This is a genomic window from Rhizobium sp. BK591 (assembly GCF_014195045.1).
Lineage (GTDB): Bacteria > Pseudomonadota > Alphaproteobacteria > Rhizobiales > Rhizobiaceae > Rhizobium > Rhizobium anhuiense.
In genome coordinates this window covers 330123-440057 of the sequence record NZ_JACIAZ010000006.1, presented here as the reverse complement: position 1 = coordinate 440057, position 109935 = coordinate 330123, and the positions used below count along the sequence as shown (strand labels likewise).

Annotated in this window: 113 protein-coding genes and 1 pseudogene (2 of these 114 running past the window's edge); 48 read left to right on the top strand and 66 right to left on the bottom strand. The window is 62.6% G+C overall.

Translation table 11 applies throughout. The annotated features are described in order from the left end of the window. The 5 genes from FHX10_RS26790 to FHX10_RS26770 form a co-directional block, all read right to left on the bottom strand. Nucleotides 1–1348, bottom strand: the 5' portion of a protein-coding gene (locus tag FHX10_RS26790; RefSeq protein ID WP_097542707.1) for a Na+/H+ antiporter subunit D. Its footprint begins 209 nt before the window's first position; the window shows 1348 of its 1557 coding nt (coding positions 1–1348); its start codon is at nt 1346–1348; its stop codon lies beyond the left edge, outside the window. Nucleotides 1349–1415: 67 nt separating this feature from the next. Beyond that, the gene (locus tag FHX10_RS26785) at nt 1416–1796 is read right to left on the bottom strand and encodes a Na+/H+ antiporter subunit C (RefSeq protein ID WP_184390616.1); all 381 of its coding nucleotides are present in this window, start codon (nt 1794–1796) and stop codon (nt 1416–1418) included. Beyond that, nucleotides 1793–2212 (bottom strand): Na(+)/H(+) antiporter subunit B, encoded by a 420-nt coding sequence (locus FHX10_RS26780; RefSeq protein WP_028757652.1) that lies wholly within the window; start codon nt 2210–2212, stop codon nt 1793–1795. The genes FHX10_RS26785 and FHX10_RS26780 overlap by 4 nt, the downstream gene beginning before the upstream one ends. A 4-nt stretch (nt 2213–2216) precedes the next feature. Then, nucleotides 2217–4574 (bottom strand): putative monovalent cation/H+ antiporter subunit A, encoded by a 2358-nt coding sequence (locus FHX10_RS26775; protein ID WP_184390614.1) that lies wholly within the window; start codon nt 4572–4574, stop codon nt 2217–2219. Between the two features lie 154 nt (nt 4575–4728). Next, a complete protein-coding gene (locus FHX10_RS26770) occupies nt 4729–4944 on the bottom strand; it encodes a hypothetical protein (protein ID WP_029868214.1) in 216 nt (71 codons plus the stop codon). Between the two features lie 188 nt (nt 4945–5132). On the opposite strand from FHX10_RS26770, the gene msrB reads away from it, so the two are divergent. Both msrB and FHX10_RS26760 read left to right on the top strand, forming a co-directional pair. Then, entirely contained in the window at nt 5133–5546 is a 414-nt protein-coding gene (gene msrB / locus FHX10_RS26765) for a peptide-methionine (R)-S-oxide reductase MsrB (RefSeq protein WP_025570650.1), read from the top strand. Nucleotides 5547–5650: 104 nt separating this feature from the next. Beyond that, nucleotides 5651–6178 carry a GNAT family N-acetyltransferase gene (locus tag FHX10_RS26760; protein WP_028756901.1) on the top strand — a complete coding sequence of 176 codons (528 nt, stop codon included), beginning with the start codon at nt 5651–5653 and terminating at the stop codon, nt 6176–6178. A gap of 15 nt (nt 6179–6193) precedes the next feature. On the opposite strand, the gene FHX10_RS26755 is transcribed toward FHX10_RS26760, so the two are convergent. From FHX10_RS26755 to FHX10_RS26740, 4 genes are all read right to left on the bottom strand, one after another. Beyond that, nucleotides 6194–6895, bottom strand: a complete 702-nt coding sequence (locus FHX10_RS26755; RefSeq protein ID WP_025570647.1) for a pentapeptide repeat-containing protein — start codon at nt 6893–6895, stop codon at nt 6194–6196. 104 nt (nt 6896–6999) lie between these two features. Then, the gene (locus tag FHX10_RS26750; RefSeq protein ID WP_025570645.1) at nt 7000–7527 is read right to left on the bottom strand and encodes a GNAT family N-acetyltransferase; all 528 of its coding nucleotides are present in this window, start codon (nt 7525–7527) and stop codon (nt 7000–7002) included. Nucleotides 7528–7596: 69 nt separating this feature from the next. Next, complete coding sequence (gene trhA / locus FHX10_RS26745) at nt 7597–8265, bottom strand: PAQR family membrane homeostasis protein TrhA (RefSeq protein WP_028756898.1); 669 nt, start codon at nt 8263–8265, stop codon at nt 7597–7599. Between the two features lie 184 nt (nt 8266–8449). Next, nucleotides 8450–8869 (bottom strand): universal stress protein, encoded by a 420-nt coding sequence (locus FHX10_RS26740; protein WP_028756897.1) that lies wholly within the window; start codon nt 8867–8869, stop codon nt 8450–8452. A gap of 290 nt (nt 8870–9159) precedes the next feature. Between FHX10_RS26740 and FHX10_RS26735 the strand changes: the two genes are divergently transcribed. From FHX10_RS26735 to FHX10_RS26725, 3 genes are all read left to right on the top strand, one after another. Then, nucleotides 9160–10020 carry a VOC family protein gene (locus FHX10_RS26735; RefSeq protein ID WP_047614286.1) on the top strand — a complete coding sequence of 287 codons (861 nt, stop codon included), beginning with the start codon at nt 9160–9162 and terminating at the stop codon, nt 10018–10020. A 176-nt stretch (nt 10021–10196) separates the two neighbouring features. Next, entirely contained in the window at nt 10197–11366 is a 1170-nt protein-coding gene (locus FHX10_RS26730; RefSeq protein WP_025570172.1) for an AI-2E family transporter, read from the top strand. An 18-nt stretch (nt 11367–11384) separates the two neighbouring features. Further along, nucleotides 11385–12677 (top strand): NAD(P)/FAD-dependent oxidoreductase, encoded by a 1293-nt coding sequence (locus tag FHX10_RS26725; protein ID WP_028756895.1) that lies wholly within the window; start codon nt 11385–11387, stop codon nt 12675–12677. Nucleotides 12678–12735: 58 nt separating this feature from the next. Here FHX10_RS26725 and FHX10_RS26720 read toward each other — a convergent pair whose 3' ends face one another. Then, nucleotides 12736–13548 carry a polysaccharide deacetylase family protein gene (locus tag FHX10_RS26720; protein ID WP_028756894.1) on the bottom strand — a complete coding sequence of 271 codons (813 nt, stop codon included), beginning with the start codon at nt 13546–13548 and terminating at the stop codon, nt 12736–12738. 102 nt (nt 13549–13650) lie between these two features. Next, entirely contained in the window at nt 13651–14040 is a 390-nt protein-coding gene (locus FHX10_RS26715; RefSeq protein ID WP_025570167.1) for a DUF930 domain-containing protein, read from the bottom strand. Between the two features lie 253 nt (nt 14041–14293). On the opposite strand from FHX10_RS26715, the gene FHX10_RS26710 reads away from it, so the two are divergent. Next, complete coding sequence (locus FHX10_RS26710; RefSeq protein WP_028756893.1) at nt 14294–16402, top strand: S9 family peptidase; 2109 nt, start codon at nt 14294–14296, stop codon at nt 16400–16402. Nucleotides 16403–16440: 38 nt separating this feature from the next. Further along, on the top strand, nt 16441–16965 hold the full coding sequence (locus FHX10_RS26705) for a DUF1697 domain-containing protein (RefSeq protein ID WP_028756892.1): 525 nt from the start codon (nt 16441–16443) through the stop codon (nt 16963–16965). Between the two features lie 13 nt (nt 16966–16978). Here FHX10_RS26705 and FHX10_RS26700 read toward each other — a convergent pair whose 3' ends face one another. After that, entirely contained in the window at nt 16979–17647 is a 669-nt protein-coding gene (locus FHX10_RS26700; RefSeq protein WP_025570163.1) for a TetR/AcrR family transcriptional regulator, read from the bottom strand. Nucleotides 17648–17876: 229 nt separating this feature from the next. Between FHX10_RS26700 and FHX10_RS26695 the strand changes: the two genes are divergently transcribed. Continuing rightward, a complete protein-coding gene (locus FHX10_RS26695) occupies nt 17877–18824 on the top strand; it encodes a homocysteine S-methyltransferase family protein (RefSeq protein WP_028756891.1) in 948 nt (315 codons plus the stop codon). Between the two features lie 21 nt (nt 18825–18845). Then, nucleotides 18846–19088, top strand: coding sequence for a hypothetical protein (locus FHX10_RS26690; RefSeq protein ID WP_028756890.1), 243 nt, complete (start codon nt 18846–18848; stop codon nt 19086–19088). Nucleotides 19089–19105: 17 nt separating this feature from the next. Here the strand turns inward: FHX10_RS26690 and FHX10_RS26685 are convergent, their stop codons facing one another. Then, on the bottom strand, nt 19106–20557 hold the full coding sequence (locus FHX10_RS26685) for an MFS transporter (RefSeq protein ID WP_025570158.1): 1452 nt from the start codon (nt 20555–20557) through the stop codon (nt 19106–19108). A gap of 248 nt (nt 20558–20805) precedes the next feature. Between FHX10_RS26685 and FHX10_RS26680 the strand changes: the two genes are divergently transcribed. Further along, on the top strand, nt 20806–22308 hold the full coding sequence (locus tag FHX10_RS26680; protein WP_184390611.1) for a YdiU family protein: 1503 nt from the start codon (nt 20806–20808) through the stop codon (nt 22306–22308). Between the two features lie 178 nt (nt 22309–22486). Then, nucleotides 22487–24826, top strand: coding sequence for a glucose/quinate/shikimate family membrane-bound PQQ-dependent dehydrogenase (locus FHX10_RS26675; RefSeq protein WP_184390609.1), 2340 nt, complete (start codon nt 22487–22489; stop codon nt 24824–24826). 282 nt (nt 24827–25108) lie between these two features. Here the strand turns inward: FHX10_RS26675 and bla are convergent, their stop codons facing one another. From bla to dmeR, 3 genes are all read right to left on the bottom strand, one after another. Further along, complete coding sequence (bla, locus tag FHX10_RS26670; protein ID WP_097623232.1) at nt 25109–26029, bottom strand: class A beta-lactamase; 921 nt, start codon at nt 26027–26029, stop codon at nt 25109–25111. 107 nt (nt 26030–26136) lie between these two features. Next, entirely contained in the window at nt 26137–27168 is a 1032-nt protein-coding gene (dmeF, locus tag FHX10_RS26665) for a CDF family Co(II)/Ni(II) efflux transporter DmeF (protein ID WP_047614266.1), read from the bottom strand. A 23-nt stretch (nt 27169–27191) separates the two neighbouring features. Further along, on the bottom strand, nt 27192–27464 hold the full coding sequence (dmeR, locus tag FHX10_RS26660) for a Ni(II)/Co(II)-sensing transcriptional repressor DmeR (protein ID WP_184390606.1): 273 nt from the start codon (nt 27462–27464) through the stop codon (nt 27192–27194). Between the two features lie 356 nt (nt 27465–27820). Here dmeR and FHX10_RS26655 point away from each other — a divergent pair, with 356 nt between their 5' ends. Both FHX10_RS26655 and FHX10_RS26650 read left to right on the top strand, forming a co-directional pair. Then, a complete protein-coding gene (locus tag FHX10_RS26655) occupies nt 27821–28315 on the top strand; it encodes a GNAT family N-acetyltransferase (protein WP_025570147.1) in 495 nt (164 codons plus the stop codon). A gap of 188 nt (nt 28316–28503) precedes the next feature. After that, the gene (locus tag FHX10_RS26650) at nt 28504–29133 is read left to right on the top strand and encodes a glutathione S-transferase family protein (protein WP_025570145.1); all 630 of its coding nucleotides are present in this window, start codon (nt 28504–28506) and stop codon (nt 29131–29133) included. Between the two features lie 73 nt (nt 29134–29206). Here FHX10_RS26650 and FHX10_RS26645 read toward each other — a convergent pair whose 3' ends face one another. The 4 genes from FHX10_RS26645 to FHX10_RS26630 all read right to left on the bottom strand — a co-directional run bounded on the left by FHX10_RS26645 (nt 29207) and on the right by FHX10_RS26630 (nt 31839). Then, nucleotides 29207–29446 carry a hypothetical protein gene (locus FHX10_RS26645; RefSeq protein WP_047614263.1) on the bottom strand — a complete coding sequence of 80 codons (240 nt, stop codon included), beginning with the start codon at nt 29444–29446 and terminating at the stop codon, nt 29207–29209. A 135-nt stretch (nt 29447–29581) separates the two neighbouring features. Beyond that, nucleotides 29582–30496 carry a cytochrome c gene (locus FHX10_RS26640; protein WP_063476638.1) on the bottom strand — a complete coding sequence of 305 codons (915 nt, stop codon included), beginning with the start codon at nt 30494–30496 and terminating at the stop codon, nt 29582–29584. Nucleotides 30497–30631: 135 nt separating this feature from the next. Continuing rightward, complete coding sequence (locus FHX10_RS26635; RefSeq protein WP_025570139.1) at nt 30632–31072, bottom strand: c-type cytochrome; 441 nt, start codon at nt 31070–31072, stop codon at nt 30632–30634. Nucleotides 31073–31203: 131 nt separating this feature from the next. Then, on the bottom strand, nt 31204–31839 hold the full coding sequence (locus FHX10_RS26630) for a LysE family translocator (protein ID WP_047614260.1): 636 nt from the start codon (nt 31837–31839) through the stop codon (nt 31204–31206). A 130-nt stretch (nt 31840–31969) separates the two neighbouring features. Here FHX10_RS26630 and FHX10_RS26625 point away from each other — a divergent pair, with 130 nt between their 5' ends. Then, on the top strand, nt 31970–32662 hold the full coding sequence (locus tag FHX10_RS26625; RefSeq protein ID WP_025570135.1) for a helix-turn-helix transcriptional regulator: 693 nt from the start codon (nt 31970–31972) through the stop codon (nt 32660–32662). Between the two features lie 183 nt (nt 32663–32845). On the opposite strand, the gene FHX10_RS26620 is transcribed toward FHX10_RS26625, so the two are convergent. Together FHX10_RS26620 and FHX10_RS26615 are read right to left on the bottom strand one after the other, a co-directional pair. Next, on the bottom strand, nt 32846–33691 hold the full coding sequence (locus FHX10_RS26620) for a metallophosphoesterase (protein ID WP_184390604.1): 846 nt from the start codon (nt 33689–33691) through the stop codon (nt 32846–32848). 138 nt (nt 33692–33829) lie between these two features. Further along, entirely contained in the window at nt 33830–34432 is a 603-nt protein-coding gene (locus FHX10_RS26615) for a superoxide dismutase (protein ID WP_008528928.1), read from the bottom strand. A gap of 212 nt (nt 34433–34644) precedes the next feature. Between FHX10_RS26615 and FHX10_RS26610 the strand changes: the two genes are divergently transcribed. The 3 genes from FHX10_RS26610 to FHX10_RS26600 all read left to right on the top strand — a co-directional run bounded on the left by FHX10_RS26610 (nt 34645) and on the right by FHX10_RS26600 (nt 36643). Further along, a complete protein-coding gene (locus tag FHX10_RS26610; protein WP_063476635.1) occupies nt 34645–34971 on the top strand; it encodes a hypothetical protein in 327 nt (108 codons plus the stop codon). A gap of 208 nt (nt 34972–35179) precedes the next feature. Further along, on the top strand, nt 35180–35833 hold the full coding sequence (locus FHX10_RS26605) for a class I SAM-dependent methyltransferase (RefSeq protein ID WP_063476634.1): 654 nt from the start codon (nt 35180–35182) through the stop codon (nt 35831–35833). Nucleotides 35834–35911: 78 nt separating this feature from the next. Further along, nucleotides 35912–36643, top strand: a complete 732-nt coding sequence (locus FHX10_RS26600) for a sulfite exporter TauE/SafE family protein (RefSeq protein WP_025570126.1) — start codon at nt 35912–35914, stop codon at nt 36641–36643. Nucleotides 36644–36649: 6 nt separating this feature from the next. On the opposite strand, the gene FHX10_RS26595 is transcribed toward FHX10_RS26600, so the two are convergent. Next, nucleotides 36650–36994 carry a nuclear transport factor 2 family protein gene (locus tag FHX10_RS26595; protein WP_025570125.1) on the bottom strand — a complete coding sequence of 115 codons (345 nt, stop codon included), beginning with the start codon at nt 36992–36994 and terminating at the stop codon, nt 36650–36652. Between the two features lie 331 nt (nt 36995–37325). Here FHX10_RS26595 and FHX10_RS26590 point away from each other — a divergent pair, with 331 nt between their 5' ends. After that, a complete protein-coding gene (locus FHX10_RS26590; protein WP_047614506.1) occupies nt 37326–38561 on the top strand; it encodes a multidrug efflux MFS transporter in 1236 nt (411 codons plus the stop codon). On the opposite strand, the gene FHX10_RS26585 is transcribed toward FHX10_RS26590, so the two are convergent. Then, nucleotides 38558–39172, bottom strand: a complete 615-nt coding sequence (locus FHX10_RS26585; RefSeq protein ID WP_047614252.1) for a TetR/AcrR family transcriptional regulator — start codon at nt 39170–39172, stop codon at nt 38558–38560. The genes FHX10_RS26590 and FHX10_RS26585 overlap by 4 nt on opposite strands. A 115-nt stretch (nt 39173–39287) precedes the next feature. On the opposite strand from FHX10_RS26585, the gene gstA reads away from it, so the two are divergent. Then, nucleotides 39288–39971 carry a glutathione transferase GstA gene (gstA, locus tag FHX10_RS26580; RefSeq protein WP_097542722.1) on the top strand — a complete coding sequence of 228 codons (684 nt, stop codon included), beginning with the start codon at nt 39288–39290 and terminating at the stop codon, nt 39969–39971. A 35-nt stretch (nt 39972–40006) separates the two neighbouring features. Here gstA and nadE read toward each other — a convergent pair whose 3' ends face one another. The 4 genes from nadE to FHX10_RS26560 all read right to left on the bottom strand — a co-directional run bounded on the left by nadE (nt 40007) and on the right by FHX10_RS26560 (nt 45243). After that, a complete protein-coding gene (gene nadE, locus FHX10_RS26575) occupies nt 40007–40840 on the bottom strand; it encodes an ammonia-dependent NAD(+) synthetase (protein ID WP_047614250.1) in 834 nt (277 codons plus the stop codon). A gap of 140 nt (nt 40841–40980) precedes the next feature. Further along, nucleotides 40981–42186, bottom strand: coding sequence for an adenylate/guanylate cyclase domain-containing protein (locus FHX10_RS26570; protein ID WP_184390601.1), 1206 nt, complete (start codon nt 42184–42186; stop codon nt 40981–40983). A gap of 31 nt (nt 42187–42217) precedes the next feature. Next, a complete protein-coding gene (locus FHX10_RS26565) occupies nt 42218–43837 on the bottom strand; it encodes an MDR family MFS transporter (RefSeq protein WP_184390598.1) in 1620 nt (539 codons plus the stop codon). Between the two features lie 119 nt (nt 43838–43956). Continuing rightward, a complete protein-coding gene (locus FHX10_RS26560; RefSeq protein WP_184390596.1) occupies nt 43957–45243 on the bottom strand; it encodes an HlyD family secretion protein in 1287 nt (428 codons plus the stop codon). Between the two features lie 138 nt (nt 45244–45381). On the opposite strand from FHX10_RS26560, the gene FHX10_RS26555 reads away from it, so the two are divergent. After that, nucleotides 45382–46284, top strand: a complete 903-nt coding sequence (locus FHX10_RS26555; protein ID WP_025570677.1) for a LysR family transcriptional regulator — start codon at nt 45382–45384, stop codon at nt 46282–46284. Nucleotides 46285–46430: 146 nt separating this feature from the next. Here FHX10_RS26555 and FHX10_RS26550 read toward each other — a convergent pair whose 3' ends face one another. Next, a complete protein-coding gene (locus tag FHX10_RS26550) occupies nt 46431–47318 on the bottom strand; it encodes a branched-chain amino acid aminotransferase (RefSeq protein ID WP_047614241.1) in 888 nt (295 codons plus the stop codon). Nucleotides 47319–47567: 249 nt separating this feature from the next. On the opposite strand from FHX10_RS26550, the gene FHX10_RS26545 reads away from it, so the two are divergent. Beyond that, nucleotides 47568–48611, top strand: a complete 1044-nt coding sequence (locus FHX10_RS26545) for a zinc-dependent alcohol dehydrogenase family protein (protein WP_025554528.1) — start codon at nt 47568–47570, stop codon at nt 48609–48611. A gap of 67 nt (nt 48612–48678) precedes the next feature. Here FHX10_RS26545 and FHX10_RS26540 read toward each other — a convergent pair whose 3' ends face one another. Next, a complete protein-coding gene (locus FHX10_RS26540) occupies nt 48679–49497 on the bottom strand; it encodes a sugar phosphate isomerase/epimerase family protein (protein WP_025554526.1) in 819 nt (272 codons plus the stop codon). A 435-nt stretch (nt 49498–49932) separates the two neighbouring features. Here FHX10_RS26540 and FHX10_RS26535 point away from each other — a divergent pair, with 435 nt between their 5' ends. The 4 genes from FHX10_RS26535 to zwf all read left to right on the top strand — a co-directional run bounded on the left by FHX10_RS26535 (nt 49933) and on the right by zwf (nt 54764). Further along, entirely contained in the window at nt 49933–50400 is a 468-nt protein-coding gene (locus FHX10_RS26535; RefSeq protein ID WP_025570661.1) for a cupin domain-containing protein, read from the top strand. A gap of 645 nt (nt 50401–51045) precedes the next feature. Further along, nucleotides 51046–52320: a hemolysin family protein gene (locus FHX10_RS26530; RefSeq protein ID WP_097595747.1), complete on the top strand. Its 1275-nt coding sequence runs from the start codon at nt 51046–51048 to the stop codon at nt 52318–52320. Between the two features lie 43 nt (nt 52321–52363). Beyond that, complete coding sequence (gene tam, locus FHX10_RS26525) at nt 52364–53134, top strand: trans-aconitate 2-methyltransferase (RefSeq protein WP_184390593.1); 771 nt, start codon at nt 52364–52366, stop codon at nt 53132–53134. Nucleotides 53135–53246: 112 nt separating this feature from the next. Further along, nucleotides 53247–54764, top strand: a complete 1518-nt coding sequence (gene zwf, locus FHX10_RS26520) for a glucose-6-phosphate dehydrogenase (protein ID WP_097542728.1) — start codon at nt 53247–53249, stop codon at nt 54762–54764. A gap of 15 nt (nt 54765–54779) precedes the next feature. Here zwf and FHX10_RS26515 read toward each other — a convergent pair whose 3' ends face one another. From FHX10_RS26515 to FHX10_RS26505, 3 genes are all read right to left on the bottom strand, one after another. Next, complete coding sequence (locus FHX10_RS26515; RefSeq protein WP_025554717.1) at nt 54780–55103, bottom strand: hypothetical protein; 324 nt, start codon at nt 55101–55103, stop codon at nt 54780–54782. Nucleotides 55104–55235: 132 nt separating this feature from the next. Further along, nucleotides 55236–55691, bottom strand: coding sequence for an NUDIX hydrolase (locus FHX10_RS26510; protein WP_097623243.1), 456 nt, complete (start codon nt 55689–55691; stop codon nt 55236–55238). 113 nt (nt 55692–55804) lie between these two features. Continuing rightward, nucleotides 55805–56197, bottom strand: coding sequence for a hypothetical protein (locus FHX10_RS26505; RefSeq protein WP_003546502.1), 393 nt, complete (start codon nt 56195–56197; stop codon nt 55805–55807). A 232-nt stretch (nt 56198–56429) separates the two neighbouring features. Here FHX10_RS26505 and FHX10_RS26500 point away from each other — a divergent pair, with 232 nt between their 5' ends. Next, on the top strand, nt 56430–57992 hold the full coding sequence (locus FHX10_RS26500; RefSeq protein ID WP_097542730.1) for a helicase HerA-like C-terminal domain-containing protein: 1563 nt from the start codon (nt 56430–56432) through the stop codon (nt 57990–57992). A 117-nt stretch (nt 57993–58109) separates the two neighbouring features. On the opposite strand, the gene FHX10_RS26495 is transcribed toward FHX10_RS26500, so the two are convergent. After that, the gene (locus FHX10_RS26495) at nt 58110–58316 is read right to left on the bottom strand and encodes a hypothetical protein (RefSeq protein WP_184390590.1); all 207 of its coding nucleotides are present in this window, start codon (nt 58314–58316) and stop codon (nt 58110–58112) included. Here FHX10_RS26495 and FHX10_RS26490 point away from each other — a divergent pair. Further along, the gene (locus FHX10_RS26490) at nt 58315–59907 is read left to right on the top strand and encodes an ABC-F family ATP-binding cassette domain-containing protein (protein WP_183905769.1); all 1593 of its coding nucleotides are present in this window, start codon (nt 58315–58317) and stop codon (nt 59905–59907) included. The two genes, FHX10_RS26495 and FHX10_RS26490, sit on opposite strands and share 2 nt — an antisense overlap. A 7-nt stretch (nt 59908–59914) precedes the next feature. Here the strand turns inward: FHX10_RS26490 and FHX10_RS26485 are convergent, their stop codons facing one another. After that, nucleotides 59915–60412: a metal-dependent hydrolase gene (locus FHX10_RS26485; RefSeq protein WP_168333973.1), complete on the bottom strand. Its 498-nt coding sequence runs from the start codon at nt 60410–60412 to the stop codon at nt 59915–59917. A 388-nt stretch (nt 60413–60800) separates the two neighbouring features. Here FHX10_RS26485 and FHX10_RS26480 point away from each other — a divergent pair, with 388 nt between their 5' ends. Then, on the top strand, nt 60801–62321 hold the full coding sequence (locus tag FHX10_RS26480) for an ABC-F family ATP-binding cassette domain-containing protein (protein ID WP_184390587.1): 1521 nt from the start codon (nt 60801–60803) through the stop codon (nt 62319–62321). Between the two features lie 183 nt (nt 62322–62504). Here FHX10_RS26480 and FHX10_RS26475 read toward each other — a convergent pair whose 3' ends face one another. The 3 genes from FHX10_RS26475 to FHX10_RS26465 all read right to left on the bottom strand — a co-directional run bounded on the left by FHX10_RS26475 (nt 62505) and on the right by FHX10_RS26465 (nt 64608). Further along, nucleotides 62505–63284: a VOC family protein gene (locus FHX10_RS26475; RefSeq protein ID WP_168333956.1), complete on the bottom strand. Its 780-nt coding sequence runs from the start codon at nt 63282–63284 to the stop codon at nt 62505–62507. A gap of 80 nt (nt 63285–63364) precedes the next feature. Further along, nucleotides 63365–63829, bottom strand: coding sequence for a DUF1579 domain-containing protein (locus FHX10_RS26470; protein WP_029868104.1), 465 nt, complete (start codon nt 63827–63829; stop codon nt 63365–63367). A 50-nt stretch (nt 63830–63879) separates the two neighbouring features. Continuing rightward, complete coding sequence (locus FHX10_RS26465) at nt 63880–64608, bottom strand: DUF899 domain-containing protein (RefSeq protein ID WP_029868105.1); 729 nt, start codon at nt 64606–64608, stop codon at nt 63880–63882. 68 nt (nt 64609–64676) lie between these two features. Between FHX10_RS26465 and FHX10_RS26460 the strand changes: the two genes are divergently transcribed. Together FHX10_RS26460 and FHX10_RS26455 are read left to right on the top strand one after the other, a co-directional pair. Next, nucleotides 64677–65198: a MarR family winged helix-turn-helix transcriptional regulator gene (locus FHX10_RS26460; protein WP_168333955.1), complete on the top strand. Its 522-nt coding sequence runs from the start codon at nt 64677–64679 to the stop codon at nt 65196–65198. Between the two features lie 7 nt (nt 65199–65205). Continuing rightward, nucleotides 65206–65799 (top strand): LysE family translocator, encoded by a 594-nt coding sequence (locus tag FHX10_RS26455; RefSeq protein ID WP_168333954.1) that lies wholly within the window; start codon nt 65206–65208, stop codon nt 65797–65799. Nucleotides 65800–65887: 88 nt separating this feature from the next. Here the strand turns inward: FHX10_RS26455 and FHX10_RS26450 are convergent, their stop codons facing one another. After that, nucleotides 65888–66310, bottom strand: a complete 423-nt coding sequence (locus tag FHX10_RS26450) for an organic hydroperoxide resistance protein (protein ID WP_029868108.1) — start codon at nt 66308–66310, stop codon at nt 65888–65890. A 124-nt stretch (nt 66311–66434) separates the two neighbouring features. Here FHX10_RS26450 and FHX10_RS26445 point away from each other — a divergent pair, with 124 nt between their 5' ends. Beyond that, complete coding sequence (locus FHX10_RS26445) at nt 66435–66920, top strand: MarR family winged helix-turn-helix transcriptional regulator (RefSeq protein ID WP_047614211.1); 486 nt, start codon at nt 66435–66437, stop codon at nt 66918–66920. Between the two features lie 43 nt (nt 66921–66963). On the opposite strand, the gene FHX10_RS26440 is transcribed toward FHX10_RS26445, so the two are convergent. The 7 genes from FHX10_RS26440 to FHX10_RS26410 form a co-directional block, all read right to left on the bottom strand. After that, a complete protein-coding gene (locus FHX10_RS26440) occupies nt 66964–67197 on the bottom strand; it encodes a hypothetical protein (RefSeq protein WP_029868110.1) in 234 nt (77 codons plus the stop codon). Between the two features lie 113 nt (nt 67198–67310). Beyond that, entirely contained in the window at nt 67311–67547 is a 237-nt protein-coding gene (gene rpsU / locus FHX10_RS26435) for a 30S ribosomal protein S21 (protein ID WP_003569533.1), read from the bottom strand. A gap of 56 nt (nt 67548–67603) precedes the next feature. Next, nucleotides 67604–67888, bottom strand: coding sequence for a hypothetical protein (locus tag FHX10_RS26430; RefSeq protein WP_029868111.1), 285 nt, complete (start codon nt 67886–67888; stop codon nt 67604–67606). Nucleotides 67889–68123: 235 nt separating this feature from the next. After that, nucleotides 68124–68333: a cold-shock protein gene (locus FHX10_RS26425; RefSeq protein WP_003546468.1), complete on the bottom strand. Its 210-nt coding sequence runs from the start codon at nt 68331–68333 to the stop codon at nt 68124–68126. Between the two features lie 304 nt (nt 68334–68637). Then, on the bottom strand, nt 68638–69372 hold the full coding sequence (locus FHX10_RS26420; protein ID WP_029868114.1) for a L,D-transpeptidase: 735 nt from the start codon (nt 69370–69372) through the stop codon (nt 68638–68640). Between the two features lie 140 nt (nt 69373–69512). Next, nucleotides 69513–70319: a L,D-transpeptidase gene (locus FHX10_RS26415; RefSeq protein WP_029868115.1), complete on the bottom strand. Its 807-nt coding sequence runs from the start codon at nt 70317–70319 to the stop codon at nt 69513–69515. 190 nt (nt 70320–70509) lie between these two features. Then, complete coding sequence (locus FHX10_RS26410; RefSeq protein WP_029868116.1) at nt 70510–71430, bottom strand: alpha/beta hydrolase family protein; 921 nt, start codon at nt 71428–71430, stop codon at nt 70510–70512. Between the two features lie 175 nt (nt 71431–71605). On the opposite strand from FHX10_RS26410, the gene FHX10_RS26405 reads away from it, so the two are divergent. Next, nucleotides 71606–72184: a nucleotidyltransferase family protein gene (locus FHX10_RS26405; RefSeq protein WP_246721380.1), complete on the top strand. Its 579-nt coding sequence runs from the start codon at nt 71606–71608 to the stop codon at nt 72182–72184. A 53-nt stretch (nt 72185–72237) separates the two neighbouring features. Here FHX10_RS26405 and FHX10_RS26400 read toward each other — a convergent pair whose 3' ends face one another. The 3 genes from FHX10_RS26400 to FHX10_RS26390 all read right to left on the bottom strand — a co-directional run bounded on the left by FHX10_RS26400 (nt 72238) and on the right by FHX10_RS26390 (nt 75986). Beyond that, complete coding sequence (locus tag FHX10_RS26400; RefSeq protein ID WP_168333952.1) at nt 72238–73863, bottom strand: cisplatin damage response ATP-dependent DNA ligase; 1626 nt, start codon at nt 73861–73863, stop codon at nt 72238–72240. A gap of 229 nt (nt 73864–74092) precedes the next feature. Next, the gene (locus FHX10_RS26395) at nt 74093–75103 is read right to left on the bottom strand and encodes a ligase-associated DNA damage response exonuclease (protein WP_048338326.1); all 1011 of its coding nucleotides are present in this window, start codon (nt 75101–75103) and stop codon (nt 74093–74095) included. A 70-nt stretch (nt 75104–75173) separates the two neighbouring features. Next, a complete protein-coding gene (locus tag FHX10_RS26390; RefSeq protein ID WP_097542738.1) occupies nt 75174–75986 on the bottom strand; it encodes an alpha/beta fold hydrolase in 813 nt (270 codons plus the stop codon). A gap of 121 nt (nt 75987–76107) precedes the next feature. Between FHX10_RS26390 and FHX10_RS26385 the strand changes: the two genes are divergently transcribed. Continuing rightward, nucleotides 76108–77079, top strand: coding sequence for a glycerophosphodiester phosphodiesterase family protein (locus tag FHX10_RS26385; RefSeq protein ID WP_183905771.1), 972 nt, complete (start codon nt 76108–76110; stop codon nt 77077–77079). A 45-nt stretch (nt 77080–77124) separates the two neighbouring features. On the opposite strand, the gene FHX10_RS26380 is transcribed toward FHX10_RS26385, so the two are convergent. Continuing rightward, nucleotides 77125–78993 carry a diguanylate cyclase gene (locus tag FHX10_RS26380; RefSeq protein ID WP_097542740.1) on the bottom strand — a complete coding sequence of 623 codons (1869 nt, stop codon included), beginning with the start codon at nt 78991–78993 and terminating at the stop codon, nt 77125–77127. A gap of 665 nt (nt 78994–79658) precedes the next feature. Here FHX10_RS26380 and FHX10_RS26375 point away from each other — a divergent pair. Continuing rightward, a complete protein-coding gene (locus tag FHX10_RS26375) occupies nt 79659–80381 on the top strand; it encodes a helix-turn-helix transcriptional regulator (RefSeq protein WP_047614496.1) in 723 nt (240 codons plus the stop codon). Between the two features lie 16 nt (nt 80382–80397). Here the strand turns inward: FHX10_RS26375 and FHX10_RS26370 are convergent, their stop codons facing one another. Beyond that, nucleotides 80398–82695, bottom strand: coding sequence for an EAL domain-containing protein (locus FHX10_RS26370; protein WP_047614196.1), 2298 nt, complete (start codon nt 82693–82695; stop codon nt 80398–80400). Between the two features lie 255 nt (nt 82696–82950). Here FHX10_RS26370 and FHX10_RS26365 point away from each other — a divergent pair, with 255 nt between their 5' ends. Together FHX10_RS26365 and FHX10_RS26360 are read left to right on the top strand one after the other, a co-directional pair. Further along, a complete protein-coding gene (locus tag FHX10_RS26365) occupies nt 82951–84318 on the top strand; it encodes a TIGR03808 family TAT-translocated repetitive protein (protein WP_097542743.1) in 1368 nt (455 codons plus the stop codon). Between the two features lie 176 nt (nt 84319–84494). After that, the gene (locus FHX10_RS26360) at nt 84495–85160 is read left to right on the top strand and encodes a glutathione S-transferase family protein (protein ID WP_168334137.1); all 666 of its coding nucleotides are present in this window, start codon (nt 84495–84497) and stop codon (nt 85158–85160) included. A 3-nt stretch (nt 85161–85163) separates the two neighbouring features. On the opposite strand, the gene FHX10_RS26355 is transcribed toward FHX10_RS26360, so the two are convergent. Further along, nucleotides 85164–86060 (bottom strand): LysR substrate-binding domain-containing protein, encoded by an 897-nt coding sequence (locus FHX10_RS26355; RefSeq protein ID WP_047614191.1) that lies wholly within the window; start codon nt 86058–86060, stop codon nt 85164–85166. Between the two features lie 177 nt (nt 86061–86237). On the opposite strand from FHX10_RS26355, the gene FHX10_RS26350 reads away from it, so the two are divergent. Both FHX10_RS26350 and FHX10_RS26345 read left to right on the top strand, forming a co-directional pair. Further along, nucleotides 86238–86432 carry a hypothetical protein gene (locus FHX10_RS26350; RefSeq protein ID WP_047614189.1) on the top strand — a complete coding sequence of 65 codons (195 nt, stop codon included), beginning with the start codon at nt 86238–86240 and terminating at the stop codon, nt 86430–86432. A gap of 38 nt (nt 86433–86470) precedes the next feature. After that, nucleotides 86471–86823, top strand: a pseudogene (locus FHX10_RS26345) (MmcQ/YjbR family DNA-binding protein). Here the strand turns inward: FHX10_RS26345 and FHX10_RS26340 are convergent. Both FHX10_RS26340 and FHX10_RS26335 read right to left on the bottom strand, forming a co-directional pair. After that, complete coding sequence (locus FHX10_RS26340) at nt 86808–87428, bottom strand: glutathione S-transferase family protein (protein ID WP_168334135.1); 621 nt, start codon at nt 87426–87428, stop codon at nt 86808–86810. The pseudogene FHX10_RS26345 and the gene FHX10_RS26340 overlap by 16 nt on opposite strands. Nucleotides 87429–87781: 353 nt before the next feature. Continuing rightward, nucleotides 87782–88138 carry an NUDIX hydrolase gene (locus FHX10_RS26335; protein WP_047614493.1) on the bottom strand — a complete coding sequence of 119 codons (357 nt, stop codon included), beginning with the start codon at nt 88136–88138 and terminating at the stop codon, nt 87782–87784. A 141-nt stretch (nt 88139–88279) separates the two neighbouring features. Here FHX10_RS26335 and FHX10_RS26330 point away from each other — a divergent pair, with 141 nt between their 5' ends. After that, the gene (locus FHX10_RS26330; protein ID WP_168334134.1) at nt 88280–89035 is read left to right on the top strand and encodes a DeoR/GlpR family DNA-binding transcription regulator; all 756 of its coding nucleotides are present in this window, start codon (nt 88280–88282) and stop codon (nt 89033–89035) included. Here the strand turns inward: FHX10_RS26330 and FHX10_RS26325 are convergent. Continuing rightward, the gene (locus tag FHX10_RS26325; protein ID WP_183909287.1) at nt 89010–89753 is read right to left on the bottom strand and encodes a hypothetical protein; all 744 of its coding nucleotides are present in this window, start codon (nt 89751–89753) and stop codon (nt 89010–89012) included. The genes FHX10_RS26330 and FHX10_RS26325 overlap by 26 nt on opposite strands. 129 nt (nt 89754–89882) lie before the next feature. Next, complete coding sequence (locus FHX10_RS26320; protein WP_168334133.1) at nt 89883–90890, bottom strand: asparaginase; 1008 nt, start codon at nt 90888–90890, stop codon at nt 89883–89885. Nucleotides 90891–91538: 648 nt separating this feature from the next. Between FHX10_RS26320 and FHX10_RS26315 the strand changes: the two genes are divergently transcribed. Beyond that, nucleotides 91539–92750, top strand: coding sequence for an MFS transporter (locus FHX10_RS26315; protein ID WP_047614182.1), 1212 nt, complete (start codon nt 91539–91541; stop codon nt 92748–92750). A gap of 25 nt (nt 92751–92775) precedes the next feature. On the opposite strand, the gene FHX10_RS26310 is transcribed toward FHX10_RS26315, so the two are convergent. Beyond that, nucleotides 92776–93399 carry a helix-turn-helix transcriptional regulator gene (locus FHX10_RS26310; protein ID WP_168334132.1) on the bottom strand — a complete coding sequence of 208 codons (624 nt, stop codon included), beginning with the start codon at nt 93397–93399 and terminating at the stop codon, nt 92776–92778. A 103-nt stretch (nt 93400–93502) separates the two neighbouring features. Here FHX10_RS26310 and FHX10_RS26305 point away from each other — a divergent pair, with 103 nt between their 5' ends. Then, nucleotides 93503–94930 carry an MFS transporter gene (locus FHX10_RS26305; protein ID WP_168334131.1) on the top strand — a complete coding sequence of 476 codons (1428 nt, stop codon included), beginning with the start codon at nt 93503–93505 and terminating at the stop codon, nt 94928–94930. 56 nt (nt 94931–94986) lie between these two features. Here the strand turns inward: FHX10_RS26305 and FHX10_RS26300 are convergent, their stop codons facing one another. The 4 genes from FHX10_RS26300 to FHX10_RS26285 form a co-directional block, all read right to left on the bottom strand. Further along, the gene (locus FHX10_RS26300) at nt 94987–95988 is read right to left on the bottom strand and encodes an NAD(P)H-quinone oxidoreductase (RefSeq protein ID WP_063476613.1); all 1002 of its coding nucleotides are present in this window, start codon (nt 95986–95988) and stop codon (nt 94987–94989) included. 125 nt (nt 95989–96113) lie between these two features. Further along, nucleotides 96114–97946, bottom strand: coding sequence for a GGDEF domain-containing protein (locus FHX10_RS26295; protein WP_168334130.1), 1833 nt, complete (start codon nt 97944–97946; stop codon nt 96114–96116). Between the two features lie 157 nt (nt 97947–98103). Continuing rightward, complete coding sequence (locus FHX10_RS26290; RefSeq protein ID WP_047614177.1) at nt 98104–98346, bottom strand: type II toxin-antitoxin system ParD family antitoxin; 243 nt, start codon at nt 98344–98346, stop codon at nt 98104–98106. Between the two features lie 169 nt (nt 98347–98515). Continuing rightward, the gene (locus tag FHX10_RS26285; RefSeq protein WP_063476611.1) at nt 98516–99112 is read right to left on the bottom strand and encodes an HdeD family acid-resistance protein; all 597 of its coding nucleotides are present in this window, start codon (nt 99110–99112) and stop codon (nt 98516–98518) included. 155 nt (nt 99113–99267) lie between these two features. Between FHX10_RS26285 and betI the strand changes: the two genes are divergently transcribed. From betI to betA, 3 genes are all read left to right on the top strand, one after another. Then, nucleotides 99268–99894, top strand: coding sequence for a transcriptional regulator BetI (gene betI, locus FHX10_RS26280; RefSeq protein ID WP_047614175.1), 627 nt, complete (start codon nt 99268–99270; stop codon nt 99892–99894). Beyond that, the gene (betB, locus tag FHX10_RS26275) at nt 99891–101354 is read left to right on the top strand and encodes a betaine-aldehyde dehydrogenase (protein WP_168334129.1); all 1464 of its coding nucleotides are present in this window, start codon (nt 99891–99893) and stop codon (nt 101352–101354) included. Before betI ends, betB begins: the two co-directional genes overlap by 4 nt. A gap of 203 nt (nt 101355–101557) precedes the next feature. Continuing rightward, on the top strand, nt 101558–103210 hold the full coding sequence (betA, locus tag FHX10_RS26270) for a choline dehydrogenase (RefSeq protein ID WP_168333895.1): 1653 nt from the start codon (nt 101558–101560) through the stop codon (nt 103208–103210). Here betA and FHX10_RS26265 read toward each other — a convergent pair whose 3' ends face one another. The 5 genes from FHX10_RS26265 to FHX10_RS26245 all read right to left on the bottom strand — a co-directional run bounded on the left by FHX10_RS26265 (nt 103211) and on the right by FHX10_RS26245 (nt 105322). Then, nucleotides 103211–103510 carry a type II toxin-antitoxin system RelE/ParE family toxin gene (locus FHX10_RS26265; protein WP_168333896.1) on the bottom strand — a complete coding sequence of 100 codons (300 nt, stop codon included), beginning with the start codon at nt 103508–103510 and terminating at the stop codon, nt 103211–103213. Further along, the gene (locus FHX10_RS26260) at nt 103507–103788 is read right to left on the bottom strand and encodes a YlcI/YnfO family protein (protein ID WP_168333925.1); all 282 of its coding nucleotides are present in this window, start codon (nt 103786–103788) and stop codon (nt 103507–103509) included. The genes FHX10_RS26265 and FHX10_RS26260 overlap by 4 nt, the downstream gene beginning before the upstream one ends. Nucleotides 103789–103906: 118 nt before the next feature. Further along, complete coding sequence (locus FHX10_RS26255; RefSeq protein ID WP_047614170.1) at nt 103907–104380, bottom strand: DUF6644 family protein; 474 nt, start codon at nt 104378–104380, stop codon at nt 103907–103909. A 17-nt stretch (nt 104381–104397) separates the two neighbouring features. After that, entirely contained in the window at nt 104398–104784 is a 387-nt protein-coding gene (locus FHX10_RS26250) for a DUF6152 family protein (RefSeq protein ID WP_025554871.1), read from the bottom strand. 91 nt (nt 104785–104875) lie between these two features. Further along, nucleotides 104876–105322 (bottom strand): RrF2 family transcriptional regulator, encoded by a 447-nt coding sequence (locus FHX10_RS26245; protein WP_047614168.1) that lies wholly within the window; start codon nt 105320–105322, stop codon nt 104876–104878. 420 nt (nt 105323–105742) lie between these two features. On the opposite strand from FHX10_RS26245, the gene FHX10_RS26240 reads away from it, so the two are divergent. The 4 genes from FHX10_RS26240 to FHX10_RS26225 form a co-directional block, all read left to right on the top strand. Further along, nucleotides 105743–106501 (top strand): phosphoadenylyl-sulfate reductase, encoded by a 759-nt coding sequence (locus FHX10_RS26240; RefSeq protein WP_047614167.1) that lies wholly within the window; start codon nt 105743–105745, stop codon nt 106499–106501. Between the two features lie 155 nt (nt 106502–106656). Then, nucleotides 106657–107610 (top strand): sulfate adenylyltransferase subunit CysD, encoded by a 954-nt coding sequence (cysD, locus tag FHX10_RS26235; protein WP_047614166.1) that lies wholly within the window; start codon nt 106657–106659, stop codon nt 107608–107610. Between the two features lies 1 nt (nt 107611). Continuing rightward, the gene (gene cysN, locus FHX10_RS26230) at nt 107612–109108 is read left to right on the top strand and encodes a sulfate adenylyltransferase subunit CysN (RefSeq protein WP_168333899.1); all 1497 of its coding nucleotides are present in this window, start codon (nt 107612–107614) and stop codon (nt 109106–109108) included. Between the two features lie 368 nt (nt 109109–109476). Next, on the top strand, nt 109477–109935 hold the 5' portion of the coding sequence (locus tag FHX10_RS26225) for a peroxiredoxin-like family protein (protein WP_063476602.1). 183 nt of this gene lie beyond the right edge of the window; only the first 459 of its 642 coding nucleotides appear in the window; the start codon lies at nt 109477–109479; the stop codon falls past the right edge of the window.

Genomic DNA, 109935 nt, shown 5'->3' with positions numbered 1-109935 from the left:
GGAAGAGGCGGCCGAAGGCGATCGTCGTCAAAAAACCGCCGACGAGAATCGCCGCCGCCAGCCACCAGGCGCCGCTATCGAGCGAGGCCTTGACGAGCATGACTTTCGGCCAGAAGCCGGAAAAGGGCGGTAAGCCGCAGGCAGCCAGGAAGAGCACCAGGGAGAGCGCGGTGAAGCCGCCGCTTTGCCGGTAGAGCCCGCCGAGGGCTGACAGTGAAAAGCCGCCGCCGCGCCGGGCGATCTCGCCGGCGGCAAGATAAAGTGCGGTCATCAGCACCATGGAATGGAGCGCATAGAAGACCGCGCCGCTGATGCCGCCAAGGCCGCTGACGCCGCCGAGAGCGACGCCGGCGAGCATGTTGCCGATGCCCGATATGACGACATAGCCGAACAGCCTGCGGATATCGTTTTCGGCAAGAGCGCCGAGAGCGCCGACGACAATGGTAGCGGCAGCGGCGAGCGCGATCAGCGGACTCAGTTCCGCGCGTTCCACCGGCAGCAGCATGACGATCACCCGTATCAGCGCGTAGATGCCGACCTTGGTGAGCAGGCCGGCAAACAGCGCGGAGACCACGATGCGCGGCGTATGATAGGCGGCGGGCAGCCAGAAATTCACCGGGAAGGCGGCCGCCTTCATACCGAAGGCGAGCAGGAAGAGGCTCGCCAGCGTCATCAGCGGTGCCGTGCCGCGCAAATCCCTCGCTCTTGCGGCGATATCGGCCATGTTGAGCGTGCCGAAGGCAGCATAGAGAATGCCGACGCCGATCAGGAACAGCGTCGTGGCGATGAGATTGAGCACCGCATATTTCAGCGCGCCGTCGATCTGTTCACGTTCGGAGCCGAGGATGATCAGCCCGAAGGAAGAGATCAGCAGCACCTCGAACCAGACATAGAGATTGAAGATATCGCCTGTGAGAAAGGCGCCGGTGACGCCGGCCATCAGCAGCATGAGCAGCGGGAAGAAACCGTACCGCCGGCCGCTCTGACCGATATCGGCCAGCGCATAGATGCCGCCGGCGAGCGCCGCAAGAGCTGCTGTGAAGGTCATCAGCGCACCGAAGAGATCGACGGTGAAGGCGATGCCGAAGGGCGGCAGCCAGCGCCCCATGACCATGGTCAGCGGCCCTTCGGCTGCGACCTTGGCGAGCAGCGCCGCATCGATCAGCGCCAGGCCCGCAAGCCCTGATATGGCAAGCCAGGCCTGCACACGTGGATAGCCACGGAGCATCAGCAGAACCGCACCGAGCGTGATACAATGGGCGACCGGCAGGATGGCGAGCCAATGGGCGAGCGGCACCGGGGCGGCGATCAGGGCATCGGAGAGATCGACGGTGGTTGGGGCGGCCATCAGGTGACGCCTCCACTACCGCGAGAAAGGGTTTGCCATGGGGCAAGCATCCGCACCAGCATCCGCCTCAATACCCCAATGGCGGCAGCGGCCGGTCGTCGGGCTCGGCGGCGCGCATGTCGTTGGTGTCGTCGGTGCCGAGGTCCTGATAGGCGCGATAGGTCAGCACCAGCAGGAAGGCGAGGAAGGAGAAGGAGATGACGATCGCCGTCAGGATGAGGGCCTGCGGCAGCGGGTTGGCCGCACCTACGGGCAAGGTTTCGAGACCCGCCGGAATGATCGGCGGCACCCCGCGCGTCAGCCGGCCACCGGTGAAGAGCAGCAGGTTGACGGCATTGCCGAGGATGGCGATGCCGAGCACGATGCGGATCGAGAATTTCGACAGCAAGAGATAGATGGCGGCGGCGAAGAACAGGCCGACGAGGATCGAAAGAAGCGGCTCGATCATCCCACCTCCTTTTCTTCCAATGCCAGCGCGATCGAGGTGATGGCGCCGAGCACGACGAGATAGACGCCGACATCGAAGAGCATGACGCTCGACAGCGGCACTTCGAGACCGAAGAGGTTCGGATAGATCCAGAGGCCGGTCATGAAGGGAACGGCAAAGAGGATGGAGAGAAGGCCGGCAAGGGTCGACAGCAGCAGGCCGAAGCCGGCAATCGACAGCGGATGGAAGAACAGCGCCCGGCGAACGGCGGCAACGCCGCTGGCAATGCCGTAGATCGCCAGTCCCGAGGCGGCGATCAGCCCGCCGATGAAGCCGCCGCCCGGCTCGTTGTGGCCGCGCAGCAGCACGAAGACGGAAAACAGCAGCATCAGCGCGGTGAGGAACGGGGCGACGGTGCGGAAGATCAGGGTGTTCATCGGATCAGCCCTCCACCCCGGGATCATTGGCGGCAAGCTTGCGCTCGGCGCCGGCGCGCATGCGGATCAGCGCCAGGATGGCGAGGCCGGTGACGGTGACGACGGCGATTTCGCCGAGTGTGTCGGTGCCGCGGAAATCGACGATGATGACGTTGACGACATTGGCGCCGTGGGCAATCGATTTCGAATAGGTGTTGAAAAAGACCGTCAGCGCGTCGTTGAACGGCGCCTCGGTCGCCCGCATCAGCAGAAGCGCGAAGCCGAGGCCGCAGACCAGTGCAAGCGCTCCGTCGAAGAGCCTGCGGCCGAGCGGGCGCCGGTCGGCGGGCGAGAGGCGAAGCCTGGTCATGACGAGGGCGAGGATGACCACCGACAGCGTTTCGACCATGAACTGGGTGAAGGCGAGATCCGGCGCACCGAACAGCAGGAAGATGATGGCGACGGCGAAACCCTGGATGCCGAGCGAGACGATCGCCGTCAGCCGGTCGCGGGCGACGAGCACGGCGGCAAGGCCGAAGGCGGCGATCAGGAAGACCGCCCATTCATGCAGCCTGACATCGGCCGGCCAGGCGGGAAGACGCGGCAGTTCGCCATAGACGACAAGCGGGACGATGAGGATGGCGGCAACGCAGAGGAAAGTGCAGGTGACATAGATCTCGAGCCGCCCCGGCTGGAGCACACGCATGGCGCGGGCGGCGAAGCGGACAAGGCCGGATATGGCGAGGTCGAAACCGTGATCCGGCCCGCGCCCGGCCGCACGCAGGAGGACGGCCATCGCAGAGCGGGCGGGCGCGAGCTGCCAGTAGACGCCGATGCCGACGAGCACGGTCAGAGCGGAGAGTGCCAAAGGCAGGCCGAGATGCGGCGTCAGCGAAATGTCGATTTCCACAGGGGTCTGGCGGATGGCGGCTGATATCGGCGAGGACAGAACGGCATGGGTGAAAGTCGAAAAGACCGCCGCGAGCAGGCCGAGGATGGCGAGAACGGCCGGGCCGAGCCAGAGCAGGACGGGCGCTTCGTGCGGATATTTCGGCGTCTCCACCGGCTGGCCGAGGAAGGGCTTCAGCGCCACGGCGAAGGCGATCGCGAACATCAGCGCATTGCCGAAGACGGTTATGGCGGTGAAGGTCAGCGCGCGGATGTCGCCGTCGATAAGGGCGGTATAGATCTCCTCCTTGGCGAGGAAGCCGAAGAAGGGCGGCAGGCCGGCCATGGAGAAAGCCGCCGCGAGCGCAATGATCCAAGTCAGCGGCATCGCCCGCATCAGGCCGCGGAGCCTGGTGATATCGCGTGTGCCGGTCTCGTGATCGATGATGCCGGCGACCATGAAGAGCGCGCCCTTGAACAGCGAATGCGCCACCAGATAGAGGGCCGCCGCCTCCACCGCATGTTCCGAGCCGAAGCCGATCAGCATGACCAGCAGGCCGAGCGATGAGACGGTGGTATAGGCAAGCTTGAGCTTCAGGTCTGTCTGGCGGATGGCGAGCGTGGTGCCGACCACCAGCGTCAGCCCGCCGAAGAAGGGCAGAAGGATTTCCCAGGCAGCCGTCGCCCCCATGACGGGATTGAGCCGCATCAAGAGATAGACGCCGGCTTTCACCATGGTGGCCGAATGCAGGTAGGCCGAAACCGGCGTCGGCGCCTCCATGGCGTTCGGCAGCCAGAAATGAAAGGGAAACTGCGCCGACTTGGTGAAGGCACCGCCCAGGACCAGGATGAGGGCGGCGAGATAGAGCGGACTTTCGCGCACGACATCGCCGAAGCCTGTGAGCTCAGACATCTGCGTGACGCCTGTGATGTTCCAGAGCAGCAGCAGGCCGGCCAACAGGCAGAGCCCTCCCCCGCCGGTCACAACAAGCGCCTGCAGGGCGGCGCGGCGAGCCGCTTCCCGCTCGTGATCGAAACCGATCAGCAGGAAGGAGGTGATCGATGTCAGTTCCCAGAAGATGAAGAGCATCAGGAAACTGTCGGAAACGACGAGGCCGAGCATCGCGCCCATGAAGAGAAAGATGAAGGAGAAGAAGCGGCCCTGATCCTTGTGTCCCTTGAGATAGCCGCCGGCGTAAAGCACGATCAGGGTGCCGATGCCGGTGATCAGCAGCGCGAAAGCCAGCGACAGGCCGTCGAGGAACCAGGAGAAGGAGAGATGATAGCTCGGTACCCAGGCATACCCGCCGGTGACGACCTGGCCGCGCGCGATCTGCGGGACGAAACGCAGGAAATGCAGGAAGGCGAGCAAGGGCGCGATCGCCAGAAGCCAGGCCCCGTTGGCACCGAGCATGCGGATGACGAAGGGGGCAGCAAGAGCGCCGGCGAGCGGGAGACACAGGGCCAGAAATGTCAGAGCCGTGACATCGGCCATGTCTCCTCCCCAACCGCAAAAGAAACGAAATGCCAGCGAAAACCGGCCTGTCTTCATGACTTAGGCGAAACGGGAGGGCGCCTCAAGCGATTTCGGCCGCAGGCAAAGCTGCAGGTGTGTTCGAAGCGGTTCAGACCGCAGACCGGGCCGTCGATCAGGCCGTCGGCCGGGAAAGACGCGTCAGCAGCCGGGCGACGCAGCCGTGCAGGACGAAGACCAGAAGCGTCAGCGGCCAGAGCAGGCAGGCTAAGAGGCCGGCGAGACGATGGAGCGTCAAGCCGTCATGGTTGGCCCAGCCTTCCAAAAGCGTGACCGCCATGGCGGCCACGGCGACGAGGCCGTAGAGCAGGACGATTGCTGCTTCAAACACCAGTGATTCCCCAATGCACGTAACATTAACCCTAACAGAAAACCCCTAACGGATGTAAGAGCAAGCGTCCTCCCCCAAAAGCGGTACACGGCGAATTGGGCAGGATGGTGCCCAAGACTTGATGAATCGGTGACGGCGCACCACATTTTGCGCGAAACGGAACCGCCCCTCGGCGAAAGGAGCATGGCATGTCCGAAACTGCAACCACCGCCAAGATCCACAAGACCGATGCCGAATGGAAAGAGCAGCTCACGCCTGAGCAATACCGCATCACGCGCCAGCACGGCACCGAACGCGCCTTCACCGGCCCCTATTGGGATTCCTTCGAGACAGGGCTTTACCGCTGCGTCGGCTGCAATGCCCCGCTTTTCCGCTCCGACACCAAATTCGATGCCGGCTGCGGCTGGCCAAGCTATTTCGAGGCAGTCTCGCCCGATGCGGTGACCGAACATCGCGACACGACCTTTGGCATGGTGCGCACCGAAATCCGCTGCGGCGCCTGCGAGGCCCATCTCGGCCACGTCTTTCCCGACGGCCCGCCGCCGACCGGCCTGCGCTACTGCATCAACGGCCATTCCATGGTGTTCGAACCCGGAAAGTAAGTGCTGAGCCGCGCCATCGGCAAGCGGCTCGTCCGGATGCAATGAGCCGCTGATCTTCTGTGTCGTTCACGCTATCGACGGACCGGTAGTCCCAGGAGAAGCCAATGGCGGGAGATATCCTGAAGACCGATCGGCTGGTGCTGCGGGAGATCACGCCTGCCGACCTGCCGTTTCTCCACCGCATTTTCAGCGATGCCGAATCCATGCGTTATTACCCCGGCATCAAGAGTTTCGACGAAACCGCGCTCTGGTTTCAGAGGCTCGCCTTCGACAGTTATGCCAGTCACGGTTTCGGCCTCTGGGCGGTGACGGACCGGCAGAGCGGCGCGTTGCTCGGAGATTGCGGCATAACGATGCAGGAAACGTCTGCGGGGCTGGAACCTGAGATCGGCTATCATCTGTGGCGCGACCATTGGGGCAAGGGCTATGCGGTCGAGGCAGCCACCGCATGCCGGGACCACGCGCTTGATACCTTTAGTCTTGCGCGCATCGTCTCCATCGTCAGGCCCGACAACACTCCCTCGCGGCGCGTTGCGGAGCGGGTGCACCGGCGGCGGGAAACATTCGCCAAAACAGGCAGCCCCGATGGCGGCATGATGGAATTCTACCTCTACATCACGGACGCGGCGTAGAGCGGTAAGGACCCATCACTCGTGGTCGGCGGGACAGGGCCAGCTTGTCGGGGCGGAGAGGCCGGCCGGCAGCTTGGTCGAGGCATCGCCGCAGGCAAGGTCGATCTGCGCCTGTTCGAGCCCGGTTGCGGCCGAGAGGTCGAGACCTTCGATGCGGGTCAAGAACATGAAGGCGCGTTCGAACATCGCCGGGCCTTCGAGGGCCGCGCCGGAGAGATCGGCGCGGGAGAGATTGGCGAAAGAGAATTTCGTCCCCGTCAGCACGGCCTTGTCGAAATCGGCGCGGCCGAGTTCGGCCTTTTCGAAGCTTGCGCCGGCAAGCCGGGCGCTGGCGAAATTGGCCCGCTGCAACTCGGCGCCGGCAAAGGAAGCGCCTTCGGCGATGATATTGGCGAAGCTGGCGCGATAGGCCTCGATCTTGGCGAAGTTGGCGCCTTCGGCATGGGCGCCCTCGAGCGAGGCGCGCACCAAGGTCGCCTTCTCGAGATTGGCGGATTTGACGTTGGCGCCGGCGAGATCGGTCAGCGAGAAATCGGTGCCGAAGAGATTGGCGCCTTCGAGATCACTGCCCTGCAGCATCAGGTTCTTCTTGGTGCATTCCTGCCAGTCGAGCTTTGGCGATGCCAGGCTGCCGCAATCGGCGGCGCGTGCTGCAACCGGCGGAAATGCCAGTAGAATGAGGGCAAGGAGACCGAGCGACGATCTGTGCATTGCCATTGAACTGTTCACCTCCGTGACATTCTGAAGCCGCCTGCGGCGAAGCAGGCTTCTTCCACTTTCTTACACAGCTCAGACTACAATAAAAAGATGGCAAGCGCCCTTCACAATGGGTTGCCGGACGACTCCAGAGGCAGGCGAAGCTCCATGCAGGTGAGGTCCAGCCAGCGGCCGAACTTGGTGCCGACCTCGGAAAATCTGCCGGCGATGCGGAAACCGAGCTTTTCGTGCAGCCTGATCGAGGCGGTGTTCTCAGCCTCGATGCCGGCGATCATCACATGGATATTGGCGGCCGCGGCACGTGCGATCAGTTCCCGCATCAGGCGCTCGCCGATGCCGGCACCGCGGCAATCCTTGTCGACATAGACGGAATGCTCCACCGTGTGGCGGTAACCGTCGAAGGCCCGCCAGTCACCATAGGAGGCGTAACCCGCGACCTTGCCCGCCATCTCGGCAACGATGACGGGAAAGCCGCGCGCCTTGCGCGCCTTGAACCATTCCAGCCGATTTTCAAGATCGACCAGCGTGTCGTTCCAGATTGCCGTCGTGTGCTCGACGGCGTGATTGTAGATATCGCGGATGGCGGAAAGATCGGCTTCGGTGGCGTCGCGGAGGAGGACAGCGTCTGTCATGATGCTCAGGTTCACATTGTCTGCCAAGGCGGCATACGCCCGACCCCGACAGATGTAAACGGCCGTCGTTCAGACACCCGGCGCCGGCAGGCTGAAACAGGTGAAGACGGCCGAATAATGCACCGCCGCAGCGGTGACGACGAAACCGTGCCAGATGGCGTTCTGGAAGCGCAGCTTCTCCCAGACATGGAAGATGACGCCGAGCGAATAGATGACGCCGCCGATGACGATCAGCAGCATCGAGGCCGAGGGAATGCGCGCGGCGACAGGTCCGGCCACCAGCACGCCGCTCCAGCCCATGGCGAGATAAAGCAGGATGGCGAGGCGGTCGTAGCGCCCGGGAAAGACGCATTTCAGGATAATGCCGATAGCGGCGAACAGCCAGATCGCGACCAGCATGAACAGGAGCAGTGGGTCGTCGGCGCCGCGTTCGAGGAAGGGCGTGTAGGTGGCGGCGATCAGCAGGAAGATCGCCGAATGGTCGAAGCGGCGCAGGTACCATTTCGTACGCGAGACCGGCCAGGCGTTGTAGGAAAAGGAAATGGCCAGCGTCAGCACCAGCCCGACGCCATAGATCCAGGCGGCGGCGAGCGCGCCGTAGGAGCTCCAGACCGTGGCGTAGAAAATCAGGACGGTGGCGCCGATCAGCGCCAGCACGAGACCGACGCCGTGGACGATACCGTCGGCGATCAGTTCATATCTGTCGTAAGCCCAGCGAATGCCGTTGAACTCGGCCATGCACGCCAATCCGTTTCATACCCCGGTTGCAATCGTCGCATCGAACGGGTGGAGGCGCAACTGCGGCAAAGCGCACCGGCGGTAAATCTTCGTGACAGCCAGGCAGGCAGTCTGCGCTGCCTTTGATGGTACGCGGACAAGGACTGCGGCCGACGCACGACGCCGAACAGGCAGTGGCCCAGGATCAAATCTTCTGCCGGTCGACCAGCACCGAGCATTTGGCATGGCGCACGACCCGATCGGCAGTGGCGCCGATGAAGTAGTTGGAAAAGTCCGGAACGTGCGAGGCGACGATGATGAGATCGGCGCCGTGGCTTTCGGCGGTCGAGATGATGGCTTTGGCAGGTGGACCGTTGCGGATCTCGACGGTTGCCGTGACGCCGGTGGTCGCGAGCAGCGCTTGCAGCTTGTCGCGGCTGTCCTGCATGGCGTCCTCGACCATATTGGCCGGCAGTTCGATCGCGACATAGCTCGGCACATCTTCGATGACGTTAAGCGCGATGATCTCGCCGCCGTCATCGAGCAAGGACGCGGCCTTGCGGAGGATCTTTTCTCCCTTTTCGATACCGCCGAGCGCGATCGCTACGATGATCTTCCTGTACATGGCTTCCCTCCATGACTGATATATATAAGCTTCCTCTAAAGAAGATATGAGCGCATTGATCGCAATCAAGTGGGCGCAAGCCATCGTCAACATCTGTTCAACGCTTCATCGTCAAAAACGGGTCTTCTGTGAACAATCGGAATGCGCCATATAGGGGTCAAGTACGGCAGCCAGGGAGATAAAGACGAATGAACCGGCGAAACTTCCTTGAGCTTGCCACGGGCGGCGTGTTTGCCGCCACAGCCGGTACGCCTTCCCTTTCACGGGCCAATTCTCCAGGAGAGCCATCCATGACGAGCGAAACTTCCTATGCGCTGACGCGGCCTGCCTATATCGATCAGTCGCATCTCGTCGTGACCGACCTCGGCCTGGTGTCCGGCTTCTATCAATCGATGCTCGGCCTGAAGGTGATCGAGAAGACGGCGAGCGGCGAAGTGCTGGGTGTCGGCGATCTGCCGTTGCTGACGCTGACCACGGCAAAAGATGCTGCGATCGCGCCCCGCAATGCAGCCGGCCTTTTCCACACCGCCTTCCTGATGCCGAACCGGGTCGAACTCGCACGCTGGCTGCGCCATGCGGCACACAATAATGTCGTGCTCGACGGCGCCTCGGATCATCTCGTCAGCGAGGCGATCTATCTGTCCGATCCCGAAGGCAATGGCATCGAGATCTATGCCGACCGGCCGCACGAACAATGGAAGTTCCACCAGGATGGCATGGTGGAGATGGCGACGCTGCGCCTCGACCTCCAGGCGCTCTACAACAGTGCGCCTGATGAGCGCTGGGACGGCATGGCTGCGGGGACGGCGATCGGCCACCTGCATCTGCAGGTCGGCGACATCCCGCAGGCCGACGCCTTCTACCACGACGTTCTCGGCCTCAAGCTGATGGCGCGTTATCCCGGCGCGAGCTTCTTTGCGACCGGCGGCTACCATCACCATCTCGCCGCCAATATCTGGAACAGCCGCGGCGCCACTGCGCGCGCCGGCAACATGACCGGGCTTTCGGACTACAAGGTCCGCTTCAATGACAAGGCGACGCTGGATGCGGCAGTCTCCAAGCTCGATGCACTGGAGATCAAGAGCGAGAAGCGCGACGGCGGCGTATTCCTCAAGGATCCCTGGGGCATCGGCCTGACGCTTTCGGCATAATTTCCAGGTCGCGTCGGGTCAGCCATAACGGTTGAAGAGGCTTGCGCCATGGAGCAATGCCGTCGACGCAAAGACATGCGGCATGCAGCGTATCGGATGGTCAGTCCCGTCACGGAACCGGAACCCTGTCAGCGCGTTTCCGTGAGGAAGCAATGGGGCTTCGGGGACCTCACCGCATGGGCATCGCCAATGGCATCCGCAAACAAGCAAAGAAGATCGCAATCGGCGAACGCCACACCAGCGCCTGGGCACAGTCGCTGAAGGAAGCCGCGGAAGAGCTGCCGCCGCCGCCGCCGCTGCACCGTCTGGAAAAGGACGGGCTCGATGTCACCATGGCCTGGGCGATCATCGGCATCTTCGGCATTCTCTTCCTTGCCGCCGTCTACCTGATGTCGCTCATCCTCATTCCGATCACGCTCGCCGTCGTCGTCGGCATGATCCTCGGCATGGCGGCGGAAAAGCTCAGCAAGATGGGCGTGCCGCGGCTTGCCAACGCCTTCATGCTGTCGAGCGGCGTGGCGCTGGTGATCTTCCTGCTTATCAACTCGCTCGCCGACCCGCTGATGACGTTTGCCAATGAAGGCCCGGCCTTCGCCGAGCGAACCATCAACCGCGTCATGCCTTATCTCGAGCGCATCAGATGGCTGCATATTACGCCAGCGACATTCGAAAGCGGGTCGATGTCGATCGGTGCACTGCTCGAAAACACTGGCAACGTGCTGCATGTGGTGACGAGCAGCCTGACGCCGGCGCTGGTGCAGGGGATGATATTCTTTGCGGCGCTGCTGTTCTTCCTCGCTGGTCGGGTCAACCTACGCAAAACGATCATCATGACCTTCCGCACCCGCACGCAACGGCTGGCAGCCATCCGCGTCATCAACGCTGTCGAGCAGGTGCTCGGCTTCTATTTCGCGACGGCCTCGCTGATCTATGTCGGGCTCGGCGTCGTCATGACCGTTATCGCCTATGCCGGCGGGCTGTCTGCCCCGGTGCTCTGGGGCTTCTTCGCCTTCCTCTCGAGCTTCATCCCTTACCTTGGCATCACGCTGATGACGCTTGCCGTCGCGGTCGCCGGCATCCTCACCCATGATGGCTTTCTCATCGGCCTGATGCCGGCCGCGGCCTTCTTCACGGTGCATCTCCTCATGGAGAACCTGATCTTTCCCGCAGTGATGGGGCGGCGGTTGGAAATTAATCCCTTCGTCGTTTTTCTCGCCATCCTGTTCTGGACATGGATGTGGGGTGCCGTCGGCGCCATGCTGGCGCTGCCGCTGTCGCTGATCGTCATGACTGTTATCGACGAACTGCTGATCGAGGAAAAACCGCAGCCGCAATTGCCGAAATGATCAACCGGGGGGACGTTCGTGGCAGCTGATCTCGATCTTGCCGAATCCGATCACGACCAGATGGTCAGCGGCCGTTCTCTCTGGGGGAAAAGCGGCATACGACCGGAATGGCGGCCGATCGCGCAGAGCTTTTCCACCGACGTCGCGGTGATCGGCGGCGGCATCACCGGCGCATTGGTTGCCGAACATCTGACGGCGCGCGGTTTTTCCGTTGTTGTCATCGACCGGGAGCAGCCCGGTTTCGGCAGCACCGCGGCGAGCACGGCGATGCTGCAATGGGAAATCGACAGCACGCTCACCGAGCTCGAGGATTATTATGGCTTCGAGCGCGCGGCCGGCATCTACCGCCGCAGCGGTGCCGCGGTGGCCGGCCTTTCCAAGCTGATCGCCGCCAATGGGATTGCCTGCGGCTTCCGGCCGCGCAACACGCTCTATCTCGCCGCCAATCAGGAAGGCGCACGCAATCTCCTGGAGGAGCGCCAGCTTCGCCGCCGGGCCGGCCTGCCCGGCGTCTATCTCGAACATCCCGATCTCTTCACCCAATTCGAACTCGACCGGGATGGCGCGATCTATTCGCCGGGCTCGGCGGAATGCGATCCGTTGCTTCTCACCTGGGCGCTGCTGGAGATGGCGATACGGCGCGGCGCGCGGCTGGTCAACGCTTCCGTGACGGCACTTCACAGCGAAGGCGATCACGTCACGATGGAGACGGATGGAGGCCATCTGATCGAGACGCGGCATGTCGTGCTGGCGACCGGCTATTCGATGCCGGGCCTCGACATGCCGAAGCTGCATCGGTCGAGTTCGAGCTGGGCGCTCGCCACCGTGCCGCAGGACCCGGCACATTTCTGGCGCGACAGGGCGCTGATCTGGGAGGACAGCCACCCCTATCTCTACATGCGGACGACCGCGGACAATCGCATCGTCGCCGGCGGCGAGGATGACGAGACGATCGACGCGCAGACGCGCGACCGCAAGCTGCCGGCCAAGATCACGGCGATCCGGGAGAAGATGAAGCGGCTGTGGCCGAAGGCGGATACGCGGGTGGAACACGCCTGGAGCGGCACCTTCGGTGAGACGGTCGACGGCCTGCCGCTGATCGGCTCGGTGCCGGAGACGCCGCATGTGTTCGCCGCCTATGGCTACGGCGGCAACGGCATCACCTTTTCCTATCTCGCCGCGCAGATGATCGGCGCCATGCTGGCCGGCATGCAGCGCGACTGGTTCGAGGATTTCGCGCTCGACAGGGACGGACCGGGTTTGCGCCGTTTTGGAGAGGATGTGGTGCGGGTGGGCAAGGAGCTGAGGTAAGGTCTCATATTGACTGTCGTGGCGTGGGCGCCCCCCTGGCATACCTTCAGCCGCAAAATCACTCCGTCGTCTTGTCGTCGCCAGTGTCCTCGACGTCCTCGAGGCGGACGAACTCGGTCCCCTTGGCCTTCAGATCGACCAACGCCTTGGCCACCCCCTCGCCGGCCGCATGGGTCGGCTGGTTGACGTGGGAGATGACGACATCGCCATCCCTGGCCGAGGCGATGCGCCTTTCGGTGATCGCGGCTCCCAGCAGCGAGCCGCCGTCGCCGTTCACCGAATAACCGGCAATGCGATAACCCATGGCGCGGATCTCGCCGATGGCGGAAAGATCGTATTTGGCGGTCGAGCCGCGGAACCAGTGCGGCGCCGGAATGCCGGCCGCGACCATGGCGGCAGCGCCGCCTTCAACTTCCTGCCGCACCGCCTGCGGTGATCCGGCGGAAGCGATGCCATAGATCAGCGTCGGCGTGTCGACGGCCGGAATATGGTTCTCGCCATGGTTTTCGAGTTCGAAGAGATCGGGATTCTGCAGGAACACGGCGACGGCAGCGGGATTGCGCTTCAGCCAGCGGGCGGTGACGAAGATCGTCGCCGGGATGCGTTCCCGCACCAGCGTCGACAGGATGCGCTCGTCCGCCTGGCCCATGCAGGCATCAAAGGTCAGCGCAATGCGGGCGTGGCCGGCAATATTGGAGCGGGCGATATGCAGATGCGGCTCGACGAGTTTTGGCGCCGGCGCCTTCGGGGCCGGGCTGATTGCGGCCGAGGCCGGTCCAACGGCGGCAGGCAGCGTTGGCGGCACTTCATCCGCCAATGCCGCGGACATGTTGGCCAGTAGGAACGCCGAAGCGAGCAGGATGCGGTTCATATTGTGGATTTCTACGATTCGATCCGGCAGTTCTAACGGTTGGGTTTGCCCGGCGCCATGTGGCCGGATGTCACCGCACCCGTTTGGGCGGACGGAGCCGCATCAATCGTAAAGATAATACTTGTCCCACTTCTCGCGCGGCACCTTCTCGCCGATCTCGTAGTTGAGCTCGCGCACGTTGATATGCTGCGGACCGGTAATGCAATTGTAGGAGAGATGATACCAGTCGCCCTTGCTGCGGAAGACCGCGCCCGGCGCCTGCAGCGAATTGTCGCCAGGGATCGGGTCCTTGAACGTATAGGCGATGACCTTGTCGGGCTTGAAGCCGGTGCTGTCCTTGTTGATGCGGCTCATCGCCTCGGTGTCGCAGCTCTGTTCCAGCCGGGTCGAGGGATCGAGTTTTTCCAGCTGCTTCTTGATGGCGGGATCGACGGCGAAGGCGGGGGCAGCAAGGCTTGCGAGGGATACAAACAGGAGCAGACGTTTCGGCATTGTGGAGAAAATCCCTTACTGTTGTCCATTCTTCACCCTGCCACCGACGGCTTGCCGGAGGCTTGGCACGTGCAAATTTCGCGCAACGAGAGCGGACTTTCTTAAATATTGTGGTGACATCAAGGCAAGGCGGGCAGAGCGCCCTCCTTGCCTGTGGAAGGGCACCTCGACCCTTGGCGCATCCTTGCCGCTTGATCCGGGGCCGGTGCGCCTCTATCTCTTGCCAACCCGACATTCCCACCGGAGCCATTCCTTGTCCGTTTTCAAAAGTCTGCCGACACCGCCTGCCGCACCGAAGAAGCCGATCTCCGATATGCGCCACGGCATTACCCGCACGGACGATTATGCCTGGCTGCGCGCCGACAACTGGCAGGCGATGTTCAAGGATCCGTCGATCCTCGACCCTGATATCCGCCGGCATCTGGAAGCCGAAAACGCCTATATGAACGCAGCGATGGAAGACACCAAGCCGCTGCAGAAGGTGCTGTTTTCCGAAATGCGCGGCCGCATCAAGGAGGACGACAGCTCGGTGCCGATGAAGGACGGCGCCTATGCCTACGGCACCTTTTATGTCACCGGCGGCGAACAGCCGCGCTATTTCCGCATCGCCCGCGACGGCAATGTCGCCGACGAAACGATCCGCACCGTGCTGCTCGACGGCGACAAGGAGGCATCAGGCAAGGCCTATTTCCGCCTCGCCGGTCTCGACCATACGAGCGACCACAGCCGCGGCATCTGGGGCTATGACGACAAGGGCTCGGAATTCTTCACGCTGCAGGTCCGCGATCTCGCAACCGGCGAGGACCTTGCCGACCGGATCGAGAATACCGGCGGCGGCGGCGTCTGGGCGCCCGACGGCAAGAGCTTCTTCTATTCGGCGCTGGACGAGAACCACCGGCCGTCGAAGGTATTCCACCACATTCTCGGCCAGCCGCAGTCGGAAGACCGGCTGGTCTATGAAGAGCCGGATGCCGGCTTCTTCATGGGCGTCGGCGGCTCGCTGCTCGACGATTTCATCTATATCGACATTCACGACCACGAGACCAGCGAATACCGGCTGCTGTCGACCAAGGACCTGACCGCCGAGCCGAAGCTTGTGGCGGCGCGCGAGGAAGGCATCGAATATTCGCTGACCGAGGGCGGCGACGTCTTCTACATCCTGACCAATGACGGCGGCGCCAAGGATTTCAAGATCATGGAAGCGCCGGTTGATAAGCCGGGCAAGGAAAACTGGCGCGAAGTGGTGCCGCACAAGCCCGGCACGCTTGTTATCAGCCACATGGCCTATGCCCGCCATCTCCTCTGGCTGGAGCGCAAGGACGGGCTGCCGCAGATCATGATCCGCGACCGGGCGACCGGCGAGGAGCATGCGATCGCCTTTGCCGAGGAAGCCTATTCGCTGGGGCTGCAGGGTGCAGCCGAATACGACACGGATATCATCCGCTTCTCCTATTCCTCGATGACGACACCATCGCAGCTCTACGACTACAACATGGTGACGCGCGAACGCACGCTGTTGAAGACGCAGGAGGTGCCGTCCGGCCACAATCCCGACGACTACATCACCCGCCGCGTCTTCGCCCCGGCCTGGGATGGCGAGAAGGTGCCGGTCACCCTGCTCTATCGCCGGGATACCCCCCTCGACGGCACGGCACCCTGCCTTCTCTACGGCTACGGCGCCTACGGCATCACCATTCCGGCCGGCTTCAACACCAATTGCCTGTCGCTCGCCGACCGCGGTTTCGTCTATGCCATCGCCCATATCCGCGGCGGCAAGGACAAGGGGTTCGCCTGGTACGAAGACGGCAAGATGGACAAGAAGACGAACACCTTCAAGGACTTCGTCGCCGCGGCCGATTATCTGAATCAACAGAAGTTCACCTCTTACACGAAGATCATCGCCGAGGGCGGATCGGCCGGCGGCATGCTGATGGGCGCAGTTGCCAATATGGCGCCGGAGAAGTTCGCCGGCATCATTGCCGCCGTTCCCTTCGTCGACGTGCTCAACACCATGCTGGACGATACGCTGCCGCTCACCCCGCCCGAGTGGCCGGAATGGGGCAACCCGATCGACAGCAAGGAAGAATACGAGCAGATCGCCTCCTACTCGCCCTATGACAATGTCGGTGCGAAAGCCTACCCGCCGGTTCTGGCGCTCGGCGGCCTGACGGACCCGCGCGTCACCTATTGGGAGCCGGCCAAATGGGTGGCGAAGCTGCGCGATAAGACGACCGGCGACGCGCCGATCCTGCTCAAGACGAATATGGACGCCGGCCATGGCGGCGCTTCGGGCCGCTTCCAGCGGCTGGAAGAGATCGCCTTCGAGTATGCGTTTGCGATCAAGGTTGCGGGGAAGATGTAAGGGTTGGGTGGGGCGTCACAGAGGCCAGGGAGAGAGAAATGCCCGTCTATGTCGCCCTACTCCGCGCCGTCAATGTCGGCGGCACCAGCTCTCTGCCGATGGCCGAACTGAAGGCAGTCTGCGAAGGCCTCGGCTTTACCGAGGTGAAGACCTACATCCAGAGCGGCAACGTGCTTTTCCGCTCGGATGAGACGGAAAAGACGGTGGAGGAGTGGCTCGACGAAGCGCTCGGCAAAAAGATGGGCAAGCAGCCAGGGGTGATGGTGCGCAGCCGCAAAGAACTCGACAAGATCGCTGCCGACGCCCCCTTTCCCGAGGCCAAGCCGAATTTCCTGCTCGTCCACTTCCTGCCCGAAAAGGCGCCCAGTGATGCGCTGGAAAAGATGGTGGCGCCCGATGGCGAGGAGGCCAAGCTCGCCGGCCGGGAAATCTATGTGCATTATCCCAATGGATCCGGCCGCTCGAAGCTGAAACTGTCGGCGCTGAAGCCGGCAACCTCGCGCAATCTCAATACCGTGCGCAAGCTCGCCGAATTGGCAGCGGCGCTGGAAGGCAAGGACTGAGGGGCCCCAAAATTTAGTGCGGTTCTGCGCTTCCAAGAAAAGTTGAACCGCCCGACGCCCTCGGCATTTCCACCACCGGCAGAAAGAGCATCTTCACGAAGGTGCGCAGCATCAGCACCTGTTCGGCCAGCGTGTTCGGCTCCTTCAGCGTCTTCGACAGGACGATGCCGCCTTCCAGGACGGAGGACACCATGTCGGCGAGCTGGTCGACATTGACGGGTTCGCGCGGCGGATAGATGGCCATGATCTCCCGCAGCATGCGGCCGAAACGGCGCCGCCAGGCAAGCACCGCATTCCGGTTGGTCTCCTGTATCTCGCGGTCGAACAGCCGCTCGTAGTAGCAGACGGTCGCCACGAGGCAGCCGGGATGGCCGTTCGGCAGGTCGGAGAGCAGTTCGGACAGCAGTTTGAGACCGAGCAGGAAGGATTGCAGCGGATCGTCGACCAGATCGCGCGCACGGCTGAAGATCTCATCGTAGATGCGCTCGTCATTTTCGATGTAGCGGTTGAGCAGCGCCTTGGCGAGCTCGTTCTTGTCCCGGAAATGATAGAAGAAGCCGCTCTTGGTGATGCCGGTCTCGGCGATCAGCTCCTCGATGGAGGTGCCGCCGAAACCCTTCTGCAAGACCGCCGCTTCGGCCACATCGAGGATGCGGGTCCGCGTTTCCTCGCCCTTTCGCATGTCCCCTCCTGCCCTGGCTCCTGTACCGGCGGTACGGTTTTCAGCGCCGCATATTCAGATCTGCCATCGCCCCGGCAGCATCGACTGAAGCAAGCAATTGATATCCATCGGCAAAAACCAAAACCGTCTGGAGTATACCTCAAGTCGCCTAGTTTGGCAGCCGAATAAGCGTCAGAACATCATTCATCGACAGCAGCCGTTTCTGGCGCTGCGAGGGAGAGACTTCACAATGGTAAAGTACAGAAACGGTTTGCCGCAACTCAAAGGCGGCACCTTCATTACCGATGGCGGCATGGAAACGACGTTGATCTTTCACGAAGGGATCGAACTTCCGCATTTTGCCGCCTTCATATTGCTGGCTTCCGAAGAGGGGCGGCAGCGCATGCGGAATTACTATCGCCGCTACCTCGATATCGCACGGCGCCACGGCACAGGCTTCGTGCTCGACACTGCCACATGGCGGGCCAATCCGGACTGGGGGCAGAAGCTCGGCTATACCAGCGAAGCCTTGAAGGCGGTCAACGAGGAGGCCGTCGACCTGCTCGTCGGCTTGCGCAGCGCCTATGAGCGGCCGGAGCAGCAGATCGTCATCAGCGGCGCGATCGGCCCGCGCGGTGACGGTTATAAGGCGGGCATCATGGATGCGGCCGAGGCGGAGGACTACCACGCCTTCCAGATCGCGGCTTTCGCCGGCACGGAGGCCGATATGGTCAGCGCTTTTACGCTGACCAATATCGACGAGGCGATCGGCGTGGCGCGGGCGGCACAGGCGCTCGGCATGCCCTCGGCCATCTCCTTCACGCTGGAGACGGATGGCCGGCTGGTGACGGGCCGCAGCATTCAGGACGCCATCGAGACGACGGATGCGGCCACCGGCGGGGCGCCGGCCTATTACATGATCAACTGCGCGCATCCGACGCATTTCGAAGCCGCGCTCGATCCCGAAAGCGCCTGGGTGAAGCGCATTTCCGGCATCCGCGCCAATGCCTCGACCATGAGCCACGAGCAGCTGGACAATAGCGAGATGCTGGATGCCGGCGATCCCGCAGATCTCGGCCGCCGCTACCGCAAACTGCTCGGCCGCATGCCCGCGGTGCGCGTGCTCGGCGGCTGCTGCGGCACCGACCACCGCCATGTTGCAGCGATCTGCGAGGCATGCCTGCCGCAGGCGGCGTGACGACCTGAGAGGGAGGAGAGAATGACGATTGGATGGACGATGATGGGAGTGGTGACACGGGAGCACGGCTGGCACGATCTGTGGCTTGCGATCACGGGACGGCACAGGCGCCCCGAGCCTGAGGCGGCCGTGGAGGTGGCGCTGCGCGATAGCGATCTCGCCTTCGGCGGCTTCGACGGCCAGGTGACCTATGGGCTTGAGGCGGACTGGCGCGAGGGCCGGTCCTCGCGACGCAGGCGGCTGCGGGCGCCGGTCGGCTTCTGACGAAGGGAAAGCCGGCGTCAGCCTTTGGCGGCGCCTTTCGACGGTTTGGCCTTGTAGCCGCTGATCTCCTCGCCGGCGGTCGGGGAGAAGCGCAGGTTCCAGAAGGTCGCGGTGATCGAGATGATCGTGACGACGACGAAGGCGGCCGAAAAATCGCCGAGAGCAGGCGTTTCGGCGCCTGACAGGGCCATGGAGCCGTGCAGCGCCAAGGCGCCGATGCAGATGCCGAGCGACAGCATCAGCTGCTGGAAGGTGGTGTAGAAGCTGGTGGCCGAGCTCATCCGCTCCTTGTCGATCTCGTCATAGGCAATGGTGTTATAGGCGGTGAACTGGAACGACAGGAAGAAGGCGCTGAGCACCAGGACGACGAAGATCAGCGGCATCGGCCAGTCCGGCCGGAAGGCGGCGCAGAGGCCATAGCCAATCGTGCCGAAGATGCCGTTGAGGACGAGGCTGCGGCGGAAGCCCAGCCGGCTGAAGACGAACTTCGCCATCGGCTTCATGGCGAGCGCGCCGATCGCGGTGGCGATGACGATCTGGCCGGCCGCGGCGGCAGACAGGCCGAAGCCGATCTGGAAAAGCAGCGGCAGCAGGAAGGGCTGCGCCCCTTGCGTGATGCGCGTCAACGAACCGGCGATGACTGACGTGCCGAAGCTCGGGACCTTCATGAGCGAGAAATCCATGATCGGCGACGGATGCTTGCGGGCATGCTTGAGATAGGCGATGCCGAAGATGAGGCCAAGGGCGATCAGGAAGATCGAGAAGGCGCCCTCGCCTTCATGGCTCGACATTTCGAAGCCGAAGAGCAGCGAGCCGAGCGAGATTCCGGAGAGGATGAAGCCGATCGTATCGAAGGGACCGCTGGCCTTGCCCTTCACCTCGTCAATGTAGATCGAGACGAAGATCATGCCGATGATGCCGACCGGCACGTTGATATAGAAGATCCAGCGCCAGTCGAGATAGGTGACGATGAAGCCGCCGAGCGGCGGACCGATGATCGGGCCGATCAGCGCCGGCACGAGCAGCCATGACATGGCGCTGACCATATCCTTGCGGTCGACGCTGCGCATCAGCACCAGGCGCCCGACCGGCATCATCATCGCGCCACCCATGCCCTGCAGCAGCCGCGCCAGCACCAGGAAGGACAGCGTCGGCGCGAGCGCACAAAGGATGGAGCCGGCGACGAAGACGGCGATGGCGGCGCGGAAGACGGTGCGCGAGCCGAAACTGTCGGCCATCCGGCCGCTTGCCGGAATGAAGATCGCAAGGCTCAGGAGATAGGAGGTGAGTGCGATCGACATGGCCGGCGCGCTGACGGCGAAATCGCGCGCCATTGTGGGCAGCGCCGTCGCCAGTACGGTCGCATCGATATTTTCCATCAGCATCGCACTCGCGACAATCATCGCGATCACCCGGAAATTGGGCGCGGCGCGCCGAACCATCGGCGCCTGGTAAATCTGATCCGACATCGTCCGGAATCACTCGCGGTGGCGCGGCGGAGCACACGAAGCAGCTGGGCCGCGGAGATGACATGGCGCAAGGCCAAGGGGAGACGATTTGCTATACGCCGGCGATCGTGGCGGCGCTATGTCCTTTATGGCAAAGCTGCTTTGACGAGAGGTAAAGGCAGATCACGATTCCTTGCATTCGTCCGTTCTTCGTGAAGGTCTTCATCTCCCGGCTTGCGCGGCATGCATCCCAGCCCTACCTATGAGTGATGACCTCCGCCCTGCAGACAAACCGGCCCAGTGCGGCCTTTCCGTTCGACAACAGCTATGTCGGCTTGCCCCAGCACTTCTTTGCGCCGCAGGCACCGACGCCGGTGGCGGAGCCCTGGCTGATCAAGCTGAACGAGCCGCTCGCCGCCGAGCTCGGGCTTGACGTCGAGGCCCTGCGCCGCGACGGTGCGGCGATCTTTTCCGGCAATCTCCTGCCCGAAGGGGCCGAACCGCTGGCCATGGCCTATGCCGGGCATCAGTTCGGCGGCTTCTCGCCGCAGCTCGGCGACGGGCGGGCGATCCTTCTCGGCGAGGTGATCGACCGCAACGGCAAGCGCTATGACATCCAGCTGAAGGGTGCGGGCCCGACGCCTTTTTCGCGTCGCGGCGACGGCCGGGCGGCAATCGGGCCGGTGCTCAGGGAATATATCATCAGCGAGGCGATGTTTGCGCTCGGCATACCCGCCACGCGGGCGCTGGCGGCGGTGACGACAGGCGAGCCGGTCTATCGCGAAGAGGTGCTGCCGGGCGCGGTCTTCACCCGCGTCGCAGCCAGCCATATCCGTGTCGGCACCTTCCAGTATTTCGCGGCCAGGGGCGACACCGACGGCGTGCGGGCGCTGGCCGACTATGTGATCGACCGGCATTATCCGGCGCTGAAAGAGGCCGAGAACCCCTATCTCGCGCTTTTCGATGCGGTCTCCGAGCGCCAGGCGGCGTTGATTGCCCGCTGGCTGCATGTCGGATTTATCCATGGCGTGATGAACACCGACAATATGACCGTCTCCGGCGAGACCATCGATTTCGGCCCCTGCGCCTTCATGGATACCTATGACCCGGCGACCGTCTTCTCGTCGATCGACCAGCACGGGCGTTATGCCTATGCCAACCAGCCGGGCATCGGCCAATGGAACCTCGCAAGGCTCGGCGAGACATTGCTGTCGCTGATCGACGCCAATCCCGACAGCGCCGTCGACAAGGCGAATGTGGTGATCAAGAATTATGGCGAACGCTTCCAGGCGCATTGGCTGGCCGGCATGCGAGAGAAGATCGGCCTTGCCGGGCAAGAGGATGGCGATCTCGAACTGGTGCAGGCACTGCTGTCGCTGATGCAGACGCAGGCCGCCGATTTCACCCTGACCTTCCGGCGGCTGTCGGATCTTGCCGGCGATGACGCGGCAGGGCCGGGTTTTGCGGCGAGTTTCCGCGAACCGGAGGCCTGCGGCGCCTGGCTTGCGCAGTGGCGCGAGCGGCTGTCGCGCGATCCGCAGTCGGCCACCGAGCGCGCCATTGCCATGCGTAGCGTCAATCCGGCCTTCATTCCACGCAATCACCGGGTCGAGCAGGCGATTGAGGCCGCGGTCGAGAACGGCGATTTCTCGCTGTTCGAGGCGCTGCTGACCGTGCTTTCAAAACCCTATGAGGATCAGCCGGGCTTTGCCGCCTATCGGCAACCGCCGAAGCCGGATGAACGGGTGCTCGCGACCTTCTGCGGGACGTAACAGGCGTCGTCATCTCCTCACAACCAGCATCAAGCCCAGTTCAGGGTATCCAAAATGTGACGACAGCCTGCGGCAATTGTGGCCGTTGAAAGGCATCTCCTTCGCGCTATCTGGCTGATCGGCGGGACTTTTCCGCCGATCCCTCACCCCGGCGAACCTCAGCGGGAGATACAGCCTTATGGCGATCGTCATCACCTCCATCTTCTTCATCATCATCGGGCTGGCCCTCGGCGGCGGCGGGCTGTGGCTCGTCACGCTCGGCGGCAGCGTCTTTTATCTGTTCGCCGGGCTGATGTTCCTGATCACCGCCGGGCTGCTGCTGATGCGCAAGGCGGTGGCGCTCTGGGTCTATGCGGTGCTGGTCATCGCCGCACTCGGCTGGGCGGTGTGGGAGGTCGGCTTCGACTGGTGGCAGTTGGGCCCGCGCGGCGGCATGATCATCCTGCTCGGGCTCTGGCTGCTGACGCCCGGGATCCGCCGGCCGCTCGGCCTGCGCAGCCCGACCGGCTTCACTTACGGCGCCAATCCCTGGCCGCTCGCCATACCTGTCATCCTCGCCATCCTCGTCGCCCTCTATTCGATGACCACAGATCCGCATGATCTTGCCGGCGATCTGCCGACCGACAAGGTCGCCGCCAGCCCCGCCTTCGGCGGCGGCGTGCCGGACGGCGAATGGCATCAATACGGCCGCACGCCCTTCGGCCAGCGCTATTCGCCGCTCGACCAGATCACCGCCGAAAACGTCTCCACCCTTAAGGAGGTGTGGCGATACCAGACCGGCGACGTCAAGCGGCCGGAGGATGTCGGCGAGACGACCTATCAGGTAACGCCGCTCAAGGTGAAGGACACGCTCTATCTCTGCACGCCGCATAATTGGGCGATCGCGCTCGACGCCAAGACCGGCAAGGAGAAATGGAAGTACGACGCCAACTCCGGCATGAACCCCGACCGGCAGCATCAGACTTGCCGCGGCGTCACCTATTATGCCGATCCCACCGTTGCCGCCGGCCAGCCCTGCGCCGAGCGCGTCTACCTGCCGACATCCGACGCGCGGCTGATCGCGCTCGATGCGGCGGACGGGAAGATCTGCACCAGCTTTGCCGATCAGGGCGTGCTGCATCTGGAAGCCGGCATGCGCTACAACCCGGCCGGCTATTATTATTCCACCTCGCCGCCGGTCGCGGTGGCGGGCAAGATCATCATCGGCGGGGCGGTCAACGACAACTACTCCACCCAGGAGCAGTCCGGCGTCATCCGCGCCTTCGACATCAATACCGGCGCGCTCATCTGGAACTGGGATTCCGGCAATCCCGACGTGACGACGCCGCTCGCCAACGGGCAGACCTATACCACCAATTCGCCGAACAGCTGGTCGGTCTTCAGCGTCGACGAGGCGCTCGGCATGGTCTACCTCCCGCTCGGCAACCAGGTGCCTGATCAGCTCGGTATCAACCGCAGCGACAATGTCGAGAAATTCTCCTCATCGATCGTCGCGCTCGATATCGCCACCGGCCAGCTGCGCTGGGTGCGCCAGACCGTGCATCACGACCTCTGGGACATGGACGTGCCGGCACAGCCCGTTCTGATCGATCTGACGAAGCAGGACGGCACGACCGTTCCCGCCCTCGTCGGCCCGACCAAGCAGGGCGATATCTATGTGCTCGACCGGCGGACCGGCGAACCGATCATTCCGGTCAAGGAAATCCCGGCGCCGGGCGGCGCCGTGGCCGGCGATCATACCTCGCCGACCCAGCCGATCTCCGATCTCACCTTCTCGCCCGAGCCGCTTCAGGAAAAGGACATGTGGGGCGTGTCGCTGTTCGACCAGCTCGCCTGCCGCATCGACTTCCACCGTTATCGCTACGAGGGCCGCTACACCCCGCCTTCGCTCAAAGGCACGATCGTCTATCCCGGCAATTTCGGCACCTTCAACTGGGGCTCGGTGGCGGTGGATCCGGAGCGGCAGATCATGTTCGGCATGCCGACCTATCTCGCCTTCACCTCGCGCCTGGTGCCGGCGGCCGACATTCCGCCGAGGGGCCAGGACGAGAAGGGCAGCGAACAGGGACTCAACCGCAATGACGGCGCGCCCTACGGCGTCTTCATGGGTCCCTTCCTCGGACTGCTCAAAATCCCCTGCCAGGCGCCGCCCTGGGGCTATGTCGCCGGCGTCGACCTGCGCACAGGCAAGATCGCCTATATGCACAAGAACGGCACCGTGCATGACATGACGCCGCTGCCCCTGCCCTTCAAGGTGGGCGTGCCGGGCATCGGCGGGCCGATGCTGACCAAGGGCGGCGTCGCCTTCCTCGGGGCTGCGGTCGACAACTATCTGCGCGCTTACGACGTGACGAGTGGGCGGCAGCTCTGGCAGGGACGGCTTCCCGCCGGCGGCCAGGCGACGCCGATGACCTATATGGCTGATGACAACAAACAATATGTCGTCATGGTCGCCGGCGGCCACGGCTCGGTCGGCACGAAGCCCGGCGATTACGTGATCGCCTACACGCTGCCTTGATGGCCCAAGGCTCTTCGGTTCGCGCCCATGGCAGCCCCTCACTGCCTGTGGCTTGCCCCTCACCCTAACCTTACCGGGGTCGAGCCCCTCGTCTCGACCCGTCCTTCGGACCCCCGCTCGCGGGGAGAAGGGACGTGCCAAACGCGGCCTCGAGGTTGAGGAAGGCGGCGCGGCATGGTCTCTTCGCCCCGTTTACGGGGAGAGGATGCCGGCAAGCGGATGAGGGGCTGGTTTCAGGATTTCATACAACTCGCGGGAAACCCGCGTCAGCTTTCTCCCGATTCACACCATCTCGACGATCATGCGGCCGACTTCGGCGAAGACCGGGTTGAGTTCCGTCACCGGTGCGGTCGCCTCGGCGATATAGACGGCGGCGACGATCGGGCCGCGATCCGGGGGCCAGATGACGGCGATATCGCCGAGAGTGCCGTTCGGGCCGGTGCCGGTCTTGTCACCGACCTTCCAATCCTGGGGCAGGCCGGCCCGCAGCCGTTCCTTGCCTGTGGTGCTGGCCACCAGCCAGGCGATCAGCCGGTCGCAGGAAGCCTCGGCAAGCACCGAGCCGAGCGTCAGGTTGCCGAGCGTGTCGAGCATCGCCTCCGGGGTCGTCGTGTCGCGCGGATCGCCCTTTTTGCCCTCGTTCAGCGTCGGTTCGGTGCGGTCGAGACGCGTGGCGCCATCGCCGATCGAGCGCAGCCAATCGGTCAGTCCTGCCGGCCCGCCAAAACTTTCGAGCAGCAGGTTGCCGGCGGTATTGTCGCTGACGGTCACCGCCGCCTCGCAGAGTTCAGCAACGGTCATGCCGTCGGTGCCCGCATGTTTTTCGCTGAGCGGCGAATAGTCGACGAGTTTGTCCTTGCCATAAGTCACCCGCCGGTCGAGCTTCTCCTCGCCCTTGTCGACACGGGCCAGCACGAAACCTGCTGCCAGCGCCTTGAAGGTGCTGCACATCGGAAAGGCTTCGCTGCCGCGATAGCCGAAGGAGATGCTCGTTTCAGTGTCGAGCACCGAAACGCCGAGACGGCCGCCGGTGCGTTTTTCGAGCGCAGCAAGGCGGTGCTGGATGTCGTCGTCGCCCTTCTCGGTATTCTCCTCCTTGGTCCCCTCCTCGGCATTGGCGGGAAGCACCAGCGCGGGCAGGCCCATCGCAGGCAGGCAAAGGGCCGAGCCGAGCAGCATGCGGCGGGTCAAACTGAGATCCATGAAATCCTCCGGCGGGTGGGAGGACAGAGCTAAGGAGCGATTGCGGCGACTTGTCGTCAACGCGGCGACTTCTTCGCCCGCCGAGCGACCTCTATCGTCCGCACTGGTCACGCGGCGCGGGTGACCTCGACCGTCACATGCGACAATTCCGTCAGCGCCGAAAGTCTGCCCTTGTAGAAGGCCGGATCGCGCGGCTGCGAGGTGAGGACGGCGACGATTGCCGCATGATGGCCGGGGCCGACCTGCCAGACATGCAGATCGGTGATCCGGTCGTCCTCGGTCTCGATGGCGCCGCGGATTTCGGTCGGCAGCGTCTCGCCTTCGGGGACGACGTCGAGAAGGACGCCGCCCGAGGATTTCATCAGGCTCCAGGACCAGTTGGCGATGACCAACCCGCCGACGATGCCCATGATGGGATCGAGCCAGAGCCAGCCGTAAAGGCTGCCGAGCGTCAGCGCCGCGATGGCGAGCACCGAGGTCAGGGCATCGGCGATCACATGCAGATAGGCGGCGCGGATATTGTTGTCGCCGGTCTTTGCGGTGTGGGCGTGGTCGCCATGTCCATGGCGCCCGTGATCGCCATGTCCGTGGTGGCCGTGAGCGTGATGATGGTGGCCATGGTGCGCATGCTGGCCATGCCCGTGCATATGATGGCCATGCGCGGCATGGCCGCCGCCGGCGAGCAGCCAGGCGCTGGCGAGGTTGACAGCAAGGCCGATGACCGCAACGGCAATCGCCTGGGCAAAACCGATCGGCACGGGGTTAGAAAGGCGCAGCAGGCTTTCGCAGGCCATCAGCAGGGCAATCAGGGCAAGGACGATGGCGCTGGCAAAGCCGGCGAGATCGCCGAGCTTGCCGGTGCCGAAGGTGAAGCGCGGATTGCGCGCCTGCCGACGGGCGAAGAGATAGGCGAGCGCCGAAATCAGCAGCGCACTGGCATGGGTCGACATGTGCCAGCCGTCGGCAACAAGGGCCATGGAGCCGTAGACGGTGCCGGCGGCGATTTCCGCCACCATCATCACCGCCGTCAGCGCGATCACCAGCCAGATGCGCCGCTCATTGCGCGTGTGATCGGCGCCGAGGAAGACATGGTCGTGTTCCAGGGCGTCCATTCCAGCCTTGTCGATTCCGGCACGCATTACAGGCTCCTTCTTCACGGCATTCAGCGAATATAGATTCTCAAGACTTCCGATATTTCCTCGACCGCCTCGGCCCTCGCCGCATCATTGGCGGCATTCAGCACATCTTCGCGCAAGTGGTCGTCGAGCACCTCGCCGGTCAACCCGGTCAGCGCGCCACGGATCGAGGCAAGCAGTTGCAGAATTTCGCCGCAAGGGCGCTCAGCCTCGAGCGCACGCTCGACCGCCTCCATCTGCCCTTTCAGGCGGCTGATGCGGGCGACGAGCTTCTTTTTCTGCAGGGTGGTGTGGGACATGGTGGGTTCTCATATAGCATAGGGGGGTATAGTATCAAGCGGAAAGCCAGGGCTCAATGCCGATGATGTCGTTCAGCACCGCTCCTTCTCGCGACATTCGATGCGATCATGGCCGCGCGAGCCCCTCACAGCATTTTCTAATGAAAGCGAATACGCGGCTTAATCCGCCATTGACAAAGGCCGCGTTTCCGACGATCTATGGCCCATGATCAAAAACGCGCACCAGAGCCGCTCGTATTTTTGGCTGTACCTGTAAAGGGCGGCCGGACAAGATCATATTGTCAACAAGCCGCCGTCAGGCGGCTTTGTTGTATCGGCAGCGTCCTGACGGCAGAATATCAAAGGACGCGAAGACCATGACCGAAATCGAAGACAGCGAAATTTCACTGATGCGCCCATCGGTGGTAACGATCCGCGCCGCCAAGCCGCGCGACCTGCCCGAGCTCAACGAGATGATCGCCCTGCTCGCCGCCCATCATGGCGATGCGGCTGCGACAACGCCGGAGCAGCTGGAGCGCGACCTCTTCGGTCCGCTGCCCTGGATCCATGCGCTCGTGGCCGAGACCGCCGAAGGGCTGATCGGATACGCCATTCTGGTGCCGCTCTACAGGGCGCAGGAAGGCAAGCGCGGCATGGACCTGCACCATCTGTTCGTGCGCGACGGCCATCGCGGTCACGGCACCGGCCAGTTGCTCGTCGACCGGGCGCGCGAAACCGCCCGCAAAGCCGGCTGCGGCTACCTCTCCGTCAGTGCTGCGACCGGAAACGTGCTGGCGCACCGCTTCTACGAACAGCTGGATTTCACCCCGCGTCCGGTAACCGGCATGCGCTACATGCAGTCGATCGCCTGAAGCGCGTCGGGCATGGTGCGAGCGGTGTTGCGATAACGGGATGCATTAACAAAAAGCCCTAAAGCGCGACGAACGAATCTGAAAGATTGCGACGCGCTTCAAGGCTGGCAGGCACGAGGCGCCCGCCGGGTTTATGCAGGAACCGGTTTCAGCCTACCGACAATTATCGAATTGCATGAGGAGCTTTCATGCCAGATTTCAAGCTACATTGCTTTGCTCTCTCGGGGAACTGTTACAAGGTCGCGCTCTTCTTCGCACTTGCCGGCATCGAGTGGGAGAGCACTTTCGTTGACTATCTGGGCGGCGAAACGCGCACCGAAGAATGGCGAAAGACCATAAACGAGCAGGGCGAAGCCCCTGTGCTCGAACATGGGCAAACGAAGATCAGCCAATCGGGGATCATCCTTGACTATTTGTCGGAGGTGACAGGGCATTTCGGGGCGCAGACAGCCGAAGAACGACGAGACATCATGCGTTGGATTCTTTTCGATAACCACAAATTCACGAGCTATTACGCGACGTTGAGGTTCATGTATGGCCTGCAGAAGTGCGGCGAGACGCCAGTCGTCGAGTTTTTAAGACTGAGGGCTAAAGCTGCCTACGCAATCGTCGACGAACATCTGGCGCGTCGGGCCTTCGTGGTCGGCGACCGGCTGACGATCGCAGACCTCTCTTTGGCGGGCTACGTCTTCATGCCGGAGGAAACCGGGATCGATCACAGCGCCTTTCCGGCTATCGCAGCCTGGAAAGATCGGATCAGAAACATGGCTGGCTGGCGCCATCCCTATGATCTCATGCCGGGTCCCACCTCCCTGTAGACAGAGCATCGGATCCTCCGAAGGCGCCAAGCAACCAAGTGAACGCGCGAAAGCCCTCGCCCGGTTGGCACCGTTATTTCCACTGGGTCCCGTCAGCGGCGGCGCAGCCGTATGGCGGCAGGGAACCGGCAAAGGTGATTTTCAGCTTGGCGCAGCCCCAGCTGTTGATCGGGCCGGGCATGGCATTGTTGAGCGTGATGCCGATTTCATCATAGGGGCTGTCGGTGTTGGTGATATAGCGATACCAGCGGAAACCGGTGAAAATCACGACCGCAAGTGCGATCGTCAGCAGCAGGCGAAGCAATCTTTTCATGATTATGTCCTTGAAATACAAACGTCGCCGTTTAACACCGACATATCGAAGCGGAAAGCGCTGCCGCCGCCGGGCAAAGCGATATCCCGTGGAAAGATATTATCAACTGCAGGCCGCAGTGACTTCGCCCCACCACTAACGCCCCGGCACGGCCTTCAGATAGGCGGCGATTGCCTCACGGTCGGCGGCCGGGAGATGGGCGATGTTCTGCTGCACATCGACCATCGAGCCGCCGACGGAATCGAAATCGGGCGTGAAGCCGGTTTCGAGATAGCTGGCGATATCGGCCTCGCTCCAGCCGCCGATGCTCTTGGAAGCCGGCGTGATATCGGGTATGCGGCCCTTGCCTTCCGGATTGGGAGCGCCGGCAAGCCATTGATCCGCCGTAAAGCCGCCGAGCGCATCGCGCGGCGTATGGCATTCGCCGCAATGACCGGGACCTTCGACGAGATATTGCCCGCGCTTGATCTTGTCGTCGCTCTTTGCCAGCGCCACGCGCGGCTGGTCGTTGAAATAGAGGAATTTCCAGCCGCCGAGCGCAAGCCGGATATTGAAGGGGAACGGCAGCTCATGCGGCGGCGCGACGTTTGCGCTCTTCGGCAGGGTTTTCAGGAAGGCGTAGATATCGTTGACGTCCTTGTCGCTCATCCGGGAATAGGAGGCATAGGGAAAGGATGGGTAGAGATGCTGACCGCCCGGGCCGACGCCGCGCTTCATGGCATTGCCGAACTCGGCAAGCGTCCAGCCGCCGATACCGGCCTTTTCATCGGGTGAGATGTTCGGCACGTGGAAGGTTCCGAAAGGGCTCTTCAGCGCCAGGCCGCCTGACAGTGTCAGCTTGGCATCACCTTCGGAACCGGGTGCGGCATGACAGCTGACGCAGCCGCCCGCCCAGAAGACCATCTCACCGTTTGCCGTATCAGGCGCGCCGAGATTGGCCCAATGGCTTTCCGGCAGCGGATCGGGTGCGGTGACGAGATAGAAGGCGCCTCCGCCGAGGACGGCGACGCCGATCAGACAGAGCAATAACCGGATGAACCTGCGGACCATGCGCCGCCTCCCCTTTTGCCGAGATTTCCGCGTCGATCGATCCCCCGATCGATCTGCGCAGGCGGAGAATAAGGCGATCCGCGCCGGCGACAAGGCCGGCGCGGATCCTGTATCCAGATGAAAATGGCCTATCGCTCACTTGCTGAGGCGATAGGCCTTGTGACAGCCGCCGCAATTGGCGCCGAGCGTGTTCATCGTGGCGCCGACGGCCGCAGGATCGGCCGGAAGCTGAGCCAGCGCGGTTTCAGCGTCGCTGGAGAGCTTGGCGGCGCGCGCCTTGAAGTCGTCCATGTTTTCCCAGATTTTCGGGCTCGCGCCTTCGTCATTCGTGTCCGTGCCCGGCTTGAACTGGTCGGGGAAGACCTTGGCAGTTGCGGCGATCGTCGTCAGCGCCGCCTTCACTGCCTCGGCGTCATAGGGCTTGGTGCCCTTGGCGATGGCTGCCAAGGCCCCGGCCGAACCGCCGATCTGCTTCATCAACGCAACGCGCGAATCATGAGTGCCGTCGGCGGCGGTCACCGAACCGGCGGCCATGCCGGCCATCGCCAGGGCCGCAGCTACTGCTTTCCAATTCATATTCCTCTCCATTTCTCCTCGGCCAGGGTGGCCGAAGGCCAATCTGCACCGGGAGCATGCCAAAATCCATGCGTCCGGGCAGTCACGTTTTGCCGGATCATCATAAAAACAATGTGATAGGCCGCAGCGGCTCAAGCGCTTTTCCACCCCTGCCAGAGGCTGAAGGCGGAGACCGCAACCAGCAGCAGTCCGGCGAAGCGGCCGACAAAGGCCGTGACGTCAGGGTTGGCGACGAGCAGGTCGCGGCTGCGGCCGGCCGTCATCGCCAGTGTGCCGTAGATGGCGAACTGGGTGACGACAGTCATGACGCCCATGATCAGCCCCTGTATCCAGAGCGGACCATATTCCGGTCTCAGGAACTGCGGGTAGACGGCAAACATGAAGATATAGGCCTTCGGGTTGACCAAACAGGTGACGGCCCCCTGGCGGAAGGCGCGCCAGCCGGAGCGCGCCGTTCCCGGCCCGACCGCCTCGACGGTGATCGAGCTGCGGATCAGCGAAATCCCGATCCAGATCATGTAGGCCACGCCGGCAAAGAGCAGCACGTTGAAAAGCTGGGGCAGCATGGTGACGAGCACGCCGACGCCGGCCGCGCCATAGGCCGAATGTACCGCACCCCCGGCCATGATGCCGCCGGTTGCCGCCAGCCCACGCTTGACGCCGCCAGTCAGCGAATTGGCGAGCACGAAGAGCATGTCCATGCCCGGCACGATGATGATGCCGAACAGAAGGGTGAAGAAAAGCCAGAGGTTTTCATGGTAGTTCATGTCAGTTACCGCCTTGAATTTCTGCGGGCCGTTTTCAAAGACCCTGATTGATTTCAATCTGATAGGCGGCTCTATACGGGAACCCAACTGACAGTGTACTGTCAGGAGCGTGGCGGATGGGAGAGGTTAAATGCGCAAGGCCTCGCGGCTTTTCGAGATCATTCAGATCCTCCGGCTGGCAAGAAAGCCGATAACGGCGGCTGACATGGCCGAGACGCTCGAAGTGACCGCGCGCTCGATCTATCGCGACATCGCCGCACTCCAGGCGATGCGGGTGCCGATCGAAGGCGGGCGCGGCATCGGCTACATCATGCGACCGGGCTTCGACCTGCCGCCCTTAATGTTCTCGATCGAGGAGATGGAGGCGATCGTGCTGTCGCTGGCGCTGCTCGACCGGACGGCGGACGAGGAGCTGAAACAGGCGGCGCGCCGGGTCAACCGGAAGATTTCAGGCGCGGTGCCCGCCCCGCTGCGCCAGGCGATGGACAACAAGGCGCTCTATGCCTGGGGTTCCATCGCGCAGCCGGCGGGCTTGGACCTGGCGATCGTGCGCCGGGCGATCCGCGACGAACGCAAGCTGATGCTCGGTTACCGCGACGAACTCGGTCGCGCCAGCGAAAGGACGATCCGGCCGGTCGCGCTGATCTATTATTCGCAGACCGCCAATATCGTCGCCTGGTGCGAACTGCGCCAGGCGATCCGCAATTTCCGCAGTGACCGGGTGGAGCACTGCGAGGAGGCCGATGGCTTCTTCAAGGGTGAAGGCGATGGGCTGCGGGAATTGTGGACGAGCGGCTGGACGGAGAAGGCTGTGCCTGCCTGAGGCGCGGCGGTTGAGGTACGAGCAGGCGTCGGTGTCACCTAACATTCCGGCCATGAGGTTGGCGAGACCAGCCCCTCATCCGCCTGCCGGCACCTCTGCCTGGATCGAGCCACGTGTCTCGACCCCGGTAAGGTTATAGGGTGAGGGGCAGCTGCTCGCGTAAATCAAACAGTAGCGAGCAACCTAATAAGCCAGCGTGCGGCTCTCTTCCCGGCCGAAGCCGCGGATTTCGATGCGGTCGGCATGGACCTCGACGATCGCGAAAGCGTTTTTGGTCTCGGTGTCGACCACGCCCTTGAAATTGACGAAGTGGCAGGCGCCGGCCATGCCGTAATTGCCGACATGGTCGTGGCCGTTGAGATAGGCAATGACATTGCTGCGTGAGGCGAGCAGCGCGACGATGCGTTCGCTGTCCCACATGCCATGCTCGCTCGGCGGATGCACCGGATAGTGATTCATGACGATTACCTTCTCGCCGGCCGCGGCCGCTTTTACGATTTCATCGCCGAGCCAGGCAAACTGCTCGTCGCTCAGCGCGGCATTCCAGCGATGGGCATTCGCCGCGCCCTTGGCCTGCAGCTCCGCCAGCATCTCGGCGGCCAACGCGCGATGAGGATGGCCTTCGGGCGGCGCGAAGATACTGACCTCGTTGCCGTCGAGCACGATGAAGCGCCAGCCGTGGCGCAAGAAGCTGTAATAGGGCGACGGCATGCCGAGACGCGCGGCAACTTCGGAGAGATGCCCCGCCGAAACCGAGAAATCATGATTGCCGAGCAGGAAGAGCGCCTCATGCCGGAGCTTCCGATAGACCGGTAGGATATCGTCGAAGCTTGAAAAGCTGCGGTCGATGACATCGCCGAGCGTCATGATGAAGCTCAGTTCCTCACCGTTGAATGTCTCGATCGCCTCGGCGACCTTGGCGAGGCTGTTGGCATAGTGGCGATCCATGGCCACATGCGGCGCGATCGCCGCATATTGCGGATCGGCGATGATGCCGAAGCGGAACAGGGGAGAATCGGAAGACGACATGGGGGCGTGATTAGGAGCGGTCGGTGACAGGGATGTGACGGCTTTGTGTGAAAACAAAACACCCGGCGCCTGAGACGCCGGGTGCTGAATTCTAATAGGCGGGCGACATCGCCACCATGGCGGCGAGTCCGGTGCCGCTTACTTCGTGGCTTCTTCGTAGCGTTCCAGGACGTAGTCCCAGTTGATCAGGCTATCGACGAAGGCTTCGAGATATTTCGGGCGGGCGTTGCGATAGTCGATGTAGTAGGAATGCTCCCAGACGTCGACGCCGAGGATCGGGGTGGCGCCGTGAACCAGCGGATTTTCGCCGTTCGGGGTCTTGGAGATCTCGAGCTTGCCGTTCTTGACGGAAACCCAGGCCCAGCCGGAGCCGAACTGGGTGGCGCCGGCATTGGCGAAATCGGCCTTGAACTTGTCGTAGCCGCCGAGATCGGAGGTGAAGGCCGCTTCGAGCTTGCCCGGCAGCTTGTTGCCGCCGCCGCCCTTCTTCATCCACTTCCAGAAATGGATGTGGTTGTAGTGCTGGGCCGCGTTGTTGAAGAGGCCGGCATTGGTGCCGAAAGACTTCTTGACGACGTCTTCGAGCGAGAGATCCGAAAGACCGGCTTCGGCGGCGAGCTTGTTGCCGTTGTCGACATAGGCCTTGTGGTGCTTGTCGTGGTGGAACTCCAGCGTTTCCTTCGACATGAAGGGAGCAAGCGCTTCGTAATCATAGGGAAGTTCAGGCAATTCGAAAGCCATGTCAGATCTCCTCTTGGCAATAGATTGCGTCATCGGCAGGTGTGGCGGAACATAGGAGGGGAAAGGGGGAGAGGCAACCGGCGAAATATCAAAAAACGACCGGCCGGAGGAAAATTTGCCTCAGTTACGGGGCTTTAGTCGCGCGGGCAAATCGCCCGGGTTGCGCGCCGCGAAAACCGCTTCGCCTGTGACGGAGATCAACGGAGACCGATATGAACAGGAATATAATCCAGCTTCTCGCTGCCGCCGTGCTACTTTCGCTCCCAGCTGCGGCGCATGCCTCCTCCGACGATGCCTGGAAGCAGCTTGCTGCCGACGTCGAAGCCAAATGCAAGAAGGCAGCGGTCACGATCGAAAAGCCCAGCGCCACTGTCGATCCCTTCGGCAGCTCGCATTACGGACTCGCCCTGGTGACGGGCAAACCGAAGGGTGCCAAGGGGCTGATTGCCCAGATCTGCGTCTACGACAAGCAAAAGAAAACCGTCGAGATCGGCAGCGAGCTAGATGCCAAACAGCTCGGGCTGATGCCGGCAAAATAGTCTGCTGCGGGTGATCCACCATGGCTATTTGTGACCTGCGTCACATTCCTCGGGAACCGAAGCCTACCCTTGGGAGTTGAAAGGCTGGGCTTTCGAGCGGATCAGCTTTTTCATGGAAGCGCGCAACCGCTCCAAATCTTTTGTTTTAAGCAATTCCGAACGCAAAACCGCTGTGCACTTTTGCTGGACTTGCTGGGGAGGTGTCGGCATGTCAGAGCTTCGCAACCGGGCGGACGATCAGCAGAAAATCTATCAGCGCTGGGCGCCGGTCTATGACCGGGTCTATCGCGGCATCCTGCGCGATGGCCACCGCAAGCTGGCGGCGCTGGCCGCCGCGGCCGGCACCGATATTCTGGAGATCGGCGTCGGCACCGGCCTGACGCTCGGGCACTACCCGCGCCGCTGCCGGGTGACCGGCATCGACATTTCCGAACATATGATCGTGCGGGCGCGCGAAAAGGCGAAACGCGAAAACCTGCAGCATGTGCAGGCGCTCGATGTGATGGATGCGCATGCGCTGAGCTATGCCGACCGGTCTTTCGATGCGGTCTGCCTGCCTTTCGTCATCACGCTCATCCCCGAGCCCGAACGTGCGCTTGACGAATGCGCAAGGGTGCTGCGGCCGGGCGGCGAGATCATCCTTGCCAGCAAGCTTGGCGACGGCGCCGGCCTGCAGGGCGCGATCGAGACGGCGGTGGCGCCGCTGGTGCGTCATATCGGCTGGTCCTCTGCCTTCCGTATCCACCGCATCATCGCCTGGGCCGAGCGCCGCGGCGATTTTGACGCTGCCGAAATCCTGCCGGTCTTTCCGAACGGCTTCTTCAAGATCATCCGGCTGAAGCAGCGCGAACCTATCGCCTGAGAGGATTGGCCGCCTGAGACCGGAACTTTTTTCCCCGCGTCGTTTGTTCTGATACTACCGTTCGCCTGAGGGGACCGCATGACATCGGATTTTTTCTTCTTCATCGTCGTGGGCTTCTGCGCGCAGGTCGTCGATGGCGCGCTCGGCATGGCCTTCGGCGTGCTGTCGACGACGAGCCTTCTCGCCTTCGGGGTACCGGTGGCCAATGCCAGCGCGATGACGCATGTGGCGGAAATGTTCACGACCGCCGCCTCGGGCCTCTCACATGCCTATCATCGCAATGTCGACTGGCGCCTGGTGGCGCGGCTCGCCCCGGCCGGCATGCTCGGCGGTGCGATGGGGGCCTATCTGCTTGCCAATGTCGACGGCAAGGCGATCGAGCCTTTCGTGTCGGCCTATCTGATCGTGATCGGGCTGGTGATTCTCTACAAAGCCTTCCGGCCGCCGCCGAAGCGGGATGTTCGCGACTGGATCGTGCCGCCGGTCGGGCTTTTCGGTGGCCTGCTCGATGCGATCGGCGGCGGCGGATGGGGGCCGATCGTCACCAGTTCGCTCGTCAGCCGCGGCCATGACCTGAAGCGGGTGATCGGCTCGACCAACTTCACCGAATTCGCAGTGACGCTGACGATTTCCCTGACCTTCGTCCTGACGCTCGGCTGGTCGGAGCTCGATTCGGCGATCGGCCTGATCATCGGCGGTGTCATCGCTGCCCCCTTCGGCGCGATCCTGGTCAAGAGGCTGCCGGTGCGGCCGTTGATGGTGGCTGTCTCGATGATCATCATCGGCACGTCGGCGATGCGGATCCTGTAAAAGGGGTTACAGATTCCGGCCGAAATAGACATCCACGGAGGCGATCTTGTCGCCGCGGAAGCGAAAGCTCTCGATGTTACGGAAGCTGCCACCGTCCAATTTTTCGGCGCGGTAGCGGACGACCGCCTCGTCGCCATCAATCGCCAGGAATTCGATGTGAAAGTCGCGGAAGACCGGCTCCTTCGGCCAGCAGCGCTCGAAATACGTCGCTCGGTCGATGTGGTCGTCGCGCGGACTGGAGAAGGTGAAATCCTCCGTCAAGATGGCGCCGACCATATCCTTGCGGTCGTCGAGATAGGCGGCGTAGAGATGGCGGACGGTCTGTTCTCGGGATGTGCGCATGTCGCTCATGGCAATCTCCTCGGCGTGACTGATTGCATCATGCAATCAGTCACGTTCTAACACTTTTGCCGGAACGGGTCCAGCTTACGGCGATAATTTCCCAAAGACAGGCCACCGATGCGCAAACGCCGTCTTGAAGGACGGGCGACAAGGCGGTTATATCAGCGCGTGCCCGCCCTGGAACGACGAGCGCATGCTCCGCCAGGCCCGTTCGCTCGACCTCGAAAAGCTCGATCTCAGGACAGTTTTACCCGCGTCGATCTCCTCGCCGCGGCAAGGGGTACATCGTTTCATCGGGCGGGCGGAACTTCGCCGTGCGATCAATGCCGAGGCCGAAAGAATGACCGATACACAATTGGAAGCTGCCAGCGCCAGGCCGGGCTCGATCTACTGGAAGCGCAACCTGGTGATCTCGCTGATCGGCTCCTTCACCACGATCGTGGCGATGACGCTGCTGCTTCCCTTTCTGCCGCTCTATGTCGAGGAACTCGGTGTCAGCGACCATGCGGCGATCGTGCAATGGTCGGGCATCGCCTATGGCGCCACCTTCTTTGCCGCCGCCCTCGTCGCGCCGCTCTGGGGGCGGCTCGGCGATATCTATGGCCGCAAGCTGATGCTGGTGCGCGCCAGTCTCGGCATGACGGTGGCGATCGCGCTGATGGGCATGGCCGGCAATGTCTGGCAGTTGGTGGCGCTGCGCCTCTTCGTCGGGCTTGCCGGCGGGTACTCCTCCGGCTCTATGGTGCTGGTGGCGACGCAGACGCCGAAGGACCGTTCGGCCTGGGCGCTCGGCGTGCTCTCCTCCGGCATCATGGCCGGCAATCTCGTCGGGCCGCTGCTCGGCGGGGCGCTGCCGCCGATCATCGGCATCCGCGGCACGTTTCTCGCCGCCGGCGGCATGATCTTCCTCGCCTTTCTCGCCACGGCCTTGCTGATCAAGGAGGAGAAATCGCCGGCCCGCAAGCAGGCCGCCAAGGCCAGCGGCGGCTGGAAATCCATTGCCGACAAGCGGCCTGTCGTCGCCATGCTGGCAACCGGCATGCTGTTGATGTTTGCCAATATGTCGATCGAGCCGATCATCACCGTCTATGTCGCGCAGCTGGTGGCCGTAGAAGCCCAGGTGACGATCGTATCGGGCGTCGTCATGTCGGCCGCCGCCCTCGGCAGCATTCTCTCGGCCTCGTGGCTCGGCAAGCTTGCAGACAGGATCGGCCATTGGCCGGTGATTTCAGGCGCCCTCGCCGTCGCCGGGCTGCTGTTGATCCCACAGGCCTTCGTCACCAGCTCCTGGCAGTTGATCATCCTGCGTTTTCTGATGGGCGCAGCACTTGGCGGGCTTCTGCCCTGCATCGCCGCCGTCATCCGCCACAGCGTGCCGGACAGTGCGGCCGGCAGCATTCTCGGGCTTTCCATCTCCTCGCAATATGTCGGCCAGGTCGCTGGTCCCATCCTTGGCGGCTTCGTCGGCGGCCATATCGGCATGCGGGCGGTTTTCCTCGGCACCTCCGTGCTGCTTGTCGCCGGCGCTGCCTATGCCTGGGTCGTGCGGCCGCGGGATCGGCAGACATCCGGCTAAGGCGCGCTCCCGCAGATCATCTCGATGCCTGACCGGGCGATCGCTTCCAGCGTCTCGCGGCTGTCGCCGGCGCGGGCGCGGACGGCGAGCGAATGCATGACGGCGGAGGCGAGCCTTGCAAGCATCTGCGGATCGGCGCTTCGGGGAAGCTCGCCCCTTTCCACGGCAAGGCGCATGCGCTTTTCGATCTCGTCGTCGAAATCGTTGAGGCTGCGGCCGAGCACTTCGCGGACCCGCTCATGCTGGACCGCTTCGGCCGATGCCGTGCCGATCAGCAGGCAGCCGCGGGCGGCGGTTTCACCGTGCAGATAAATCGCCAGCGCACCCGCATAGACGCGGGCGATATTGTCGCGAAGCGGCAGTGACGGGTCGAGCGCCTCAATCAGCACGTCCATGCCGTCCTGCCGATACCCCTCCAGCGTATCGAGATAGAGATCCTCCTTGTCACCGAAGGCGCCGTAGAGGCTCGGGCGGTTGAGGTTGGTCGCAGCGCTCAGATTGTCGAGCGAGGCGGCGGCAAAACCCCTGTCCCAGAACACATCCCGCGCCTTGCCAAGCGCCGCCTTGGGATCGAAGCCCCTCGGGCGGCCGCGCTTCTTCTCGTCCTTCATATTTTGTACCGTTTCGCATTAAATTCTTGACGAAGTTTATTTTATGCGAAACAGTACAAATGTACAATGCTATCGCGGGCGGCATCACCTGCCTCCCCAAGGAGAGGAAACCGCAATGAAACTCTATATGCACGCCGCGGCCTGTTCGCTTTCGCCGCACATCATCTGCCGGGAGCTGGGGCTCGATATCGAACTCGTCCAGGTCGACCGGCAGACCCATCGGACGAGCAACGGCGAGGATTATCTAGCCATCAACGGCAACGGCTATGTGCCGGCGCTGATGCTCGACGATGGCAAGGTGTTGACCGAGGGGCCGGCGATCGTACAGTTCCTCGCCGACAGCGTGCCCGAAGGAGCAGCCCTGTTGCCTGAGGTCGGCAACATCCGCCGCAACGAGGTGCAATCCTATCTCAACTTCATCACTGCCGAGCTGCACAAGCCGATGGTGTTGCTCTTCAATCCGATTTATTCCAGCGTTCACGAGGAGATCCGCGCGCTGATATCGAAGCGACTCGCCTGGCTGAACGGCCGTCTTGCCGGACCCTATCTCACCGGCGATGCGTTTACGGTGGCGGATGCCTATCTCTTCGTCTGCCTGAACTGGTCGCCTTGGACCAACATCGATCTCAAGCAATGGCCGGCACTGCACGGCTTCATGGCCCGCGTGGCGGCTCGACCGAAGGTGCGCGAGGCGCTGCAGGCCGAAGATCTCGAGGCCTTCGATGCCGACGGCGTCTATTTTGCGCCACACGCCTATCTCGCCTCATCAGGACGGACCGGCTCGCCGGTCAGGCCGTAAACACGAGGTCGGCCACACCGCGACTCCGAGGGGTATCAGACGGCGTTGACGGCGACCGGCAGGGCACGCTTGTGGCCGGTGGCACGATAGGCGGCGAGGATGCGGCGGCGGGCGATCTCGCCGACCGGCCTGCCTTCGAGGAAATCGTCGATCTCGTCATAGCTGACGCCATAGGCTTCTTCATCTGGGCGCAATGGGCGCTCGCTCTCGAGATCGGCCGTCGGCACCTTGAACACCAGCTCGTCCGGGGCGCCGAGGCGCTTTGCCAGCAGACGGACGCGGCGTTTGTTGAGACCGGCGAGCGGCAGGATATCGGCGGCGCCATCGCCGAACTTGGTGAAGAAGCCCATGACCGCCTCGGCCGCGTGATCGGTGCCGATGACGAGGCCACCAAGGGCGCCGGCCAGGGCGAACTGGGCGATCATCCGCTGACGGGCCTTGATGTTGCCGAGGATGAAATCCTGCCGGCCGGCATCGGCGAAGGCGAGGCCGCCATTTAGCGCGGCGGCAAGCATCGCATCGGCCGGCTCCTTGATGTTGACCACCATCGAGCGGTCGGCGCCGATCGTTTCCAGCGCCCTCACCGCATCGGCCTCATCTGCCTGGACGCCGTAGGGCAGGCGCACGGCGATGAATTCGGCGGTGTGGCCGCTGTCCCGCAGCTCGCGCACCGCCTTCTGAGCCAGCAGCGCCGCCGTCAGCGAATCGACGCCGCCGCTGATGCCGAGGACGTAGCCGCGCATGCCCGAGGCGACGAGATAATCCTTGAGGAACGCGGTCCGCCGTTCGATCTCGTGCTCAGGGTCGATGTCGGCGGCAACACCCAGTTCGCGGATGATCTCGCCTTGTTCGTCGAACAGCACCGTCATAAGCCTCTCCTCCCACTTACGGAATTTCGGCGCCACTATGGCGAAAAGATGGGGGAAGACGAAACCGTTTCGGGCAGAGCTGCCATGCATTTTATGCAAGTGGGGCGTTGGGGCGCAGTATCTCCGGGCTGGGTTCGCACCTACCGCACGATCGTGAACAGCTCCACCGGATCCGCAAAACCCTTCAGCCTGTGCGCTCCGGCGGACACCACATCCCCTGCCCCGGCCTCCTGACGGAACGGTGCCGACATCAGCAAGGCCTCTCCCAACTCGCTGCAGGCGGTCTGGATGCGGCTGACAAGATTGACGTCGCCGCCGATCAGGGTGAAGTCGAGGCGGCGGCCGGAGCCGACATTGCCGTAGCTGACCTCGCCGTAATGCAGGGCAATGCCGGCCTTCACGCCGATGCCCTCATATTGGAAATGGTCGATCTCCTCGAGGATGGCGCGGGCCGATGCCAGGGCGGCGCCGCAGGAATGGGCGGCATCGTAACCCGGGAAGAAGGCAAGCACGCCATCGCCCATGAACTTCAGCACCTCGCCGCCTTCGCGGGTGATGGCCGGCACGATCCTGTCGAAATAGGCATTGAGCAGGCCGAGCACGGTGCTGCCGGGCAGACGGTTCGACAGTTCGGTAAAGCCTCTGAGATCGCAGAGCAGCAGTGCCGCCTCCATCGATTCGATCTCGTCGCGGCGGATGCGGCCGGCCAGGATGCGGCTTGCCGTCAGCGGGCCGATATAGGTATCGAGCAGGCTGAGCTCGACCTGGCGCAGAATGCGCAGCTCGCTGGTGTTGCGCAGCGCCGGCAGGATGCGCTCGATCACCTGACGCTCGGGAGCGGCGAAGCCGCCAGGCCGCCTGGTGCCGAAGACGGCGGCGCTGACCGGGCCGTCGACGTTGCAGAGCGGCGCGATGACGAGCTGCATCAGGCCGCGATCGGCGAAGACATCGATATGCTGCCAGCGGCCATGCACGCTTTCGCCGGTATCGACGACCAGCGGCTCCCGGGTCTCCATGACCTTGCGCAGCGGCGTATTGGCGATGGCGACGCGGGCGCCGTGTTCCCGGTCGTGGATCTCGACCGGCTCGCCCGGCGCCCAGGCGATGGTGCGGCCGATGAACTCGGGATGCAGCGTCATCAGATGCAGGGTCAACCGGTCGATAGGCAGGCCGAGCGCCTGGAGCCTGCGGCCGAGGCCGGAGACGAGGCCCGCTTCGTCGAGCGCGTGGCATTCATCGCCGGAAAGCCATTCGATGATCGACAGAAGTGCGGCGGCGCTGACGGCATGGCCGGCGGTCTTCGTTTGCAGCCTGTCGGTATCGGGAGCGTAGATCGCTGATGTCATGGCTTTCTCCTCCTTAAGGGAAGGCGGAGCGCTAGTGAGCGCCGCCGCCGGAGAGTTGACCGGGTTTTCTGAGAAGCAGGCTTGCCAGCAGGGCGACGACGAGCGCGACGCCGAGCAGGAAGAAGGTGTCGCTGAAGGCCATGATATTGGCCTGCTTGCGTATCTTGAGTGCGATGGCGACGACGGCCTTGTGCCCGGCGAGCGCCTGATCGCTGACCCCATGGCTCATGAAGTAGCCGGTCAGCCCCGCGATGCGATCGCGGGTGGCCTCCTCGAAGACCGAGACCGAATTGGTCAGAATGTTCGAGTGGAACTGTTCGCGCTTCGACAGGAAGGTCTGCAGCGAGGCGATGCCGACGGCACCGCCGAGATTGCGCATCATGTTGAAGAGTGCCGAAGCCGAACCGGCATTCTCCTGCTCGATGCCTGCGGTAGCGATTGCCGAAAGCGGCGTGAAGACCAGCGCCTGGCCAATGGCGCGGACGATGTTCGGCCAGAAGAGCTGGTCGCTCGCATAATCGCCGGTCATGTGCACGTTCATGAAGTTCGAAGCGGCGAAGAGGGCAAAGCCGACGACGATCAGCAGGCGCACGTCGAAACGTTTCATCAAGCGCGGCACCAGGGGGATCAGCAGCAGCTGTGGGATGCCCGTCCAGGCGAGAACCATGCCGATCTGCTCGGAATTATAGCCCTGGATGCGGGTCAGATAGATCGGCAGCACGAAGACCGAGCCGTAAAGCGCAATGCCGAGCAGGAAATTGGCGACGATGCCGAAACCGAAATTGCGGCGGACCAGCAGGCGGAGGTTCAGCAGCGGAGTGGCGGTCTTCAGCTCGATGATCAGGAACAGCGTCAGCGAGACGGCGGCGATAACCGACAGGCGGACTATGAAATCTGAGCCGAACCAGTCTTCCTTGTTGCCCTCTTCCAGCACGGTCTGCAGGGCTGCGAGGCCGATCGCCATGGTGATGATACCAGGCCAGTCACCCTTGGCGAGCAGCTTCAGGTTCATCGGCGCGCGGTCGAGCGAGGCCCAGAGCAGGCCGACCATCAGCGCGCCGGGCACCAGGTTGACGTAGAAGATATGTTCCCAGCCCCAGTTCTCGGTGAGGTAACCGCCGATCGTCGGGCCGATCGCCGGCGCGAAGGTGGCCGACAGGGCAAAGAGCGCAAGACCGATCGGCTGCTTGGCCTTGGGCAGCAGCGTGATGATGATGGTGAAGGCCATCGGGATCAGCACGCCGCCGGAAAAGCCCTGTATGGCGCGCAGGATAATCATCTGCTGCAAATTGGCCGCGAAGGCGCAGGCGACGGAGAAGACGAGGAAGAGGATGGCGTTGGTGAGCAGATAGTTGCGGACCGAGAAGACGCGCGCCAGCCAGGCGCTCAAGGGGATGACGACGATTTCGGCGATCAGATAGGACGTCGAGATCCAGCCGCCGTCATCGGTGCCGGCGCCGATCGCGCCCTGGATATCGGCGAGCGAGGCATTGACGATCTGGATGTTGAGGACGGCCATGAAGGCGCCGAGTGTCGAGCCGACAACGGCTGCCCACATGCGAAGCGGGCTCATGGCGGCAGGCGCCACGGGCGCTGCGGCGGCGGGGCGCGCAAGCGCATTGCCGTTTGCGGCGATCTGAAGTGTGGCCATGGCTTATCTCCTTCCAGCTCTCGCGGGAAACTTTCTCATGACGGGGTTCGAGTGATCGTTCGGGGAATGATCGGGAACATTCAGGAATGATCGGGATTATTCGGCAGAGAAGAGAAGGATCAACCTTCGTGGCTGGACAATCCTTCTTCGGCTGCCCTTGAGACCTGGCCAGCCCTGGCTTGGGCAGGCTTGGTTTCGGCAGCTTGGGTCTGGGCAGCCTTGGTATCGATTTCGGGCTCGACCGACATGCCCGAACGCAACAGGCCGCTCAGAGGCTCATCGTCGATGACGATCTTGACCGGGATGCGCTGGACGATCTTGGTGAAGTTGCCGGTAGCATTATCCGGCGGCAGCAGCGAGAATTCCAGGCCGCTTGCCGGCGAAACGCTGTCGACATGCCCCTTGATCGAGATGTCGGGAAAGCTGTCGACCTTGATCTCGACCGGCTGGCCGGGGCTGATATAGGTCAGCTGCGTTTCCTTGAAATTGGCGACGACATAGACCGCATGCAGCGGCACGACCGCCATCAGTTGCGTGCCCGAATTGACATATTGGCCGACGCGGATCGAGCGGGCGCCAACCGTGCCGTCGACGGCGGCGACGATGTCCGTATAGGAGAGGTTGAGCTCCGCCTGCTGGGCGGCGGCGGCGGCGCGGTCGCGCTGGGCAACCGACTGTTCGCGCTGGGTTTGCAGCACCGGCACCTTGTTTTGAGCTGCAACGAGGGCTGCCCGGTCGCGCTCGACGGCGGCAGCGGCCTGTTCCCTGGCCGACTGGGTCTGCTCGGCACGGGACTGAGTGCCGGCGCCGTTGGTGATGAGGCGGGCCGAGCGGGCGGCGTCCGACACGGCAAAATCCAGCGAGGCCTGCGAGGCGTCGATCGTCGCCCTCGCCTGCTCGATCACCGACTGCTGCAAGGCGATCTGGGCATCGATATTGGTGATGGCGGCTTCGGCCGCCTTCACATCGGCTCTCGCCTGCGACAGGGCAGCCTGGAAGTCGCGGTCGTCGATGCGGGCGAGAACCTGACCGGCTTTGACCTGGTCATTGTCGCTGACCAGCACTTCCCTGATATAGCCGGCGACCTTCGGGGCGACAGTGGTGTAATCGGCCTTCACATAGGCATCGTCGGTGGATTCGATGAAGCGGCCGACCGTCCAGTACCGGTAGCCGAAATCGCCGGCGAAAGCGACGCCGGCAAGCAGCGCGGTGGCAAGCACGGCGCGCTTGACGATCCCCCGACCGGCCTTTCCGGAAGCACCCGCGACCGGCGCTTCCGCAACCGGTGCTTCGGCGGCCGGCATGGGCGGCGCCTCGGCAGTGGGCGTCCTGGCAGCTTCCTCGGCCAGGATCTGCTCGGCCTGCCTGGAAGTTTCGAAAACTTGCCTCTGGGGTAACTCGACCATCGTCATTCTCCTTCACCGTTGGCCTCCTCTGTGAGAGGCCATGTTCGATGCTAGGGAAAATGTACCCTGACATTTATTTTGATAATCTGCTTAAATCGGGAAGGATCATCAACTCTCAGCGGATAATCCGAGGGCAATATGGATCGGCTGACAAGCCTCACAGTCTTTGGCCGGGTGGTGGAATGCGGCGGTTTTTCCGCCGCGGCGCGCCGGCTCAACATGTCGGTCACCATGGTCGGCAATCACGTGCAATCGCTGGAGGATCGGCTCGGCGTGCGACTGCTCAACCGCACGACACGCAAGGTCAGCCTGACCGAAACCGGCAAATATTACTACGAACGCTCGTCGCAGATCCTGGCCGAACTTGAGGAGGCGGACCGGACGGCCGGCGCGCTGAGCTCGACGCCGCGCGGCACGCTGAGGGTCTATACCAGCAGCGCCATCGTGCGTTTCCTGCTGCCCGTCGTCAGCGAATATATGGAGCTCTATCCGTCGATCTCACTCGATTTCAGCGTCGGCGAGCGGATGGTCGACATGATCGAGGACGGCTACGACCTGGTGATGCGCACCGTACCGCCGCCGGATTCCTCGCTCGTTGCCCGCAAGCTGACGCCCTGGCGCCATATGCTCGTCTGCTCGCCGGCCTATTTCGAGACTCATCCGATGCCGAAGAAGCCGGCCGAAGTCGCCGAGCACAATTGCCTGCAATATGCCTATTATCCCTATGGCGACGAATGGCGCTTCGAGGATGGCGCGGGCAACCCGGAGAGCGTCAAGATCGGCGGCAACGTCGTCTCCAACAGCGCCGAGATGCTGCGCTTCCTAACGCTGAGCGGGCGGGGCATCTTCCTGGCGCCGAGCTTCGTGGTGTTCGACGACATCGCCGAAGGGCGGCTGGTGAAGATCATGCCGGATTACCGGCCGATAGAGTTCAACATCAACGCGGTCTACCCCAACCGCAGCCACCTGCCGACGAAGGTGCGGCTGTTCATCGATCTCTTGGTGGAGAGATTTGCCGAGCATCGGAAGTGGATGACGTGAGGGGCCTGCCCGGGGGTAGGCCTGCTCTTTTTTTTGCGAGCGGGCTCGGGTGTGGGTGGCACCCCCTGCCCTGCGCTTGCGCTCCGGGCGTTCGCTGCTGCAATCGATTCACTGGATCGATTGCTTCGGCTGCGCCGAACCGCTGCTCACTCCTCGCTTTCGCTGCGGCCGTAGGCCCAGTCCATATAAAGCTCCAGCGCCTTGCGGGTGAACGGGCCTTCCTGAAAATTGCGGTCGTCGAGGCGGGTGACGCCGACGACTTTGGAGTAGTTGCCGGTGGTGAAGATCTCGTCGGCTGCGAGGAAATCCTCGACGGAGAGCGCTGCTTCCACGACGTCGAAACCGGCCTGGCGCAGCAGGCCGATGACCCGCGCGCGGGTGATGCCGGCGAGGAAGGTGCGGTTGGCGGCCGGCGTCATCACCACGCCGTCGCGCACCATGAAGACGTTCGATGAGGCGGTTTCGACGACGTTGCCGTTCAGGTCGCGCACCAGCGCATTGTCGAAACCGCGGCTGCGCGCCTCGGCGATCATGCGGCCGCTGTTCGGATAGAGCGAGCCGGTCTTCGCCTCGGTCATCGCCGTTTCCGGCGACGGGCGGCGATAGGGCGAGACGGTGAGGCTGGTGCCGCCATGGCCGCCCATCGGCGCCTCGAACAGGCAGAGCGCGAAGCGGGTCGATTCCGCGTCGACGGAAACGACGCTGCCGGGCGAACCATGTTCGCCCCAATACATCGGCTTGATGTAAATCGCCGTGGCGCCATCGAATTTCGCAACGCCTTCCCAGGCGAGTGCGGCGATCTCCTCGGCCGACTTCACCGGCTTCAGGCCCATGGCCAGCGCCGAGCGGTTGATGCGCTGGCAGTGCAGGTCGAGATCCGGCGCGATACCATCGAACCAGCGGGCGCCGTCGAAGACCGTGGAACCCAGCCACATGGCATGCGAGGTCGGCCCGATCAGCGGCGGATTGCCGGGGAGCCATTCTCCATCGACATGGGTCCAGGTGGTTGAACGGGGTGATGTATCGACGGCCATGCTGCCCTCCCTATAAAGCCGGCAAAGCAAAAACCTCCGCGGCAAGCCGGGTCAAGGACAAATCCCGCTCGGAAACACGGAAGCAAGAAAATGCCGAAGGATGCGATCATGCCGCAATATTCGTGCGCAGCAACAGCGGCTTCATCGATGGGTGCATCAGCAAAAATGATGGAATGGAATGTTGGAATGGCTGGCTGCAGCATGCGATGATGGGGTGCAACAGCGGATACGCAGCAAGGGAAGACGCCGATGAAAGCCATGTTCTACGAAGCCTTCGAACAGGCGCCCGAAATCCGCACCCTGCCCGACCCGACGCCGACCGAGGACGGCGTTGTTATTGCGGTCGGCGCAAGCGGGCTCTGCCGCAGCGACTGGCACGGCTGGATGGGACACGATCCCGATATCCGCCTGCCGCATGTGCCGGGACACGAGCTTGCCGGGCGCATCGTCGCCACCGGCCGCGGCGTGATGCGTTTCAAGGTCGGCGACCGGGTGACAGTGCCTTTCGTTTCCGGCTGCGGCCATTGCAGCGAATGCCATTCCGGCAACCAGCAGGTCTGCCCGAACCAGTTCCAGCCGGGCTTCACCCATTGGGGCTCCTTCGCCGAATATGTGGCGATCGATTATGCCGACACCAATCTGGTGCACCTGCCCGATACGATCGACGATGCGACGGCCGCAAGCCTCGGCTGCCGCTTCGCCACCTCGTTTCGCGCCGTCGCCGACCAGGCCCGCACCGGGCCCGGCGAATGGATCGCCGTGCATGGCTGCGGCGGCGTCGGCCTGTCGGCGATCATGATCGCCACCGCCCTCGGGGCGAATGCGATCGGCATCGACATATCCGAGGAGAAGCTCGCCTTTGCGCGGGATTGCGGGGCAGTGGCGACGGTCAATGCAGCAGGCGTCGCCGACGTGGCGGAGGCGGTGCGCGAAATCACCAAGGGCGGCGCGCATGTCTCGATCGACGCGCTCGGCCATCCTGTCACCTGCTTCAACTCGATCAAGAACCTGCGCCGGCGCGGACGGCATGTGCAGGTGGGGCTGATGCTCGGTGAACAGGCAACACCGCAGATTCCAATGGCGCAGGTCATCGGCCACGAGCTGGAAATCTACGGTAGCCACGGCATGCAGGCCTGGCGTTACGACGCCATGCTGTCGATGCTTTCGGCCGGCAAGATCGCGCCGCAGAAGCTGATCGGACGGCGGGTCAGCCTCGAAGAGGCCGTGCCGGCGCTGATGGCGCTCGACAAGGCGGAGGCCACCGGAATCAGCGTGATTACCCGGTTTTCATGAGGGAATTCCACCCTCCCTGCCCGTGACGAGCACCGGACTCAGGGAGGGCGGGACGAGCAACAAGACCCTATTGAGCTACGCCGATCGAGGCGAGAAAAGCTGATGAAGCCGGGATCTTCGACTTATCCTTGATCTCGATGATGAGGCGCGGATTGCTGTCGAGCTTGGCAAGTGCCCTAAAGACGGCGTGCCAGTGGATCGAGCCTTCGCCGAGGCTCCAGTGGCGATCGGCGTATCCGTCGGCATCCTGCAGGTGGACATGCTGCAGGCGATTGCCGGCGGCCTTGACGTAGTAATCGACCGGCGGAGCACCGGTATAGCCATGGGCATAATGGGCGTGCCCGGTATCGATCGAGACGGCGACCGCGGGCGAATGGAAGCTTTCGGCCAGCGCCACGCGAATATGCGGATCCTTATCCTCGATGTTCTCGATGACCATGGTGCAGCCGATATCCTCGGCGCGCCGAACGGCGTCGCGCAGGGTCATGTGCGTGCGCTCGACCAAGGCTTCGCGGGCGCCGGCATTGTCGTCGAGATTGTTGTAAGACCAGGAGGTGTAGGGGCTGTGGATGACCATATGGGTGGCGCCGATGGCAGCGCAGACATCGAGACCCTGCAGCAGGCGCCTTGTGACGATGGCGCGGATATCGGGATCTTCCGAGGCGATGGTGAAGCCCCAGAACGGGCCGTGAATGCCGAGGCGGCCGCTGTGGCCGTCGAGAAGCCGCCTGGTGCGGGCGGCAAGCGGCGCCCAGTCGCCGTTGAGAACCTCGGCATCGATGAAGCTCTGCAATTCGAGATCGCGGGATTTTTCGAAAAGCCAGTCGCGGTGAAGCTCGACTTCATCGAGCGTCATGGCGGCGCCGACGACGGGAAGAGAAGACATGGATGCGCTCCATCAATTGGAATGATCAATGTGAAAATGGAAGAACGGTCAAGAACGGCCGCCGCGTTCTATGCGCCCCTTCTGTGTCGGCGGTATTACAGACAGGCAGACTCGAAACCCTCCGGCTTCAGTCATTTCCGCACAGCTGGTGCGGCATTTTCGGGCCTTGCGGAAACGATCCGCCGTACCGATATCAGCGCCGACTACTCGTGATGGCCAGAGCCCGGTTCGCACTTTTCCTGGAATTGCTCCAGGCGCACGAGCTGCACTGAACTCTCGGCAACGGAGCCGTACGTTCATCGCTTCGGCGACCGAAGCGCCGCGTTGAAGGCGCTTGGCAATGTTGCCCCCGACAACAGTGCGGTTGTCAAAAGCGGCGTAGAGGTTTAACGGCTGCGCCCGCAAGAAAAAGCCCTGTAAGAAAAAGAAAGAGACATGATGTCCAACTCATTTGTGAAAATGCATGGCAGTGACGAGGCGAAGCGGTTTTTCGTTCTCGGCGACCGGGTCGAGCGGCGGCTAAGAATCAGCGGAACCTGGCTGAATATCTTCGACGTCACCGTGCCATCAGGCAGCCGGACGCCGAAACATGCGCATGCGAGCCCTGAAGTGTTCCGCATCCGCGAGGGACGTCTGACGATCTGGCGCATGAGCGACAGCGGCCCGGAAGAGATCGAGGCCAGCGCCGGCGACATCGTCACCATCCCGCCCTTCATGGTGCATGGCTATGCCAACCGCGGAACCGTCCCGGTGGTGTTTTCCGCGATCGTCGATCGCGAGATGGCCGAGTTCATCGAAGCGGAAGGCGCGACCGAACCCCCGAAGGCCAGCCCTTCGACTGAGACCATCGCCCGCATGACGGCCGCCGCCAATGCTTACGGGATCACCATCCTCGCGGCCTGATGGGACAAGAGTGTGATGCCGTAAATTTCGAGCGATTTTCGGCGTCACGCAGAATTGCGAAAAATTCCGCTACAATCTTCAAACATAACGCGGCGCTGCCGCTATTTTCAAAACTGTGATATCAAGACGCTATAAGGATTTTCGTCCGGCGCCTCTTGCGCCGGAAGCGTTTCACCGCCAAAATTGCGCCATGCCTGACAGCGACCCATCCAGTACAAGCTCCGCCCGTTCCAACCGGGATCTCCCGGCCGAGGACGCTGGCGACCACTGTAGATGGTGCGATGACCTTCTCCTTGCCCTGGGCACATCAGGCTCCCGCAGAGAGCAGCCGCTTTCCACATCATCGAGCATGACGGGCGGCCGCATGCCGGCCCGCTTTTCCCGACGGCCTATGACTTCCACTTCAAAGGAGCGGTCCCTCATGACGACGACCGCTTATGGTCACTGATGTCTTTCGACTGGATTCGGCCCTTTCCCCTGGGTCGGGGTTGCCACTCACCGAATTCTGAAAACGGATGGAACCTACACCGATGTAACACGATGATGGAAAGACGACAGGTGATGCGTCTATAGTAGCGTCCCTTCGAATACCTCGCCGCTTCGCCTGATGAATGCGGTATGACAACCTCAACGAATAGGGTCCCTGTGTTTCTGGAAATTGGAATTGTGGCATTTCTCACCATCCTGAATGGTGTGCTCGCCATGTCGGAGCTGGCCGTTGTGTCTTCGCGAACGGCCCGCCTAAAGGTTCTCTCCGACAATGGGAGCAAGGGTGCCGCTCAAGCGATCAAACTCGCTGAAAACCCCGGACGTTTTCTCTCTACGGTGCAGATCGGCATCACGCTGGTCGGTGTTCTCTCCGGCGCTTTCTCAGGAGCCACGCTCGGGGGGCGCCTGAGCGGATGGCTGGAAGAACAAGGGTTGTCCTCGACGGCCGCTGATGCCATCGGCGTCGGTTCGGTCGTCGTCGCGATCACATATCTTTCCTTGATCATCGGCGAACTTGTTCCAAAGCAGATCGCATTGCGAGAACCCGAGGCGGTTGCGGCCAAGGTCGCACCCGCCATGGCGGTGCTTTCAAAAATTGCGTTGCCCCTCGTGTGGCTTCTGAACGCCTCCGGAAATCTGGTGCTGAAGCTCCTGGGCCAGTCGGGAAAAGGCGGCGACAATGTCTCCGACGCAGAGATCAAAACCGTACTGGCCGAGGCGCAGTCGGCTGGCGTGATTGAAAGCGAAGAGTCTGCGATGATATCAGGCGTCATGCGGCTGGCGGACCGCACCGCCCGAGCGCTTATGACGCCCCGGCGAGACGTCGAAATCATTGATATTGACGACAGCCTCGAGGAAATTCGGACCCAGCTGCACAGGACGAAACGGTCGCGGTTGCCCGTTCGAAAAGGCAGTTCGGACGAGGTGATTGGCATTCTTCCGGTCAAGGACTTCTACGACTCGATGTCCGAACACGGCAGCGCCGATATCAAGGCTCTGACACACGATGTCCCGGTGGTTTCAGACCTTTCAACGGCCATCAACGTTATTGAGGCAATCCGGAAATCGCCCGTTCACATGGTGCTGGTTTTCGACGAATACGGCCATTTCGAGGGAGTTGTTTCGTCAGGCGACATTCTGGAAGCGATCATGGGGGCTCTCCAGGAGGGACCTGTCGATGAACAGGCCATCGCTCGTCGAGACGACGGTTCCTATCTCGTGTCGGGCTGGACGCCGATTGACGAGTTCGCTGAATTCCTAAACCTCAAGCTCGATGACGATCTGGAATATCAGACTGTGGCCGGTCTGGTGCTGGAGGAGCTGAAACATCTGCCGGAACTGGGCGAGAGCTTCACGAGAGATGGATGGCGCTTCGAAGTCGTCGATCTCGACGGAAGGCGCGTGGACAAGATACTTGTGTCGGCTGAATGAAGGTCGGCAGGCGCCTTACACAGATACAGCAGGAGTGAACGCCATGGCATGGTCCGCGCATCAATATGTGAAATTCGAGGACGAGCGCACTCGACCGGCGCGTGACCTTCTGGCGCAGGTGCCGCTGCAAAGCCTTCGCCACGCCGTCGATCTCGGCTGCGGACCCGGCAATTCCACCGAACTGATCATCGAGCGTTACGGAGCGTCCGGCGTCTCCGGCCTCGACAGCGACATGAACATGCTGGAGGCGGCCCGCAAGCGGCTTCCAGGCACTGATTTCGTCGAGGCCGATCTCGGCAGCTGGCAGCCGACGGAACCGGCCGACCTGCTGTTTGCCAATGCCGTCTTCCAATGGCTGCCCGATCATCTCGACATTTTCGAGCGGCTGATGGACGGGCTTTCCGCAGGCGGCGTGCTCGCCGTGCAGATGCCCGACAATCTCGGCGAACCCTCGCATCTGGCGATGGAGGAAACGGCGCATGCCGGCCCATGGAAGGCCGCCTTCGAGGCGAAGAGCGTGCGCCGCAAAGCGCTGCCGCCGCCCTCCGCCTATTACGACAGGCTGATCGCCAAAGCCTCGCGCGTCGATATCTGGCACACCATCTACAATCACCCGATGACCGATGCGGCCGCGATCGTCGAATGGGTGAAGGGAACCGGGTTGATGCCCTATCTCGCCCATGCCGGCGAGCAGCATCGCGAGGCCTTCCTGGCCGATTACCTCAAGCGGGTGGAACAGGCCTATCCCAAGCTTTCGGATGGCCGGGTGCTGCTCAGGTTTCCGAGGATTTTCATGGTGGCGGTCAAAGCGTAACCGACCTCGGGCGCACGCCAGAGGATGTCAAATGCCTGTTACCCCTCGCCGCCTATGTTGCGGCGAAACCGGCACGCATTATAGTCGGCCGCAAATTGCAAGGAGATGACACATGGACGCTGCCCCCACCCCGCCGGTCACCCTGGTCATCTTCGGCGCGACGGGCGACCTGACGCGCCGCCTGCTGGTGCCGGCGATCATCAATCTGACGCGCAGCCGCCTCGTCGGCGACGATCTCCACATTCTCGGCATCGGCATCGAGCCGGGTGACGACGAATTCCTGCGCGGGCGGCTCGACCAGTTCCTCAACCATCTCAGCGGCGAAGAGCCGAGGGTCAAGGACGAAGCATGGGAAAGCCTGCGCCGGCGCATTTCCTATACGTCCGGGGATTTCACCAAGGACGATATTTTCGTCGAGATCGGCAAGCGGCTGGGGCCGAATGCCAATGCCGCCTTCTATCTCGCGGTGCCGCCATCCTTTTTCGGCACGATCGTCGAGAAGCTCGCCGCTCACGGGCTGACCGATGAAAGCGACGGCATTTTCCGCCGCGTCGCCATCGAGAAGCCGTTCGGGACCGATCTCGCCTCGGCGCAGGCGCTGAATGCACAGATCCTCGCCCAGATTGAAGAAAGCCAAGTCTACCGGCTCGACCATTTCCTCGGCAAGGAGACGGTGCAGAACCTGATGACGGCGCGCTTCGCCAATATGATGATCGAGTCTTTGTGGAACAGCCGCTATATCGATCATGTGCAGATAACCGCCGCCGAGATCGTCGATGTCGGCAGCCGCGGCAAATTCTACGACGCAACCGGCGCGCTGCGCGACATGGTGCCGAACCATCTCTTCCAGCTGCTGGCGATGATCGCCATGGAGCCGCCGAACAGCTTCGATGCCGAAGCGATCCGCAACGAAAAGAGCAAGGTGCTGAAGGCGCTGCGCATCTATACACCGGAGGAGGCCAAGACGCATGGCGTGCGTGGCGCCTATGCCGCAGGTCCGCTCAATGGTGCTGAACTTCCGGCCTATCGCAACACCAAGGACGTTTCGCCCGACAGCAGGACCGAGACCTTCGTGGCACTGAAGCTCTATGCCGATACCTGGCGCTGGGCCGGCGTGCCCTTCTATCTGAGAACCGGCAAGGCGCTGACGGCGCGCGACACCGAGATCGTCATCACCTTTCAGCCGGTTCCCTTCGCGCAGTTTCGCGAGACCGACGTCAAGCGCCGCCTGCCGCCGAATCGGCTGGTGATCCAGGTGCAGCCGGACGAAGGCATGAGCATGGAAATCTCGATCAAGTCGCCGGGGCTTTCCGTCGATACCGTGCCGGTCTCCCTTGATTTCCGCTATGCGGACAAATTCGATATCGCCAAGACGACCGGCTATGAATCACTGCTCTACGATCTCTTCATCGGCGACCAGACGCTGTTCCAGCGTGCCGACGGCATCGAGGCAGGATGGGCGGCGGTGCAGCCCTTCCTCGATATCTGGGCTAGGGATCAGAGCGTGCCCGACGCTTACGCGCCGGGCAGCATGGGACCTGCCTCAGCCGACGAACTGATCCAGCGCGACAGGCGGGAGTGGCATGAACTCGGCGTCATTCTGCATCACGACAAGAAGGACGGCAAATAGCGCCCTCCCCTGATATTACTGATTTCCCTCGTCACGGCATGCGGCGCTGACCGAGGCGCCGCTGTTGCCGCCTTCGGTGGCCAGCGCTCCGCGCGCCTTGCGCGGCGGGCAGCGCGCCCAGTCGACGGGGCCGCTGACTGGCTCGTTGTCGATGCTGCCGGTTTCGATTGAGTCGAGCGGGATTATCAGCCCGCTTTGCGTTTCGGCTCCGGGCGCGGTGCCGAGCGGCGGCGTACCGTCGATCCGGCCGCTGGCATCCATGCCCATATTCGACTGGGCAAGAACCGGGGCGGAGAGGCTGAGGAGAGCGATCGAGGCTGCTGCAATAAACCTGCGCATGATGCTATTCCTTCTGGTTTCTGCGATGCGACAGAAACAGCAGGACGACCTCATTGTTCCCCCGGGAAACGGGCAAGGACGATCAAAATTTGGCGATCGGAATATGAGTCCTCCAAGCAGGCGATATCAGGCTCAATCGCGCCAGCGCGACAGCAGTCTGTCGAGACCTGTCGGATAAAGATCGATGCCGGCCTCGCGCAGCCTGTCGCGGCCGAACCAGCGCGCCGTCGCCGCCGTCTCATCGAGTTCGGAATAGCGGATTTCGTCGCGCTCATAGAGGCTTTCATCGGCCAGTTCGATATCGGCGGCGAAGATATATTCGTGGCCGGTCGCGCCATGATGCTCGTAGATGTTTTCAAGCAGATGCCAGGGGCCAACGACGCGGATCGCCGTTTCGAGCTCCTCCTGGAATTCGCGGTGCAGGGCCTCTTCGCGGCTCTCGCCGAATTCGATGGCGCCGCCGAGCGGGCGAACGCCCTTGATACGGCCACTGTCATCCTCCACTTCGGCGGCGAGCAGTTGGTCTTTCCGCCAGGCGAGGCCGATCACCTTCACCCTGATCTGCTGCGACGGGCGCCAGACGGTCATCTGCTCTCCTTCCATTCATTGGGCAGCCAGTGGACAGCGCTTGCTTCAGCCAGTGCTTCCGGCGCAAGAATATGAGCCCCGCGACAACGCGAGGCTCCTGCCGATCAATCGTCTTAGACGAACTGGCTGAGGCCGGGGACGGAAGCGACGACCTCGTCGACCACCTCTTCGCCGGCATATTGCTTGGCGATGGCGATGGTTTCCTTGGCAAGCGAGGTGATCTCGCCCATGCCGAGGCCTTCGCCCATCAGCTGCTGGCCAAGGCCCATGATGCCGCCGCCGCCGAGAGAGCTCATCAGCCCGCCGAGCAGGCCGCCGCCGCCGGCACCTGCCCCATTGAACTGGGCGACGAGATCGGCGCCGCCGGGGATCGCTTCGATCATCTTGGCGACCGGACCATCGGCAGCCTCGCGCTGCAGGAAGCCGAGCATCATGCCGAGCGCCTTTTCGGCCAAGTCGGGCGCAATACCCACGCGATCGGCGATCTGGGTCACAATTTCATTCATCGTCAGCCTCCTGTTATTTTGACGTTAACGTCAACGTTAATGGAAAATCCACAGCAACTCAAGCCGGCCTCTCCGCGGGGGGCACTTTGTCCGGTTTTGCTTTTAATGCAAACAGTTGTCCGCATCCATCTCCCTGCTTATAACAGGGAAACGATGGTTCGATGAAGGCGGCGGGAGAGAACACCGAGCCTTCTGACATAAATGGCGGCAAAGCCCGAAGGGAGCATTCCGAATGATCGAGGAAGGCAAGATTTTCATCGGCGCGAGCCGCAATCCCGATGACAGCATCAACAAGCCGGAATATCTCGACCTGAAGTTCGGCAACCGCCATGGCCTCGTCACCGGCGCCACCGGCACCGGCAAGACGGTGACGCTGCAGGTGCTCGCCGAAGGCTTTTCGCGGGCCGGCGTTCCGGTCTTTGCGGCCGATATCAAGGGCGATCTTTCCGGCATCGCCGCCAAGGGCGAGCCCAAGGATTTCCTGACGAAGCGCGCCGAGCAGATCGGTTTCACCGATTATGAATTCGATCAGTTTCCGGTGATCTTCTGGGATCTGTTCGGCGAGAAGGGCCACCGGGTGCGCACCACCATCGCCGAGATGGGACCGCTGCTGCTCGCCCGCCTGATGGATGCCTCCGAACCGCAGGAAGGCGTCATCAACATCGCCTTCAAGATCGCCGACCAGGGCGGGCTGCCGCTGCTCGACCTCAAGGATTTCAGCTCGCTGCTCAACTATATGGGCGAAAACGCCAGCGAACTTTCCAACCAGTACGGCCTGATCTCCAAGGCCTCGGTCGGCTCGATCCAGCGGGCGCTGCTCGTTCTCGAACAGCAGGGTGCGGAGCACTTCTTCGGCGAACCGGCGCTGAAGATCTCCGACATCATGCGCACCAGCAATAATGGCTACGGCCAGATCTCGGTGCTCGCCGCCGACAAGCTGATGATGAACCCGCGGCTCTACGCCACCTTCCTGCTCTGGCTGCTCTCGGAGCTCTTCGAGGAGTTGCCCGAGGTGGGCGATCCGGAAAAGCCGAAGCTCGTCTTCTTCTTCGACGAGGCGCATCTGCTCTTCAATGACGCACCGAAGGTACTGACCGAACGCGTCGAACAGGTCGTGCGACTGATCCGCTCCAAGGGTGTCGGCGTCTATTTCGTGACGCAGAATCCGCTCGACGTGCCGGAAACGGTGCTCGCCCAGCTCGGCAACCGGGCGCAGCATGCATTGCGCGCCTATTCGCCGCGCGAACAGAAGGCGGTGAGGACGGCGGCCGATACCTTCCGTGCGAATCCGGCCTTCGATTGCGCCACCGTCATCACCAATCTCGGCACCGGCGAGGCGCTGGTCTCGACGCTGGAAGCCAAGGGCGCGCCGTCGATCGTCGAGCGCACGCTGATCCGCCCGCCGTCGGGCCGCGTCGGCCCGGTGACGGATGCCGAGCGCCAGCAGATCATGGACAGAAGCCCGGTTCTCGGCGTCTATGACGAGGATATCGACCGCGAATCCGCCTTCGAGCTGCTGGCGGCGCGGGCAAAGAAGGCGGCGGATGCCGATGCTGCCAAGCGGGCGCAGGAAGAGGCGCCTCAGCAGGGCAGCACGACCTCCGGCTGGAGCCTGCCGGGTTTCGGCGGCGGCAATGACGACGATAACCAGGGCCGCGGCCAATCGCGCGGCCGGGCTTCCGGCTACCAGCGCGAAACGGTGGTGGAAGCGGCGATGAAGAGCGTGGCGCGCACGGTGGCGACCCAAGTCGGCCGGGCGCTGGTGCGCGGAATATTGGGGAGCTTGAAGCGGTAGGTTTGCGGCGCGCCGTAAGCCCCTCATCCGCCTGCCGGCACCGTCCGGGGTGGGGCCACGTGTCTCGACCTTTCCGTTCCCCACCACCCTCTCGCAGGGCACGTTCCCTCGCCCCGTTTACGGGGAGAGGGTTAGGGTGAGGGGCAATCTCCTGACGAAGCCAGCCAAGGAAAGCGGGCGGTCAGTTGGCTCTTTGCCTTGAACCTTCCGCCTTTCTTCCCTAAATTCCCCGCCATCGATCTTTTCAACAGGATGTGTGCCGCAATGGATTTCAACTCGATCGCAACGCCAGTTCGCCTTGCCAACGAGGAAATCCACATCCATGCCTGCATCCATCACCCTCTTCCAGATTTCATGGTCCGCGCCTGACGGGCGGCCGCTTTTTTCCAATCTCGACCTCAGCTTCGGGTCGGAGCGCACCGGTCTTGTCGGGCGCAACGGCGTCGGCAAGACGACGCTGCTGAAGCTCGTCTGCGGCGATATCCAACCGCATTCGGGGACGGTTTCCGTCAGCGGCAGCCTCGGCGTGCTGCGGCAGAGCGTTCAGGTGGCGTCTGACGAGACGGTCGGCGATCTCTTCGGCGTCACCGATGCGCTGGCTATTCTGCATCGTGCCGAAGCCGGCGAGGCGACGGCCGACGAGCTGGCATCGGCCGACTGGACGCTGGAGGCACGCATGGCCGCAGCGCTCAATCGCACCGGCCTCGACGTGGCCGCGCAGACCCCGCTTGCGGCACTCTCGGGCGGGCAGCGCACACGTGCCGGGCTTGCGGCGCTTGTTTTCACCGAACCGGATTTCCTGCTGCTCGACGAACCCACAAACAATCTCGATCGCGATGGCCGCGAGGCGGTGATCGGCCTGATTTCAGGCTGGCGGGCCGGCGCCATCATCGTCAGCCATGACCGGGAATTGCTTGAAAGCGTCGATGCGATCGTCGAACTGACCTCGCTCAGCGCCACGCGCTATGGCGGCAACTGGAGCCATTATCGCGAGCGCAAGGCGCTCGAGCTGGCGGCGGCACAACATGATCTCACTGAAGCCGATAAACGCGTGGCCGAGGTGGCACGGAAGGCGCAGGCGACGGTGGAGCGTCAGGCGCACAGGGACAGTACCGGGCGGAAGATGGCCGCCAAGGGCGGCATACCGCGCATCATGCTCGGTGGCATGAAGGAGCGGAGCCAAACGACGGGCGGCGACAACGCGCGGCTTGCCGAACGGCGGCGCGCCCAGGCGCTGGAAGAGGCAAAGGCGGCGCGCGAAAAGATCGAGATCCTGCAACCCTTGTCGGTCACCTTGCCGCCGACCGGGCTGCCCGCCAGCAAGATCGTGCTCAGGATGGATGACGTGACATCGGGCTACCAGCCGGGTGATCCCGTCATCCGCGATCTCTCCTTCGACGTGACGGGGCCGGAACGGATCGCCGTCACCGGCCCCAACGGCTCGGGCAAGACCACCTTGCTGGCGCTCATCACCGGCGAACTGGAACCCTGGGCCGGCACCGTCGCCGTCATGACCGCTTTCACGATGCTCGATCAGAAGGTCAGCTTGCTCGACCCCTCGGCCTCGATCCGCGACAATTTCCGCCGGATCAATCCGCTTTCCGATGAGAATACTTGCCGGGCGGCCCTTGCCCGCTTCATGTTCAGGGCGGATGCGGCGCTGCAGACCGTCTCGGCGCTCAGCGGCGGGCAATTGCTGCGCGCCGGCCTTGCCTGCGTCCTGGGCTCAGCACCGCCGCCGCTCCTGATCCTCGACGAGCCGACCAATCATCTCGACATCGACTCGATTGCTGCGGTTGAGGCCGGACTGCGCGCTTATGACGGGGCGCTGCTGGTGGTCAGCCATGACGAGACGTTTCTCGAGAGTATCGGGATAGAGCAGCGGCTGGAATTACCTGCCGGCGACCCGGGATAATTCCGGCTCACGCCTGCTGCCGGCCTCCAACGCGACGGTTTCGGCAGACGGCAACGATCAACGCGGTGACGCAGATCAGGAGTTCGAGAACGAAGGTCCAATGCAGCATGAAACTCACGATCCAATTGCTGTAGGTCGCCGGCACCGTCGTCAGCTCGAATTTCGACCAATCGAATGGCGCGAGCCAAAGCATCGGCGCAGCGACGGTATCCATAATCATATGAAGTGTGACGGCTGCGAAAAACGCGGCGACCGTGGGAAGCCAGTCCGGCGCCAGTCGACTGATGGCCGGCAGGGCCGTGGCGGCGAAGCCGAGCCAAAAAAGCGGCCAGTGGGAGACATAGTCGTGATGGTGGACTTTGCCGCCGGTCAGGAAGAAATAGACCATGTCGAAATCCGGCAATACGCTGCCGATCAAGGCTGCAGTCATGATGCCAGGTGCGGCGGACCGTTGCCGCACGGCGCTCCCGAGAAGGTAGCCTGCAGGCAAATGGGCAATGAGCATGCGTCTTATTCTCCCGGTCGGTCCCGAAGAATCCACTATGCGCGGTTTATGGCTAGAATCGGCACAGGGCCGGCTCACTTGCCTCTTTTTGCGGGCAATGTTATTTGGATCCGGCAACCTTTTTTGAGAAAGGAGGATCACGCAATGCAGTATTATTTTCGGTTTAATCGCCAGCGTGGTCCCGTCAACGCCCTGCAGATGCGTTTGCAGGGCTGACCAGAGGCCGTTTCTCGACATCTCTTCCTGGTTGGTCTGCCCTTCGTGGCCAATGCGGCGCCGTAGCTGACAGCGCGCATTTTTCTCAATTTCCGGGCCCGATACACGCAATCCCGTGATGGCTGAATGCCCCGGATCGCGCGTGATACCCGGTCAAGACCAGAGAACGATCATGACACTCATCAATATCCGCAATCTCGGCGTGACGCTGGGCAATCCGTTGTTTTCCAAGCTCAATCTCGTCGTCAACACTGGCGATCGCATCGGCCTCGTCGCCGCCAACGGGCGGGGGAAATCGACGCTGCTTGCCTGCATCACCGGCGCGCTGGAGCCGAGCGAGGGCGAGATCACCAAGGCGCGCGGGCTGACCGTCGGCCATGTCGCGCAGAATGTGCCGCCGGGGCTTTTCGACACGCCGTTCTATGATGCCGTGCTGCAGGCGCTGCCGGCCGATCAGGCCGAAAGCGAGAGCTGGCGCGTCGATGTGGTGCTGGAATCGCTCGAGGTGCCGGAGGCCATGCGCCAGCGGCCGCTGAAGCAGCTGAGCGGCGGATGGCAACGGCTGGCCATGCTTGCCCGCACCTGGGTGAGCGAGCCCGACGTGCTTCTGCTCGACGAGCCGACCAACCATCTCGACCTTGAAAAGATCGCCCAGCTCGAAGGCTGGCTGAATGCGCTGCCGCGCGACGTGCCGGTGATCCTGTCCAGCCACGACCGCGCCTTCCTCGATGCGACGACCAACCGGACGCTGTTCCTGCGGCCGGAGCAATCGCCGGTCTTCGCCCTGCCCTACACACGAGCGCGCGCCGCCCTCGACGAAGCCGATGCGTCCGAGGCGCGGCGCTACGAGCGCGACATGAAAGTGGCGGAGCAGTTGCGCAAGCAGGCGGCGAAGCTCAACAATATCGGCATCAATTCGGGCAGCGACCTGCTCGTCGTCAAGACGAAGCAGCTCAAGCAGCGGGCGGAGAAGCTGGAGGATGCGGCAAAACCGGCGCATCTCGAGCGCTCGGCCGGCGCCATCCGGCTCGCCAATCGCGGCACGCATGCCAAGGTGCTCGTGACGCTGGAGGATGCGGCCGTGACGACGCCGGATGGGACGCCTCTATTCAAGACCGGCCGGCAATTCATCTGCCAGGGCGACCGCATCGTGCTGCTCGGCCTCAACGGCGCCGGCAAGTCGCGGCTGGTGTCGATGCTGAAGCAGGCGATCGAAAGGCCGGAGACGGCGCGCGACAGCATCAAGGCGACGCCTTCGCTCGTGCTCGGCTATGGCGACCAGGCGCTTGCCGATCTCGCCGACAGCGACACGCCGATTGGCACGATCATCCGCCGCTTCGATGTCGGCGACCAGCGGGCACGGGCCCTGCTGGCCGGCGCCGGCATGACGATCGACATGCAGGCAAAACCGATCGGCCAGCTGTCCGGTGGCCAGAAGGCGCGGCTCGGCATGCTGGTGCTGCGGCTGACCGAGCCGAACTTCTATCTGCTCGACGAGCCGACCAATCACCTCGACATCGATGGACAGGAAGCGCTGGAGGGCGAACTGATGTCGCATGAAGCGAGCTGCCTGCTGGTCTCAAACGACCGCAGTTTCGTGCGGGCGGTGGGCAACCGGTTCTGGCTGATCGAGAAGAAGCGGCTGGTGGAGGTGGAGAGCCCGGAAGGGTTCTTTGCTTCGGTTGCGGGGTGATGGATGGGTGTGATTGGTGTTGGCCGTGTGCCGTGAAGCCACCTCATCCGGCTGCCGCCCTTCTCCCCGCGGGGAGAAGGGACTCGTGGCGACGTCTCGATTCCCCCTTCTCTCCTCGGGGAGAAGGTGCCCGTAGGGCGGATAAGGGGGCTTTACGCCACACCGCCAAAAATGCGGCAAAACCTACCGCTTCGGCGCCACCAGGCAGAAGAAGGCGCCTTGCGGGTCGGTGGCCTGGATGATCCAGCTGCCGCCGGGGACTTCCATCGGGCCGTTGACGACCTTGCCGCCGCCTGAGGTGACGCGTTCGATCGCGGCGTCGATCGCCGGCACGATGAAATAGTAGCACCAGAAGGGCATCGGCATATTGTCCGGCTTGGTCATCATGCCGCCGATCTGCCGGCCACCATGGGCGAAGAGATGGTAGACGCCCATCGGACCCATGTCGAAATCGCTGTGCTTCGTCCAGCCGAACAGCTTGGAATAGAAGGCCAGCGCCTGTTCGCCATTGCCGGCGTAGAGTTCGTGCCAGCCGATATTGCCGGGCGCGTCGAAGGCCAGTTCCGGCCAGGTTTTGTCCATCGGCGCCGGCGTCATGATACAGATCACCGCGCCACCCGGATCGGCGACGACGGCGAAGCGGCCGATGGTCGGGATGTCTTCCGGCGGACGGCGGACCGAACCGCCATTGGCGGCGAAATCCTTGGCCGACTGATCGACGTCGTCGACATCAACATAACCCGTCCAGTTCGGTGGAATGCCCTTGCCCTCGAGTTCGGCCGGAAACTCCATCAGGCCGGCGACGCCGATGCCGTTCGCCTCGAAGATCGTATAGGTCGGCATGCCCTCCATTTTCATCTCGGAGGTCGTCCAGCCGACGACGGAGCTGTAGAATTTCGCAGCAACCGCTGTGTCGGGGGTCATCAACTCGCACCAAATGAACTTTCCATGCGTCTCGGACATCCTACTCTCCCTTTTTCGACGCTCCTTTCCCGAGGCCTCTTTTTCGAAACCCCTTCTTTCAAGGTCGAGCGCCGTGATTGTCAGATCTTGCGGGCGTAATGTGCTTCCATGAACTGCTTCCAGGAACCGTCAGGCTGCTTGGCGCTGGAGATGAAGGTGCGGTGATCGGCGTCGGTGAAGGTGATCTGCTCGCAGTAATCGGCAAGTCCCTCGCCATTGAAGTCGGGACCTGTCGTATAGAGGTCCAGCACATTGCCGGATGCGTCGAGCTCGCCCTCATAGACCCACATATAGTCCATCATGCTGCCGATCCAGCTGCCGATATATTTGCCTTTTGCGGCGTTGTAGCCAAGCGTCAGGATGCTGGTCGCCTCTTTACCATCCGGCATGCGGCCGGTCCCTTCGGCGACGAACCAGATGCCGTGCAGCGAGCGCACGGTTTCCGTCCAAGGCTCGCTGCCGGTCATATCGGGTGCGGTGACGGTCCATTCGCCGATCAGTCTTTCCAGGAAGGAATGTTCCTTCAGCACTTCAGCGGTCTTCATCGTCCTCTTCTCCCTTGAGTGATGGTGGCGTCGTCTTTCCGCATCCCGGCTCAGTGACAGCAGGATGGCGCCTTCGGGGCCCCCTCATATTCGTCGTGGCGGCGCACGAAATTCATCGTGCTGTCCTCGTTACGGCCCTTCGGGGCGCGGTCGAGGATCATCAGGGTGCCGATCAGTTCTTCCGGGCCGCGGGCATAACTCGAATAGGTATGGAAGACCTCGCCCTTGTCGTCGCGGTAGAAGGCGCTGAGGCCCGGCAGCTCGTCATTGGCATCAGCCGGCGGCATAGGCGTGAAATTGTAAAAGACCTTGTCTTTGGCAAGATCCTCCGGGCTGAAAGAAACGTGATAATCGAAATTGAAATCGCTGCCGAAGGAAGAGACCCAGGGAAATTGCCAGCCCATGCGCCGCTTGTAGGCGGCGATCTTGTCGAGCGGCGCGCGCGAAACGGCGACCCAGGTGACGTCGTGATGGTTCAGATGCGGCAGGGCGCCGTCGACATGATCCGACAGGAAGGAGCAGCCGGTGCAGCCGGCATCCCAATCGGGGCCGAGCATGAAATGATAGACCAGCAACTGGCTGCGGCCGTCGAAAAGATCGGCGAGCGATTTCTTTCCCTCCGGCGTGTCGAAGACATAATCCTTGTCGACCTTCACCCAGGGCAGCGCCAGACGGGCGGCGTTGACGCTGTCGCGCAGCCGCGTCGCCTCCTTCTCCTTTACCAGCAGGGCGCGGCGAGCTTCGAGCCATTCTTCTCGGGAAACAACCTCATTCTGCATGGAATGCGCCCTCCTCCGGCACGCTCCTTTTCCTTGACTAATTACATTGATATCAATAGAAATGGAGCATGTCAAATTCGATCGAGATTCCCTTTTCCACGACGCTGATGGTGCGCGACACCTGCCTCTGCCTGCATGTGCAGCGGGCGGCGCGCGCACTTGCCCGGCTGTTCGACGATGCGCTGAGGCCGGCGGGGCTGACCAACGGGCAGTTTTCGCTGATGATGTCGCTGAACCGGCCGGAACCGCCGCCGATGGGACCGGTCGCCGCCCTGCTCGCGATGGACCAGACAACGCTGACGGCGGCGCTGAAGCCGCTGCAGCGCAAGGGCTGGGTCGCAGTGATGGAGAACCCCCGGGATAGGCGCGGCCGGCTGCTGAGCCTCACCGCCGATGGCAAGGCGGCGCTGGCAAAGGCGCTGCCGATCTGGGAAGCGACGCATGCGCTGCTTGACGGCAGGCTCTCGGATAGCGGTTCCGCGCGGCTGCGGCAGGACCTGCAGGCGCTATCATCCATGCCGGCCGAAACGCTGAAGGCCGCTGCGTCGCCGCGGCCGTCCCGTCATAACAGGCGGACAACGGCGGAATAGGCGGGCTATGAGCATCTGGTTCTTCATCATTCCCTTCACACTCGCCGCCGCCCTTCCGGGACCGGCCCAGGGCGCGCTGATCGCGCAGGTGCTTACGCGTGGCGGGCGCTCGACGCTTACCTTCATCCTCGGCATGATCGCCGGCAATTCGCTCTGGCTGGTGGCAGCGATCTCAGGGCTTTCGGCGCTGGCATTGCGCTTCGAAGCCGCCTTCGTCATCGTCAAATGGCTGGGGGTCGCCTATCTGCTGTTCATAGCCTGGAAGCTCTGGACGAGCGCGCCTGATGGCATCCAGGCGCAGGCGGGCGGCAAGCGCGACCTGGTCGCCGGCATGCTGCTGACGCTCGGCAATCCGAAGGCGGTGGTGTTTTTCGGGGCGGTGCTGCCACAGGCCTTCGATCTGACGGCGCTGTCGGTATCGCAGATTGCCGTGATCGTCGCTCTCGGCCTTGCGATCGATCTCGGCGTGCAACTCGCCTATCTCATGGTCGCGGCAAGAGCCCGCGCCTTTATCCGCTCACCACGCCAGATGCGGGCGGTGAACCGGTCGGCGGCAGGGCTGATGGCGGGTTCGGCGGCGCTGATCGCGATGCGGAGCTGAAATCGAACCGATTTCCCACCAGGTCAATGGCCCTGCCCTACCGGCAGATTGCGGCAGCCATCGCGGCTGCCGCCTTTCTTAAAGCCGATCAGGCAACCGTAACCGGAACTTCGGTCGAGGTGCGCATGGCGTGGCTGTAGGGGCAGACGATGTGGGCCGCGGCGGCGAGCTTTTCGGCGGTTTCACGGTCGAGACCGGGGATATTGACCGTCAGCGCCACTTCGATGCCGAAGCCGCCGCCATCTTCACGCGGGCCGATGCCGACCTTGGCGGAAACCGTCGTCTCTTCCGGAATCTTGACCTTCTGCTGGCCCGCGACAAATTTCAAAGCACCGAGGAAGCAGGCGGAGTAACCGGCAGCGAAGAGCTGTTCGGGATTGGTGCCGGTCGCGCCGTCGCCGCCGAGTTCCTTGGGAACGGTCAGCGTCACGTCCAGAACGCCGTTTTCGGAAACGGCGCGGCCTGCGCGGCCGCCGGTGGCAGAGGCTTTGGTCGTATAGAGAATAGGCATGACGATCTCCTTTGATTGGCCCTTCGATCGGGTTGGACTTTCAATATCGCACAATTAAATTGTACGCAAGTGAATTTTGCAAATTGCATTTCGAATTCGAAAAGAGGACAATAAGGCCTCAAGGATGATGGATATGAAAGCGCACACGACGAAGACGATGGAGATACCGCAAGAGGAGAAACGACTGGAAAAGCAGTTGTGCTTCGCGGTCTATGCGACGGCGCATGCTTTCACCCGCGCCTACAAGCCAATCCTCGACCGGGTCGGGCTGACTTATCCGCAATATCTGGTGATGCTGGTGCTCTGGGAACGCAGCGAGTTGCCGGTGAAGACGATCGGCGAGCAGCTCGATCTCGATTCCGGCACGCTGTCGCCGCTGTTGAAACGGCTGGAACAGGGCGGACTGATCAAGCGCATCCGCGACCTGCGCGACGAACGGCAGGTAATCGTGTCACTGACCCCGAGAGGTGAGGCGATGAAGGGGGAGATCGATACGATCATGACGGCGATCGGGCAAGCCGCCGGCTGCACGCTCAAGGAAATGGCCGAGATGCGCGACATGCTGCATCGGCTGCGCGGCAATCTCGCCCACGCCGGCACGGACGGCTGAACGCATCCACCCGGTCAGCCTAAATAAGGGCACCCACCGAGGATTAGGGCCGTCCCGCAGCCGGCTTGGCCGGCGACCGGCGCTTCTTTGCAGGCGGCGCCTTAGGTTCGGCTTCGGCCTCCTGCTGCAGGCGCAGTGCTTTCAGCTTCTCCGTCTTCTTGTCACGAGCCGATGCCTCAGCGGCGATGATGGCGCGCGCCGTATGATCGGTCGCTTCCGCCTTGTCGCGAGACGAGAGCTTGGCGGGATTGAAGAATTCTCCCTTGGTGGCGGTCATGTGCCCCTTTCTCAGGTGATGGCGGCGCTAGAGTCGTGGCTCCGCGGCTGGAACCGCGGCTCCATGTTTGGCGCCACGATTCCACGGCAGGCGCCGTGATTCCACGGCTAGGTTTAGCGGGCGCGAAGAACCTTCTTCGGTGCCGGCAGCAGACCTTCGCGCTGCAGCTTCTTGCGGGCAAGCTTGCGCTGGCGGCGAATGGCTTCGGCCTTTTCGCGGGCGCGCTTCTCGGACGGCTTCTCAAAGGCGCTGCGCGCCTTCATTTCCCGGAACAGACCTTCCCGCTGCATCTTCTTCTTGAGCACGCGGAGCGCCTGATCGACGTTGTTATCCCTGACGAGAACCTGCAAAACGATATCCTTCCTGTCGGCGGCAAGGCCGCGCTGTCATAGTAAAAACGGCGGGACTACTTCCCGATCTTGATGCTCGAAAACTTCAGCCATGGCTCGGCGCCATCGGACTTGGCCGCCGCCTCGGGAGAAACCCTGGATGGCGTTTCCCCCGTATCGATATCGGCCTCAGTGATGCGGCGCTCGAAATTCTCCGCATCGAACTGGACCCGATATTGCACATGCCCGTGGTCGTTGGGCAGTATGCTGGAAATCCGGCACCGCTTGTCGGCTTTCGCCGTGCGGGTGAGGCCGGATTTCAGCACGATCATGTCGCCGACTTTATAGTTTGGTCTGCCCATTTCAGCGTCCCTTCGACTCTTCGGCTGCGCAATCGATCAATCAAAGGCCGGGCGATCAAATCAGCAAAGCCAGGCGATCAAAGCAAAAAGGCCGGGCTCGGACCCGACCTCTTCCAGTCACTCAGCCCGCTGCCAATCTTTGGTCAGTTCGCTGCCAGTACATCCGTGGTCAGCTCGCTGCCAGCATTTGGTCAGCCCGCCGCCATGTTCATGGTCAGCGCAGGCGAATGACAAATCATGCGGCCTGAAGATTATCAGCCGAGTTCTTGCCGGACTTCTTGTCGCGGACGAGATCGTAGCGGATCTTCTGGCCTTCAACGAGTTCGCGCATGCCGGCGCGTTCAACCGCTGAAATGTGAACGAAAACGTCGGTAGAACCATCATCGGGCTGGATGAAGCCAAAGCCCTTGGTGCCATTGAACCACTTGACGACGCCTGAATTCATAACGATCTCCTTTTCAACCGTTTGTGTTCGCCTGCGGAGAGATATCCGACAAGCCGTATCGATGTTGAGAGGATATCTGACGGAGCGCTTCAGCGCGTGGACAAAGGTCGCAAGCAATTCGATACGCACCATGTAGGATATTTATCGAATTAAGCAATGGTATTTCGAAAAATAAAATCCCCTGGCGGCGCAAAATGAAAACTCTTGCTCAAGCGAAAGCTGGTGCTTTTGGGCGGAAGCAACGACTTCCTCGGGGAAAAGGATCGATCCGGGGCGGCCGGATTGTGGGCCGCCCTGGTGATCATTACTGCCAGACGACGATCGGCGCCTTTGTCGGCACGCGGTCGTAGAGATCGATGATATCCTGGTTCATCAGCCGCACGCAGCCCGATGAGACGGCCTTGCCGATCGAGCGCCAGTCGGGATTGCCGTGCAGGCGGTAGAGCGTGTCCTCGCCATTCGAGAAGATATAGAGCGCGCGGGCGCCGAGCGGGTTCTTCAGGCCCGGCTCCATGCCGCCGTTGTCGATCGAATATTTGACGAGTTCCGGCTGGCGGGCGACCATCTCGTTCGGCGGCTTCCAGCGCGGCCATTTCTGCCGCCACTGGATAACGCCCGAGCCCTGCCAGGCAAAACCCTCGCGGCCGATGCCGACCCCGTAACGCATCGCCATGCCATCGCTCTGGACGAGATAGAGGAAACGCGATGGCGTATCGACGACGATGGTGCCCGGCGGCTGGCCGGTGGGATCGACGACGCGCTGGCGATAATAGCGCGGATCGATCTGTTCGTAGGGAACGGCGGGAATGAGAAAGCCGCCGTCCTCGATGGGGCCATACATGACGGCAAGCTCGGCTCCGCTCGGCACGCTCGACGCCCCCGGGGACTGGAACAGGCGCATGGGCGAACGGTAAATGATCGTTGTATCGCCTGATGTCACCGTGTTGGCGCTGGAGGCGCAGCCGGTGAGTGCGGAGGCTGCGGTCAATGCCGAAAAGGAAAGAAAGCTACGGCGGGAAAGATGTCTATCGAAGCTCATGACGCGGGACTGATTTCCTTTGATGCGGGAATCCTGGGATAACGACATCAGTGAATCTATCGGCTTGCGCCAAATAAACCATAGCTTCACGCAGACGTGTCCGGCCTGGGGCAGACGATATGGGGCGCGCTGTTGCAGCGCTACATCACAACGATCTCAGCCTTGGCCGGAACGCGGTCGTAGAGATCGATGACGTCCTGGTTCAGCATGCGCACGCAGCCAGATGAAGTGGCCTTGCCGATCGACTGCCAGTCGGGCGTGCCATGGATGCGGTAGAGCGTGTCCTGCCCGCCCTTGAAGATATACATGGCGCGGGCGCCGAGCGGGTTCATCAGTCCCGGATTCATGCCGCCATTCTCCGCGCCGAAGGGGCGAACCTCAGGCTGGCGCGAGACCATTTCGACTGACGGCGTCCAGCGCGGCCATTTCTGCTTCCACTGGATGGTGCCGCGGCCCGACCAGGCGTAACCGTCGCGGCCGAGGCCGACGCCGTAGCGCATCGCCTTGCCGTTGCCCTCGACGAAATAAAGAAAGCGCGTCTTGGTATCGACGATCACGGTGCCGGGCCGCTCTGTCGTCTGGTAATCGACCTCCTGGCGCAGGAACTGCGGCTGCACGCGGCTGATCGGGATCGCCGGCAGGGTGAAATCCTCGTCGCGAAGCTGGCCATACATCGCCATGTGCACGGGATTGGTGACCGGCAGGCCGTAGGTCTGATGGAACTGGGTCTTGTAGAGTTCGCGCGTCTGCGGCACCGGCTGATCGGGAATGGGCCGCACCCGGCGCGGATCGACGCCGGGCGGCTGATAAAACACCGGCGAGGTTTCCTGGACGAAGCGGGCGGGCGAATCGGCGGCGACATCGGGAATGAGAATGTTGCAGCCGCTCAGCGACGCAACGGCAATCACAAGCCCGGCAATCGGGAAGACCCGGCGCAGAAAATTCATGGAACCACCCTTATCAACGATCGGCAGACAACGACATCTGCCGGGACGATGGCATCTGCGGCTGGCGCGAGGCTGGTGTTGGGGTGGGAAAAGCAAGATCAGCAAACGATGAACCCGCCACCGTGGGCGGCGGCGGGATCGCAATCAATCATCCGTCACACTTCATCGCTGCTGCCGGTATCGGCAAAACTCAGGCCGCCACCCCGTGGAAGAAGCGGATGCTCTGTTCGATCTCGGCCGGCAGCGCCGAGGTGTGGTTGCCGGCGACGGTATCGGTTTCGATATGGATGCCGGCGGCGCGGGCGCGGCGGGCAAGCAGATCGGCGCGGTCATTGAAATGGGCCTCTTCGGTGCCGTGGACGACACGGACCGGGCATTTGAAGCTGTGGGCGTAACACAGCGCCGACCGCACCTCGAACTCATGCGCATTGCTGTCGTCGAAGCGGATATCCTGGGGATAGCGGCTGAAGAAGCGGAAAGCATTGGGATTGCCCGAAATCGGCGCCGCGGCACGGAACTTATCGGTGCTCATCGCCGCCAGCATGGTCAGCGTGCCGCCGATGCTGTGGCCGGCGATGAACAGGCGTTCGGGATCGACACCCGGCAGATGCGCCAGGCGCTCGGCGGCGGCGAGCACATCGTCGACCTCGTCATAGAAACCGGAGAAATTGCCCATCTGGCCGTTTTCGCCGCGCAGCGATGGCATCATCACGACATAACCGGCATCCATATAGGGCTTCATCAACTGCCAGTGGCCGATGCCCATGGCATTGCCGCCGTGCAGGAAGAGCACGGCCGGTTTGGCGGCGCGCTCGCGCTTGTATTTCGAAACCCAGGCCGCCAGTTCCAACTCGCCGTAGCCGGAGCGGTAGAAGATCTTGTCTGCATCGGCAGGCGCATTCAGCGGTTCGTATTTGTCGGGCGCCGGGCCCTTCTGCAACAGCTTGGTGCGAAAATGGTGGCGGACTTTGGCATAGTCGCCTTTGGCGAGGCGCGGCTCGTCCGGGACATCGAAGGCGGCCGCCATCCGCGGCAGGACGAATGCACCGGCAAGACCCGCCAGCACGGCACGGCGTTGGAGGAAAAAGGAATTTTGTTCACGCGAGCTCATAACGCAGCACCCAAATCATCTCCCCGGCATGCAAAATCTGCACCGGAAGATCGTTGCCGCCAATACACATGGTGTTGAAAATATTGCCCTGCGTCATTGTTGCGCAGGTTGCCACGCAAACCTTATCGCAACAATCTTATATCGGGAATCGCGTTGGATAAGCGAAAAGGGGGAATTGACGCTGAATCCGCACATGGAACTCCAGGCGATCATTTCGGACAGTCCGCTTCTCTCGACGGTGCTCGATCACTGGGACCGTATCGGGTTGCCTGATGCGCGATTGGTGGCCGGGGCGATCGCCCAGACAGTATGGAACCACGCCTTTGGCTTTGCCCACGATCACGGCATCAATGACATCGATATTGTTTATTTCGATGGCAATGATCTGTCCGAAAGCGCCGAAGCAGATCACTCTGCCCGTATTCGGGGGCTATTATCCAATCTGCCTGTCTGGATAGACGTGAAGAACCAGGCCAGAGTTCATATTTGGTACAAGGAAAAGTTCGGGCATTCGATAACGCCGTATACATCCACAGATGAGGCGATCACGACCTTTCCGACCACGGCCGCTGCCGTCGGCATTCGCCCCGTGGACAAGGGGCTGGATCTGTTTGCACCCTACGGCCTGAAGGACCTCCTGGCCCCGGTGGTGCGAGCCAACAAGAAGCAGATTACCCGGGAAATCTACGAGAAGAAGATCGCGCGGTGGGGCACGCTGTGGCCGGATCTTGAAATCATCGCCTGGGACCTGTAGGCGGATCGCTTGACGGCTTCTGCCCCAGTCTGCGTCATTCATTATCCATCCGGTCACGCCGGTTTGGCGTCGATCATGGCGATCAGCGTGCGCAACCGGTCTGCCTCGTAGGAGGGTTTGTCGGGGCGCAGGCGGGCGATGCGGGGAAAACGCATGGCGACACCGGATTTGTGCCGGGTCGAGCGGTTGATGCCCTCGAAAGCCACTTCGACGACGAAGCCGAAATCCCTGTCGGCGCGCACGGCCCGCACCGGGCCGAAACGCTCGGTGGTATTGTTGCGCACGAATTTGTCGAGCACCTCGAGTTCGGCATCGGTAAAGCCGAAATAGGCCTTGCCCACCGGCACCAGCTGTTCGCCGTCCTCGTCGTCGGCCCAGACGCCGAAGGTGAAATCGGAATAATAACTGGAGCGCTTGCCATGGCCGCGCTGGGCATACATCAGCACCGCATCGACATTGTAAGGATTGCGCTTCCACTTGAACCAGGGACCCTTCATGCGGCCGGCCTGGTAGATGCTGTCGCGGCGCTTGATCATCACGCCTTCGATGACGGGATCGGGCGGGGCGGCGCGTAGGGCGTCGAGTTCCTCCCATGAGGAGAACGGCACGAGCGGCGAGAGGTCGAAACGGTCATGGGGGGCGCGATCGATGATCTCGGTCAGCCGGTCGCGGCGATCGATATAGGAGCGGCCGCGGACATCCTCCTCGCCGTCGAAGAGCAGGTCATAGGTGCGGATGAAGGCGGGGTAATCGCCAAGCATCTTCGCCGTCACCGTCTTACGGTTCAGGCGCTGTTGCAGGTCGGAGAAGGTTCGGGTCGGGCTGTTGGAGCGGGCGGTGCCGCCGACCAGCAGCTCGCCGTCGACGACGCCGGAAAAATTGATCGCGTCGAGAATATCGGGAAAGGCGCCTGAAATGTCGTCGCCGGAACGGGAATAAATCTTGCGCCTGTCGCCCGAGCGGGAGAGCTGGACGCGGATGCCGTCCCATTTCCACTCAGCGGCGTAGCCGGCCGGATCGAGGCCGGCCAGATCGCCCTCCTCCACCGCATTGGCGAGCATGACGGAATGGAAGATCGCCGGTGTGGCCAGCACCGGCTTTTCGCCGCCGCCTGCCAGCCATGTGAACAAGGTCTCGTAAGGTGGCTGCAGGCCATGCCAGAGGGTTTCGATCTCGGTCACGTCCTTGCCGCCGAGATCGGCGAGCGCCTGCTTGGCAAGGCGGGCGGAAACGCCGATGCGCATGGCGCCGGTCGCCAGCTTGATGAAGGCGAAACGGCCGGACGAATCCAGCCGGTCGAGCAGGTCGCGGACGAAGCTCCGCACTTCGGTGCGGCCGAGCGCGTTCATGCCGGTGACGACTTCGCCGAGGCGCGGCTGAGCGAGTGCCGAACGGTCGATATCCCTCTCATTGTCCCAGACGAGCGAGATGGTTTCGGCAAGATCGCCGACATAGTCATAGGAATAGCGGAACAGCACCTCGTCGATGCGCTCCAGCACCAGCTCGCGCAGCATGGCGGGCTTGACGTTGCGCACCTCCAGCGTGCCGGCGATGGCGGCAAGGCCATAGCCGCGGTCGGGGTCCGGCGTGTCGCGGAAATAATCGGTGAGCAGCTTCAGCTTGCCGTTGCGGCTGGGGGTGAGCACCAGACGGTCGAGGAGGTCGGCGAAGGCTTTCATGGACGCCTCCCGGCTCTTGAGGAAAACCCCTCCCCAATGGCGCATGGAAAAGCCCCCTCCCCAAGCCCTCCCCACAAGGGGGAGGAACTAACCTGCGGCAACGCCTCGTCCCAAGGCAACGTCGCTGCATGCAAGGCCGTCAGAGGTAAAATGCGACGGGCGAGGCCCGGCATCCCCTCCCCCTTGTGGGGAGGGTTTGGGGACGGATTTTCAGCAACGAACTCCATCCTCAATCCCCCTCGTCCTCATACCCCACCAGATGCAGCGGTTTCGCCTTGATGCCCTGCAATTGGCACCAGCGCACCAGGGCCTCCTCGCGGCCATGCGTCACCCAGACCTCGGCCGGGTGCAGTTCCCGGATCGTTTCCGTCAGTTCCGGCCAGTCGCAATGATCGGAGATGACGAGCGGCAGTTCGACGCCGAGCTGTTTGGCGCGCTGGCGCACCATCATCCAGCCGGAGGCGAAGGCCGGCAACGGTTCGTTGAAACGGCGAGCCCAGCGGTCGGCGAAGGCCGATGACGGACCGATGACGACGGCGCCCCTGAAGGCTGATTTGTCGCGGCTTTCGATGGTGGCCGGCAGCAGCTCGCCGAGATCGATGCCCTCTCCGATATAATAGTCGCAGAGCCTTTCCATGGCGCCATGGATATAGATCGGTTCGGCATAACCGGCATCGCGCAGCAGCCGGATGACACGCTGGGCCTTGCCCAGCGCATAGGCGCCGACGAGATGGGTGCGCTCGGGAAATTGCCGCAGCGACGCCAGCAGCTTGCCGATCTCGTCCATCGGATCGGGATGATGGAAGACCGGCAGGCCGAAGGTCGCCTCAGTGATGAAGACATCGCAGGGAACCGGCACATAGGCCTCGCAGGTCGGGTCGGGGCGGCGCTTGTAATCGCCGGAGACGACGATGCGGGTGCCGTTCTTCTCGATGGCGATCTGGGCCGAGCCGAGCACATGGCCAGCCGGATGAAAGCTCACCTTGACGCCGTTGACCAGCAGCGCCTCGCCGAAGGCGGCGGCCTGCTCGCTGGCGCAAAAACCCTCGCCGTAACGCAGACGCATGATGTCGAGCGTCTGGCGGGTGGCAAGCACATTCACATGGCCCGGCCGGGCGTGATCGGAATGACCGTGGGTGACGAGCGCCTGCTCGACTGGCCGCACCGGATCGACATAGAAGCCGCCTTCGGGGCAATAGAGCCCTTCGGGGGCGGGATAGAGCAGCGCATCAGGTCTCATGAAGCGAGAGATAGCGGGAAATGGGCGCGAGGCCAGAGGGGCTGGAAAAGCTCACGATCGAATGCGCCGCTCACGCCGGTGATCCTATCCCATCGAGGAAGGTGACCAGCGCGGCGTTGAACTCGGCGGGCCGCTGCAGCGGCGCGAAATGGCTGACGCCCGGGAGATAGATCATCGCAGCGTCCCGAATGCTGCGGGCCAGATATTCGGCATGGTCGGGCTTGATGAATTCATCATGTTCGCCGAGCACGATGGCGACCGGCACGCGGATCCGGCCGAGGTCGGCCGCGTCATAATTCGGCTCCGTCCGCATCATCAGGCTGACCGCCTCGACAAAAGGATGGAAATCGTCCGGCGTGGCGGACAAGGCGGCATAATCGCTGGCGTGCCGGCTGAAGCATCGGTCGATGACCGGGGTCGGATGAAATTCCAGCGTGCCGCTCGGATCCATGTTGCAGGCGAAGAAAAAGACGCCCTCAACCCGCGACGGCGCCGTCATGGCCAGGATCAGAGCGATGCAAGCGCCGTCGCTCCAGCCGACGATCGCCGCCTTATCGATATGGAGTTCGTCCATGACGGCAAGCACGTCGGCAGCCATCAACTCATAGGCATAGGGCCTGATATCGCGGCTGCTTCTTCCGTGGCCGCGGCTGTCGATCAGCACGACGCGGCGGCGGCTCAGCAACAGTGCCGGGATCTGATAGCCCCAGTTGCCGCTATGGCCGAGGCCGCCATGCAACAGAATGACGGGAGGGCCGGCGCCGTAGCTCGCATACCAGATGCGGGCGCCGTCGTGCTCGACATGGCCTTCGACTGCTGCCGGCGGCAACGGGGCGGCGCCATGCGCTTCAAAATGGATGAGCTCGTCGTCTTGTGGTTCCATAGCGATCAGGCTCCCGTCCGGCAAATAGGCGATGGCATAGAAAAGCCGGAAAAGGGCCCAAGAACAACCGGAATCGCTTTCTAGCCCTTGTGCGTTCGATGCAACCGGAGGGGGATAAATCTTGGGCAGGAAGCTTCTCTATTGCGCGGCGGCAATCGCCGCTGCAGCCGCCGGCATCTACCTCAACAATACCAACCTGCTCGCAGAGCATCGGCCGGGAAAACCGGTGCTGCTCGCCCATCGCGGCATCGCCCAGCGGTTCGACGAAACCGATCTGAAGAACGATACCTGCACGGCCGCCCGCATGCTGCCGCCGAAACACGATTATCTCGAAAATACCATCCGCTCGATGCAGGCAGGCTTTGCAGCCGGCGCCGATATGGTCGAGATCGACGTGCATCCGACGACGGATGGGCAATTCGCCGTCTTTCACGATTGGACGCTCGACTGCCGCACCGACGGGCACGGCGTCACGCGCGAGCATTCGATGGCCGACATGAAGAAGCTCGACCTCGGCTATGGCTATACGGCCGATGGCGGCAAGAGCTTTCCCTTTCGCGGCCAGGGCATCGGCATGATGCCGACGCTTGCCGAGGTGCTGACGACCTTTCCGGATCGGCGCTTCCTCATCAACGTCAAGAGCCGCGACCCTTCCGAGGGCGAAAAGCTCGCCGCCGTGCTCAACGGGCTTCCCGCCGCGCGACGGGCTGATATCACAGTCTATGGCGGCGACGAGCCGATCGACGTCCTGCGCCGGCTTTCGCCCGATATCAGGACCGCCTCGCGCAAGAGCCTGAAGGGCTGCCTGTTCGGCTATATCGGCTATGGCTGGAGCGGCGTGCTGCCGGACGTCTGCAAACATCGGATGATGCTGGTGCCGATCAATATCGCGCCGTGGCTCTGGGGCTGGCCGGACCGTTTTCTCAACCGGATGCAGGATGCCGGAACCGAGGTCTTCGTGCTCGGCCCCTATCGCGGCAGCGATTTTTCCAGCGGCATCGACGACCCCACGCAACTGGCACGGCTGCCACAGGACTATGCGGCGGGCATATGGACGAACGAGATCGAGGCGATCGGCAAGCTTGCAAAGTGAGGCTCGCTGAGAAATAGGGGCGAGACGTGTGCGAAGTGTCGGAACTCACGCCGCTCTTGCTTGAACTGCAGCGGCTTCAATACGGTCGCGACCGTGCTTTTTCGCCGCGTAAAGCGCCCGGTCTGCGGCCGCGACCAATTCTGCCGGCGTCGTAAATCGATCCAAGATGTTCGCCACACCGATACTGACCGTCACGATCATTTTGCTGCTCTCACTGTGCGGGATTGCGCGCCGATGCAATGCCGAGCGCAGCATCTTGGCAAGCCGCACCGCGCCGTCCCTGTCCGTGCCGGGCAGCAGGATGGCGAACTCCTCCCCGCCAAATCGCGCCGCGAGGTCGCAGGGGCGCTTGGCAATCGACCTGAGGACCTCGCCGATCATCCTCAGGCAATTGTCTCCTTCGAGATGACCATAGGTATCGTTGTAGGCCTTGAAGTGATCGACATCGATCAGCAGCAGGCTGAGAGCGGATTCGGCCCGGCGGGCGCGGGCAAACTCTTCCGAGATCGCCTCGTTGAACACTCTGCGATTGGCAATACCGGTCAATGCGTCGGTGTCGGCCAGCCCTTTCATCTTCATGGCGAGCTGCGTCAGCCGTTCCTCGGAGTGCTTCATCGAGGTGATGTCGGAAACCACCACCAGGGCGGAGCCGTCGGCCGCCAAACGGGTGCGCTGCCTGAGCCAGCGTCCATCGAACATCGGTATGTCACTATCATGGGTCAGGAAAAGCTGGGCTGCTTCCGTCTCTATCCAATCCTCGCCGGCATCCGGGCCGACGTCGATCCGCTCACCGTTGCGCATAACGGCCTGCAGAATGTCGGTTATAGCAGCGCCGGGCCGTCTGGCATCGGCTGAACGGGGAAAGGCGGCGCGATACTGATCGTTGCAAAACACCAGCCGGCCCGCGGAATTGAACATGGCAAGCCCATCGGACATTTCCGTCATCGCTTGGGACAACACGTTCTTGCTGTCGAGCGCTTCCTGAATGAGACGCTTTTTCTCGGTGATATCGCGGGTCACGCCGGAAAGTCCGATCAGATCGCCGTGGCGGTTCCGCAACGGGACCTTCGACGTCATGAACCAGCGTTCCCGGCCATTCTCTTGGACGAGCGGTTCCTCGAAGTCGACGATGGGTTCGCCGGTCGCCATGATCTCCTGTTCGTGATCGAAGAACGCTTGCGCCATTTCGCTGGGATAGAGATCGAAATCCGTCAGGCCGACCATCTCCGAAGACTTGGTGCGGTCGTGGTTTCGCGCGACGTTGAGGTTGGTGACGACGAAGCGGCTATTCCGGTCTTTGACATAGTGGAAATCCGGCGCCTGGGTCAGCGCGGCCTTCAAGATATCCCGCTCGAGGGTAAAGGCATGGAAATAGGTAATGACGGATGCCGCGGCCAAGGTCGCGGCGAATTTCACGCCTATGACGGCAAGGCTGACAGTCGTGATATGCGACCAGCCGCCTCGATGGAAAATGCTCATCGCCAATGTGACCGCGGCCACCGTTACGGCACAAGCCAGAGCCTTTTTGACATCCGCCGAGCCCCTGCCAAACAGGAAGTGGACCGCCAGTCCAAACACGGATACCAGCATGATCGAGATCAGTGCCGGCTCGACACCGGCGCCACCCATGGAGATCCTCTGCACGGATGTGAGGGCGGCTGTCGTCAGAACCGCCAGCGGACCGCCGTATACTGCCGAGACCGCCAGCAAGGTCGAACGGAGATCGAGATAATAGCCGCTGTCGACCTCGACGGACAGCAGCATCGACAAGACTGCCCCAAGGCCCATCATCAAGCCGAAACCAAGTTCTGCCTGGACCTTCGACAGGCGGTAGAACTTGTAATGCAGGTGCATCCACACCGAAATGACGAGCGCAACCGCAGCCACATTTCCGATCAAGACTTGCCAGGGCACGACATATTCCTCTAATATTTACAGTTACTTAGTACAATTTCATCGATCAAAACGAATTGGCGGAAGACATCGTCGATTGGCGGTCGGTATGCGGTCCCCTCAAAGAGTGCCAGCAGCGCTCCCACTGCGAGCTTGCGCTGGACGAGCAATCTGAAGATAAAATCCGGCAAATTCTTTAAGTATCCATTAACCCGGTCATTCACCCATACAGGCTCTTCGAGCCAATCAGGCAGAGGAGAAATGTGTCAATAAAATCAATCTGATATAAGCATTCGTTTCGAACGTATCGGTTCGATACAAGATTTGCCGCGGTGGATTTTCCATGCCGACATTGGCGATTTTTCACCGCTTTTGTGCCCGGAAGCCAGAAAGCGCCTTTACGATTTGTTAAGGGCTCGTTGTCTCGTAAGCGTACTTTTCCCGGCAGTTAAGGCCTTGTCTTTTTCTTCCGCTGCCACATGTTGCAGCGTCCTCCAACCGTGTAGAATCCACATCCGATCCGAGCGGATTCGCCCGGCACATTACAGCGTCCCTTGCACGTCTTTCGGACGCGCAAAGGACGCTGTAACACTTTGAATTGCTGCATCATTCTCTGTATCGATTGCGATTTGAGGAATGAGGCGGCCGTCGCCAAGCGCCCGGATGCGGCGGCTGATGGAGAAGACATGAAGCTCGAGGCCGAATTCAATCGAATCGAGGAAGTCGCCGCAGGCTTCAACACGCATTACGAAGTGTTCAAATATATGAAGGGTCTCACGCAAGACCTTGGAATGAATGCGTTCCTGTTCATGACGCTGCCGACCGTCGACATCCTCGAAATCGGCGCGACGAAGATCATCACCAATTGGCCGGCGGAGATGGTGGATTTCTATGACGCCCATAACCTGATGATCGACAGCCCGGTCATCCGCCGGATGCTGAGATCGACCAGCCCGTTCAACTATGACGTCGAAGCGATCAATACCAATCGCGGCGAAGGCAAGAAGTCCACGGTCATCGAGCTGTTCAACCGATACGGCATGGAAAAAGGCGCCTATTTTCCTGTCCACGATGCCGCGGGCGGACGCGGCGCCATGTCGATTTCGGGGTCGCGGAATTTCAGCATGATCGAGATGGCGAAGCTGCTGTTCATCGCCACGCTGATCTATGACCGGCTCTCGCAACTGACATTGAACGAGAAACACAAGCCCATCGAGTTTACGGCGAGCGAGCTGGACTGCCTGAGGCTGACCGCCGGCGGCAGGAAGGGCAATGAAATTGCCAAACTTCTCGATCTCTCAGAAAATGCCGTGAACAATCACATCGGCAGCGCGATCAAGAAACTGGGATGCACCACGCGAACGCAGGCCGTCGTCAGCGCTCTGCGGCTCAATGTCATTCGCGTTTAGAAATCAAGGCGGCTGATTAGAGGCTGCGCGCCTTCAGCAATGCCGGGATCTCCTCCGGAGAGACGGGCTTGGAGAAGCGGTAGCCTTGCGCCTCCTCGCAATGCGCGTGGCGCAGGAAATCCATCTGGGCATCGGTTTCAACGCCTTCGGCCAGCACCGAAAGCTTCAGCGTCTGCGCCAGTGAAATGACGGCCGAGGCGATGGCGACGGCGGTCTTGTCGCCCGGCAGGGCCTCGACCAGCGAACGGTCCATCTTCAACCGGTCGAAGGGGAAGGTCTTCAGTGCCGCAAGGCTGGAATAGCCGGAGCCGAAATCGTCGATCGACAGGCGCACACCCAGCGCCCGCAGCGATTCCATCATGGCAAGCGCGCGCTCGGCATCCTGCATCACCACGCTTTCGGTGACCTCAAGCTCCAGCCAGCGCGACTGCAGCCGGTGGCGATCGAGCGCCTCGGCGACATGGGTGGCGAAATCCGGATCGGCGAACTGCTTGGCCGAGACGTTGACGGCGATCGTCAGCGGCGTCAGGCCCATATCCTGCCACTGGCGCGCCTGGCGGCAGGCCTCGTTCAGCACCCAGAGGCCAAGGGGGACGATCAGGCCGGTCTCTTCGGCGAGCGGAATGAAATTGACCGGCGGCACCCTGCCCTTGGCCGGATGGTTCCAACGCACCAGCGCCTCGAGCCCGGTGATGCGGCCGGTGGCGACATCGACCTGCGGCTGGTATTGCAGGAAGAGCTGGTCGCCGGTGATTGCCTGGTGCAGCTCCTCCTGTTCGCCAAGCGGCATTCCGACGGGCGTGCTGCCGCCCTCATGATGCTGCAATGTGTTGCGGCCGAGCTCCTTGGCGCGGTACATGGCGCGGTCGGCATTGGCGAGAAGCTCTTGCGAGGTGGCGCCATCGAACGGGAAGGCAGCAACGCCGATGCTGGCGGTGACGGTGAGCTCGCCATCCTCACCGCGGATCGGCCGGTTGATCGCCTTCTGCAGCTCGCGAAGGCGGCGCGTGATGCCGGCATCATGGCTCGACTGGTGGACGAGCACCACGAGGAATTCATCGCCGCCGAGACGCACGACCATATCGGAGGCCCGCACGCTGTTGGCCATGCGGGCGGCAACCTCCTTCAGCACCTCGTCGCCGGCGGCATGGCCGCGGCCGTCATTGATATCCTTGAAATTGTCGAGATCGATATAGGCGACGGTCACCTTGCGGTTGTTGCGCCGGGCCTGGTCGAGGATATTGGCCAGCCGTTCTTTCAGGAAGGCGCGGTTCGGCAGGCCGGTGAGATCGTCATGATGGGCCATGAAATGGATGCGGTCATCGACGCGCTTGCGCTCGATGGCGATGCCGGCGATGTGGGTGGCGAGCGCCACCAGCGTCATCTCATGCTCGGTGGGACGGCGGACTTCCCTGGAATAGAGCGCAAAGGTGCCGAGCACGTTGTTCTGCGAGGTGGCGATCGGCGTCGACCAGCAGGAGCGGAAGCCGAACGGCGCAATCAGCGCGCGAAAATCCTCCCACAGCGGATCGACCATCACGTCCTCGACGATGACGGTCTGACCGCGCCATGCGGCGGTGCCGCAGGAGCCGACCTTGGGACCGATGGTGACGCCGTCGATCAGGCGGCTATAACCGCCGGGCAGATTGGGAGCGGCGCCGTGATAGAGCCTGGTGCCCTCGCTGTCGAGCAGCAGCACCGATCCGTCGATCCCCGTCAGCTGCGATTCGATCATCAGCACCAGCGCCTCGAGGATCATCGGCAACGGCTCGTTGCGGGCGATCATTTCGAGCAGTTTCGCCTGGCCGCGATGGAGATCCTCCTGAAGCTTGCGCTCGGTGATATCGCGGGACACGCCGATCAGACCGACGACTTCGCCGCGATCGTTGCGCAGCGGTATCTTCGAGGTCAGCCGGCATATCGGTCTTTTGCCGCCGGGAAGGATGTAGGATTCCTCCATGTCGATGCGGGCTTCGCCCGTCGCCATGATCTGCTGCTCGATATCGAAATGGTGGCGCGCCGTTTCGAAATCGAACAGGTCGAAATCGCGCTTGCCGGTGATCTGCGCCGCGCTCTGCACGCCGAGGCTGCTGGCGGTGACGGCATTGGCGAAGACAAAGCGGCTGTCACGATCCTTGACGTAGAGGAAATCCGGAAGCTCGTGGACGATTTCCTTGAGGCGCAGGTTCTCGATGCCCTCGGAAAGGTGATGGGCGGTCGATGCCATCATCGCCTCCGTCGCGGCGACGATGCGCCGCGTTTCGGCTGTCAGGGCATCGGTCGATTCCCATCGCCTGGCACTCGGTTCGTGCATAACGCCATTCTCCCCCGCGGCCGAAGGCCGTATCCCGCCCTTGTCATCATAGAATTTCCCTTCAAAGTAGTCCTCATTCCCTTCGGCTTGCTTAAATGAAAGGGTGAACAAGACGACAATATAAGCGGCAATATCCTGCCGTCGGCGGCGGCTACACCTGCAATTTCGGCCACCTCTGCCAAGCTTGTACCAAAAGAATACATGCCCACCTGGCACGTTTCCTGCTACGGGCGCGTTATGACAGGAGTGCGCCGAATGCCTTCACGCCGCGATATGCTTCTCTTTCTCGCTGCCTCGGCGGTGGCGGGAGGGGCATCGCGCGCCCTTGCCTCGCCGCTGACGGCCGCCGCCCAGCCCGATCTGCGCGGTGCGATCGACGCGGTGGAATATCGCGCCGTTCCCGAAAGCGGCGACCGCAAGACCCGCAACCTTGAGCAGATGATCGAACGGGCGGCGCGCGAGAACGTGCCGGTCTTCCTGCCGCCCGGCACCTACCGGATCTCCAATCTCACCCTGCCCGACAATACCCGCATCACTGGCGTGCCCGGCGCCTCGCGGATCGTCTACACCGGCGAAGGCCACCTGTTTTCGGCCGAAAACGTGCGCCGCATCGAGCTTTCCAATCTCGTCATCGACGGCGGCAATCGCTGGCTTGGCGATTACGCCGGCGCGCTGCTGCAATTTACCGGCGTCGACGAGGTGCTGATCGACAATTGCGAGATCGGCGGCAGCCGCAAACACGGCCTGCAACTGGAGCGCTGCGGCGGACGGATCGAGCGCAGCCGCATTTCGGGTGCGGCCCAATCCGGGCTTTACGCGGTCGAATCGGCAAATCTATCGGTCACCGGCAACACGGTCTCGGATTGCGGCAATGGCGGCATCCTGGTGCATCGCTGGAAGAAGGCGGAGGACGGCACCGTCGTTTCCGGCAACCGCATCTCCAACATCCGCGCCAATGACGGCGGTACCGGCGAAAACGGTAACGGCATCAATATCTTCCGTGCCGACGGCGTGATGGTAACGAATAACCATATCTCCGACTGTGCCTTCACGGCGATCCGCGCCAATTCTGCCTCGGACATCCAGATCAACAGCAACCAGTGCCGGCGCTCCGGCGAGACGGCGATCTATGTCGAATTCGCCTTCGAGGGCGCCGTGGTTTCCGCCAATATGATCGACGGTGCGGCAAACGGCATCTCGATCGCCAATTTCGACGAGGGCGGCCGGCTGGCGAGCGTCACCGGCAACGTCGTGCGCAACCTCACGCTGAAAGGCCCCTACACCCACGAGGTCGGTTTCGGCATCGGCATCGCGGCGGAGGCCGATACGCTGATTTCCGGCAATGTGATCGAGGGCGCGCCGCGCTGGGGTCTGCAGATCGGCTGGGGTCCGTATCTGCGCAACGTCGTTGTGACAGGCAATGTGGTGCGCAAGGCGCCCGTGGGATGCGCCGTCTCGGTGGCCGACGGCGCCGGCACGGCCGTCATCACCGACAACATCTTCCAGGAGACCACAGAAGGCGCAGTTTTAGGCTTCCAGTGGGAGAAGAAAGTCTCCGCCGAGATGGCTGGCGGCGGCTCGCCTTATGCGCAACTGACCGTCGAGCACAACCGGGTCTCGTGACCGTTTAGACAATTCCCGGCAAAAGCGCTTCGCGCTTTACCTGGCAAAACCGCTATACACGTTTGCTGGAATTGGTGAGGCCATCAAAAGCTTTCATCATCCCATCAGCCACAGGGACTTTTCCCACGCCGATCCGGCATTTACGCTCCCGCGGACAATATCGAGGGGATACGTTCATGCTGATAATCTACGGAGTCTATCGATCGCGCGCTTCCCGCGTCTATTGGATGGCGGAGGAGCTTGGGCTCGAATTCCGCTCGGTGCCGGTGCTGCAGGCAAGGCGGCTTGCAGATCCGCTGGCGGAGGATGCGCCGCTCAACACGTGTTCGCCTGAATTCATCGCCGTCAATCCGATGGGGCAGATCCCCAGCATTCGGGACGGCGATCTCGTCATGCACGAGTCGCTGGCGATCAATCTCTACCTCGGCCGCAAAAACGGCGGGCCGCTTTCCGGTCAAACCGTCGAAGAAGACGGATTGTTGACGATGTGGACGGTCTGGGCGGCGGCAGAGGTCGAGCCGCATACGGTGCGGATCGTGCTCACCTATGATAATGGGCTTGAAAACAGCGAAGGCGGCAAAGAGACGATCGCCGTCGCCTGCCGCTCGCTGCGCAGGCCGCTAAAAGTTCTCGAAGGCCATCTTGCCGGCCGGCCATGGATCGTCGGCGACCGCTTCACCGTCGCCGACCTCAACCTCGCCGAAGTGCTGCGCTACGCCCAGAGCGAGGAGGCGCTGTTCCAGGCACATCCGAATATCAAAGCCTGGGTCGAGCGCTGCCAATCCCGCCCGGCCTACAAGGCGATGCAGGCGACCCGCGGCAAAGAGCCGATCGAGGTGTGAGGACTACCGGAAGAGAGCCAGTGTGCCGGCCATTTCCTCGCGGATCCAGGCCTTGAAATCCTTGACCTTCTTCGGCTCGCGTGTGCCTTCGGCGGTGACGAAATAGTGGCCGAAGCCGGTCGGCGCGCGAATGCCGAAGGGGGCGGCGAGCCGGCCTTCGGCAAGCGCAAAGGCGGCAAGGGTCTGCCAGGCGAGCATGACGCCCTGGCCGGCGATCGCCGCATCGAGGCAGAGCGAGGCATCGTTGAAGACGTGGCGGGTCGAAAGCGTCGCGCCCGATAGCCCGGCCTCGCGCATCCAGACCTCCCAGGTGAACATGGCATGGCCATCGATGATGGCGGGCAGTTCGAGGATATCGGCGGGCTCTTTCAATTTCGCCGCCATCTCGGGCGAACAGACGGGAAAGACCTCCTGCTCCAGGAGCAGTTCGGCCTTCACGTCAGGCCATTTGCCGTTGCCGACGCGGATGCCGATATCGACGTCGCAGAGCGCCGGGCTGACGAGGTTGGTGGTCGCATCCAGCCGCAGCTTGATGTCTGGGTGGCGCTCGGCGAAGCGATCGAGCCGGCAGACCAGCCAGCGGGCGGCGAAAACCGGCGCCACCGATATGGTCAGGATGGTGTCGTCCTTGCGGTTTGCGATCGACACCGCCGCCGAAAGCCGGGCGAAACCCTCGTCCAGCGCCAGGAGAACCGGCCGGCCGGCTTCGGTGACAATCATTCCCCGGGCGGTGCGCTCGAAGATCACCTGGCCGAGCTGGGCTTCGGCCTTGATGACCTGCTGGCTGACGGCGCCGACCGAGACGCCGAGTTCCTCGGCGGCGGCCTGGAGCGAGCCAAGACGGCCGACGGTTTCCAGCGCCCGCAGTCCGTTGAGATGGACGGTATTCAGGTTCTTCATATAGTTTTTCTATAACGGCTCCGCTTTAATCTCAATTGAAATTCTGCCTGGAGAGGCCGACATTGCAAGCATAGGCAATCCATTCGAACGCAGTGTGTGAGGCGGATAAGATAGTTCAGCAGACGGAAGCCACTTTGCGATCATCCTTCTACGCCACCGAAGAAAGCGAGGCCTGCCATGTCATTGCTGAAGTTTTTCTTGAGACCTGCCCTTGCCGTCGGAAGGGCAGACATTGTCCCGGCCTGGAAGGACGATCCGTTGCGGCATCCCGAGGTCGAACGCATGTCGATGCGCGAAATCGCCGATCTGCCGCTCGGGATACAGGCGGGCTTTCCCAAAGAGGCCAAGCCGCCGCTGGCGAAATGCGCGTGAAACCGTGGTAGGTTCGCCCCGGCAGAAAGGGCGGAACCATGGCCGGTGATGTCGATGCGATCTTCGAACGGCTGAAGCGGCTGGCGGCGGAAGCCGGGCTGCCTGATGTCGAGGAGAGCACCTCCTATGGCAATCCGGCGCTGAAGGTCGGCGGCAAGAGTTTTGTGGCGGTGCCGAGACGATCGTCATCTCGATTTCGCTCGACGACAAGGACCACCTGCTGGAGATGGCGCCCGACGTCTATTTTCAAACCGATCATTATGTCGGCTGGCCATATCTGCCGGTGCGCGCCGCCATGATCGGCGACGAGGAATTGCGGTTGCGGCTGATCGGCGCCTGGCTGTTCCGGGCGCCGAAGAAGCTTGCCGCCCGCTATCAGGCCCGATCGTAGGCCAGCGCCCGCTGGACGGCAGGGCGCTGCAGCATGCGGGCGTGATGGTCGCTCGCCTTTTCGAAGCGGGTGGGATCGACGCCGTCGGACGGCAGCCAGTCGGTCATGACGAAAAGATAGGGATCGGCGATCGAATAGGTCTCGCCCATCACCCATGGGCCTTTAAACATCGTCTGCTCGATCAGTGTGAAGCAATCGGCCATGTTTTGCGGCACTTTCGCTTTCATCGCTTCGATGGCGGCCGGCTCGTCGGCCCAGCGGGAGCCGCGCGGGCGATGGGCATGGTTCACATGCACGGTCGAGCAAATATAGCTGTTGAAGGACTGGAGCCTGGCCAATTCGAAGACATCGCCAAGCGGCGCCAGCTTGGCGGCCGGGGCGCTCTGGGCGATATAAGCCAGGATCGCCGGCGTTTCCGTCAGCACGCCGCGATCGGTGACAAGTGCCGGCACACGGCCCTTCGGGTTGATCTTCAAATAGTCCGGCGAACGCTGCTCGCCATCGCGGAGGCTGATCTTCTTTACGTCGAAGGCCAGGCCGGATTCTTCCAGGGCAATAAGGCTTGCGAGCGCACAGGTTCCCGGCGCGTAATACAGTGTCAGCATGTTCGACTCCCTTTCGGCGAGGGTTATAGCGTAGCGGTGGGTGCGCCGGAACTGGGGGATTGGGTTTTGATCCTCCATCGGGACAAGGGTGGGTGCGAGTGTGAGGGCATGATCGGTGTGCCGTGCCGCGCCCCTCATCCGGCTGCCGCCCCCTTCTCCCCGCAGGCGGGGCGAAGGGGATAGCCGCAACCTCTCGGTGCCTCGCTCACCTCTCGCAGGGCACGTCCCCTCGCCCCGTTTTTACGGGGGTCCGAAGGACGGGGCGAGACGAGTGGCTCGACCCCGGTAAGGTTAGGGTGAGGGGCCTATCTTGCACTTCAACTCCTTGTCAGCTAACGCAGCCAGGCCCACCCTCACCCGCAGCCCGGCACATCCTCCAGCCGGTGCCAGACGGGGATGCCGCGCTCCCTGGCGATGCGCACGTCGTTATCAGCCCCCTTGGAATCGCCGGGCAGGCGCAGCACGCCCTCGCAGAGCTGCAGCAGCCGGCCGGCGACCGGGTGGAAGATTTCTTCGTAGAGCGCGTCGCCGACCGAGCGGCCGCCGGCAGCGTGCCAGATCGGCAGGGCCACCCATTCGCCGATCATCGGCACGTGGCCGGCTGCAAACAGTGCGTGCGAGGGTTCTTCCAGCCGCTTCAGGTTGGCGGCCATCTTCTCCGGGTCGTCGCCCGTTCCGGACCGGTAAGGCCCGGCAATCAAAATCAACATGATCCACTCCATTCGCCCCGCCTGTGCGGGAGCACTCCCGGCCTCATGCACGGGATGTCGTGAAAATGCACGATATTTCTTGAATGTCGAGTCACTTCGTGCAATATCGGGTGATTATGTTTAACTTCGTGCAGAGAGCCCATGCTGACGACGCAACGCAAGACCCTCATTCTCGATATCCTGCGCCGTGACGGACAGGTGATCGCCAAGCGTGTCGCCGAGGATTTCGCGCTTTCGGAGGACACGATCCGCCGCGATCTCCGGGAAATGGCGGCGGAGGGGCTGTTGAAACGGGTGCACGGCGGGGCGATGCCGCTGGCGCCCGACCTGCCTGATTTCACCGCCCGGCGCAGCGTCTCGTCGCAGATCAAGGCGCGGCTGGGGGCCGCGGCGGCAGCGATGGTCAGGCCGGGACAGATGATCTTCCTCGACGGCGGCACGACGACGGCGGAGATCGCCAGGCACTTGCCGCGCGACATGCCGCTGACGGTGGCGACCCACAGCCCGACCATCGCCGCCGAACTGGAGCACCACGCCACAGCCGAGGTGATCCTCACCGGCGGACGGCTCTACAAACATTCGATGGTGGCGACCGGCGCGGCGGCGATGGCGGCAATCTCGCAGCTGCGCCCCGATCTGTTCTTCCTCGGCGTCACCGCCGCCCATCCCCTGCACGGGCTTTCCACCGGCGATTTCGAGGAAGCGGCGATCAAGCGGCATATCGCCCACTGCGCGGCCGAAACCCATGTGCTGCTGACCGAGGAGAAGTTCGACCTCGTCTCGCCCTGCCCGGTGCTCGGCATTTCCGAGGTGGCAGGGCTGATCGTGCCGATGGAGATGACGGCAGAGCGGCTGAAACCCTATCGCGATCTCAACGGCGCGATCGCCGCAGCATGATGGCCCTGCGCGAGGGTTGTTGCCGCGCCGTGGCGTGCGGCAGCAGGCTGGCGGCAAGAGCCGCGATGAAGGCCGCCAGCACGGCATAGGCCGGCGTCATGCTGCCGGTTCCAAGGGTGAGCACCATCTGCAGATATGGCTGCGCCAGCGCGATGACGACGGCAAGCGCCGGCATGTCGAGCAGTGTCCCGGCGATCCGCGACAGCTCCGACATGAAGGCTGCGCCAGCAAGCGCGCCGTAGACCGCCGTCAGGCGGATTGTGCGGCGCAACGGCACCGAGGCGGCAAGCGGCAGCGTGTCACCATCCTCGAGCACAAGCGTGAGATAGGCGACGAAAGCCGCCAGGAACAGGAAGGCGACGGGCAGTGCGGCGAGGGTGGCGGGTTGCGTCAGAGCCGCCGCATCCGCGGCCAGGAAGAGAAGGATCGGCGTGGAGGCGACGAACCAGACGGTGACAACAGGCCCCCAGGACCAGAGGAGCGAGAGCCTGTGAAGACGCAGCAGCGTGGCGACGAAGAGAATGCCGATCGCGGTCCAGATGCAGGCGGGTTTGAGCAAGCCCGATATCAGCCGGAGGGTCGGCTGGCAGGCGCCGGCCATTTCTCCGCAGCCGGACAGCTGGATGGTGAGCCAGGTGATATAATCGAGGCTCAGCGCGGCGAATAGGAAGATGCCGATCCCCATCAGCATCCACCAGAGATAGCGGCCTGCAAACATGCCCTGCCCTCATGGCTTCCAGGACTGTGCTCACGCCGCCGCGAAGGGGTGCATCCGCGATCGCGGGACGTACCCTTTTATATTAGGTAATTCTTATTTTTCTAATAACTTATATATGCAGAGCCACGCTCATCCGGCGAAGGCGGAGGTGACCCTGACATCGCCGACATGGATGCCGTTCCAATTGCGCATCGGCAATTCGGCATGGGCCATCAGGCCCGCATGCACCTCGCCCTCCGTCTCGAAGAAACGGGCAAGCGTCGCCGCCACCATGGCTTCGGCAGCACGGGTCGTGCCGTCCTCGCATTTGAGCGCGATGGCGATGCCCTTTTCCGGGATCGCCGCACAGAAGACACCCTCGGCGCCGGTTTTGACGAAGATGCGGCCGGGGGCGATCTGCATCAATTCCGTGCAGGCGCGGCCGGAACCGGCGACATAGAAGGGCTCGGCCATGCAGGCTTCGATCAGCCGGCGGGACGCCTTGGCGCGTAGAGGTTCCAGGCCGGTGCCGGTCGCCATTTTGGCAAAACCGTGGGCGAGACTGCGAAGCGGCACGGCATAGGTCGGAATGGAGCAGCCATCGGTGCCGCAGCTTTCCGCTCCGAGCACGGCGCCGGTCAGGCTTTCCATCGCCGCGCGGATTTCGACCTGTAGCGGGTGCTGGTAGCCGACATAGCCCTTCGGATCGATATCCTGATGGCAGCAGGCGCAGATGAAGCCCGCATGTTTTCCCGAGCAATTGTTGTGCAGCGCGGTCGGCGCATCGAGCGTGCGGGCCTGATGGATCAGGACCTTCTGACTCATCGACCAATGGGCGCCGCATTCCAGCGCCTCGGCATCGCGACCGGCCCGCGACAGCATCGAAGCGGCCAGCGCCACATGCGCGTCCTCGCCATTATGCGAGGCGCAGGCCAGCGCCAATTCCTTGTCGCCGAAGCCATAGGCATCGGCAGCACCACTCTCGACCAGCGGCAGCGCCTGCATCGCCTTGCAGGACGAGCGCGGGAAGATGGCGGCCTCGATATCGCCCAGCGAAAGGACAAGCTTGCCGTCTCCATCAACGACCGCCACCGCGCCGCGATGGCGGCTTTCAACGAGCAGGCCGCGGGTGACTTCGACGGTGACGGGATTGGACATAGGCTCTCATCCGGATGCTGGCTGGGTTGCGCAGTCCATAACGCGTCACGCGGCGAAAGCCAACGGGGTTGACGTTTTGCCAGGTTTAGGTGGCTAGGCGGATGCCTGCTGATAGTGCCGGCTCTATATGTGGCTGGACGTCACCGCGGCAGCGGAAGTGCGCCCTCCCGCCGGCCGCGCTCCCCAACCTCCATTATCCCTTGAGTTTAGACGCCTCGAGACGATATGCCTTGCAATCCAGTTTTCACAATCCGAGGAATTGTTTTTGCAATCGGGCATATCTATCACCGAGTCCACATTGCTGGCACTTTTCACGATTGTCTCTCTGAGCTTGGCGTGTTGGCTGGCGCGCCGGCCCGCAAAGACGAGCGTTGGAATCACCCTTGGAGTCCTTCTAGGGCTGGCATTGATAATCATCACATCAACTCTGGTCGGATTTTTGGGAAATGTTCTTCCATTCGGGCAAATCGACTTCTGGCTCTCCAATCTGCTCGCGAAATTCTAAAATAGGCGTTCAGCCCTGTTGCGGGCTTGGACGGCGATCACATCCCCCAAACATTCATCACATGAATTGACCGAAGCGATCTAAAACTATCGTTTCTCTGATAGGTCCGATGCAGCTAAGAGTGGTGCATCAGGAACCGCGCCATGCCCTCTACTTTTTCCTTGATCCTTCGTGACAACAGGATCCGCATCCCGACGGTGACGCTCGTCGCGCTCGCCTTCACCTATGCCTCGACCGTGCCCTACCAGTCGATCATCGGGATCAATGAACTGGGCTTGAGCAACGGCGCCTATTCGGCGCTGGTGTTCTTCTCGGCGATCGTCAACGTCACGACGAGCCTGACGCTCGGCATCTGGTCGGACAGGCTGAAAGAGCGGCGGCCGCTGGTGCTGGGGCTTTCCGTCGCCGGCATGCTCGGCTTCGGGTCGATCGCGATCATCCACAGTCCCGCAGTCTTCATCTTCTCCACGCTGTTGCTGGTGCCGATGAGCAACTCCACCTATTCGCTGCTGTTTGCCAGCCTGCGCGCCAGGACCAACCAGATGGAGCGCGGCCAGGGTGCGGCGATCACCGCGACGGTGCGGGCACTCTATTCCGGCTCATGGGCGCTGGCGCCGGGGATGATCGGCCTTGCTCTCGTCAGTTCGCCGTCGATGACGCCGGCCTATGGGATCGCGGCGCTGGCAAGCTGCACCTGCTTCTGCCTGTATTTCTTCTTCGCGCCCGGAAATGGCGCCGCCGGCCCTGCCCCCGATCATGTCGGCTTCCTTGCGTCGCTGAAGCGGATCTTTGAGCCTTATGTGCTGTCGCGGGTCATCGTCATGTCGATGCTGTTCGGGCTGCAGCGGCTGAACGGCATGCTCTCGCCGCTGATCATCACCCATGCGGCCGGCGGCACCGTGGTCGATGTCGGCTTCATGGCCGGGCTGACGGCCTTTCTCGAAATGCCGTTCATGGTGATGTGGGGTTTGGCGCAGCGCCGCTTCCGGACCGTGCACGTGCTCGCCTTCGGCGCGCTGATCTACTGCGTCTATCTCTCGCTGCTCGGCTTTGCGTCCGCGCGCTGGCACATCTATGCGCTGCTGCTGGTCAATGCCTGCGGGGTGGCAGCGATCCTCAGCGTGCCGATCACCTATCTGCAGGACCTGATCGCCGATCGGCCGGGGCTCGGAAGCTCGCTGATCTCGCTGAACACCTTCATCGGGGTTGGCATCAGCGCCGGCCTCTTCGCCTTCGGCACCGCGATCACCGATTATTCCGGCACCGCTTTCGTCGGTGCGGTCGCGGGTCTGGCGTCGATCGGCGCCCTGCTCTATCTCGAAAGCAGCAAGCGTCAGGCGCGGCAGCCGGCATGAAGTGCGACGTTCCGAACAATCCGCCTCAACGCGGCGTGATGCGATAGGCGCAGCGGCGGGCGCCGAGGAGGATGTGTTCGCTGCGCTCGACATCGGCGCCAAGGACGGTGCGGAAGGTTTCGAGTTCGGAGCGGCAGAAGCCGGCGCAGGCGGTGGCGGCGGCGCAGATCGGGCAATGGTTTTCGACCAGTATGTAGGCGCCGTCCGCCTCCTGCCAATGATCGGCCATATAGCCTTCGCGGGTGCGGATGCCGGCAAGCCCCTCGACGCGGGCAGCAAGGTCGCCGGCAGTCTCCAGCTCTTTCCGATAGCGCTGCAGCGTCTCGGCCTCGCGGGCGGAGATGACGGTATCGAGGGCTGCGGGTCCGAGCTGTTCGACCAGCGTGCCGAGCAGGTTTGCCGTCAATTCGGCGTGGCCATCGGGAAACTGGCGGTTGCCGGCGGCTGTGAGCTGCCAGAGCTGGCGCGGCCGGCCCCTGCCGGTGGCGGCTGTTGTGACCGGTTCCACCAGCCCCTCCTCCGCCATCTTCGAAAGCTGCTGGCGGGCGGCCTCGCCTGAGATGCCGAGCGCATCGCCGATCGCGGCGGCGAGCTGCGGGCCGTCGGTTTTGATCAGGATCAGAATGCGGTTGGCAGGGGACTGGCGCATATTTTTCCAAGTCAAGTCTTGTTTAATTCGAGACAGCATGCAATTTTCCAATTTATAACTTGGAAAATAATCCTTCGCCAGTCAAAATCTCGGGGATTCTCCCATGTCGAATATCGACCAGACCGCAGCCCTCCCGAATCCCGGCTCCGTCTTTCGCCTGTTCCTGCCCGAGCACCTGCCGGCAACGCTGATGCTGGCCGGCGGCGTGATGCTTTATGCCGTCGAGAGTTACATCATGGCGACGATCGCGCCTTCGATCGTGCGCGATATCGGCGGGCTCGCGCTGTTTTCCTGGGTCACCAGCCTGTTCGTGGCGGCTGCCGTGCTTGGCTCGATCTTCGTCGCCATGCGGCCGCGAGGGATCGGGCTTCGCACCGTCTATGTGATCGCAGCACTGGTCTTCGGCGTCGGCAGCCTGATTGCCGCAGCCGCCCCCTCGATGCCGGTGGTGCTGATCGGACGCGCCGTCCAGGGTCTGGGAACCGGGGCACTGGCCGCGCTCGGCTATGCCTTCATCCGCTTCGTCTATCCCGAGCCGCTCTGGCCGAAGGCCTCGACGCTCTATGCGGCGATCTGGGGTGTGGCGACCGTCATCGGGCCGACGCTCGGCGGTTTCTTTTCGTCCGGCAGCAGCTGGCGCTACGCCTTCATCGTCCTCGTGCCGCTCGGCCTGCTGATGGCGGCGCTGGCGCCGCGGCTGTTGCCCGAAGTCGAGGACGATCGCGAGCAGGCGAAAACCCCGGTTGCGCAGATCGGGCTGCTGCTGGCGGCCGTGCTGATGGTCAGCGCCGCCGGCGCGATCGAGACGACGGGCGCGAGAGGAGCGCTGATTGCCGCCGCAGTCGTCGCCGTCGCCGGCATGTTTCTCATCGAGAGGCGAAGCGCGAACCGGCTGCTGCCCTCCGGCGCCGTCAGCCTGTCCCGGCCGATTGCACGGGTCTATCTGACGATGTTCGCCCTGACCGTCGTGCTGGTCAGCGACGTCTTCATTCCCTATTTCCTGCAGACGCTGCATGGGGTGACGCCACTCCTATCGGGTTATCTGGTGGCGCTGGTCGCCCTCGGCTGGACATTCGCGGCCTTCCTCAGCGGCTCGCTAACCGGCGGCCGAGCCCATGCGGCGATCGTCATCGGCGCTCTCATCGAGGCGGCGGCGACCGCGTTGCTCGCCGTCTTCCTCGGCAGCGACAATCCGGAAGGGCACCTGCTCCTCATCGTGCCGGCGGCAATCGGCATGTTCATGATGGGCTTCGGCATCGGTCTCGGCTGGGCGCATCTCGTCGCCATGGTCCTGAGGCTCGTTGCCGACAATGAGCAGGACAAGGCCTCTTCGGCGATCCCGACGATGAGTTCGCTCGGCGGGGCTTTCGGCGCGGCCTTCTCAGGGGTCATTGCCAATGGCGCCGGCCTCGTCGATCCGGGCGGTATTGCCGGCAGCATCTCGGCGGCCCACTGGCTCTATCTGCTGATGGCGCTGCCCGGCATCGTCGCGATTGCGGCGGCGATGACGCTGAGAGACCGCCGGAATTGAAAGAGGCGCCTCGGGTTCGGGGCGCCTTTTCACAATTGAACGCTGTGCCTTGTCCACTAACCTCGGACGGTGAGCACGATCTTGCCGATATGGTTGCCGTCCTCCATCAGGCGGTGCGCCTCCACGACCTCTTCGAAGGCGAAGACCTTGTGGATGACCGGGGCGACGGTGCCGGCTTCGAGCAGCGGCCAGACCTCCGAGAGCAGATCGTCGCGGATGGCGCGTTTTTCCTCCGCCGTGCGCGGGCGCATGGTGGAACCGGTGACCGTCAGGCGCTTGACCATGATCGGCGAGAGATTGACCTTTTCGGCGATCGCACCGCCGAGGAAGGCGATGATCGACAGGCAACCGTCCCTGGCGAGCGAGGCGAGGTTGCGCTCGAAATAGGCTGCACCGATCATGTCGAGGATGATGTCGACGCCCTCACCGGTCTCGGCCTTGATGACCGCGGCGAAATCCTCGGTCCGGTAGTTGATCGCGCGTTTGGCGCCCAGCCTTTCGCAGGCCTCGCATTTCTCCTTCGAACCTGCCGTCGCGTAGACTTCGGCGCCGAAGGCGCGGGCAAGCTGGATCGCCGTGGTGCCGATGCCGCTCGTGCCGCCATGGATCAGCACGCTCTCGCCTTCCGTCAGCCCGGCCATCTGGAAGAGATTGGCCCAGACGGTGAAGAAGGTCTCGGGAAGAGCCGCCGCCTTGACCGCGTCATAGCCTTTGGGAAAGGGCAGGATCTGGCCTGCCGGCAGCAGGCAATATTCGGCGTAGGCGCCGCCATTGGCAAGGCCGCAGACCTTGTCGCCCACGGCGTAGCCGGTGACGCCTGGGCCGATCGCGACGATTTCGCCGGCAAGTTCCAGGCCGAGGATCGGGCTCGCACCCTTGGGCGGGGGATAGCTGCCCTGGCGCTGGGCGATATCCGGACGGTTTACGCCGATGGCCTCGGCGCGCACGAGAATCTCACCTTCACCAGGCACCGGCAGCGGGCGTTTGCCGATCACCATCACCTCCGGCCCGCCGAAGGACGGCAGATCGACGAAGTGCATTTCCTGAGGCAGTGACATGTCGCGGCCCTCCTGATCCCGAATGTTCGGAATAGATCAGCCCCGGAGGCTTGGGAAGGCTGGAAGTGGCAAGGGCGTCAATTCGCCTCGGCCACTGCATCAGTGCTACAGCGTCCTTTGCGCGTCTAGAAAGACGCGCGGCGCTGTAGGAGGTGGAAGACGAGCCCTTCCTCGCTTTCCTTGGCGGCCGACTTGATGATGGCGATCTCGGCGCTGACGCGATTGATATCGTCGATGACGAGGCCTTCCGGCAGTTCTATGACGCCGATCGAGCAGCGCATCAGCGGAAACAGGGCTTCGGCGCCGGTGCGGTCGTGACCGAGGATGCGGCCGGCGGCCCGGTCCTCGTCGGAATAGAGATCACGCACGTCGTCATGGAAATCGCTGATCAGCCGGTCGAGGATCTCCGTCAGCTCCTCCTTCGTCCAGCCGACGACACCGATGAAGAAATCGTCGCCGCCGACATGGCCGAGGAAATGGCGCTCGGCGAAGAAATAGCGGCGCATCAGCGCGGCAAACAGCGAGATCGCGTGGTCGCCGAGATGGAAGCCGTAGGCATCGTTGAACGGCTTGAAATTGTCGAAGTCGCAATAGCAGAAATGGCGGATCTCATCGCCGTCGCGGCCGGACTGACGCATGAAATCGCGGACGGCGCGATTGCCCGGCAGGCCGGTCAGCGGGTTCTGGTCCTGGGCGGTCTTAAGCTGTTTCTCGTTGATGACCTTGATCAGCGAGGCGGCGGAGACGACGCCGGCATAACGCATATTGTCGGTCAGGATCAGGCAGTTGCTGCCTTCCATGCTGGCGAAGATCGCCATCAGCCGCTCGGCGTCGCTGTCGAGGCCGACGATCGGCGCCATCTCGACGAAATGCGAGATGGAGCGCTCGTACATCTTGTTCTTCAGGAGATCGCGGCCGAAGGGCTGGTAGATATATTCCTTGAGGTGATGCTCGTGGATGATGCCGCGCGGCTCGCTGTTGGCGTTCAGAACCGGAAAGAAGGCCTGGCGCGGATTGCGGCGGAAGAGTTCGAAGACGCTGTCGATGCTGTCGTTCTCATAAACCGTCGGCAGCAGTTCGATCTGCTTGCGGATGAGGATTTCGTCGAGCGATCCCCGCTTGCTCTTGCCGAGCTCCTGCAGATGCGGGAATGACGGCGTCAGCTCCGATATATGCGTCGTCGGGCGGGAGATGAACCAGCCCTGGACGAGGTCGACGCCGTATTCGCGGCAGGCGATGAATTCGGCCTCGGTCTCGATGCCTTCGGCGATGACACGGGTGCCGAGCACATGGGCGATGTTGACGATGCTCTTCAACAGATGGCGCTTGCGCGGGCTGCGGTCGATCTCGGCGACGAAATGTCGATCGATCTTCAGGTAATCGACGGCATAATCGCAGAGCAGCTTCATCTCGCCGTGACCGACGCCGAAATCGTCGATTGCCAGCTTGAAACCGGCCTTGCGCAGCCTGGACACCAGGGCGGAAAATTCCGGCACGCTGGTATTGTCGAAACGCTCGGAGAATTCGAAGCAGACTGAGGATGGCGGAATATTGGCCTTGCGCAGATGCTGCAGCAGGTTCTCGACCAGGCGTTCGCCATGCGGGATCAACCGGACGTCGAGATTAAGGAACAGCGTGGAGGTCGCAAAATTCGACAGCGTGGCGAATTTGGCGAGCGCCCGGCTGGCGAGCATCTGTTCGAGCTGCAGCAGCTGGCCGAGCTGATGGGCCTCGTCGAGGAGTTCGACCGGCGTGTCGTAGCCGATGCGTTCCTGGCCTCGCATCAGGGATTCATAACCGAAGACCGTGCCGGTGCCGGCCTCGACGATCGGCTGGAAGGCGTTCTCGACCACGAGCTTGGCAAGCGTGACGATTTGATCGCTGGCGTAGCGGCGCAGAACACCCGGCTCGACGGTAGCAACCAAAGACATGTCGGTCTTCACGTGGCCGGTCTTCATTGTGGCGGATCTCCACTGTGACTTGTTCTTTTCGTCCGGAACATGCCGCAGAAGGATCAACGAACTCTTTCGCCAGTGTGAAGGTTTTATGAAACGCGCAGAGACTCGCCGCGCGTTCCGCGTTTATTCAATTTTTCAAATGCAATCAAATGCTTGCTCAGGCGGAACGACGGCGCTCCGCCTCGTGATCGGCGAACATGTCGGCGACGCATCTGCCGCCGGATGGAGCGCCCTCATCGTCGAGGACATCGTCCCGGAATTCGTTGAGCTTGCGGGCGGTATCCCACAGGCGCAGCGCTTCGCGGACGACCTCGCTGCTCGAGGCATAGCCGCCATTGTCGACGGCGGCGCGGATACCCGCTGCCTGTTGCGGAGAGATGGATACGGTGACCATCGGCATGAACTTCCTCCCTTTTCTGATCAGGCAGAACCCTGCCTCTGGGGGACGCATGACCATTTTCAGCATTCTCGGCGATACCAGCCGGTGCCTTGGTGCATTCGCACGTAGCCGATCCTCTGTCTTTGGACCGGCATTAACCCTTAAAGTCTAATCCCCTGTCATCCCCTTGTCAAAAAGAACGGTCGGAAAGCGACGCCGGAGCATCACTTTCCACAGCCCCACTGCGGATGCCGATGCCGAAGGCAATCATCGTCCAACCCTGGATAATGAGGTCGGCGGCCAGGAACAGGCCGAGGATCCAGAGACTGTTCACCGGCCAGCCAAGCGCAATGACGAAACCGGCAAGGGCGGTGATGACGCCGCTTGCGACGATCCAGCGCCAGCCCTTGGTGGGCTTCATGCGCATGCCGACCCAGGTGCGGAAGACGCCGGCGATGACGAGGGTTAAAGAGAGAAACAGCGTCAGCGCCACCGAGGTGAGGATCGGATTGATGAAGGCGCAGATGCCGGCAAGCAGGTAGAGTAGGCCGCTCAGCACCCAGAACAGCGCGTGATCCCAGCCGCGCACCTGGAAGGCATGGACGAGATAGATCACGCCGCCGAACAGCATGAGCATGCCGACATAGTAGACCGAGACGACGGTGGCGAGCATCAGATTGCCGAGCGCGATCAGACCGCAGACGAGCAACACCACGCCGAGGCCGACGAACCAGATCCATTTCGACTGCAGTGAAGATGTCGGTGTTCCCTCAAAGACATCGGCCATGATGCACCTCCTGAGATTTGGAATATGTTGCAGCAATTTTTCACGGAAAGATCTGCGCCAGATCAAATCGAGAAAGATTTTTATTGATTGATCAGTCAATCAAAAATAACCTGCTTCAAATTTTTACAGGAGCTGGCAGCTTGCCAAAGGTCGGAATGGAGCCGGTGCGCCGCAAGGCGCTTGTCGATGCGGCGCTGCGGGTGATCGGCGATCACGGCTCGCTTGCCGTCACCATGTCCGACATTGCCCGGCAGGCCGGCGTGTCGCCAGCCCTGGCCCATCATTATTTCGGCAGCAAGGAGCAATTGCTGATCGAGACGATCCGCTCGCTTCTCCGACAGCTGCGCAGTGATACGGTGGCAGCACTCAAGGCGGTCAGAACGCCGCGGGCGCGGCTTTCGGCCGTCATCCGCGTCAGCTTCCACGCCGACCAGTTCGCGCCGGAGACGATTGCCGCCTGGCTCGCCTTCTACGCCGAGGCGCAGCGCTCGGAAGAGACCCGCCGTTTCCTGGTGATCTATGCCCGGCGGCTGCGTTCCAATCTCTTGGCCGATCTGAAAGCACTCCTGCCGGCTGACGCCGCAGAACGCATCGCCGAAGGCGCTGCGGCGATGATCGACGGGCTCTATATCAGGCAAAGTCTGAAATCAGCGCCGATCGGCATCGAAGCCTCGATCGCGCTGACCGAGGATTACCTGAATGCGCTCCTGGCCACCGCCTCCCCTTCCTCCCGAGGGGAGAAGGGACGACCCCATCGAACCACCCAAGGACAAATGACATGAAAGCCCAGCCGAAAGCCTCGCACTTCATCGACGGCGAATATGTCGAGGATACCGACGGCACCGTCATCGAGAGCCTCTATCCCGCGACCGGCGAAGTGATCGCCCGGCTGCATGCCGCAACGCCTGCGATCGTCGAGCGGGCGATCGCGGCGGCCAAACGCGCCCAACCGGAGTGGGCGGCGATGAGCCCGATGGCGCGCGGGCGCATCCTGAAGCGGGCGGCCGACATCATGCGCGAGAGAAACCAGGCACTCTCCGAACTGGAAACGCTCGATACCGGCAAGCCGATCCAGGAGACAATCGTCGCCGACCCGACCTCGGGTGCCGATGCCTTCGAATTCTTCGGCGGTATTGCGCCGGCCGGTCTCAACGGTTCGCAGATCCCGCTCGGCCAGGACTTTGCCTATACCAAGCGGGTGCCGCTCGGCGTCTGCGTCGGCATCGGCGCCTGGAACTATCCGCAGCAGATCGCCTGCTGGAAGGCTGCACCAGCGCTTGTCTGCGGCAATGCCATGGTGTTCAAACCGTCCGAGAACACGCCGCTCGGCGCATTGAAGATCGCCGAGATCCTTTATGAGGCGGGACTGCCGAAGGGGCTCTTCAATGTGATCCAGGGCGACCGCGACACCGGGCCGCTGCTCGTCAACCATCCCGACGTCGCCAAGGTATCGCTGACCGGATCGGTGCCGACGGGCCGCAGGGTCGCGGCGGCGGCGGCCGGCAACCTCAAGCATGTGACGATGGAACTCGGCGGCAAGTCGCCGCTGATCGTCTTCGACGATGCCGATCTCGATTCGGCGGTCGGGGGCGCGATGCTCGGCAATTTCTATTCGACCGGCCAGGTCTGCTCGAACGGCACGCGCGTCTTCGTACAGAAGACGATCAAAGCCGAGTTCCTGAAGCGGCTGAAGGCCCGCACCGAGGCGATGCTGATCGGCGATCCGATGGACGAGGCGACGCAGATCGGCCCGATGGTCTCCTGGGCACAGCGCGAGAAGGTGATCTCCTACATCGAGAAGGGCAAGGCCGAGGGCGCAACGCTGATTGCCGGCGGCGGCATTCCGAACAACGTCTCCGGCGAAGGCTATTACGTGCAGCCGACGGTGTTTGCCGATGTCACCGACGACATGAGCATCGCCCGCGAGGAGATCTTCGGGCCGGTCATGTCAGTGCTCGATTTCGACGCGGAGGACGAGGTGATCGCGCGGGCCAATTCCAGCGAATTCGGCCTTTCCGGCGGCGTCTTCACCGCCGACCTCACCCGCGCCCACCGCGTCGTCGACCGGCTGGAGGCGGGCACGCTCTGGATCAACACCTACAATCTCTGCCCGGTGGAAATCCCCTTCGGCGGCTCGAAACAATCCGGCTTCGGCCGCGAGAATTCTCTTGCGGCGCTGGAGCATTATTCCGAGCTGAAGACGGTCTATGTCGGCATGGGGCCGGTGGTGGCGCCTTATTGAAGGAGTGAAGACCCCTCCCCACAAGAGGGAGGGGCCAATCCGGGGCACCGGTTTTGCCCTCCTTCCATCGCATCGCTTACGGCGCTGATTTTGAAGTGAGGCAGTGCCGCAAGTTAAGCCCCTCCCCTTGTGGGGAGGGGTTTGGGGCGGGGTCTTAATGTCCGGGGTCTTCGGAACCGTTGCAAAGAATCTAAGGGAACGTCATGCAACAAGCAGATTTCGTCATCATCGGCTCGGGGTCGGCCGGTTCCGCCCTCGCCTATCGCCTGTCGGAAGACGGCAAGACCAGCGTCCTCGTCATCGAGGCGGGCGGCAGCGATTTCGGGCCGTTCATCCAGATGCCGGCAGCCCTTGCCTGGCCGATGAGCATGAAGCGGTATAACTGGGGTTATCTCTCCGAGCCGGAGGCAAACCTCAACAACCGGCGCATCACCGCGCCGCGCGGCAAGGTAATCGGCGGCTCCTCCTCGATCAACGGCATGGTCTATGTGCGCGGCCATGCCGAAGACTTCAACCGCTGGGAGGAACTCGGCGCCAGCGGCTGGGCCTATGCCGACGTGCTTCCCTATTTCAAGCGGATGGAGCATTCGCATGGCGGCGAAGAGGGCTGGCGCGGCACGGACGGGCCGCTGCACGTGCAGCGCGGCGGCTTCACCAATCCGCTGTTCCGCGCCTTCATCGAGGCCGGCAAACAGGCAGGCTTCGAGACGACGGAGGATTACAACGGCAGCAAGCAGGAAGGTTTCGGGCTGATGGAGCAGACCATCTTCGGCGGTCGCCGCTGGTCTGCCGCCAATGCCTATCTGAAACCGGCGCTGAAGCGCGATAATGTCGGGATCGTCTACGGCCTGGCGCGGAAGATCGTGATCGAGGACGGACGCGCCACCGGCGTCGAGATCGAACGCAAGGGCAAGATCGAGGTGGTGAAGGCGAACCGCGAGGTGATCGTCTCGGCCTCCTCCTTCAATTCGCCGAAGCTCCTGATGCTGTCGGGCATCGGTCCCGGCGGCCATCTGCAGGACATGGGCATTGAAGTCAAAGCCGACCGGCCGGGCGTCGGCGCCAACCTGCAGGACCATATGGAATTCTACTTCCAGCAGGTGAGCACCAAGCCGGTGTCGCTCTATTCGTGGCTACCATGGTTCTGGCAGGGCGTGGCCGGCGCGCAATGGCTGCTCTCGCGTGGCGGTCTCGGCGCCTCCAACCAGTTCGAAGCCTGCGCCTTCCTGCGCTCGGCACCGGGGCTGAAGCAGCCCGATATCCAATACCATTTCCTGCCGGTGGCGATCAGCTATGACGGCAAGGCGGCGGCGAAAAGCCACGGCTTCCAGGTACATGTCGGCTACAACCTGTCGAAATCGCGCGGCAGCGTGAGCTTGCGCTCCGCAGACCCCAAGGCCGATCCGGTGCTGCGCTTCAACTATATGAGCCATGCCGAGGATTGGGAAAAATTCCGCCACTGCGTGCGCCTCACCCGCGAGATCTTCGGCCAGAGCGCCTTCAACGACTATCGCGGCCCGGAGATCCAGCCGGGCGAAGGCGTGCAGAGCGATGAACAAATCGACGCCTTCCTGCGCGAACATCTGGAAAGCGCCTATCACCCTTGCGGCACCTGCCGGATGGGCGCCAAGGACGATCCGATGGCGGTGGTCGATCCGCAAACGCGGGTGATCGGCGTCGATGGCCTGCGTGTCGCCGACAGCTCGATCTTCCCGCATGTCACCTACGGCAACCTGAACGGACCCTCGATCATGACCGGAGAAAAGGCGGCCGACCATATCCTCGGCAAACAGCCGCTGGCACGCTCGAACCAGGAACCGTGGATCAATCCGCGCGCGGCGGTCAGCGACCGATAGTCAGTGGTAATCTTCTTCGCGCTGGTGACGGACGGCGAGGACGATGACGCTCGTTTCGCTCACCACTTTGAAAAGAATGACATATCCGGCCGAACCGAAGGGCACGACGAGCTCGCGCAGCAAAGGATCATCGGCAGAGGCGCGTCTGGCCATAAGCGGGAAATCCTGGAGTATCATCAGAGCTTTTTGGATAGCGCTGAGGGCACGTTCCACCAAATCCGGATCACGTTCGATCAGAAAATCGGCGAGCCGGTCGAGATCGTCATAGAAGGTCTGGGTGTACTTAAGCTCGAAGGTCATTTCTGCCGTGCGGCTTTACGGGCTTTCGCCTTTTCAAGCTTTTTGCGCATCAATTCCTGGATGTCGTCCGTTGTGTAGAACACACCGGTCCGCTCCGCTTCCGCCAAGCCGGCCAGACCCCGTGCGATGAACTCCGCTTGGGTCTTTCTATAATCGATCTGACGGCGAAGGGAGTCCTTTATCAGCGACGACAAGCTCTCGCCTTCTTTCAGAACGCTTTCGGCGGCAGCGCGCAATTCAGGATCCACGCGAAGGGACGGGAGCGATGCCGTTTTCATGACCTTCCTCATGCGTTGCAACTGCAATGCAATATGACGGATCATCGTGTTATATTCAACTCCCTTCGACCGGCGCGGTTCATGCGCGCCGCGGCCGAGACAATCGGGAGCGATCGCCTCAGAGAAAACCAATCCATCGGCCGGCGAGCACGGCGGCGATCCAGACTGCGGCCGACAGGGCGGCGGAGAAGCGCAGGCCGGGCCGGACGATGCCTGTCGACACCGCCGTTTTCCAGCCTCGCCCGAAATGAACGATCGACAGGTTGAGAAGGCCGAGGGCGATCAGGCAAAGCTTGGCGAGGAAGGCGGGATTGCCGGCATATTCGACCGCCCGGACGCTGAACAGGCAGAAGCCGGTGACAAGAGCCGCGGCAAGGCCGATGCCGGCGCAGCGGGAGAGAAACAGCGCAACGATCTCGACCGGCACCCTGCGGAAGAAGCCGGCGAGCCTGAGATCAAGCGGCAGGATGGCGCCGACGAGAAGGCCGATCGCCAGGATATGGGCGGCGTTGACGAACATGTAGAGCGTTCCGGAGCGCCGGAGCGCGGCCGCAGGTGCCGTGGCTGACAGCCATTCGAGAATGTCGATCACAGCTCGGTTGGCCCGGGTCAGTTCGTCTTGATGCGGTCGGGATAGATATCGTAGCGCTTTTCGCCGATGGTGAGGCGCACCGCCTTCAGCCGCTTCTCCTTTGGATCCTGCGAACGGTTTCCAAGCGCCACGACCTTATCGCCGGGCTTAGCGACACCTTCGACGAAGCCGGAGCGTTCCGTCTGGCGCGGATTGCCGAGCTCGACCAGCCAGACGCCGTCATTGGCGGTGGCGACGTCAAGGGTCGGATGCGGCCCGCCCATGGAGATCTTCTCGATGGTGCCGGCAAGCTCGATCTGATCCGCCTCGGCCCAGGACCAGCCATGATGGGCAATGGCGCCGGTGGCGAAAGCCGTCGACAGCATGGCCGCAGCGATGATGCGCTGTGCTGAGATTCTGAACATGATGTCCTCCCTACCCTATGGGCAGGCAGGTGGAGCATGCCGGCTGGAAGAAAAGGGATTTCACCAAATCTTGAAGAAAGATGCGCGATCTTCAGGCCAGCAGCCGGGTGACTTCGGCGCTGTGTTTTGGAGCGACGGCATCGGCGATGGTCGTCGAGAACAGCACCTTGCGGGTGGCGTCGGCGACCTTGGCGAAGACGTGGCGGATCTGGCAGTTCTGTTCGCCGTCGCAATCGTCGCACTGGCGATAGGCGGTGATCGAGAGACAGGGAAGCGGGGCGATCGGGCCGTCGATGATGCGCAGGATCTCACCGAAAGTGATCGTGTGGGCGGGCTTGAGGAGGAGATAACCGCCCTGCTTGCCGCGGCGGCTGGCGACGACGCCGTGATGTTTCAGGTCGAGCAGGATCTGTTCGAGAAACTTCTTCGGGATCTTCTGTTGCGCCGCGATATCGGAAATCATCACCGGTTCTCCGGCATCGGCGTCAGCCAAGACCGTGAGCGCCCGCAGCGCATATTTCGCCTTTTGCGTAATCATTTTTGACCATCGACACACACAGGCAGCGCGAATTTCCGCACTGCTACGGAAGTACTTTCACCTCTATGGCACAACCAGCATGAACCGAATTTGAACGCGCTGGAGAAAGCCTTGAGAGACAAGCGTTTTGGCCTTGTTTTTTGCTCTCGGCCAAGCTCTCTTAATCTATGCCAAAACCGCGCCTTCCGCACCATTTTCGGCATCACTTCAGATTTCGGATTGACAGGCTGCGTGTAACTCTACTATTTCTATAGACATTCAAGCTGCCGATGTGGATTTTCATCCGCATGCGGCTGCTTTTCTGCATCGCGGCAGCTTCGGAGAGATATTTGCTCCTCCGGCCGCAGCTTTCGAAATCCCTTTTTCTGTCCGATCCCCGTATGAACTGCGATACTCCCGTCAACGAAGGACAGGATTCTCATGACTGCTATCAATCCAATTTTGGAAGAAGGGCCGATTGCGGAAGCCAAGGCGCTGAATGACAGGCTGGCGGGCCTCGACCTTGCCGGACGTCTGTCGCTGGTCTCCGGCCTCGGCGGCCGCGTGGTGTTCACGACGTCACTCGGCATCGAGGACCAGGTGATCACCGCCGAGATCGGCACGCACCGCCTGCCGATCGATGTCGCGACGCTGCAGACCGGCCGGCTGTTTCCCGAAACGCTGGCGCTGATCGACGAGACCGAAAACCAGTACGACATCCGCATCCACCGCTTCGAGCCGGAGAAGGCCGATATTGACGCCTATGCGGCGCAATACGGCCTCAACGGTTTCTACGAGAGCGTCGAAGCCCGGCATGCCTGTTGCGGCGTGCGCAAGCTGAAGCCGCTTGCCCGCGCGCTGGAGGGTGCTGCGATCTGGATCACCGGCCTGCGCCGCGGCCAATCGGCCAACCGCGCGGAAACGCCCTTTGCCGAGTATGATGCCGAACGCCACCTGTTGAAGGTCAATCCGCTCGCCGATTGGGACCTGGAGGCGATCAAGGCCTTCGTTTCCGCAAACGGCGTGCCGGTCAATCCGCTGCATCAGCGCGGCTATCCCTCGATCGGCTGCGAGCCCTGCACGCGGGCGATCAAGCCCGGCGAGCCGGAACGTGCCGGCCGCTGGTGGTGGGAGCAGGACGAAACGCGCGAATGCGGCCTGCATGTCGCCGAAGAGGCCGCGGCGATCGCCGCACAGTAAATCACCCCACGGCTTTCCCAAAAATCAAGGCGCGGCGACCGCCGCAGCCTTGGGAAAGCCAACATTCCCAGGGAAAGCAACATTCTTGGGGAAGCCACATCAAGGAATTGTTTGCGGTGAGCCGCAAACGACCGACCGACAGTCTGGAGTAAGACATGCCCGATAGCCGTCTCGATACGGAACTCAGCAATCCCCAGAGCGCCAAGGCGCCGCTCGACCCGCATCTGAAGGCGCTGGAAAACGAATCCATCCATATCTTCCGCGAGGTTGCAGCCGAATTCGAGCGTCCCGTCATGCTCTATTCGATCGGCAAGGATTCCTCGGTGCTGCTGCATCTGGCGCGCAAGGCCTTCTATCCCGGCCGCGTGCCTTTCCCGCTGCTGCATGTGAATACCGGCTGGAAGTTCAGGGAGATGATCGCCTTCCGCGACGAGACCGCGAAGAAATACGATCTCGATCTGATCGAGCACATCAATCCGCGCGGTGCTGCCGAAAACATCACGCCCTTTACCCATGGATCGGCGGCCTTCACCGACATCATGAAGACCGAAGGCCTGCGCCAGGCGCTCGATGCCGGCCAGTTCGACGCCGCTTTCGGCGGCGCGCGGCGCGACGAGGAAGCCAGCCGCGCCAAGGAGCGCATCTATTCCTTCCGCACGCCCGACCATCGCTGGGATCCGCGCAACCAGCGGCCGGAACTCTGGAACATCTATAACGGCATGATCCGCAAGGGCGAGAGCGTGCGCGCCTTCCCGCTGTCGAACTGGACCGAAGTCGATATCTGGCGCTACATCCAGGCCGAGGACATTCCGCTGGTGCCGCTCTACTACGCCAAGAAGCGTCCGTTCGTGGAGCGCGACGGCATGATGATCCTCGCCGAAGACCCGCGCCTGGAGCTGCTGCCCGGCGAGGTCCGCCAGGAAGGCATGATCCGTTTCCGCACCCTCGGCGATTTCCCGCTGACCGGCGCCATCCGCTCCCAGGCCACCACCCTCGAAGAGGTGATCGCCGAACTCGAAATTGCAACTGTGTCCGAACGCCAGGGCCGCGCCATCGATCGCGACCAGTCCGGCTCCATGGAAAAGAAGAAGCGTGAAGGATATTTCTGAGATGACCGCAGCCCAAACCGCCGTCTCGGCCGCCACCGTCGTCAACCTGCCCGCCGCCGAGCAGCAGAAAGCTCTGCGCGACTCGCGCCCGCTGCGCCTGATTACCTGCGGCAGCGTCGATGACGGCAAGTCGACCCTGATCGGCCGCCTGCTCTGGGACACCAAGGCGGTCAAGGAAGACCAGGCCGCCACCCTGCAGCGCGATTCCACCGGCAAGCAGAACGATCTCGGCCTGCCCGATTTCGCGCTGCTGCTCGACGGCCTGCAGGCCGAACGCGAACAGGGCATCACCATCGATGTCGCCTATCGCTACTTCTCGACCGACAAGCGCTCCTTCATCGTCGCCGATACGCCCGGCCATGAACAGTATACCCGCAACATGGCGACCGGCGCCTCAACCGCCGATCTCGCCATCCTGCTGGTCGATGCGCGTTTCGGCATTCTCGAGCAGACGCGCCGCCACGCGACGATCGCCTCGCTGCTCGGGATCAAGCAGTTCGTGCTCGCCGTCAACAAGATCGATCTGACGGGCTACGACCGCGCCGGCTTCGACAAGATCAGCCACGAGTTCCGGGAATTTGCCCTGTCGCTCGGCGTCAAGCAGATCACCGCCATTCCGATGTCTGCGCTGAAGGGCGAAAACGTCGTCTATCCCGGCCAGGCCGCGATGCCCTGGTATACCGGCCCGACGCTGGTGGAGACGCTGGAGCTTGCGACCGTGCGCTCGTCGCAGACGGTCGGCTTCCGTCTTTCCGTGCAGCGCGTCTCGCGTCCCGGCGAAAGCTTCCGCGGCTATCAGGGCACGGTTGCCGGCGGCTCGGTCAAACCAGGCGACAGCGTCATGATCCTGCCGTCGGGCATGGTCGCCAACGTCTCCAAGATCGTCACCTTCGATCTCGTGCGCAATGCCGCCGTTGCCGGCGACGCGATCACGCTGGTGCTCGACCGCCAGGTGGATGTGGCGCGCGGCGACATGATCGTCTCGATCGACGCCCAGCCGCAGGTCGGCCTTGCCTTCGACGCGCAGATCGTCGCACTCCAGCCCGAGGGCATCGAGCCCGGCAAGCGCTACTGGCTGAAGAGCGGCAGCCGCCGCCAGCGTGTGCAGGTGCAGCCGCTCAGCCAGCTGGAGCTGAAGACCGGCAGCTGGAACGCCGCCCAGCGGCTCTACATGAACGCCATCGGCAAGGTCCGGCTCGTCTTCGACGAAGCGGCGATCTTCGATCCTTATGAGCAGAACCGGCTTTCCGGTTCCTTCATCCTGATCGATCCGGAGACCAACAATACGGTCGCCGGCGGCATGGTGACCGGCAAGCGCACCGAACTCGGCGGCCTCCACAATGGCGAAGCCCGCGTCATCCTCTCGCTTCCGGCCGATCTTGCCGAGCAGATCATGGCAAGCGAACTCTTCGCCAGCCGCAGCCATGAGGCCGAGGTACGGCGCATGACGGCAGCCGAAGCAGCCGATCTCTGGTCGAGCGCCGCAAGCGATATCTGATGAGGGATAGGGGCCAGCAAGACTGGCCCCTTACCGAGGCCGAATCCTCTGGCTGCGGCTGGCGGACTCCCTGCCGAACGGCGAAGAACCGATCAGAACCTGAGACTTTGCGATAGGGGCTTCCCCAGCTCAATTTTCTGTGTCGGCCTCTGCGGCCGCTAAAAAATTCAGAGTTTGCAGAAAACGGACTTTTCCAATTCACGATTCGCTGTTTTCCGCTTGCCCGCGGGCCAATGTGGGGCCATTCTTAAATCGGATCCAGGCGGTGCGGTAAGACGAGAGGTCAGGCCTTGCAGCGCTCAATCTCGACCTCGATGCACTAACTCGGCGCCTTTTCTCGACTGATCCCCGAGCGAGGAGGTTGTCCAATGTCCACGAGCCATGTCGACCATCCGCTACAACCGGGCGACCGGGTCCCGAACGTTGTGTTTGATGCGATCTCGAGCGAGGGGAAGATCGCACTTGATGATTTTCGTGGCCGCAGCCCATTGCTGATCGGTTTGTTTCGGGGCCTGCATTGCCCGTTCTGCCGGCGCCATGTCGCGGCCATGGCATATCTCAACCCGATGCTGCGTGAGAAAGGCGTCCAATCCCTGGCGGTGGTAAACACCCCGGTCGAACGCGCGCGGCTCTATTTCCGCTACCATCCGATACCCGATCTTCTTGCCGCTTCCGACCCGATAAGGGCTTCGCACCAAGCCTTCGGCCTACGCGAGGTCGGGATCGACACGGTCATGGCAATACGGATCGATCTGCCGGGCGAGTTGCCCGAGCCTATGAGCGTGATGGCAATGGACGAATTCATCAACGAGAAGGAAGGATATCAA

Excerpts from the sequence above, each read along its gene's own strand:
- FHX10_RS26785 (WP_184390616.1), bottom strand. The coding sequence starts at position 1,796 with ATGATCGAGCCGCTTCTTTCGATCCTCGTCGGCCTGTTCTTCGCCGCC.
- FHX10_RS26780 (WP_028757652.1), bottom strand. The coding sequence starts at position 2,212 with ATGAACACCCTGATCTTCCGCACCGTCGCCCCGTTCCTCACCGCGCTG.
- FHX10_RS26775 (WP_184390614.1), bottom strand. The coding sequence starts at position 4,574 with ATGGCCGATGTCACGGCTCTGACATTTCTGGCCCTGTGTCTCCCGCTC.
- msrB (WP_025570650.1), top strand. The coding sequence starts at position 5,133 with ATGTCCGAAACTGCAACCACCGCCAAGATCCACAAGACCGATGCCGAA.
- FHX10_RS26760 (WP_028756901.1), top strand. The coding sequence starts at position 5,651 with ATGGCGGGAGATATCCTGAAGACCGATCGGCTGGTGCTGCGGGAGATC.
- FHX10_RS26755 (WP_025570647.1), bottom strand. The coding sequence starts at position 6,895 with ATGGCAATGCACAGATCGTCGCTCGGTCTCCTTGCCCTCATTCTACTG.
- FHX10_RS26750 (WP_025570645.1), bottom strand. The coding sequence starts at position 7,527 with ATGACAGACGCTGTCCTCCTCCGCGACGCCACCGAAGCCGATCTTTCC.
- trhA (WP_028756898.1), bottom strand. The coding sequence starts at position 8,265 with ATGGCCGAGTTCAACGGCATTCGCTGGGCTTACGACAGATATGAACTG.
- FHX10_RS26740 (WP_028756897.1), bottom strand. The coding sequence starts at position 8,869 with ATGTACAGGAAGATCATCGTAGCGATCGCGCTCGGCGGTATCGAAAAG.
- FHX10_RS26735 (WP_047614286.1), top strand. The coding sequence starts at position 9,160 with ATGACGAGCGAAACTTCCTATGCGCTGACGCGGCCTGCCTATATCGAT.
- FHX10_RS26730 (WP_025570172.1), top strand. The coding sequence starts at position 10,197 with ATGGGCATCGCCAATGGCATCCGCAAACAAGCAAAGAAGATCGCAATC.
- FHX10_RS26720 (WP_028756894.1), bottom strand. The coding sequence starts at position 13,548 with ATGAACCGCATCCTGCTCGCTTCGGCGTTCCTACTGGCCAACATGTCC.
- FHX10_RS26715 (WP_025570167.1), bottom strand. The coding sequence starts at position 14,040 with ATGCCGAAACGTCTGCTCCTGTTTGTATCCCTCGCAAGCCTTGCTGCC.
- FHX10_RS26705 (WP_028756892.1), top strand. The coding sequence starts at position 16,441 with ATGCCCGTCTATGTCGCCCTACTCCGCGCCGTCAATGTCGGCGGCACC.
- FHX10_RS26700 (WP_025570163.1), bottom strand. The coding sequence starts at position 17,647 with ATGCGAAAGGGCGAGGAAACGCGGACCCGCATCCTCGATGTGGCCGAA.
- FHX10_RS26695 (WP_028756891.1), top strand. The coding sequence starts at position 17,877 with ATGGTAAAGTACAGAAACGGTTTGCCGCAACTCAAAGGCGGCACCTTC.
- FHX10_RS26690 (WP_028756890.1), top strand. The coding sequence starts at position 18,846 with ATGACGATTGGATGGACGATGATGGGAGTGGTGACACGGGAGCACGGC.
- FHX10_RS26685 (WP_025570158.1), bottom strand. The coding sequence starts at position 20,557 with ATGTCGGATCAGATTTACCAGGCGCCGATGGTTCGGCGCGCCGCGCCC.
- FHX10_RS26680 (WP_184390611.1), top strand. The coding sequence starts at position 20,806 with ATGACCTCCGCCCTGCAGACAAACCGGCCCAGTGCGGCCTTTCCGTTC.
- FHX10_RS26675 (WP_184390609.1), top strand. The coding sequence starts at position 22,487 with ATGGCGATCGTCATCACCTCCATCTTCTTCATCATCATCGGGCTGGCC.
- bla (WP_097623232.1), bottom strand. The coding sequence starts at position 26,029 with ATGGATCTCAGTTTGACCCGCCGCATGCTGCTCGGCTCGGCCCTTTGC.
- dmeF (WP_047614266.1), bottom strand. The coding sequence starts at position 27,168 with ATGCGTGCCGGAATCGACAAGGCTGGAATGGACGCCCTGGAACACGAC.
- dmeR (WP_184390606.1), bottom strand. The coding sequence starts at position 27,464 with ATGTCCCACACCACCCTGCAGAAAAAGAAGCTCGTCGCCCGCATCAGC.
- FHX10_RS26655 (WP_025570147.1), top strand. The coding sequence starts at position 27,821 with ATGACCGAAATCGAAGACAGCGAAATTTCACTGATGCGCCCATCGGTG.
- FHX10_RS26650 (WP_025570145.1), top strand. The coding sequence starts at position 28,504 with ATGCCAGATTTCAAGCTACATTGCTTTGCTCTCTCGGGGAACTGTTAC.
- FHX10_RS26645 (WP_047614263.1), bottom strand. The coding sequence starts at position 29,446 with ATGAAAAGATTGCTTCGCCTGCTGCTGACGATCGCACTTGCGGTCGTG.
- FHX10_RS26640 (WP_063476638.1), bottom strand. The coding sequence starts at position 30,496 with ATGGTCCGCAGGTTCATCCGGTTATTGCTCTGTCTGATCGGCGTCGCC.
- FHX10_RS26635 (WP_025570139.1), bottom strand. The coding sequence starts at position 31,072 with ATGAATTGGAAAGCAGTAGCTGCGGCCCTGGCGATGGCCGGCATGGCC.
- FHX10_RS26630 (WP_047614260.1), bottom strand. The coding sequence starts at position 31,839 with ATGAACTACCATGAAAACCTCTGGCTTTTCTTCACCCTTCTGTTCGGC.
- FHX10_RS26625 (WP_025570135.1), top strand. The coding sequence starts at position 31,970 with ATGCGCAAGGCCTCGCGGCTTTTCGAGATCATTCAGATCCTCCGGCTG.
- FHX10_RS26620 (WP_184390604.1), bottom strand. The coding sequence starts at position 33,691 with ATGTCGTCTTCCGATTCTCCCCTGTTCCGCTTCGGCATCATCGCCGAT.
- FHX10_RS26615 (WP_008528928.1), bottom strand. The coding sequence starts at position 34,432 with ATGGCTTTCGAATTGCCTGAACTTCCCTATGATTACGAAGCGCTTGCT.
- FHX10_RS26610 (WP_063476635.1), top strand. The coding sequence starts at position 34,645 with ATGAACAGGAATATAATCCAGCTTCTCGCTGCCGCCGTGCTACTTTCG.
- FHX10_RS26605 (WP_063476634.1), top strand. The coding sequence starts at position 35,180 with ATGTCAGAGCTTCGCAACCGGGCGGACGATCAGCAGAAAATCTATCAG.
- FHX10_RS26600 (WP_025570126.1), top strand. The coding sequence starts at position 35,912 with ATGACATCGGATTTTTTCTTCTTCATCGTCGTGGGCTTCTGCGCGCAG.
- FHX10_RS26595 (WP_025570125.1), bottom strand. The coding sequence starts at position 36,994 with ATGAGCGACATGCGCACATCCCGAGAACAGACCGTCCGCCATCTCTAC.
- FHX10_RS26590 (WP_047614506.1), top strand. The coding sequence starts at position 37,326 with ATGACCGATACACAATTGGAAGCTGCCAGCGCCAGGCCGGGCTCGATC.
- FHX10_RS26585 (WP_047614252.1), bottom strand. The coding sequence starts at position 39,172 with ATGAAGGACGAGAAGAAGCGCGGCCGCCCGAGGGGCTTCGATCCCAAG.
- gstA (WP_097542722.1), top strand. The coding sequence starts at position 39,288 with ATGAAACTCTATATGCACGCCGCGGCCTGTTCGCTTTCGCCGCACATC.
- nadE (WP_047614250.1), bottom strand. The coding sequence starts at position 40,840 with ATGACGGTGCTGTTCGACGAACAAGGCGAGATCATCCGCGAACTGGGT.
- FHX10_RS26570 (WP_184390601.1), bottom strand. The coding sequence starts at position 42,186 with ATGACATCAGCGATCTACGCTCCCGATACCGACAGGCTGCAAACGAAG.
- FHX10_RS26565 (WP_184390598.1), bottom strand. The coding sequence starts at position 43,837 with ATGGCCACACTTCAGATCGCCGCAAACGGCAATGCGCTTGCGCGCCCC.
- FHX10_RS26560 (WP_184390596.1), bottom strand. The coding sequence starts at position 45,243 with ATGGTCGAGTTACCCCAGAGGCAAGTTTTCGAAACTTCCAGGCAGGCC.
- FHX10_RS26555 (WP_025570677.1), top strand. The coding sequence starts at position 45,382 with ATGGATCGGCTGACAAGCCTCACAGTCTTTGGCCGGGTGGTGGAATGC.
- FHX10_RS26550 (WP_047614241.1), bottom strand. The coding sequence starts at position 47,318 with ATGGCCGTCGATACATCACCCCGTTCAACCACCTGGACCCATGTCGAT.
- FHX10_RS26545 (WP_025554528.1), top strand. The coding sequence starts at position 47,568 with ATGAAAGCCATGTTCTACGAAGCCTTCGAACAGGCGCCCGAAATCCGC.
- FHX10_RS26540 (WP_025554526.1), bottom strand. The coding sequence starts at position 49,497 with ATGTCTTCTCTTCCCGTCGTCGGCGCCGCCATGACGCTCGATGAAGTC.
- FHX10_RS26535 (WP_025570661.1), top strand. The coding sequence starts at position 49,933 with ATGATGTCCAACTCATTTGTGAAAATGCATGGCAGTGACGAGGCGAAG.
- tam (WP_184390593.1), top strand. The coding sequence starts at position 52,364 with ATGGCATGGTCCGCGCATCAATATGTGAAATTCGAGGACGAGCGCACT.
- zwf (WP_097542728.1), top strand. The coding sequence starts at position 53,247 with ATGGACGCTGCCCCCACCCCGCCGGTCACCCTGGTCATCTTCGGCGCG.
- FHX10_RS26515 (WP_025554717.1), bottom strand. The coding sequence starts at position 55,103 with ATGCGCAGGTTTATTGCAGCAGCCTCGATCGCTCTCCTCAGCCTCTCC.
- FHX10_RS26510 (WP_097623243.1), bottom strand. The coding sequence starts at position 55,691 with ATGACCGTCTGGCGCCCGTCGCAGCAGATCAGGGTGAAGGTGATCGGC.
- FHX10_RS26505 (WP_003546502.1), bottom strand. The coding sequence starts at position 56,197 with ATGAATGAAATTGTGACCCAGATCGCCGATCGCGTGGGTATTGCGCCC.
- FHX10_RS26500 (WP_097542730.1), top strand. The coding sequence starts at position 56,430 with ATGATCGAGGAAGGCAAGATTTTCATCGGCGCGAGCCGCAATCCCGAT.
- FHX10_RS26490 (WP_183905769.1), top strand. The coding sequence starts at position 58,315 with ATGCCTGCATCCATCACCCTCTTCCAGATTTCATGGTCCGCGCCTGAC.
- FHX10_RS26495 (WP_184390590.1), bottom strand. The coding sequence starts at position 58,316 with ATGGATGTGGATTTCCTCGTTGGCAAGGCGAACTGGCGTTGCGATCGA.
- FHX10_RS26485 (WP_168333973.1), bottom strand. The coding sequence starts at position 60,412 with ATGCTCATTGCCCATTTGCCTGCAGGCTACCTTCTCGGGAGCGCCGTG.
- FHX10_RS26480 (WP_184390587.1), top strand. The coding sequence starts at position 60,801 with ATGACACTCATCAATATCCGCAATCTCGGCGTGACGCTGGGCAATCCG.
- FHX10_RS26475 (WP_168333956.1), bottom strand. The coding sequence starts at position 63,284 with ATGTCCGAGACGCATGGAAAGTTCATTTGGTGCGAGTTGATGACCCCC.
- FHX10_RS26470 (WP_029868104.1), bottom strand. The coding sequence starts at position 63,829 with ATGAAGACCGCTGAAGTGCTGAAGGAACATTCCTTCCTGGAAAGACTG.
- FHX10_RS26465 (WP_029868105.1), bottom strand. The coding sequence starts at position 64,608 with ATGCAGAATGAGGTTGTTTCCCGAGAAGAATGGCTCGAAGCTCGCCGC.
- FHX10_RS26460 (WP_168333955.1), top strand. The coding sequence starts at position 64,677 with ATGTCAAATTCGATCGAGATTCCCTTTTCCACGACGCTGATGGTGCGC.
- FHX10_RS26455 (WP_168333954.1), top strand. The coding sequence starts at position 65,206 with ATGAGCATCTGGTTCTTCATCATTCCCTTCACACTCGCCGCCGCCCTT.
- FHX10_RS26450 (WP_029868108.1), bottom strand. The coding sequence starts at position 66,310 with ATGCCTATTCTCTATACGACCAAAGCCTCTGCCACCGGCGGCCGCGCA.
- FHX10_RS26445 (WP_047614211.1), top strand. The coding sequence starts at position 66,435 with ATGATGGATATGAAAGCGCACACGACGAAGACGATGGAGATACCGCAA.
- FHX10_RS26440 (WP_029868110.1), bottom strand. The coding sequence starts at position 67,197 with ATGACCGCCACCAAGGGAGAATTCTTCAATCCCGCCAAGCTCTCGTCT.
- FHX10_RS26430 (WP_029868111.1), bottom strand. The coding sequence starts at position 67,888 with ATGGGCAGACCAAACTATAAAGTCGGCGACATGATCGTGCTGAAATCC.
- FHX10_RS26425 (WP_003546468.1), bottom strand. The coding sequence starts at position 68,333 with ATGAATTCAGGCGTCGTCAAGTGGTTCAATGGCACCAAGGGCTTTGGC.
- FHX10_RS26420 (WP_029868114.1), bottom strand. The coding sequence starts at position 69,372 with ATGAGCTTCGATAGACATCTTTCCCGCCGTAGCTTTCTTTCCTTTTCG.
- FHX10_RS26415 (WP_029868115.1), bottom strand. The coding sequence starts at position 70,319 with ATGAATTTTCTGCGCCGGGTCTTCCCGATTGCCGGGCTTGTGATTGCC.
- FHX10_RS26410 (WP_029868116.1), bottom strand. The coding sequence starts at position 71,430 with ATGAGCTCGCGTGAACAAAATTCCTTTTTCCTCCAACGCCGTGCCGTG.
- FHX10_RS26400 (WP_168333952.1), bottom strand. The coding sequence starts at position 73,863 with ATGAAAGCCTTCGCCGACCTCCTCGACCGTCTGGTGCTCACCCCCAGC.
- FHX10_RS26395 (WP_048338326.1), bottom strand. The coding sequence starts at position 75,103 with ATGAGACCTGATGCGCTGCTCTATCCCGCCCCCGAAGGGCTCTATTGC.
- FHX10_RS26390 (WP_097542738.1), bottom strand. The coding sequence starts at position 75,986 with ATGGAACCACAAGACGACGAGCTCATCCATTTTGAAGCGCATGGCGCC.
- FHX10_RS26375 (WP_047614496.1), top strand. The coding sequence starts at position 79,659 with ATGAAGCTCGAGGCCGAATTCAATCGAATCGAGGAAGTCGCCGCAGGC.
- FHX10_RS26370 (WP_047614196.1), bottom strand. The coding sequence starts at position 82,695 with ATGCACGAACCGAGTGCCAGGCGATGGGAATCGACCGATGCCCTGACA.
- FHX10_RS26365 (WP_097542743.1), top strand. The coding sequence starts at position 82,951 with ATGCCTTCACGCCGCGATATGCTTCTCTTTCTCGCTGCCTCGGCGGTG.
- FHX10_RS26360 (WP_168334137.1), top strand. The coding sequence starts at position 84,495 with ATGCTGATAATCTACGGAGTCTATCGATCGCGCGCTTCCCGCGTCTAT.
- FHX10_RS26355 (WP_047614191.1), bottom strand. The coding sequence starts at position 86,060 with ATGAAGAACCTGAATACCGTCCATCTCAACGGACTGCGGGCGCTGGAA.
- FHX10_RS26350 (WP_047614189.1), top strand. The coding sequence starts at position 86,238 with ATGTCATTGCTGAAGTTTTTCTTGAGACCTGCCCTTGCCGTCGGAAGG.
- FHX10_RS26340 (WP_168334135.1), bottom strand. The coding sequence starts at position 87,428 with ATGCTGACACTGTATTACGCGCCGGGAACCTGTGCGCTCGCAAGCCTT.
- FHX10_RS26335 (WP_047614493.1), bottom strand. The coding sequence starts at position 88,138 with ATGTTGATTTTGATTGCCGGGCCTTACCGGTCCGGAACGGGCGACGAC.
- FHX10_RS26330 (WP_168334134.1), top strand. The coding sequence starts at position 88,280 with ATGCTGACGACGCAACGCAAGACCCTCATTCTCGATATCCTGCGCCGT.
- FHX10_RS26325 (WP_183909287.1), bottom strand. The coding sequence starts at position 89,753 with ATGTTTGCAGGCCGCTATCTCTGGTGGATGCTGATGGGGATCGGCATC.
- FHX10_RS26320 (WP_168334133.1), bottom strand. The coding sequence starts at position 90,890 with ATGTCCAATCCCGTCACCGTCGAAGTCACCCGCGGCCTGCTCGTTGAA.
- FHX10_RS26315 (WP_047614182.1), top strand. The coding sequence starts at position 91,539 with ATGCCCTCTACTTTTTCCTTGATCCTTCGTGACAACAGGATCCGCATC.
- FHX10_RS26310 (WP_168334132.1), bottom strand. The coding sequence starts at position 93,399 with ATGCGCCAGTCCCCTGCCAACCGCATTCTGATCCTGATCAAAACCGAC.
- FHX10_RS26305 (WP_168334131.1), top strand. The coding sequence starts at position 93,503 with ATGTCGAATATCGACCAGACCGCAGCCCTCCCGAATCCCGGCTCCGTC.
- FHX10_RS26300 (WP_063476613.1), bottom strand. The coding sequence starts at position 95,988 with ATGTCACTGCCTCAGGAAATGCACTTCGTCGATCTGCCGTCCTTCGGC.
- FHX10_RS26295 (WP_168334130.1), bottom strand. The coding sequence starts at position 97,946 with ATGAAGACCGGCCACGTGAAGACCGACATGTCTTTGGTTGCTACCGTC.
- FHX10_RS26290 (WP_047614177.1), bottom strand. The coding sequence starts at position 98,346 with ATGCCGATGGTCACCGTATCCATCTCTCCGCAACAGGCAGCGGGTATC.
- FHX10_RS26285 (WP_063476611.1), bottom strand. The coding sequence starts at position 99,112 with ATGGCCGATGTCTTTGAGGGAACACCGACATCTTCACTGCAGTCGAAA.
- betI (WP_047614175.1), top strand. The coding sequence starts at position 99,268 with ATGGAGCCGGTGCGCCGCAAGGCGCTTGTCGATGCGGCGCTGCGGGTG.
- betB (WP_168334129.1), top strand. The coding sequence starts at position 99,891 with ATGAAAGCCCAGCCGAAAGCCTCGCACTTCATCGACGGCGAATATGTC.
- betA (WP_168333895.1), top strand. The coding sequence starts at position 101,558 with ATGCAACAAGCAGATTTCGTCATCATCGGCTCGGGGTCGGCCGGTTCC.
- FHX10_RS26265 (WP_168333896.1), bottom strand. The coding sequence starts at position 103,510 with ATGACCTTCGAGCTTAAGTACACCCAGACCTTCTATGACGATCTCGAC.
- FHX10_RS26260 (WP_168333925.1), bottom strand. The coding sequence starts at position 103,788 with ATGAAAACGGCATCGCTCCCGTCCCTTCGCGTGGATCCTGAATTGCGC.
- FHX10_RS26250 (WP_025554871.1), bottom strand. The coding sequence starts at position 104,784 with ATGTTCAGAATCTCAGCACAGCGCATCATCGCTGCGGCCATGCTGTCG.
- FHX10_RS26245 (WP_047614168.1), bottom strand. The coding sequence starts at position 105,322 with ATGATTACGCAAAAGGCGAAATATGCGCTGCGGGCGCTCACGGTCTTG.
- FHX10_RS26240 (WP_047614167.1), top strand. The coding sequence starts at position 105,743 with ATGACTGCTATCAATCCAATTTTGGAAGAAGGGCCGATTGCGGAAGCC.
- cysD (WP_047614166.1), top strand. The coding sequence starts at position 106,657 with ATGCCCGATAGCCGTCTCGATACGGAACTCAGCAATCCCCAGAGCGCC.
- cysN (WP_168333899.1), top strand. The coding sequence starts at position 107,612 with ATGACCGCAGCCCAAACCGCCGTCTCGGCCGCCACCGTCGTCAACCTG.